84 protein-coding genes and 2 pseudogenes (1 of these 86 running past the window's edge) are annotated in these 115,343 nt (G+C 44.0%); 74 read left to right on the top strand and 12 right to left on the bottom strand.

Annotated elements, in window-relative coordinates; genetic code table 11:
- The first annotated feature begins 52 nt into the window (after positions 1–52).
- Positions 53–556, top strand: a complete 504-nt coding sequence (locus AC58UX_RS09300; RefSeq protein WP_497251696.1) for a hypothetical protein — start codon at positions 53–55, stop codon at positions 554–556.
- Positions 557–665: 109 nt separating this feature from the next.
- Positions 666–1,424 carry a polysaccharide deacetylase family protein gene (locus AC58UX_RS09295; protein ID WP_497251694.1) on the top strand — a complete coding sequence of 253 codons (759 nt, stop codon included), beginning with the start codon at positions 666–668 and terminating at the stop codon, positions 1,422–1,424.
- A 3-nt stretch (positions 1,425–1,427) separates the two neighbouring features.
- Here the strand turns inward: AC58UX_RS09295 and AC58UX_RS09290 are convergent, their stop codons facing one another.
- Complete coding sequence (locus AC58UX_RS09290; RefSeq protein WP_497251692.1) at positions 1,428–2,525, bottom strand: phosphodiester glycosidase family protein; 1,098 nt, start codon at positions 2,523–2,525, stop codon at positions 1,428–1,430.
- Between the two features lie 397 nt (positions 2,526–2,922).
- On the opposite strand from AC58UX_RS09290, the gene AC58UX_RS09285 reads away from it, so the two are divergent.
- The 4 genes from AC58UX_RS09285 (at position 2,923) to AC58UX_RS09270 (ending at position 6,149) form a co-directional block, all read left to right on the top strand.
- Positions 2,923–3,603 (top strand): response regulator transcription factor, encoded by a 681-nt coding sequence (locus AC58UX_RS09285; RefSeq protein WP_497251690.1) that lies wholly within the window; start codon positions 2,923–2,925, stop codon positions 3,601–3,603.
- A complete protein-coding gene (locus tag AC58UX_RS09280) occupies positions 3,600–4,673 on the top strand; it encodes a sensor histidine kinase (RefSeq protein WP_497251688.1) in 1,074 nt (357 codons plus the stop codon). Before AC58UX_RS09285 ends, AC58UX_RS09280 begins: the two co-directional genes overlap by 4 nt.
- Positions 4,674–4,703: 30 nt before the next feature.
- Entirely contained in the window at positions 4,704–5,042 is a 339-nt protein-coding gene (locus AC58UX_RS09275; protein ID WP_497251687.1) for a hypothetical protein, read from the top strand.
- 81 nt (positions 5,043–5,123) lie between these two features.
- Complete coding sequence (locus tag AC58UX_RS09270; RefSeq protein ID WP_497251685.1) at positions 5,124–6,149, top strand: hypothetical protein; 1,026 nt, start codon at positions 5,124–5,126, stop codon at positions 6,147–6,149.
- Positions 6,150–6,455: 306 nt separating this feature from the next.
- Here the strand turns inward: AC58UX_RS09270 and AC58UX_RS09265 are convergent, their stop codons facing one another.
- The 3 genes from AC58UX_RS09265 to AC58UX_RS09255 form a co-directional block, all read right to left on the bottom strand.
- Positions 6,456–8,009: a type 2 periplasmic-binding domain-containing protein gene (locus AC58UX_RS09265; RefSeq protein ID WP_497251683.1), complete on the bottom strand. Its 1,554-nt coding sequence runs from the start codon at positions 8,007–8,009 to the stop codon at positions 6,456–6,458.
- A 77-nt stretch (positions 8,010–8,086) separates the two neighbouring features.
- Positions 8,087–8,968: a carbohydrate ABC transporter permease gene (locus AC58UX_RS09260; protein WP_497251681.1), complete on the bottom strand. Its 882-nt coding sequence runs from the start codon at positions 8,966–8,968 to the stop codon at positions 8,087–8,089.
- Between the two features lie 12 nt (positions 8,969–8,980).
- On the bottom strand, positions 8,981–9,958 hold the full coding sequence (locus AC58UX_RS09255; RefSeq protein ID WP_497251679.1) for an ABC transporter permease: 978 nt from the start codon (positions 9,956–9,958) through the stop codon (positions 8,981–8,983).
- A 229-nt stretch (positions 9,959–10,187) separates the two neighbouring features.
- Here AC58UX_RS09255 and AC58UX_RS09250 point away from each other — a divergent pair, with 229 nt between their 5' ends.
- From AC58UX_RS09250 to AC58UX_RS09070, 37 genes and pseudogenes are all read left to right on the top strand, one after another.
- Positions 10,188–12,497, top strand: coding sequence for an AraC family transcriptional regulator (locus AC58UX_RS09250; protein WP_497251677.1), 2,310 nt, complete (start codon positions 10,188–10,190; stop codon positions 12,495–12,497).
- A gap of 21 nt (positions 12,498–12,518) precedes the next feature.
- Positions 12,519–13,355, top strand: coding sequence for a helix-turn-helix domain-containing protein (locus AC58UX_RS09245; protein ID WP_497251675.1), 837 nt, complete (start codon positions 12,519–12,521; stop codon positions 13,353–13,355).
- 108 nt (positions 13,356–13,463) lie between these two features.
- On the top strand, positions 13,464–14,588 hold the full coding sequence (locus tag AC58UX_RS09240; RefSeq protein ID WP_497251673.1) for an amidohydrolase family protein: 1,125 nt from the start codon (positions 13,464–13,466) through the stop codon (positions 14,586–14,588).
- 3 nt (positions 14,589–14,591) lie between these two features.
- Complete coding sequence (locus AC58UX_RS09235; RefSeq protein ID WP_497251671.1) at positions 14,592–14,969, top strand: Rieske (2Fe-2S) protein; 378 nt, start codon at positions 14,592–14,594, stop codon at positions 14,967–14,969.
- 218 nt (positions 14,970–15,187) lie between these two features.
- Positions 15,188–15,619: a hypothetical protein gene (locus AC58UX_RS09230; protein WP_497251669.1), complete on the top strand. Its 432-nt coding sequence runs from the start codon at positions 15,188–15,190 to the stop codon at positions 15,617–15,619.
- On the top strand, positions 15,514–15,885 hold the full coding sequence (locus AC58UX_RS09225) for a LamG domain-containing protein (protein WP_497252141.1): 372 nt from the start codon (positions 15,514–15,516) through the stop codon (positions 15,883–15,885). Before AC58UX_RS09230 ends, AC58UX_RS09225 begins: the two co-directional genes overlap by 106 nt.
- 19 nt (positions 15,886–15,904) lie before the next feature.
- Positions 15,905–16,678, top strand: a complete 774-nt coding sequence (locus AC58UX_RS09220) for an alpha/beta hydrolase (RefSeq protein WP_497251667.1) — start codon at positions 15,905–15,907, stop codon at positions 16,676–16,678.
- A 218-nt stretch (positions 16,679–16,896) separates the two neighbouring features.
- Positions 16,897–17,802, top strand: a complete 906-nt coding sequence (locus AC58UX_RS09215) for an ABC transporter permease (RefSeq protein ID WP_497251665.1) — start codon at positions 16,897–16,899, stop codon at positions 17,800–17,802.
- Positions 17,803–17,817: 15 nt separating this feature from the next.
- The gene (locus AC58UX_RS09210; RefSeq protein ID WP_497251663.1) at positions 17,818–18,693 is read left to right on the top strand and encodes a carbohydrate ABC transporter permease; all 876 of its coding nucleotides are present in this window, start codon (positions 17,818–17,820) and stop codon (positions 18,691–18,693) included.
- 59 nt (positions 18,694–18,752) lie between these two features.
- Positions 18,753–20,387, top strand: coding sequence for an extracellular solute-binding protein (locus AC58UX_RS09205; RefSeq protein ID WP_497251661.1), 1,635 nt, complete (start codon positions 18,753–18,755; stop codon positions 20,385–20,387).
- Positions 20,388–20,431: 44 nt separating this feature from the next.
- The gene (locus AC58UX_RS09200) at positions 20,432–22,756 is read left to right on the top strand and encodes a helix-turn-helix transcriptional regulator (protein ID WP_497251659.1); all 2,325 of its coding nucleotides are present in this window, start codon (positions 20,432–20,434) and stop codon (positions 22,754–22,756) included.
- A 79-nt stretch (positions 22,757–22,835) separates the two neighbouring features.
- Complete coding sequence (locus AC58UX_RS09195) at positions 22,836–23,618, top strand: alpha/beta hydrolase (RefSeq protein WP_497251657.1); 783 nt, start codon at positions 22,836–22,838, stop codon at positions 23,616–23,618.
- Between the two features lie 407 nt (positions 23,619–24,025).
- On the top strand, positions 24,026–24,859 hold the full coding sequence (locus tag AC58UX_RS09190; protein ID WP_497251655.1) for a sialate O-acetylesterase: 834 nt from the start codon (positions 24,026–24,028) through the stop codon (positions 24,857–24,859).
- 194 nt (positions 24,860–25,053) lie between these two features.
- On the top strand, positions 25,054–26,532 hold the full coding sequence (locus tag AC58UX_RS09185) for a glycoside hydrolase family 88 protein (protein WP_497251653.1): 1,479 nt from the start codon (positions 25,054–25,056) through the stop codon (positions 26,530–26,532).
- Positions 26,533–26,638: 106 nt separating this feature from the next.
- Positions 26,639–26,737, top strand: a pseudogene (locus AC58UX_RS09180) (hypothetical protein); the annotation flags it as partial.
- A pseudogene (locus tag AC58UX_RS09175) lies at positions 26,733–26,837 on the top strand (hypothetical protein); the annotation flags it as partial. The pseudogenes AC58UX_RS09180 and AC58UX_RS09175, both read left to right, overlap by 5 nt.
- A gap of 102 nt (positions 26,838–26,939) precedes the next feature.
- Complete coding sequence (locus AC58UX_RS09170) at positions 26,940–28,484, top strand: tetratricopeptide repeat protein (RefSeq protein WP_497251651.1); 1,545 nt, start codon at positions 26,940–26,942, stop codon at positions 28,482–28,484.
- A complete protein-coding gene (locus AC58UX_RS09165; protein WP_497251649.1) occupies positions 28,475–29,437 on the top strand; it encodes an aldose epimerase family protein in 963 nt (320 codons plus the stop codon). The genes AC58UX_RS09170 and AC58UX_RS09165 overlap by 10 nt, the downstream gene beginning before the upstream one ends.
- Positions 29,438–29,559: 122 nt before the next feature.
- Complete coding sequence (locus AC58UX_RS09160; protein WP_497251648.1) at positions 29,560–31,920, top strand: beta-galactosidase; 2,361 nt, start codon at positions 29,560–29,562, stop codon at positions 31,918–31,920.
- 71 nt (positions 31,921–31,991) lie between these two features.
- A complete protein-coding gene (locus tag AC58UX_RS09155) occupies positions 31,992–32,264 on the top strand; it encodes a hypothetical protein (protein ID WP_497251646.1) in 273 nt (90 codons plus the stop codon).
- A 301-nt stretch (positions 32,265–32,565) separates the two neighbouring features.
- Positions 32,566–33,489, top strand: coding sequence for an ABC transporter permease (locus AC58UX_RS09150; RefSeq protein WP_497252139.1), 924 nt, complete (start codon positions 32,566–32,568; stop codon positions 33,487–33,489).
- Positions 33,490–33,510: 21 nt separating this feature from the next.
- Positions 33,511–34,392 carry a carbohydrate ABC transporter permease gene (locus AC58UX_RS09145; protein ID WP_497251644.1) on the top strand — a complete coding sequence of 294 codons (882 nt, stop codon included), beginning with the start codon at positions 33,511–33,513 and terminating at the stop codon, positions 34,390–34,392.
- Positions 34,393–34,428: 36 nt separating this feature from the next.
- The gene (locus AC58UX_RS09140; protein ID WP_497251642.1) at positions 34,429–35,940 is read left to right on the top strand and encodes an extracellular solute-binding protein; all 1,512 of its coding nucleotides are present in this window, start codon (positions 34,429–34,431) and stop codon (positions 35,938–35,940) included.
- Positions 35,941–36,014: 74 nt separating this feature from the next.
- Positions 36,015–37,058 (top strand): glycoside hydrolase family 88/105 protein, encoded by a 1,044-nt coding sequence (locus AC58UX_RS09135; RefSeq protein WP_497251640.1) that lies wholly within the window; start codon positions 36,015–36,017, stop codon positions 37,056–37,058.
- A gap of 313 nt (positions 37,059–37,371) precedes the next feature.
- Positions 37,372–39,639: a helix-turn-helix domain-containing protein gene (locus tag AC58UX_RS09130; RefSeq protein WP_497251638.1), complete on the top strand. Its 2,268-nt coding sequence runs from the start codon at positions 37,372–37,374 to the stop codon at positions 39,637–39,639.
- 330 nt (positions 39,640–39,969) lie between these two features.
- Complete coding sequence (locus tag AC58UX_RS09125; RefSeq protein ID WP_497251636.1) at positions 39,970–41,568, top strand: response regulator; 1,599 nt, start codon at positions 39,970–39,972, stop codon at positions 41,566–41,568.
- Positions 41,565–43,340: a sensor histidine kinase gene (locus AC58UX_RS09120; protein ID WP_497251634.1), complete on the top strand. Its 1,776-nt coding sequence runs from the start codon at positions 41,565–41,567 to the stop codon at positions 43,338–43,340. Before AC58UX_RS09125 ends, AC58UX_RS09120 begins: the two co-directional genes overlap by 4 nt.
- 209 nt (positions 43,341–43,549) lie before the next feature.
- The gene (locus tag AC58UX_RS09115) at positions 43,550–44,443 is read left to right on the top strand and encodes an ABC transporter permease (protein ID WP_497252137.1); all 894 of its coding nucleotides are present in this window, start codon (positions 43,550–43,552) and stop codon (positions 44,441–44,443) included.
- 29 nt (positions 44,444–44,472) lie between these two features.
- Positions 44,473–45,357 (top strand): carbohydrate ABC transporter permease, encoded by an 885-nt coding sequence (locus tag AC58UX_RS09110; RefSeq protein ID WP_497251632.1) that lies wholly within the window; start codon positions 44,473–44,475, stop codon positions 45,355–45,357.
- A 71-nt stretch (positions 45,358–45,428) separates the two neighbouring features.
- Positions 45,429–47,036, top strand: coding sequence for an ABC transporter substrate-binding protein (locus tag AC58UX_RS09105; RefSeq protein WP_497251630.1), 1,608 nt, complete (start codon positions 45,429–45,431; stop codon positions 47,034–47,036).
- Positions 47,037–47,114: 78 nt separating this feature from the next.
- Entirely contained in the window at positions 47,115–48,053 is a 939-nt protein-coding gene (locus tag AC58UX_RS09100) for a glycoside hydrolase family 43 protein (protein WP_497251628.1), read from the top strand.
- Positions 48,054–48,389: 336 nt separating this feature from the next.
- A complete protein-coding gene (locus tag AC58UX_RS09095) occupies positions 48,390–50,006 on the top strand; it encodes a type 2 periplasmic-binding domain-containing protein (RefSeq protein WP_497251626.1) in 1,617 nt (538 codons plus the stop codon).
- A gap of 111 nt (positions 50,007–50,117) precedes the next feature.
- On the top strand, positions 50,118–51,029 hold the full coding sequence (locus AC58UX_RS09090) for an ABC transporter permease (RefSeq protein WP_497251624.1): 912 nt from the start codon (positions 50,118–50,120) through the stop codon (positions 51,027–51,029).
- 13 nt (positions 51,030–51,042) lie between these two features.
- On the top strand, positions 51,043–51,924 hold the full coding sequence (locus tag AC58UX_RS09085; RefSeq protein WP_497251622.1) for a carbohydrate ABC transporter permease: 882 nt from the start codon (positions 51,043–51,045) through the stop codon (positions 51,922–51,924).
- 12 nt (positions 51,925–51,936) lie between these two features.
- Entirely contained in the window at positions 51,937–54,243 is a 2,307-nt protein-coding gene (locus AC58UX_RS09080) for a helix-turn-helix domain-containing protein (protein ID WP_497251620.1), read from the top strand.
- 21 nt (positions 54,244–54,264) lie between these two features.
- Positions 54,265–55,980: a glycoside hydrolase family 2 protein gene (locus tag AC58UX_RS09075; RefSeq protein WP_497251618.1), complete on the top strand. Its 1,716-nt coding sequence runs from the start codon at positions 54,265–54,267 to the stop codon at positions 55,978–55,980.
- Positions 55,977–58,889, top strand: coding sequence for a glycoside hydrolase family 2 protein (locus AC58UX_RS09070; protein WP_497251616.1), 2,913 nt, complete (start codon positions 55,977–55,979; stop codon positions 58,887–58,889). The genes AC58UX_RS09075 and AC58UX_RS09070 overlap by 4 nt, the downstream gene beginning before the upstream one ends.
- A gap of 696 nt (positions 58,890–59,585) precedes the next feature.
- Here AC58UX_RS09070 and AC58UX_RS09065 read toward each other — a convergent pair.
- On the bottom strand, positions 59,586–60,434 hold the full coding sequence (locus AC58UX_RS09065) for an AraC family ligand binding domain-containing protein (protein ID WP_497251614.1): 849 nt from the start codon (positions 60,432–60,434) through the stop codon (positions 59,586–59,588).
- Between the two features lie 130 nt (positions 60,435–60,564).
- Here AC58UX_RS09065 and AC58UX_RS09060 point away from each other — a divergent pair, with 130 nt between their 5' ends.
- The 17 genes from AC58UX_RS09060 to AC58UX_RS08980 all read left to right on the top strand — a co-directional run bounded on the left by AC58UX_RS09060 (position 60,565) and on the right by AC58UX_RS08980 (position 86,502).
- Positions 60,565–61,413: a sugar phosphate isomerase/epimerase family protein gene (locus tag AC58UX_RS09060; RefSeq protein WP_497251612.1), complete on the top strand. Its 849-nt coding sequence runs from the start codon at positions 60,565–60,567 to the stop codon at positions 61,411–61,413.
- A gap of 758 nt (positions 61,414–62,171) precedes the next feature.
- A complete protein-coding gene (locus AC58UX_RS09055) occupies positions 62,172–64,385 on the top strand; it encodes a helix-turn-helix domain-containing protein (RefSeq protein ID WP_497251610.1) in 2,214 nt (737 codons plus the stop codon).
- A 326-nt stretch (positions 64,386–64,711) separates the two neighbouring features.
- Positions 64,712–65,668 carry an ABC transporter permease gene (locus tag AC58UX_RS09050; protein ID WP_497251608.1) on the top strand — a complete coding sequence of 319 codons (957 nt, stop codon included), beginning with the start codon at positions 64,712–64,714 and terminating at the stop codon, positions 65,666–65,668.
- Positions 65,669–65,679: 11 nt separating this feature from the next.
- A complete protein-coding gene (locus tag AC58UX_RS09045; RefSeq protein ID WP_497251606.1) occupies positions 65,680–66,567 on the top strand; it encodes a carbohydrate ABC transporter permease in 888 nt (295 codons plus the stop codon).
- A gap of 120 nt (positions 66,568–66,687) precedes the next feature.
- Positions 66,688–68,292 (top strand): extracellular solute-binding protein, encoded by a 1,605-nt coding sequence (locus AC58UX_RS09040; protein WP_497251604.1) that lies wholly within the window; start codon positions 66,688–66,690, stop codon positions 68,290–68,292.
- 75 nt (positions 68,293–68,367) lie between these two features.
- On the top strand, positions 68,368–70,431 hold the full coding sequence (locus AC58UX_RS09035; RefSeq protein WP_497251602.1) for a glycosyl hydrolase 115 family protein: 2,064 nt from the start codon (positions 68,368–68,370) through the stop codon (positions 70,429–70,431).
- A 33-nt stretch (positions 70,432–70,464) separates the two neighbouring features.
- On the top strand, positions 70,465–73,551 hold the full coding sequence (locus tag AC58UX_RS09030; RefSeq protein ID WP_497251600.1) for a hypothetical protein: 3,087 nt from the start codon (positions 70,465–70,467) through the stop codon (positions 73,549–73,551).
- Between the two features lie 161 nt (positions 73,552–73,712).
- Complete coding sequence (locus AC58UX_RS09025) at positions 73,713–75,974, top strand: helix-turn-helix domain-containing protein (RefSeq protein WP_497251598.1); 2,262 nt, start codon at positions 73,713–73,715, stop codon at positions 75,972–75,974.
- Between the two features lie 168 nt (positions 75,975–76,142).
- On the top strand, positions 76,143–77,753 hold the full coding sequence (locus AC58UX_RS09020) for an extracellular solute-binding protein (protein WP_497251596.1): 1,611 nt from the start codon (positions 76,143–76,145) through the stop codon (positions 77,751–77,753).
- A gap of 82 nt (positions 77,754–77,835) precedes the next feature.
- Positions 77,836–78,837: a family 43 glycosylhydrolase gene (locus AC58UX_RS09015; protein WP_497251594.1), complete on the top strand. Its 1,002-nt coding sequence runs from the start codon at positions 77,836–77,838 to the stop codon at positions 78,835–78,837.
- Positions 78,838–79,301: 464 nt separating this feature from the next.
- Positions 79,302–83,207 (top strand): carboxypeptidase regulatory-like domain-containing protein, encoded by a 3,906-nt coding sequence (locus AC58UX_RS09010; protein WP_497251592.1) that lies wholly within the window; start codon positions 79,302–79,304, stop codon positions 83,205–83,207.
- Between the two features lie 186 nt (positions 83,208–83,393).
- Positions 83,394–83,627: an S-layer homology domain-containing protein gene (locus AC58UX_RS09005; protein ID WP_497251590.1), complete on the top strand. Its 234-nt coding sequence runs from the start codon at positions 83,394–83,396 to the stop codon at positions 83,625–83,627.
- Positions 83,624–83,980, top strand: coding sequence for an S-layer homology domain-containing protein (locus tag AC58UX_RS09000; RefSeq protein ID WP_497251588.1), 357 nt, complete (start codon positions 83,624–83,626; stop codon positions 83,978–83,980). Before AC58UX_RS09005 ends, AC58UX_RS09000 begins: the two co-directional genes overlap by 4 nt.
- 323 nt (positions 83,981–84,303) lie before the next feature.
- Positions 84,304–85,227 (top strand): NAD(P)/FAD-dependent oxidoreductase, encoded by a 924-nt coding sequence (locus AC58UX_RS08995; RefSeq protein ID WP_497251586.1) that lies wholly within the window; start codon positions 84,304–84,306, stop codon positions 85,225–85,227.
- Between the two features lie 27 nt (positions 85,228–85,254).
- Positions 85,255–85,494 carry a glutaredoxin family protein gene (locus AC58UX_RS08990; RefSeq protein ID WP_497251584.1) on the top strand — a complete coding sequence of 80 codons (240 nt, stop codon included), beginning with the start codon at positions 85,255–85,257 and terminating at the stop codon, positions 85,492–85,494.
- A gap of 31 nt (positions 85,495–85,525) precedes the next feature.
- Positions 85,526–86,098 carry a peroxiredoxin gene (locus AC58UX_RS08985; RefSeq protein WP_497251582.1) on the top strand — a complete coding sequence of 191 codons (573 nt, stop codon included), beginning with the start codon at positions 85,526–85,528 and terminating at the stop codon, positions 86,096–86,098.
- Between the two features lie 131 nt (positions 86,099–86,229).
- The gene (locus AC58UX_RS08980; RefSeq protein ID WP_497251580.1) at positions 86,230–86,502 is read left to right on the top strand and encodes a hypothetical protein; all 273 of its coding nucleotides are present in this window, start codon (positions 86,230–86,232) and stop codon (positions 86,500–86,502) included.
- Positions 86,503–86,564: 62 nt separating this feature from the next.
- Here AC58UX_RS08980 and AC58UX_RS08975 read toward each other — a convergent pair whose 3' ends face one another.
- Complete coding sequence (locus tag AC58UX_RS08975; RefSeq protein WP_497251578.1) at positions 86,565–87,635, bottom strand: LacI family DNA-binding transcriptional regulator; 1,071 nt, start codon at positions 87,633–87,635, stop codon at positions 86,565–86,567.
- A 233-nt stretch (positions 87,636–87,868) separates the two neighbouring features.
- Here AC58UX_RS08975 and AC58UX_RS08970 point away from each other — a divergent pair, with 233 nt between their 5' ends.
- Complete coding sequence (locus tag AC58UX_RS08970; protein ID WP_497251576.1) at positions 87,869–90,985, top strand: beta-galactosidase; 3,117 nt, start codon at positions 87,869–87,871, stop codon at positions 90,983–90,985.
- A 142-nt stretch (positions 90,986–91,127) separates the two neighbouring features.
- Here AC58UX_RS08970 and AC58UX_RS08965 read toward each other — a convergent pair whose 3' ends face one another.
- Positions 91,128–91,364, bottom strand: coding sequence for an AbrB/MazE/SpoVT family DNA-binding domain-containing protein (locus tag AC58UX_RS08965; protein WP_171630232.1), 237 nt, complete (start codon positions 91,362–91,364; stop codon positions 91,128–91,130).
- A 271-nt stretch (positions 91,365–91,635) separates the two neighbouring features.
- On the opposite strand from AC58UX_RS08965, the gene AC58UX_RS08960 reads away from it, so the two are divergent.
- The 9 genes from AC58UX_RS08960 (at position 91,636) to AC58UX_RS08920 (ending at position 101,292) form a co-directional block, all read left to right on the top strand.
- Positions 91,636–92,490, top strand: coding sequence for a sugar phosphate isomerase/epimerase family protein (locus AC58UX_RS08960; protein ID WP_497251574.1), 855 nt, complete (start codon positions 91,636–91,638; stop codon positions 92,488–92,490).
- A gap of 3 nt (positions 92,491–92,493) precedes the next feature.
- Positions 92,494–93,510 carry a Gfo/Idh/MocA family protein gene (locus tag AC58UX_RS08955; RefSeq protein ID WP_497251572.1) on the top strand — a complete coding sequence of 339 codons (1,017 nt, stop codon included), beginning with the start codon at positions 92,494–92,496 and terminating at the stop codon, positions 93,508–93,510.
- An 18-nt stretch (positions 93,511–93,528) separates the two neighbouring features.
- Entirely contained in the window at positions 93,529–94,311 is a 783-nt protein-coding gene (locus tag AC58UX_RS08950) for a glucosamine-6-phosphate deaminase (protein ID WP_497251570.1), read from the top strand.
- Entirely contained in the window at positions 94,301–95,482 is a 1,182-nt protein-coding gene (locus AC58UX_RS08945; protein WP_497251568.1) for an N-acetylglucosamine-6-phosphate deacetylase, read from the top strand. Before AC58UX_RS08950 ends, AC58UX_RS08945 begins: the two co-directional genes overlap by 11 nt.
- A gap of 74 nt (positions 95,483–95,556) precedes the next feature.
- Entirely contained in the window at positions 95,557–96,483 is a 927-nt protein-coding gene (locus AC58UX_RS08940; RefSeq protein WP_497251566.1) for an AraC family transcriptional regulator, read from the top strand.
- Positions 96,484–96,497: 14 nt separating this feature from the next.
- The gene (locus AC58UX_RS08935) at positions 96,498–97,574 is read left to right on the top strand and encodes a Gfo/Idh/MocA family protein (protein WP_497251564.1); all 1,077 of its coding nucleotides are present in this window, start codon (positions 96,498–96,500) and stop codon (positions 97,572–97,574) included.
- 540 nt (positions 97,575–98,114) lie between these two features.
- Positions 98,115–99,086, top strand: coding sequence for a GNAT family N-acetyltransferase (locus AC58UX_RS08930; RefSeq protein WP_497251562.1), 972 nt, complete (start codon positions 98,115–98,117; stop codon positions 99,084–99,086).
- A gap of 301 nt (positions 99,087–99,387) precedes the next feature.
- Positions 99,388–100,587 (top strand): GNAT family N-acetyltransferase, encoded by a 1,200-nt coding sequence (locus AC58UX_RS08925; RefSeq protein WP_497251560.1) that lies wholly within the window; start codon positions 99,388–99,390, stop codon positions 100,585–100,587.
- A gap of 108 nt (positions 100,588–100,695) precedes the next feature.
- Positions 100,696–101,292: a hypothetical protein gene (locus AC58UX_RS08920; protein ID WP_497251558.1), complete on the top strand. Its 597-nt coding sequence runs from the start codon at positions 100,696–100,698 to the stop codon at positions 101,290–101,292.
- Between the two features lie 58 nt (positions 101,293–101,350).
- On the opposite strand, the gene AC58UX_RS08915 is transcribed toward AC58UX_RS08920, so the two are convergent.
- From AC58UX_RS08915 to AC58UX_RS08905, 3 genes are read right to left on the bottom strand one after another with little or no spacing between them, the layout of a single operon-like run.
- Positions 101,351–102,214, bottom strand: a complete 864-nt coding sequence (locus AC58UX_RS08915) for a transglutaminase family protein (RefSeq protein WP_497251556.1) — start codon at positions 102,212–102,214, stop codon at positions 101,351–101,353.
- A complete protein-coding gene (locus AC58UX_RS08910) occupies positions 102,211–103,170 on the bottom strand; it encodes an alpha-E domain-containing protein (RefSeq protein WP_497251554.1) in 960 nt (319 codons plus the stop codon). Before AC58UX_RS08910 ends, AC58UX_RS08915 begins: the two co-directional genes overlap by 4 nt.
- Positions 103,171–103,204: 34 nt before the next feature.
- Complete coding sequence (locus AC58UX_RS08905; RefSeq protein ID WP_497251552.1) at positions 103,205–104,659, bottom strand: circularly permuted type 2 ATP-grasp protein; 1,455 nt, start codon at positions 104,657–104,659, stop codon at positions 103,205–103,207.
- A gap of 350 nt (positions 104,660–105,009) precedes the next feature.
- On the opposite strand from AC58UX_RS08905, the gene AC58UX_RS08900 reads away from it, so the two are divergent.
- The gene (locus tag AC58UX_RS08900) at positions 105,010–107,217 is read left to right on the top strand and encodes a methyl-accepting chemotaxis protein (protein WP_497251550.1); all 2,208 of its coding nucleotides are present in this window, start codon (positions 105,010–105,012) and stop codon (positions 107,215–107,217) included.
- Between the two features lie 188 nt (positions 107,218–107,405).
- Positions 107,406–107,939, top strand: a complete 534-nt coding sequence (locus AC58UX_RS08895; protein ID WP_497251548.1) for a hemerythrin domain-containing protein — start codon at positions 107,406–107,408, stop codon at positions 107,937–107,939.
- Between the two features lie 272 nt (positions 107,940–108,211).
- Here AC58UX_RS08895 and trhO read toward each other — a convergent pair whose 3' ends face one another.
- Both trhO and AC58UX_RS08885 read right to left on the bottom strand, forming a co-directional pair.
- The gene (gene trhO, locus AC58UX_RS08890; RefSeq protein WP_497251546.1) at positions 108,212–109,117 is read right to left on the bottom strand and encodes an oxygen-dependent tRNA uridine(34) hydroxylase TrhO; all 906 of its coding nucleotides are present in this window, start codon (positions 109,115–109,117) and stop codon (positions 108,212–108,214) included.
- A gap of 84 nt (positions 109,118–109,201) precedes the next feature.
- Positions 109,202–113,014: a response regulator gene (locus AC58UX_RS08885; RefSeq protein WP_497251544.1), complete on the bottom strand. Its 3,813-nt coding sequence runs from the start codon at positions 113,012–113,014 to the stop codon at positions 109,202–109,204.
- A gap of 158 nt (positions 113,015–113,172) precedes the next feature.
- Between AC58UX_RS08885 and AC58UX_RS08880 the strand changes: the two genes are divergently transcribed.
- Positions 113,173–114,876, top strand: coding sequence for a HAMP domain-containing methyl-accepting chemotaxis protein (locus tag AC58UX_RS08880; RefSeq protein WP_497251542.1), 1,704 nt, complete (start codon positions 113,173–113,175; stop codon positions 114,874–114,876).
- 120 nt (positions 114,877–114,996) lie between these two features.
- Positions 114,997–115,343 carry the 5' portion of a stalk domain-containing protein gene (locus AC58UX_RS08875; RefSeq protein ID WP_497251540.1) on the top strand. The gene runs 769 nt beyond the window's last position, so 347 of the gene's 1,116 nt are visible here — the first part of the coding sequence; the start codon lies at positions 114,997–114,999; the stop codon falls past the right edge of the window.

Here is a 115,343-nt window from a genome sequence, read left to right as displayed (position 1 = left end):
ACTTGCTCCGTAATTTTAAATAAAACGATTTGACACTTTGAGGAGATTGACGATGCAAAAATTAGTTAAGCTGCTTACGCTGCTTGCTGCAATCGCTGTTTTCACAATAACACTTGCAGATGTAGGTTTTGCTGCTACTGTGGCTAAAGACAAAAGTATCGTTTTGCAGAAGCGTGGTATTGCAACTGGTATTACGGAGAACCCGTACAGCGTGGCCGGTATTGACGATCCGGAGAAATTTAAGGAATTCTTCAACACATTTAAAAAACTCGTTGCTACTGACGAAAAAGAAAAGCTGGCTGATTATGTAATGTACCCGATGCATTTTTTTACATCTGGTCAAACAGACGAACCGATCAAAGATCGAGAAGCGTTCATTGCTAATTATGATCGGATATTTACTCAGCACATCAAAGATGTCATTCAACATCAAAAGTTGGAAGATTTGTTTGTAAATTATAAGGGAATCATGATTGGCAATGGTGAAGTGTGGTTCGGTGTGGATGCAGGCGGACGTGTTGGGATTTTAACGGTTAACCAAACCGTTTCGAATTAGTACATACATTGAATCAGTAGAAGGATTTTTTTAAAACCAGTAAAAGGAAGATTGGACAACATCCTGATCAATCATACTAGGATCAAATCCTTTTAAAGGGGATGTGTCCATGTATAAGAAACATTTAAAATTCAAGGTGATTGTAGCTTTCCTTCTTTTAACAACATTTATGAGTTGGCAGTCTTTAACCAATCATGTTAAACATGTTTCTCAGCCTGTAATGTCTATTTCCAAAGGGCCCAAACATGCCTATTTAACCTTTGATGATGGGCCGTCTGAGAATACAGAACGAATCTTACATATTTTACGCAAATATGGCATCCATGCAACATTTTTTGTGATCGGAGATTCATCTACCGAAGGAAGACGGTTATATCGACTTATTCATGCAGAAGGTCATGTCATTGGTAACCATACCTATACACATAATTATCAATCACTTTATGCATCTGTTCATGCTTTCTCCGAAGATACAGAGCGACTCGAAAGACTGTTGGAGCAGACGATCGGTGTAAGGTCGACCTTGCTCCGTTATCCGGGTGGATCCAATAATCAAGTTAGCCGACATTTCGGGGGCAGAGGAATCATGCCTCGTATTATTCATGAAATGAGCAGAGAGGGCTACAATTATATGGACTGGAACGTGAGCTCTACGGATGCAGCTAGGACTGTTCAGCCAAAGAATGAAATCATCGATGCCGTACTCAGTGCTTGTAAAAATAAGAAAGAAGCCATCATCTTAATGCATGATGTAAAAGTAAAAAGGACAACGGTTGAGGCTCTACCTATCATTATTGAAGGTTTACTTAAGCAAGGTTTTCAATTTAATGTGCTAGGTAAGGATTCATTTCATTATCATTTTGAGTAAAGCTTACTCATTCTTATGTTGATGTTCCGCAAGGTAACCTGGATGATCATAAGCACCACCCGGATCGATGTGTGTCACACCTTCCCAAATGTTCGGCACTTCAACCTGATCCGGATGTTCGAAAATAAGTAGCCCTGATGGCAGTCTTCTTTCGCCATAGCGGCTCGAAGGGTGGGTGATAAGATCACCACCAACTACCATTTCAGTGGAAGCGCCACCGTCTAGGAAACCGGCATTGATGCAGCCTTCATTCAGCAACAGATTTTGAACATCTTTTAGAGAGGCACCGATACTCTTCGTTTGACGACCGTCAATAACGACAATGACAATAACGCCATCTGCGCGTTGACCGATAGCTGTCCGCGGATTAAGTCCATCTCCCACGATGGGCAGTGCCTTTCCGTTTGCAATGATACGCGGATAGAAGGAAACGGCATCGGTCACATGCAGATCGATCAGTTCATCAATGGAGTATTTGCCGATGATCAATTTTCCAGTATTGTCAAAGGCGACAACTTGTTGAGGTACTGTTCCATCAACACTTGTATACAATATCTTGCCACCTGACATAATAACACCAATAGGAGCAAATCCGTTGCCGAGGCCCTGCGGGTCGTCGAAGCCCCCACCGTTGACACCAGCTAATGCTCCCGTACGGGTCACCATGGAACTGATCGTTTCACCTTGCCCCACAACACTAGGTACGACTACGCGTATAGCTCTCGGGTCGTAAACGTACATTTTTTTGCCAACCCAGCCATGCCCAGAAATATCTTCCACATCAATGACTTTGCCATCATGCTTCTTAATGGTGATGGCATTCAGATCTTGCTCCTCAATAGAGTTATTTTCATTCATTTGTATGACATCCTGAATCATTTCGTCTCGTTTCTTCACACCAACAAAAATCCAAGCCCAGTCACGATGCTGTGTGGCAATTACGGTATCCGCAAGAAACAGGCGGATATTCTTTCCAGGTGGTGTTAAGAAAAGAAAGCTGACTACCAGAAGTATGAATAAAGTAAAAATCAATAATGAACGTTTTAGCCAGCTTCCGCTTCTCCTATGCTCATGTTTGTAACTAATTCCGGCTAGTTTCATGTTTATGGATTCCTACTTTCTATAAGCAACTTAATAGATAGCATAAATGTACTGCAAGTATATAACGCTACCCTATCGGTAAGATGAAAATAAGATTAAAATTTGACGGATACGTTGGTGTAAATAGAGGCAATCTTGTCAAATAATTCATCATAAGCTCTCAAGTAAAGGGCTGCTGTTTATAAATCAAAAGAAACCTCCGCATCCACAAGGACGCGGAGGTTTTTGTGTATATCCATAATGTGACTTAGCAACCTTGGCGCACTTTAACTCGTCTATGAATTGTTCACCTTGAAGTTAACTAAGGTAGTACATAAAAAGTACACACCTGTCTAATAAAATTAAGTAGAGTATTTACGTAGGCGCTCTCTTGAGAACGAAAGCGGGGTTGTTGAATATGAATAAAAATGTCCTTTTAGTTGAGGATGATATACGAATGAGAGAGATCGTAGTAGATTATTTTTTGAAAGAAGATTTTCGAGTTATTGTAGCTGAAAGTGGTAGAGAAGCGATGGAGCTTTTTGAAATAGAAGCAATAAATTTGGTCTTATTAGACATTATGGTACCAGAGCTAGATGGTTGGTCGGTTTGTAAAAAGTTAAGAAAAATTTCGGACGTACCTATCATTATGGTAACTGCGCGAGCAGAGGAAGAGGACAAATTATTGGGATATGACCTTGGTGCAGATGACTATGTAACCAAGCCCTTTTGCCCAAGGGTATTGGTAGCCAAGGCCAAAACTCTTCTAAAAAGGGCGGAGGGCTCAATTGGGCAAACTGATGGTTTTATTGCATACAAAGGGATAGAAATTAATAGACTTTCCCGTACTGCCAAAATGGACAATCAAAAAATCGATCTTTCACCAAAGGAATACGAGCTGCTTGTCTATTTATTGGAGAACAAAGGGATTGTGTTAACGAGAGAAAGTATTATGAGCAGGGTTTGGGGCTACGACTTTATTGGTGATTTAAGGGCTGTTGATACCCATATTAAAAAACTTAGGCACAAACTTAAAGACAAATCAGTCTACATCTCCACTGTAGTAGGATCTGGCTATAAGTTCGAGGTAAATCGGTGATAAAACAAAGCGTTACTTTTAAACTATTTATCATTACGCTGTTATCTTTTTCTTTGTTCTTAGGCATCTTCATGGTAGGCCAGACACTATTTTATAAAAGCTTCTATACAAGAGATTACTATCTTTATGCATTTCTAGTTGCTTTATTATTTATTGCAGTGATGGCTTTACTTTTCTCCAAAATCATCACGAAGCCTTTCATTAAGATGAATCAAGTTGCTACCAAAATGGCAAATTTGGATTTTTCGGAAGAGGTTCCCGTGAAATCAATGGATGAATTTGGAAATATGGCGGTTAGTCTAAATCGTTTATCTAGAAATCTTGGTACAAGTCTCAATGAATTAAAGATTGCCAATGAACAGCTCCAACGTGAAATTGAAAAAGAAAAAGTGCTTGAAGTCATGCGCAAAGAGTTCATTGCCAGTGTCTCTCATGAACTCAAAACACCTCTGGGAATCATCAAGGGATATGCGGAAGGGGTTAAGGATCATGTAGCGGAGCATAAACGAGAGCATTACATTGATGTAATCCTGGATGAGATTGATAATATGAACGAATTGGTTCTGGATTTATTGGACTTAGCCGAGCTTGAATCTAAATCATACAAATTGGATCTGGAATTCTTTCCTATCATGGATCTTATTCACAATGTAAAAGATAGGCTTACTAACCCAATTAATGAGAAAAAGATCAAATTGAAGCTTGAAAATGAAGGAGAAAACCTTATGGTCTTTGGGGATTTAAGAAGACTGGAGCAGGTTGTAACCAACATTTTGAGTAATGCGATCAGACATACCTTTTTCGAAGGATTTATTCAAATACATGTACAACAAATGCAAGATTTAGTTTGTATCTATATAGAAAATACCGGAAAGCAAATTGGCGATGACGATCTTAAATTTATCTGGGAGCGATTCTACAGGGCTGAAAAATCTCGAGATCGAAAAACAGGGGGCACCGGACTCGGTTTATCCATCGTAAAGAACATACTTGAGATGCACGGAAGTAAGTTTGGTGTTGAAAATACAAAGCATGGTGTCCGGTTCTATTTCACTCTTTACATTCATTAGCGGGCAGAACATTGAAACGGAGAGCAGTTAATGGAAATTTGCTTCTATAACAATAAGGAGCTTGCAGCAAATGAAAAAGGCATTGTTTCTATAGATAGGGTGTATTACTTAGATTTGCATGAGTTTATAGGGGCGACATGGGAACAACTTCGGCAAATATATTTGGCATTGCCGGAATATATCACCAGTGAGCAGCCATGTCCTAGTTGGTATGGTGAAGAAGGGATATCGTCTAACTACTTATATGCTTTAATGGAGCCCTCAGGATTACAAATTGTTGGAGAATTAACATACGATCAATGGGAGAAATGGGAGAGCGTATTTCATACTCAACTATCCAGGTTATCACTTCCAGCATTAGAATATTGAAGTTGAAAATTTTGGAACAAGATAAATTATCTTCTGTTTGCTATAGTTAACAAAAGTGAAATTAATTTAAGGAGTAAAGTCATGGGAAAGGCGGTATTTATGAAATACAGAGTAAGGATGTTACTTGTAACGGTTAGTATCCTGCTTATAACTATTATAGTCACTGGTTGCGAAGAGCGAGATTTGATAAAAGGTATAGGGGCTTCTTTCCATTCAAAGATAAATGAGAAAGCGAGCATTTCGGAAAATACGACTCCACCCAATGTCGTTTCACCTGACAAATTCCTAGATCAAGATAAGAAAATGCTAAATACTTCAGAACATGAAGCTCCCAAGGAAATCATAGACATACATAAAATTATATTAGATGAATTACTGCAACACTTCCCAAAGTACGTGAAAGCTAACGAAACCGAGTACAGAACGATTTTAGATATGGATAAAATGAATGAGTATGGAACTTATTATTGGGATTACAAAAATCCAATTCCAAAGTATGTTATTTTGGTGGATCAAGAAAATTCCGAGGTAATGAAAGAAATTAGAAGAGATTTGGAAGAAGCCATGGGCGACTATGTTGAGTTTAAAAAATCTAAATACAGCCAACAAATGCTACGAAATGTGCAAGAGGAAATTGCGACAATGTTCCTGGCAAAGATTGATGGTGTCGGAGTTGACGTATGGAAAGAAAAAGTGGTCGTAAATGCATATTTAGATGAAACTGTTAAATCCGAATTAATCCATAAATATGGTGAAGATCTTGTGGAAGTACAGATGCAAACTACGAGCATTGGACTTGCTGGATATGTAATTGATAAAAAAGAAGATAAGATTCTTGTGGTTAACCCTCACAAACAGCAAAATGAAATACTATACCCAGCTACTTGGTTCTCCAATGCTCCATCTCATATTGCTATAGGAAATAAAGTCGAGGTTACGGTGGTTAACGGTGCACGAGATTTGATGATGCGATACCCTGACGTTGATGAAGCTTTGGAAGTGAAGGTCATTCAAACAAAGTTAAATGGTTCAGAATTGGCTAAATTTGAGAAAATCCGAGAGGACGTTTTCTCAAAAGTAAATGGTTCAATTGTTCCGGGCAATTAGCCTGGGTGGGGAGAAGGAATCCTTATTTATGTGATTGATATCAACATGAGTAGAAATATCACCTTTCTCGATGGCAGTAAAATATTTGTTTCTATCTGGTATCGTTTCTAAATGATTATTGTTCAGACAATTAGGACGACTAAGAAAATCAAAATAAGCGCAAAAACTATTGTCATCGCCAGATTATAATAGTCGAACTAAAAACGCGCACCGATTGAGTATCGATGCGCGCTGGCAGCATAGCTTATTTCATCTTTCTACTTGACAAGAGGATAACCAGATAACTGGCTAGACATCCAATGTTACCTACTTATTTTTATAAGCCTCATTGATTTCTTTTACAATTTTTTGTACGTTCGGGTCAGCTTTCGTTTTAGCGACAAACTCATCCCAAGCGGCAAGGGTCTCTTTGCCCATGATGATTTTAACTTTCATGTCTTGAATTTTTTTGATCAGATCAGGACCATTCGTTAAGAACGTTTGAGAAATGAGGCCGTTGCCAACGTTCGGCGTGCTGAAAGCAGCGCGGTCGTCAATAATCTTTTTGCTGCGCTCGTAAAAATCTTGCGGAATGCCGTTGTAGTAGGCACGTTGATACTTATCAAATTTTTGGAAGATTTGTGCCATGTTGTTCGATGTATCTGGGACGTTATCCGTTTTGGCTTGAGCAGTTGCAACTTTCATGCCGTCTTTCACTGTGTAGTGTGTGTCAGGCAGACCGTATAGGGAAAGATTTGAGATTTCCTCTCCATACCCTTGATCGAGCAGAGCCAGAATCCGCTTCATTTTCGCTTCCGGTACGGTCTTCGGAATGACGTACATGCCAAAGTTGCCTGTGTCCTGGCCGGCATATTTTTTCCCTTCTGGTGTTTTCAAATAAGTTAATGGGAAAGAGTCGGCTTTCGGGTCAATTTTCCGCATCGCATCGGTGTATAGCCATTGAGGGTTCAGTGCAGACCCTAATACGCCGGCTTTCCCACCCATATACTGCTCACGAGCTTGCGTCATTTTAATTACGGCAAAATCCGATGTCAGCACCTTGTCGTCATACGCCTTTTTCAACCATTCCAGTGCTTTGCGCTCGCTAGGTTCAAGGGCAATAAAGCCAAGCTGGTCGCCTACCATTTTAAAAGTACCGAAGGCACCGTTGAATGTATCTTCAACCCACGTGTAAAGGCCCATACCGTCAGCTTCGACTTGTCCGGTGAGTCCAACGGTGTCCGCTTTTCCGTTGCCGTCCGGATCTTTCTCAGTAAAAGCCTTCAGAACCTGATACATCTCATCCATCGTTTCAGGAACTTTCATGCCTAGCTTATCAAGCCAATCCTTACGAAGATGAACACCCCATGACCCTTCCACTGGGCGCGGCCGAGGGACACCGTAGTTCTTTCCTTTGATTTTTGCGTTATCCCATACAACGTTCGGCAGCGCACTCAAGGTCTTGTAGTCTTTGATATAGGGAGTAACATCCCAGAAGGCGCCGGATGTAGCAAGTTGGACAACCTGTGAATCAAAAATATTGGTAACTAGCGTCATATCGGCAAGATCGCCAGAGGCAAGCATAACTTTCGTTTTTTCATTAAAAGAATTTAAAGGGCTCCAAGTAATGTTGAGCTTGGTATTTGTTTTCTTCTCAATTTCCTGCAATATCGGGTTACTCGGGTCAACAGCCTGAGCGCCTTGCTGTATCGTATAGATGGAAACGTTCATAGGCTCGTTGGAAACAGCAGCTGAGCTAGTACTGCTAGGTCCTTCTGTCTTGGAATCCGTTCCGCAGGCGGTTAGCACTGTCGTCAGACTTAGCAAGGTGACGAGCGTCATTGCTGTGTTTTTATAAAATGTGTGATTGGTTGTTGGCATAGAAGATCCTCCCTTTGTGTATCATAGCTTATTTTTTGTAAAAAAACATGAGTCAGCTTTTTCGGTTCGAGTTGCAGTCATCCTTTGACGGAGCCAACCATCACCCCCTTAGCGAAATGCTTTTGCAAGAATGGATAGACGACGAGAATCGGCACTGTTGCAATGACGACAGCTGCCATTTTCAGTGTATCTGTTGGGATTTGGATCTCTCCAGCCATTTGGGTGGCGATTTCCCCGGATGCGGAGCTGGAGGAATCTATGAGCAGCATCTGCAGCACAATTTGCAGCGGACGCAGATCGGGTTTGGTGATATACAAAACGGCGGAGAAGAAGGTATTCCAATACGCGACTGCATAGAAAAGTCCGAATGCGGCAAGTGATGGCAGCGATAGAGGTAAAATGATGCGTAACCAGACGCCGAGATCGGTTGCGCCGTCGATTTTAGCCGCTTCCTCAAGCTCATCTGGGATACTGTCGAAGAAGCCCTTCATGAGAATGACGTACCATCCGCTGGTGAGTACCGGTAAAATGAGCGCCCAGACTGTATTAATTAAATGAAGCTCGCGGACAACGAGATACGGCGGGATGATCCCAGGATTAAACAGGGTCGTCATTAAAATCAGAATTAGCAGGACACGGCGGCCCAGCAATCGCTTTCGGGAAAGCGTGTAAGCGCCTGCAGAGGTGATGATGAGGCTTAACGCTGTTCCGACTATCGCCAGGAATGTACTCATGCCGGCTGCTTTCGTAAATACATTGTTGGAAAGTAGGTAGCGGTACGAATCGAGCGTCCATTTATCAGGAAATAGGACCATCGTTTTTTGCAAATATTCAATTGGCGACGTAAAGGATACAGCGGTAATGTAGTAAAAAGGGAAGAGCATGATCAGTGCAATGAGGATCAAAGCACCAAGGATACTGCCTTCAAACCATTTATCCGATAACGATTTTTGATACATGGACATAACCTCCTAATAGATGCCTTCCTCACCAAATTTCTTGGCAAGGCGATTCGTAATGACGACAAGTACGACACCGACAATGGATTTGAAGAGGCCTACGGCTGTACTGTAACTGAATTGAGCTTGCTGAATACCGCTTCGATAGACATACGTATCAAAGACATCCGCTACTTCGGAGACGGCACCGTTCATCATGAGATATACTTGCTCAAAGCCCACATCCATCATATGTCCGACTCGAAGAATAAGCAGAATGATAATGACGTTACGAATTGCAGGTAATGTCACATGCCAAATCTGGCGGATACGTCCGGCTCCATCTATTCTTGCGGCATCGAAAAGCTGCGTATCGACGGACGCGATAGCTGCGAGAAAGATAACCGTTCCCCACCCAACTTCCTTCCAGATGGATTGGATCGTTAAGAGCCCCCAAAACATTTCTGGACTCGTTAGAAAGTCGATTTTGTTCATACCGAACGTTTCAAGCAGTTTATTAATAAAACCGCTCGAAGTAGAGAGCATAAGATACGTAATACCTACGATGATGACCCACGACAAAAAGTGTGGTAAATAAATAATAGACTGAATAATCCGCTTGACCCACTCCAGTCGCACTTCATTAAGCATGATGGAAAGCAGAATAGGCAGCGGAAAGAAAAAGACTAAATTGAGCAGATTAATCGCTAGCGTGTTGCGGAGGAGTAAGAAGAAGCTATCCTCACTGAAGAAACGCTGGAAATGCTGAAAGCCGACCCATGGACTTTCCGTGAAACCAACAAAGGGAGTGTAATTCTTAAAAGCAATCAGAACTCCCCACATGGGTACGTATTTAAAAATAAGGAAGAAGAGTAGCATCGGCGATGCGATAAGATAGAGCATCCGATCTCGCTTGAGTGCATGCCATATCTGAGTCCATTTGGATTTCGATGGTTTGGCAGATCGGATCTGTGCACGCAAGGGGGCGACCGATGTGGTCGAAGTTTTCATGAGTTTCACCTGTCCTCTGAAGTTGAATTATCCTGCTTATGGATTCAACTGTAGGATAGCGGACAATTTCCGGCAATTAGACAGACATTCTTAGCAATTTCCTAGCATTGGACATTCATTCTAACGCTGTTTTTTACAGATAATGGTTTGTATGGGGGGTGCTTTTCTTATATGATGAAGGAACATTTAGTGAGAACAGTTCTGATCTGGCACGAGGGAGGAAACGTTTATGTGGCGGCAGACCTATAGGAAAAAAGGACTTTTGATTGCTATTCTCAGTGCTTGTATGCCCGCAGCCATCATTGGCGTTATGCTTTATATATTAGGCACACAGCAGATTGAAAAAGAGGCACAAAAGACTTATCGCAACCAAGTCGCCTATGCAACAGAACGGATCAATCAGAATCTCGTTCATTTAGAAACGATTATGGCTCAGTGGTCCTTCAATTTAAATCTAGGGAGTGCGTACTCCGAACTGGATATTTATAAAGATTATAAAAGCACACGATCCATTTATCAGGCTTTGACCTGGATTAAAGCTTCTGATCCTCTCATTGAGGAAGTCCACTTGTATTTGGACAAGCAGCAAGTCGTCATTAAAGAGAGCTCAGGCATCAATCCTATCAAGAACGAGCAGGAGCTGCATATATATCGCGGACTCGCTTCCTACCAACGGGATGTTTACTGGACCAAAAGTGATGTGTTACCCCTAGTCAATCCAGATAAATCGGCGCCATACGCACTGATTGTGCGCTTACCTGGAGGGCTTGTCGAAACGGAAGCTGCGTTGATCATTGAAGTTAGTGCGAAGCAGTTAAATAAACTTATTGCTGAACTGGATGTGGAAGGAGCAGGATCAACGATTCTGATGCAACAGGATGGCGATGTCATTTCATTGGGGGGGCATTCTATATCAAAACCGACCAATCTGGATAAAGAGTTGATAAAGTCGATCACTCACCATCAGAACTTAGATAAAACGTCTTCCATTGAATCGTGGAACAAAGATGCGTATTCGGTATCCTATGGAGGAATGAATCGAGTAGGCAATACGTGGACGTTTGCGGTAGCCACACCGCTATCCCAAATGACAAAGCCGGTACAGACACTGTCCAGGTTTATTATTTGGACGGGTTGTTTCGGGATTATACTAGCCCTTATCTTGTCCTGGTACTCATTCCGGCATATGTACAACCCCGTACGTAGACTTATGCAGCAGCTATTGCCAGGTCGTGTATCCACATCTTCGGATGAGTTTGTTACGATTGCAGACGAATGGAAAAATCTATCAAGGGAAAGTCAGATCCTTCAAGAACGTGTGGATCGTCAGCTGCCTTCCCTACGAGAGAGCTTTCTTTTGCAACTCATGCAAGGGCATTTGTCCTTTCTAAGTAAATCGGAGCTTGCAGGAAGGATGGAGCAGTTTGGGTGGGATGTACAAGAGAGGGAGTTTGCGGTTATCGCGGTAAAACTCCATGGACTTTACAGGTCAGAGGGCAAGTTTTCACCTGGAGATGAGCAGTTGGTCACATTCGCTGCTGTCAACATTACTCAGGAACTGGCGGAAGCGATGCATCTAGACGCAAATACGATTAACCTCCAAGATTTAACCTTGGGTCTCCTTGTTTGCAGAATGGAAAAGACCTTACAGTCAGAGGAAATGCGTGCCAATTTGTTTCATTTCGCCGAAGCACTTGCTTTAACACTAAACAATTTATTACATGTTGAAGTGACCGTGTGTGTTGGAGCAAGTACGCAAGAGCTGCATAAGCTGCCGCTTTATTTTGAAAATGCGCGCAATGCGTTGAATTATCGGACGCTTGGCGATGAACAGCAAGTGATGGATGTGAACGATATCTTGCCTGGTGGTCATGATGCGGTTGCATACCCGTTTGATGTAGAAGCAGCTATTCTTAAAGCTTTGCGGTCCGGCCAGGACCTTGAATTGGAAGAACTATTAAACGCCTTTCTTGCTCAATTGAAAGCGCGTACGACGAAGGAGCTAGACGTTCGCCAAGGATTGCTGCAACTCTTCGGTAATATGCAGAACACCATCATGCTTTCGGGATTTAGCTCGTTGGCATTTAACGATGGCATTGACATTTGGCGCCAAATGTCCGAGTTGAAAGAACCAGAAGCCATACTGCTGTGGATGAAAAAGCATATTGTGAAGCCTTACGTTAATCGACTGCACAGTACGCAGGATATGCAATTAAAGCAGTTGGTGGAAAATGTACTGGCTACGATTCATACGAATTATGCCAAGGATATTTCGTTGGAAGGCTGCGCTGATTTACATGGCACTTATGCCAAGAAGCTAAGTATCGGCTTTAAGCAGATAACAGGGCTAACCTTTATTGATTATGTGACGCAATATCGTTTGAATAAAGCGAAGCAGCTATTGCTGGAGACCGATGAGAAAATTAACGACATTGCGGGAAGTGTCGGTTATCAAGCGCCTTATTTTAACCGGCTATTTAAGAAGTATGAAGGGATAACGCCCGGGCAATATCGTGAACAAGCGGAACAAGATTCGTAAGTACGATGTGGGGGACTGCTTATGGATTACGACTTCTTTAACAGTTTAAGTCCAAAAATGTTGGATGTGGTGATCAGGGACTCTTCATTCTGGCAGAGCTCAAACTATAGGCTTGTGCGTGAAAGAACGCGGATGCATATACTTGGGTTGGTGACAGAGGGAGAAGGCAACTTTCGTCTGGAAGGTCACGTACAGCAAGAACTGCGTCAAGGAACGGTTTTTCAGGTATGGCCTGAAAATCATCTGGAAATCGTCACGAATCCTGATAAGCCGCTATGTTTTTATTCTGTTCACTATCAATATGGTCTCTTGCAATGGGATGGCATCAAAGCAGTTTGGCAAGTCGCAGAGGGGCCACTTCCGATGGGTGTCGTATTACCGGGGATAGGAAATCAAAGCATGGAGGATTGCTTCAAGCAGCTTTACCAGACTTGGCATCAAAAAGAAGCAGGATTCGAATGGGATACGCGTGTTGGATTCCTTAGCTTCATCAAGGAAGTCACGGCAGCGACATCTAGAAGACGCTCAGCGGAAGAGTCGGGAGCTGCGGCTTTGATCAGGGAAGCGATTGACTTCATGAAAATGCGTTATGGGGACGATCTTACAAGGGAATCGATGGCCAAGCAAGCCTCCTTATCTCCCTCCTATTTTTCTAGTTTATTTAAAAAGCACACGGGATACTCCCCCATTCAGTATCTGACTCGTATTCGGCTTGATAAAGCGAAGCAGCTTCTAAAAGAGAGCCGGATGCCGATTAAACAGGTGGCTGAGGAGGTTGGATTCCTTGATTCCTTTTATTTCACACGACTGTTTACCCGTGAAACGGGGCTGACACCAAGCCAATATCGTCATGCTTAGAGATCAACTAAAAATCCAGATTTACGATAGGATTCTGCATGTACCGCAGGTCCTTTTTCTTTTATTCTAATGTCATGAAGAATGAATCATGCAAAGGGGATGCAGCAGATGACAACGGTAACGCCAACGAATTCGAAACCGCGCATTATTGACGCTGACGTACACAACGCAATTGCAAAATCGCAGGATCTATTACCCTATTTACCAAAGGTATGGCATGATCAGTGGCTTGCGGTTGGACCTGGTTATGCAGGTGGTTGGTATTCACCGATTGGGGTCATGCGTAAGGATGCGAAGCAGCCTAACGGCGGGACGCCAGGAAGTGATCCGCATTTTATGCTGAAGCATCATTTCGAAAAATGGGGTATCGACTATGGGATACTTACAGGTTCGGGTGTTCTGGGGGTATCACTGAACCCGGATCCCGATTACGGAAATGCTGTGATGAGTGCTTACAATGACTGGCTGGTAGATCATTGGCTATCGGTGAGCCCGGTGTACAAAGGCTCGATTCTGATTAACCATGCGGATCCGCTCGCATCTGCGAAAGAAATTGATCGCATGGCGAAGAACAAGGATATGGTTCAAATCATTATGTGCAGTGGGTCCAGAATGCTGTACGGTCAAAGATTTTTCCATCCGATCTATGAAGCTGCTGAACGAAATGGCCTGCCCGTTGCCGTTCATCCTGGCACAGAAGGACGTGGTATTGCAGGTGCGCCGACACCATCGGGCTATCCGACGAAGTATATTGAGTGGCATAATATTTTGCCGACAAACTATATGGCGCATGTGAACAGCCTTGTTTGTGAAGGCGTTTTCGAGAAGTTCCCAGGGCTAAAATTTGTCGCCATTGAAGGGGGCATCGCTTGGGCACCTCACCTCATGTGGCGTATGGATAAAAATTATAAAGCGCTTCGCGACCAGGTACCTTGGCTTAAAAGACTGCCATCGGAGTATATTCGTCAGCACGTATATTTTACAACACAGCCAATCGAGGAACCGGATAAGCCTGATCAAATGAACCAAATTTTTGACATGGTGGGAGCTGATAACAACATCATGTTCTCATCGGATTATCCGCATTGGGATTTTGATAATCCGAAGGTTGTTTTGCAGCCTATTCGTAAAGAGTTGCGGCAGAAGATTTTATGCGAGAATGCAATGAACTTATATCGCTTGTTCGAGCGGCCCCAGTCAGCATTGCCAACTAGCATCGTAGGGGAGGCATAGACTATGGAGACGGCAAAGCAGAAAGAGAAAACCTTGTATCCTGTGTGCACCGTTGATGAAGTACCCGAAGGGGCCCGTAAAATTGTGGAAGTCAGAGGGATGGAGCTCGGGATTTTTCATATTGGGGAACGCTGGTATGCTTGGCGTAACGTGTGCCCGCACGCTGCGGCTCCAGTCTGCGAGGGAGTTGTTTGTGGAACGCGTATGCCATCTTTGGTGTACGAGTATGAGTATGGCAAGGATCGTGAAGTCTTACGCTGTCCATGGCATGGCTGGGAGTTTGATTTGTTGACTGGCAAGCATTTAGCAGAAGAAAATGGTGTAAAGCTGCGTGGATATGAGCTCGAAGTTATTGAAGATGCTGTGTTTGTAAGAATTTAAAAGTCGGTATAGTACGTTAAATGTTAACGTCCTAATATTACTATGCCAGGAAACGCTGTGAGAATGGATGTGCAATTGTCGGAAATTGCACATCTCCTTTATAGTAGGGGCAAGAGCGAGGGAAGGAGGAGGCTCAGCCAACAACTACTTTAACGAAAAGGAGAGAATTCATGTGAGCAGATTACTAAAAAAATGTAAGCGCTTTACTTGTAATTTCCATGCTTGCCGCACTTTTCCTGACTTTGCCGGCCAGACAGGTGCACGCTGCAGATGCGTATGACGATCTTCGAGCTAAGCGGAAGGACATGTTGACTGGAGGTACGTCGTACAGTACTTCGGACACCGATATTGCGGCCCAAATTACACTCATCACCTCGAAAGCTCAGTCTTATTGGGATACGATGACGACACCTCCAGTTACTTACGTATGGAGCGATCTGGCGAGCACTTCGGACTCTGCGCAAGTGACAAGCAACTATAATCGTCTATATGCGATGGCTCTAGCCTATTCAACGTATGGTTCAAGCTTATACAATGATGCTGCATTGCAGGTCTGGACTGGCTATATACGAACTGCTATAACGAAAGCAAGACGGTATACGATAACTGGTGGGATTGGGAAGGGGATTCCTCCGGTACCAGCGCGGTAACGGTTGCGTTTGACTCGACCGGGTATTTATACACCTACTATGGTGCGACCAAAACGAATCTGCAGACGTACATGGCGAATACGTGGTACACGTTCAAAATTGTTGCCCGGCCTGCAGGCGATACATTTGATTTATATATCAACGGTACTCAGGTCGTATCTAACCAGAGCTTCAGGAATGCTGTGGCAGGTGTGAGCGAAGTCTATTTGAATTCGCCGATTGCGTTGACGGGCACATTTTACTATGACGAGATCAAGGTTTATTAAGAAGAAGGAGTGCCCTAACATGGAGAGGCTACTTAACATTAGCTATTCCGATCATTTTACTGAATATAGAAAAATGGATTGGTTTATCCCGCTAAAACCGAGGAAACAAATTGCTCTTTTGTTCATTCACGGCGGGGGCTGGCATAAAGGCAATAAAGAGCAATGGCACGACGTTTGTGCCCATTTTGCAGGAGAAGGTTATATCTGTGCTACAGCAAACTACAGACTTGTACCGCAATTCAGGTTTCCGGCTCAGATTGAGGATGTGAGACTGGCCATGCAGCATATGAAGCGTGCAAGTGAGAGGTTTGGCTTTGATGCAGAAAGAATCGTCGTAGTGGGTTCTTCGGCTGGAGGACACCTTGCGAGCCTACTGGGAACGATTCAGGATGATGATTCGCTGGGTGTGGTGGATGAACTGCATGACCGACATACCTTGCCTTATGCTGTGATAGGATATTGCCCGGTAGTTACCATGTTTGACAGAAGAGAAACCATTGAGAATTTACTAGGCTTTCCGCTTGGGGCCAACGATGAGCTATACCAACTGGCTTCGCCTGTGCACCGATTGGTTGGAAACGAGCCCCCTTTTCTGCTTTTGCATGGTGATGAGGATAGTATTGTGCCGTTAGATCAAGTAACAAACTTCCATGAGCAAGTAATAAAGTATTGTGGTCGTTCCATTCTTGTTGTGTTGCCTGGTATTGACCATGGATTTGGTTATGGTGTGGACACGGAAGCTCAGAAAAAATCGATTGAGGCAATTGAACGTTTTTTGAGCACTCCTAGATGAAAGAAGACCGTTTACAGCCGGAGTTAGGCTATATACGGTCTTTCTCTTTTTTTACTAACTTCAATTTTTTGCGCTGAAAGGTTTCCAAACCGTAATGCAAAAATGCAAAGCCATGAAAATATCGAAGATTTACATCCTTTTCGGCAACTCGCTATGATAGGGCTATCCGATCGGGGAGTGACCAACGAATGATAAAAAGAAATAAGGAGATAGTGGGGATGAAGCTGGTCTTCCGTACGATCATCCGGGATCGCGTGCTATATATCATGATGATTCCCGGGCTGCTGTTTTATTTGATATTCAAGTATGTGCCAATGTATGGATTGTTAATGGCTTTCCAAAACTACTCTATCTCTAAAGGGGTATGGGGAAGCAAGTGGGTGGGGTTTGAGCATTTTCAGGCGTTCTTCGATTCCCCGGATGCAGCGGTACTCATTCGGAATACACTCGTTTTGAATGCGCTGGAGCTGCTGGTCGTCTTTCCGGCACCTATCCTGCTGGCGGTTCTGTTCCATGAGCTGCGCTTCGCCCTATTTAAGAGGCTGGCACAGACGATAAGCTATTTGCCGCATTTTATTTCTACTGTCGTCATCTGCGGAATTATCGTCAACTTCTTGTCGCCATCGACTGGCATCGTTAATCATCTGCTTCAGGCGCTCGGAATCAAGCCGATTATGTTTCTCGGGGAATCGCAATGGTTCCGTCCGATCTATATCGCTTCCGAGTTGTGGCAGAAGGCCGGCTGGGACACCATTATTTATTTGGCGGCTATCGCTGGGGTAAATCCTACTCTGTACGAAGCGGCCAAGATAGACGGAGCCAACCGCTGGCAGCAAGTTCGTCATGTGACGCTTGTCGGAATGATTCCGGTCATGATTATTTTGTTCATTATTAAAATCGGTCACATTCTCGAACTGGGCGTTCAGAAAATTATTCTGCTCTACAATCCTCTCGTCTACGATAAAGCAGATGTCATCAGCACTTTTGTGTACCGAAGAGGGCTGCTAGACGCCGATTACAGTTTCGCTTCGGCAGTCAGCCTGTTCCAATCAGTCATTGGGCTCATTCTGGTGGTTGCTTTTAACCGGCTGGCCCGGAAATATTCGGAGACAAGCTTATGGTAGCGGAGGGATGAACCAATGAGAATGAAGTCGAGCTTTGGCTCTAAACTTTTTGATGTATGTAATGTGCTGTTAATGATCGGATTAATGATGCTGATGATATACCCGTTTCTCTACGTGTTCTCGGCTTCCATCAGCAATCCAAGTCTAGTGGTCAAAGGGGAAGTTATCATGTTCCCTAAGCAAATCACGCTGGAAGCGTATCGGCTCGTCGCTAAGGATCCCTATATCTGGATCAGCTACTACAACACGATTAAATATACGGTTCTGCAGACGGTGCTTACACTAATCTTCACGGCCATGCTAGCCTATCCGCTAGCTAAAAAGAGGCTGCTCGGCCGACGCACGATCATGCTGCTGATCGCCTTCACGATGCTGTTCAACGGAGGACTCATCCCAACGTTTCTTGTCGTAAAGCAGCTCGGTCTGATCAATACGACGTGGGCTTTGATTATTCCATCCTTAATCAGTACCTGGTACTTATTTCTGATGCGAACGTTCTTCGAGGGAATTCCAGATGAGCTGGAGGATGCGGCTACCATTGATGGCTGCAGTGCGTTGGGTGTATTGTTCCGGGTAGTGCTTCCTTTATCAGCGCCAATTATGGCGACTGTAGCGTTATTCACGGCAGTCGGCCAGTGGAACTCGTTCTTCGAAGCACTTATCTATTTGTCTGATAAACAAATGTATCCCTTGCAGATTCATCTACGCAATATCGTCATTTCTAGTTCCGCAGCTTCGCAGGTGTCAGGCAATCAGGACGCCGATGTGTACATTCTGGAGACAGTGAAGTACTCCACGATCATCTTTGCGACGCTGCCAATTTTACTTGTGTATCCTTTTATCCAGAAATATTTCGTACAAGGAAGCATGATTGGCGGCATTAAAGGGTAGAAACTACTGAAGCGGGGCTTGATTTAGCATATAATCGATTATGGGAGGTCTATGTAAAAATGGGCAAAGCATTTAAATGGCTGGCCGGCTTAACTGCCGTTGCCGCAACGGTAACACTGATCGCAGGTTGTTCAGATAAAAAAGAAGCGACACCTAAGAATGAAACTGCAGCGCCTCCAAGTGCACAGAGCAATCCCCGGACAGGGGGACTGAATTTGCCGCTAAGCAGCACGCCGGTGACGTACAAATTCCTGATCCGCGAGGTGGCGGATATTCCCGTCAAGAATGACTGGCTCGTTCTGAAGGAGTTAGCTAAGAAAACGAACGTTAATATCCAGTTCGAACCTGTTCCATCGACTGGCTATGATGAGAAGAAGAAACTGCTTATCGCGACCAATAACGTGCCCGACTTTTCCTTGGTGAACGAGACGGATGCGCTTAAAGCAGGTCCTGATAAAGTGTTTCTAAATCTAAAGCCGTATATCGACAAAGGGTTGATGCCCAATGTGAAGAAGCTGATGTCCGAAATTCCGGACATTACGGCTGTGACGACGGCAGGGGACGGCGGCATTTATTCGCTGCCAGGATTGAGTGAGCCGAATTGGCTGAGCTACTCCTGGATGGTGCGCGACGATATTATGAAGGAGCTTGGCCTGCAAGCGCCGAAGGATACGGACGACCTGTATCGCATGCTGAAGGCGATGAAGGAGAAATATCCGAAATCATTCCCACTTATTACACAGAATGCTACGGCCGCCGGCTCTAACGTTCCAAGCTTGTTTAATGTGTTTACGACCATGTTTACAGAAACGACGTCTGCGCTGGGATATAATCCTTTTAATAAGAAATATGAATTTGCACCAAGCCATCCTCAGTACAAAAGCATGCTGACGTACTTGAACAAGCTGTATACGGAAGGGCTGCTCGACCAGGAATTTGCCATCATGAAAACGCAGAACTGGGAGCAACGGGTGCAGTCAGGCACTTCCTTCATGACCTATTACAACAAAGGCCGCATAGATATCTTTACCGACGCAGCTGTGAAGGCTGATCCGAACGCGAAGTACAATATGATTGGCATGACGCCTGTGGCGGCACCTGGAATGAGACCATTCCAACTTATCAAAGCGAAAGTGAATGCTCCCGTATCTGTCGCGCTATCCGCTAATATTAAAAATCCGGAAATTGCAGTACAGTTCTTCGATTATCTCTACAGTGATGAAGGATCGGATATTTACATGCTGGGTGCAGAGGGCGTTACTTACGAGAAGGTTAATGGTAAAGCAAAGTACATGCCAGCGTTAGGCACGATTCCAACGGCCATCCAATCCAAATTGAAAACGGAATTTGGCGTTCGCTATAACAACTTCCCGATGATGAACTATGTGAACAAAGGCAGAGATGCTGAGCCTCCGATGACGAAGAAGCTGCAGGAGCTCGAAGTAATGAACGCCAAGTCGGCGATTGACCCTGCTCCTTCTGTTGTTGCGACAGAAGCCGAACTAAGCCTTGAGAAGTCGAAGCTTCCGAGCCTCGAGAAGTATATTGAGCAGAAGCTGACTGAGTTCGTTATGGGGAAAACGCCAATTACGGACGCCGCTTTGACCGATTTTATCGCTCAGTGTAAAAAGCTCGGAAGCGATGATCTGATCAAGATGTATAACGAGCAGCTGCAAAGAGCATTGAAGAAATAGGCACTTTATTCAAACTGTGTCTAGGAATGAAAGGAACCCGGAACATGTGGAAAAAGAGAAAAGGCCGGATATTCTGGAAATATTTCTCGAGCTACATCATTTTGATCTTATTGCCTGCCATTTCCGCGTGTTTCCTGATCTATACGTACATGGTAAGCATGATGGACAGTGAGGTCGAGAAGTCGGACCTCCTTATGCTGCAAAGCTTCTCGCAGAGCACGGACAAAATGCTGTTCAATCTGCGAGAAGATATGGTTCAGATGGCAGGCTCCTACTTCGTCAGCAAGTTCAGCGAATACGGAGCAAGTCCGCTATCAGTTGACCAGGTGGAGCGGGTGGATACGATCAAAGAAATCTACCGGGAGCTGGCTACAATCGAGAACGCCTATCAGCTCAGCCATGCCTTTCTATATTTCCCGGAACAACAGCTTGTCATTGATAAGAACGGCGTGTCTCCTAAGGACACGTTTTTCACTTATCGTCATGTGTACAAGGGGTTGTCCGCAGCGGAGCTGGCAAAGTTGTTCACCGGCAAACACCGGATGACGTTCACCCCTAAGCTGAATATTCAGCGGTATGATATTTTGAATAGAGAGGTGGCGGCCTCTAATTCGGCGGTCAGCCTGCTGATGAGCTATCCGATGGCCTCCGACACACCGGAGGTGTATCTGGTTGCGGATCTTCAAGGACAGTCACTGCAGTCCGACATTACAATGGAGGCTGATTTCGGCAAAGAAACGGCTATTCTTGACGTGGCCAATCATTCCGTTATCGCGATGACGCCTGGCTATTCGGAGCAAAGTGTCCTGCAGGTAGAGAGTCTGGTCACTGCCAACGGACGCGGCTCTGGCATTGTAGAACTGGACGGAATAAAGGTTCATGTCTCTTATGTTAGTTCGCGGTTGAACAATTGGTACTACGTCACGCTAACGGAGTTGGCCGAGCTGCGAAAGTCCGCGAATCTGATGCGGACCGCCTCGATCTGGTTTTTGCTTGGCTTCACGGTGATCGGGCTGGTGGTCTCAGGGTTCTTAAGCCGCCGGATGGCGTCGCCTATTTACCGCATTAAATCAAAGTTCGAGCTCATGCCCGAATACAAGCAGGACGCACTGGATGGAGCTCAAGACGAGCTGCATATGATCTCGAAATGGTCTAATCATCTACTGAATCGTAGTAGTGAAATGGAGGTCACGCTGCGGGCTGTGGAACCGATTATTCATGAGCATTTTGTCGGCAAGATTGTAACCGGGGAGTGGCGTAATCCATACCTCGTTCAGCAGTACGCAAAAGAGATTGGCTTTAATCTTTATGAAAACGCACCTAAATGCGTGCTGATCATCGAGCTACTCTATGATGTAAACACGCATCGGACGACGAGCGTCAGCGAGAAGACGCTGCATAGCACGGAGCTGCGCAGCAAAATTGAAGCCGCTTTACCGGGGCGAATCTGGTTCACGCAGCCGACGGAATCCCAACTTGTTTGCGTTATTCGGCTGATGCCGGAAGGGGGAAGCGGCTCAGAGGAAGCGCTGCTCATCCAGGAGATCTTGCAGCCGTTCGCTGTCTATTTCCGCAGCGTCATCTCGGTTGGGGCTATTGCGCTTCAGCCTCAGCAGTTGTACGAATCGTACTGCCAAGCGGCAGACCTGTTAGAGAACAAGCCAGTATCTCAGCTGGAGCATATCTTGACGGGCGAAGGCTTGAAGCACGAACGCAGCTCTTTTGACGGCTGTCTGACCCAGCAAGAGCTAAGCCGGATTACGAATCTGGTCAAGACCATGGATCGCCCTGGTCTTATCCGTTATTGCTGTGAGCTTCTGGACGACAGCGTCCAGAAGCTGTATACGCTGAAGGAGACGAAGGAGCTCGCTCGGGATATGCTGAACGCTTTTATCCGGGAAGGAAGCATGGCGACTGGCGTCGAGGTCAATTTGGAGACGTATCCTGCTCTCCTTGAGCAGTTGTCCATGTGTGTGGAACTGGAAGAGTTCAAGCTTGTCTTCTCGGAAGCTTGCGGGACAATGTTAGCTGAAGCGGAGAGCAAGGAAGAACGTTCGATGTTACTGGAACAGGTAACATCGTATATTCAGGAGCACTACGCGGAGAATCTCGGGCTCGAGCAGTTCGCGCGTCAACTCGGCATGTCCATGGGCCATTTTAGCCGCATCTTCAAGGATTATACGTCGGAGAAGTTCGTCGATTTTGTCGCCAGGGTTAGGCTGAATAAAGCGAAAGAGCTCCTGAAGGAAACCGAGTTGAACATGGAGGAGGTTGCAGGGCGAGTCGGGTTTATTTCCGCAACTTCGTTTATTACGACGTTCAAGAAGTACGAAGGTATTACGCCGGGGAAATTCCGAATGCTTGATTAGCTGGTAAGCGTAGATGGCGAAGAGGCGTGCAGGAAGGCAGTTATCATAAATGAAATAAGTTGATATGAGGTGAAAGGCTATGCCAGTACAATATAATATTAGTTATTGCACAGAGATGCCGGAGACTCGTGTGTTGGATTTATTCTTGCCCGAGGAGAATAAGAATGGCGCCGCAATATTGTTCATTCATGGCGGCGGATGGGCCAAAGGAGACAAGCAGCAATTCCACGATGTTGCTGCTTGGTTCGCGGAGCACGGTTTCGTATGTGCGTCGATGAAGTATCGGCTAAGCACAGAGAAGCCGTATCCCGCCGCCTTGGAGGACGCGAGGTTGGCGATGCAGTATATGCGCGTCCGCGCAGACGAATTAGGATTCAATCCGGCGAAAATCGGGTCAGCCGGATCATCTGCTGGCGGCTACTTGGCCGCCATGCTGGCACTGATCCACCCGGACGACGGGCTCGGAAGAACGGCTGAGCTGGTTATGACGGATACGCGTCCGAACGCGGTAGCCCTATACTGTCCTGTGACGACGCTGCATGTCGAGAAAGAGTTCGTTTTGAAGTTTATGGATGTCCCCGAATCGGAAGCTCCTGAGCGGTATCGCGAAGGTTCGCCGATTGATCGGATATCGGGAGGGGAGCCGTCATTCATCATCCTGAATGGTGATGAAGATAATACGACGCCTCTGGAGGAAGTGCGCGCTTTTGCCGAGAAGCTGATTGAGGCGGGCTCACGTGCTGAGGTAGTCGCTCTGCCTGGCGTGAAGCACGGCTTCAGCTATGGGATTACGTCGGATGCACAGCAGCAGTCCATAAAGTCGATTCTAGCTTTCCTTCAAAATGAATTTACTTTAGGCTGAAGGATGGGGGCCGTTGGTTGCTAAACCTGAGTGGAGCGGTTAGTTGTAATCGTCTCCCAGTAACCACCGGCCACGCCCTACAGTAGCCATCTTTACCTATACCTAATCCAATACCCCTCACCTTCCAGCGTTTACTTACCTCCTTTTGAGCCAATCGGCCCTTTGTGAAACCAACCAACTCTTTGCAGTCATTGGCGTGAATCGCCGGATTATTTTATTTTTGAAAGGTTTTGCAAATTTGCGTGAAATCCGTTGCTGTAACGATTGCAAGAAAACAATGCCGCGAAAAAGTCGAAGATTTACATAAGATTCTTGCTATCGCTAAGATGAGGCTAATCGGGTAAGCACTGCCGCTTCAGCCAGCTTGGGGATGGATAACGAGCCTGCTAGTGAAACGAGGGTTAAAGATGCCACAAGTACTGGAGGTTTACAACGCTGCGAGCCCGCCATCTGGTCCGAACGGTAGCATGATCGTGCATACAGGATTGTACGGAGGAGTGGCTCAAACCATCACAGTGGCCAAAACGGACTTTCACCTGTACCTGTTCATAGGGCAGTCGAATATGTCCGGCCGGGCACCGGTGGAATCACAGGATTTGCCGGCTGTCAGCCGAGCGTATTTATTTAACGGCCTGAATCAGTGGGAGGAGGCGAAGCCTGGCCTTGTAACCAATCGTACTTCCATAACAGCGACACAAGGGTTTAACCGGTATTCGTCTGTTGAAGAGAGCACGAAAGTGAACGGCTTGAACGCCGCCAGTGAATTTGCCAAGGCGATTACGCTGAGCAACTCGCAAATGAGGGTTGGCATTATTTCCAACACCAGAGGCGGGACGAGTATTGCAGAATGGCAAAAAGGAGCCGGAACGGGACTGTACGAGGAAGCGCTGAGAAGGACAAAAGAAGCGATGAAGACGGGAACGTTGAAAGGAATTATCTGGCATCAGGGGGAATCGGATCAGTCAAAAGCAAATACCACCTATATGAGCAGCCTGAAGCAGATGGTCGGTGATTTGAGAGCAGATTTGGGCAGTCCTTCCGTTCCTTTCGTTGCAGGCCAACTGCTGCCGACCAAAAGTGCTGACTTTAACCAGATGATTACGACGATTCCGCAGTCCATTGCTAATTCGTATTGGGTTTCCAATGCGGGCACGGTTTCAATCGGTGACGGATCGCACTTTAATGCATCTAGCCAAAGGCTGCTCGGCCAGCGGAATGCGGATGAAATTTTGAATCCTTAGCAAAAGGTTATGGGTCTACGCTATTTTGGGTTGGTAGATCGAACAATAATCCAGATTTCTGAAACGATCCTGCATGTATATGGCAACCAAACGCCTTTATAGTTATAGAAGATATTCATGTGATGATGTAAAAAAATGATGGTGAAGTCCTCTTTTTTCATAGAAAGGGGGCTTTTCAAATAGGAGAGTGCATGATGAATTTGTATAAAGCGATACATATTGAAGGCAATCAGGATATAGAGGTTCCTATCGGCAAGCGTATTCCATTCGGGTGGAAGGCTGTTGCAATAGGAGCAACCCCAGAATCGTATGTAACTATGTGTCCTTTCAAATTGGAGGGAATTCAGGCCACTTTGTTAAGGATTACAGTGGCGTTAGATGTGCGCGAAGAAGTTCGTGTCGAGGTTATATCCACAGTAACAAAAGTAAAGCTTGGCGAGTTGGATATACGCTATGCGTCTGTTTTTCAGCCGTATCAGCTGTTGCTTAGCATTGCGCAGGTAGAGCTTCTCACACAGGAGGGGGCATTCATGCGCCTAAGTCAAGGAAGTTCCCCACTTTGGATATTTATAGATGGACCTCCTGATGCTCCGCTTCTTCAGCCACATCTACGGATCTCATCCGAATATGAAGTTGGTGTAGATCCCTGGAAAGCCATGTCTGACTCACTAGCATCCCTATCCTCCTTGCAACCTTTTGGCTGGTTGGAAGGTTGTGTACTAGACGGACTGCTGGATCTGGAGAAAACAAGAGGTGGAGGTCGCTTCCGAAAAGCAGCGGAGAATCACCTGCACATGTTCTTCGATGAACAAGGGGTTCTTCACTACGAGAATCCACGCAGTGAGCCCGTTGACGGGCGTATTTATGGTATTGAAGGCACATTGCCATTTGCCGCCTTGGCTCAGCTCTACCCACAGCATCCAGCGATTGAACAAGCAATTCATTTCTGGTTATCAAAAGCCTGCGAAAATGGCACAATTCTAGATGGCTCCACACTGTCTGCGGAGGGCAGCTATACGATTGCCTATCCGATGGCGATCATGGCCAACCTCTATCACCGGGAGGATTTAGCCATATTGGCCATCCAACAATTGCTGGTTCGCAAGCAGCAACTTACAGTTGGAGAGGAACTCTATTTGCGCCAACATGAGGATGGTAGCCGAAGCTTTCGGAATTGGTCGAGGGCATACGCGTGGTATATGCTCGGTCTGGCTCGGACAATAAGGGAGTTCTCTCATTTTCTCTCATTGCCGGAGACACAATTGAAGTCTGTGAGAGAACTCGAACTGGAACTTGTAAGAGTAGCGAAATTGGCCATGCATTATCAATCGAATGAAGGATTATGGTATGTATTTGTAGATGAACCGCATACGGGGATTGACACATCAGGGTCAGCTGCCATCGCGACAGCTTTGGCAATCGGCGCGCAGCTTGGAATACTTGACGAGAAGGCTATGAAAGCAAGTACTCTGGTAAGGAGTGCACTCTCTTCTTATTTTACACCGGAAGGCATTTTGCATGGCTCAGCTCAGAATAATAAAGGTGGGGAGGAACTTCAACGATCCGGTTATCGTGTGATGTCCCAAATGGCCACTGGTTTGGCAGCGCAGCTAGAAGCGGCAATAGACCGAACCTCTATGAAGAATAGCGTTACCTCTAGTACAACGACATGAATGTACCTACAAAGAATGCAATTTGAAGAGTTGCATCAATTTGTTGCAACTTTATGAAACTCAGTTGAAGCCGTCTGTACAAATTTTACAAACTCCCTCATGGCGACCAATCGGCGCTAGTGGTGCTCGAATCGTAGTATCATTATTACATGAGTTAATGAAACGCGGGGGTCGTTACGGACTAGCATTTCCGGACGGCAATTAAGTCACTTACTTGGCGTAATCCAAATCCTTATGATAGCGAAGCGCTCTATCAATTAGGCGTAGCGCTTAAAGAGCAGGGACGTAAAGAAGAAGCATTCGCTGCACTATACAAATCAACATGGTCCGCGAATTGGCAAGATGCCGGCTACTTCACACTTGCACAAATTGCATGTGAAAAGGGGAGTTATTCCGAGGCGTTAGAGTTGGTTGAACGTTCTCAGGTTCGCAATTCCCGTAATTACAAAGCACGCCACTTGAAAGCTGCACTTCTTCGGAAACTAGGGCAGTTGCAGGAAGCACTAGTCTTCTCACAGGAGACACTTGCTGTGGATATTGCTGATTTTGGGTCAGCTAACGAACGATACCTTACACTATCGAGCCAAGGTGAGCAAGTACTTGCTGCTGAAGCAAAGACTGAGCTTATGAGACTCATGCGTGGAGATGCTCACAATTATTTGAACTTGGCCTCCGATTATGCGAATTGCGGATTGTTCGAGGAAGCAATTGAATTGCTTGGACGTATTGTGCAAGATGTAACAGAAATGTATCCTATGGTTCATTATACGCTTAGTTTCTTACATGAAAATGCAGGGAATTCGAACATGGCTGAACGCCACAGAAAATTAGGAAACGTGGCAGCATCAGATTACTGCTTTCCCAATAATTTATTTGATTTGCAAGTTCTGACTAGCGTTATTTCCGCCGACGCTACGGATGATAAAGCACATTATTACCTTGGCAATTGGTATTATGATAAAAAAAGGCACGAAGATGCAATCAAACATTGGGAAGCCTCACGTTCTATTCGCGATGATTTCGCGACGGTACATAGGAATCTGTCTCTCGCGTATTTCAACAAACGAGGGGATTCAGCAGCGGCACTTATCTCCATGGAGAAAGCTTTTGCTTGCAGGCAAGACGATGCACGTGTTTTCTATGAACTGGATCAATTGTATAAAAAGCTTAGTTACACCGCAGCTACTCGATACGCTAAGCTAGAGGAACATCAAGATTTAGTGAACAAACGCGACGATCTATACGTAGAGTATGTTACTCTCTTGAATGCGCAAGGTTTTCACGACAAAGCTGTTCAAGCTATTCAAGCACGCAACTTCCATCCTTGGGAAGGTGGCGAGGGTAAAGTAACGGGTCAGCATGTATTTGCTAATGTCGAGCTGGCGAAGGCTGCATTAGCTGAAAGTCACTTTGAAACGGCAGTATCTTTTTTGCATGAAGCACTTATTTATCCAGATAATCTAGGAGAAGGTAAGCTGTCTGGTGCGCAAGAAAATAATGTGTACTATTATCTTGGACTCGCTCATGATGGTTTAAAGCAATCGAAGCAAGCACAGGAATGTTTCGGAATCGCTTCACAGGGGCTAGAGGAGCCAGCTAGTGCCATGTATTATAACGACCAACCGCCTGATATGATCTTCTATCAAGGCATGGCATGGCTAGCTTTGGGCAACGAGAAGGAAGCGAAGCGTCGTTTTAATAAGTTGATTGATTACGCTGAGAAACACCTGTTCGACGAAGTGAAGTTCGACTATTTCGCAGTTTCCTTGCCAGACTTCCTTGTGTTCGAGGACAATTTGAATGTACGCAATGAAGTTCACTGTCTCTATATGATGGGACTGGGTCACCTCGGTCTGGGTAACATGGAAATAGCAAGGGAACAGTTTGAAAACACACTAGTTTTGGAAGCGAATCATTCAGGCGCGCGTATTCATTTGCGCATGTGTATGTAATGAATGAGGCCGCGGTTAGCATTACAAAGGGATATTATAAAGGCTTCTTATCCATTACAATCGAAAATGATCAAATTCGTATAGAGCTGGTACCGGACCTTGGTGCAAAATTAGTTTCTATTATATACAAGCCTTCCTGTAAGGAATGGTTAATTGATTCAGGTAAAAGATCTTTAAGACAACCAGAATATGGATCTACTTTTGGAGAGTGGGATATGAGCGGTTGGGACGAATGTTTTCCGACGATTAATGCTTGCTCTTGGGAGTTGGATAAGGTTGTGAACCTGCCCGACCATGGCGAAATTTGGGCACTTCCCTGGACTTATAGGATTGAAGAGAATGAGGTTATTTGTACGGTAGAAAGTCCATTGCTATCCTGTCAGTTCACAAGAAGCATCTCCTTTCAATCAGCGAATAGTGTAAGAATGAATTACCGTGTTGATAATAAGAATCACCATCCGATGCCCTTTTTGTGGGTACCTCACCCTCAATTTGCTGTCATGGAACCGACACGTATTCTTCTCCCAGAACAGATGGAGGAAATGCTTTGTGTATACGAAGGTCATAGGCTAAAGAATGGGGAAACGTATACCAGGGATGATGTGTCTTCAATTCTTCCTACGGTTACAGAAGATGGGAAAAAGTTTTATTATGAAGGGCAAGTACCTGTAAGTTGGTCTGGCTTATACGGTCAGGAAAGTGAAAACTTCCTGATCGTATCTGTCCCAAAAGACAAGGTTCCTTTTGTAGGGATTTGGATAGATGAAGGAATGTTCAATGACCGAGTTACATGTGCTCTGGAACCTAGTATTGGTTATTATGATTCACTTGATATGGCCATAAAGAATGGGACTGCACAAATGATATCAGCAAATGCATCTTTTGAATGGTACTTAGACCTATCCATAGGTGCTGGAGATTGGAGTTCTGTTGCTAACAAGTTACAAGATTGAAGTCAAGTTGTGTATGTGTCATTTGTAACGTAACTTTTCAAAGGATTTCGTAACTTTAGCAACGATACATGGTTTCTTTTTCAAACTATAATAAATGGAAAGTGATTTAGGAGGATGTCTGCATGACACACTATCGGATTGACGCACGCGATGATAAGAAGAACATCTTCTCAGGACATATTCGCCAAGGGGGCTCCAATCCTTCTGGTGAACGCCTCAGTTTCACTAATTATTATATGGAGCGTAACGGCAAACCTTTTTTCGGAATATGCGGTGAAATCCATTTTTCTAGATATGATGAGGCTTTATGGGAAGATGAGATCGTTAAAATGAAGATGGGCGGCGTAAATGTAATCGCTACCTATCTGTTTTGGAATATGCATGAAGAAGAGCAAGGTGTTTTTGAATGGGAAGGGAACAAAAATGTACGCAAGTTTGTGGAATTGTGTGGGAAACATAATCTATACGTCATTATTCGAATAGGTCCTTTCTGTCATGGTGAGGTTCGTAACGGCGGGATGCCGGATTGGTTATTCGGTCGTCCCTTCGAAGTTCGATCCAACGATGAAGGGTATTTGGCCTATGTCAGAGTACTTTACGGGGAAATAAGCCGTCAAGTTAATGGCTTGCTATACAAGCAAGGTGGGCCGATCATCGGCACACAAATCGAGAATGAGCACAATCACTCAGCAGCACAATGGGCACTGACAACAGGGATCAGCAATTTGTGGTTAAATCAGGGCAGTGGCGGGAATGATCACATGCTGAAGCTTAAGCAGATGGCCGTTGAAGCAGGTATTGAAACACCAATCTATACATGCACAGCATGGGGAGGGGCAACGACACCTACGGAAGAGATGATGCCGCTATGGGGTGGATATGCCTACTGGCCATGGATTTATTATGAACATGACCGTTTTGGGGAAGTGAAAGAGCATCCGGCTACGCCTGAATACATATTCAGGGATAAACACAACAATGCGCTTCCGAAGACTTATAACTTTGAACCATTCTACAAACCAGAGGATTATCCATATATGTGCTGCGAAATGGGTGGCGGCATGACACCGTTTTATAAGTACCGCTTTGATTTTGAATACAAAAGCGTTCCTGCTATGACGAGCATGAAAGTCGCTGAAGGCTGCAACATGATCGGTTATTATATGTACCATGGCGGTTCTAATCCGAAAGGTAAGCGAGATCTATTCTTAAATGATCTAGCTACGCCTAAGATTTCTTATGATTTTAATGCTATGATTGGCGAATTTGGTCAGGTGAGGGAGTCTTATCGGAGAACCAAACTTCAGCATTATTTCTATACACAGTTTGAAGAGTGGCTCTGTCATACAAAGACCATTCTGCCTCCAGGCAGTGAAGACATTGATCCATGTGATGTGGATACACTTCGTTATGCGGTTCGGGCTAGCGAAGGGTCCGGGTTGTTGTTTATCAACAATTTTCAGGATCATGTCGAGACCAAGGATATAAAAGATTTCAGCGTTGAAATCGAGCTACGGGAAGGAGAGACGGTACGTTTCCCTGCAGAAGGTGAGCTGCAAATTGGCCGTAATAGTCAATGTATGCTGCCGTTTCAATTTAACCTTGGGGGTATACACCTGCAATATGCTACTGCTCAACTCATTACGAAGCTGGATGTGCAAGGTGAAAGTTATTATTTCTTTGTTGTGCCAGATGGGATGCGTGGAGAATTCGCATTGAGATCAAGCACTTTGCAAGGTGAAGTGACAATCGACCATGGTTCAGTTCGCCATCAAGGTGATCTGACGATTGTAACGCCAGAAGTAGCAGACACAGCCGTTTTCCAAATGGTGTCCGATTCCGGGGACGTTGTTCATGTCATAACCTTATCAGATGAGCGTAGTCTCGATTTCTGGAAGGCTGATATACAGGGACGGGAGCGAGTCATTCTAACTCGTGCCAATCTGCTTGTAATGAATGATCAGTTGAAGTTTGAGTCCACGAATGAGCAAGAAATTTCATTTTCTGTTTTCCCGGATTTGGAGCGGTTTGGCATGCAAGGTAAAGCTGAACTTAGGAGTAAAAAGCAGAATGGCTTGTTTACAACGTATAACTTGAGCGTCGAGAGCAAAGAGATTTCATTTACATGTTCGCACATTAACACGGATAAAGCAGAGCTTCAATTCGCTAAAGATGCTTTTGATAATGTTAAACAAGTCTTGTTGCGTGTGGATTATTCAGGTGATATCGGATATGCCTTCATTGACGGTGATCTCATCAATGACAACTTCGGAAACGGAGCTACATGGGAGATTGGCTTGAATCAGTTCCAAGAGCGCTTGTTGGAGAAGGGAATGTATATCTACATTTCTCCAATCAGAAAGGGATCCTTCGTAGATAGTAATACAACGATGGCAGGCTGGAGTGAGCAAGCAACAGAACTAATTGCTGATCTTCGATCCATAAGTGCTGTTCCAGTGTATGAGGTTATTGCAGACATCTAATTCAGGTATCCAAAAATAAAAGCAGACCGCACGATGCGGCCTGCTTTCTGTTATTTGTTTTCTTATTGGACGTGGAAGCGGCACTAAGCATTTACTCACAAAGTGCCGGCGTGTTTGGAGATACAGGCTGGGAAGAGCGTCGATTGTTCAGTGAAGATTGTAATATCGTCGGAACGATATCTGGCAATTTGCTGACATCCGAAGCGACGCGCGCATGTTTCGCGATTGTGCCCGCAGTTTTAATAATAAAGGATTGGTCAACAAATATCGTAAGCCTAAGCTGGCTTATCGGGAAGTGCGCCGTATTTATCGCAAGGCATTGCTCCAGAATAGGGGGATTGTAAGTAAGATTTAATAAAATGTAAAGCGGCTGGCCTTAGAACAAGGCAGTCGCTTTTTTTTCTTTATCAGCGTTCGTCCCCAACTACATATAAACAACCAGTGACAGCAAGTGCAACTAATGACTACTTACTGTAATTAACTTCAATAATGGCATTGAGTAACTAATCTGAACAACCAAGGACTATCGACGGTAATCTAGGCCAACCGTATGATGGAAATACAGTTTCAAGTTTATTACTGAATGTAATTGGGGAATGAAAGGAAGTAAGAAGTATGCAAAAAAGTATGAATACGCGAATCGCTATGTCTACTGCAAAAAGGTCGTCGACAATGATGGGGAGACTGGTACGGAACCGATGGCTCTATTTCATGGTTTTCCCTGGTCTTTTGTACTTTCTTATTTTTAAGTACTGGCCAATGTACGGGATCTTTATTTCATTTAAAGATTATCAGCCGTTTTTGGGATTTTGGGACAGTCCATTTGTAGGACTTAAACACTTCGAACGACTTTTTAGCGATTCGAACTTTCTCGTTCTCTTTCGAAATACCCTGATTCTGGCTACGTATAATATTCTGTTCTTCTTTCCGCTGCCGATCGTGATTGCACTCATGCTAAACGAGCTAAGACAGGAATTTATGAAGAAGATTGTTCAAACGTTGGTATACATCCCTCACTTTATGTCCTGGGTTGTAGTTGTTGGGATTGCCTACATCTTCTTAACGACAGAAGGTGGGATAGTGAATGAGATGCTGGTGCGTTACGGCGGAGAAAAGATCAATTTCCTTGTGAGTACCGAATGGTTCAGGACAGTTATTACTGCAGAGGTCATTTGGAAAGAAACGGGTTGGGGTACGATTATTTTCCTTGCCGCACTAGCAGGCGTGGATACACAACTGTATGAAGCCGCACGGATGGACGGAGCAAACCGACTTCGCCAACTGTGGCATATTACCCTGCCAGCCATTCGCAGTACGATTGTCATTATGCTGATCCTTCGACTGGGACATTTTCTCGATACGGGTTTTGAGCAAATTTTCTTGATGCTTAACGCGATGAACCGTGAGGTAGGAGAAGTATTCGACACCTATGTCTACTCTGTCGGGATTAGCCAAGGACAGTACAGCTTTAGTACAGCAATCGGTTTGTTTAAATCGATTGTCGGCTTAATTCTTGTCATGGGATCTAATTATTTGGCCAAAAAATTCGGAGAAGATGGTATCTACTAGATAAAGGAGTGCTGGACTGCTATGCCGCTTAAGCAAAGCTGGGGAAGCCGAATATTCGATAGCTTGAATATGTTGCTGTTAATTATATTTGCTTTGATTACCGTAATCCCATTCATATATGTTGTTGCTGGCTCGTTCGCTACACAGAAGGAGTTGCTGACGCGTGGATTCATCTTATTCCCGACAGAATTTTCTCTGGATGCGTACAAATATATTTTCTCGACTCAAACTCTGGTAAGAAGCTTGCTGGTTACCATCTTCATTACGGTCGTTGGTACGTTGATCAACATTTTCTTTACATGTTTAATGGCGTATCCATTAGCACGTAAAGATATGGATTTCCGCAAACCTATCTTGATGCTGGTTGTGTTCACGATGCTATTCAGCGGAGGGATGATTCCGACATTCCTGGTTGTTAAGCAGTTAGGGATGATCGATACCTATTGGTCCTTACTGATTCCAAGCGCCATCAGCGCCTTTAACTTAATTATTATGCGGAACTTTTTTCAGCAGTTGCCAGACGGCTTGGAGGAATCGGCCAAGATTGATGGTTGTAACGATCTGGGCATCTTTTTTAAAATTGTGATACCGCTATCCATGCCTGCGATCGCAACCTTCTCGTTATTTTACGCTGTAGGACACTGGAATACGTTCTTCAACGCAGTGCTGTATATTAATGACAATACAAAATGGCCAATTCAAGTGCTCTTGAGGCAGATTGTGATCTTGGCTTCCGGTGGTATAGGGGACTCCACATCGATGGATGCTGACTATGTCACTCCGCCAGAGCAATCGGTGAAGATGGCGGTAATTGTGGTATCAACACTACCAATCCTGCTCGTGTATCCATTCTTGCAAAAGCATTTTGCTAAAGGAGCATTGATGGGCTCGGTAAAGGGTTAAGATATAATAACATAGAGACATAGGGAGGATATAAAAATGAACAAAAGAAATCAGAAGACAATGGTGAAAGCAGGAGCTTTGCTCACAACAGTTGCACTTGTTCTTACAGCCTGTGGTGGGAAGGATGAAACTACACCACAAGGTAATGGTGATGCCGGGGGGAATCAAGGACCGTTGCAGTTAACGATGATGCTGCCGACCTACGGCGCCGAGCAAATGCCCACAGATAGCACTGTACTCAAAGCGCTCGAAGAAAAGACAAATTCAAAACTTACGGTGTCTTGGGTACCATCCTCAACCTACTCAGATAAATTAAGCGCGACAGTTGCATCTGGCGAGCTACCGAAAACGTTTGTTGCGCTGGAACCGAAGGCTTCTAATATTGTTAACGCTGCCCGCAGCGGTATGTTCTGGGAGGTTGGACCGTATCTGAAAAACTATCCGAATCTGAGCAAGATGTCGGACATCGTACTGAAGAACGTATCCATCGACGGAAAAATTTATGGCGTATATCGTGAGCGAGATCTGGCTCGATTCGGTTTGATGATCCGTCAGGATTGGTTAACAAACTTGGGTTTACAGGCGCCGAAGAACGTTGATGAGCTCTATAAGGTTCTCAAATCCTTCGCTACTGGGGATCCGGATAAAAATGGTAAACAGGATACGCTTGGACTTGCTGTTGGGATGCAAGGGAATAATATAGCTGGATTTAAAGATATTCTGGTCTATATGGGTGGTCCCAACGAGTGGGAGCTGAAGGACGGCAAGCTTGTTCCAGCTCATATGACGGCAGCATACTTGGATACAATGAAGTTCTACAAGAAATTGTATGATGAAAAAATCATTAATCAGGATTTCGCGCTTGTACAGGACGGCCGTGCAGTTATTAATAAAGGTCAAACTGGGCTTTGGATCGATAATATGCTTGACGGTAAAAATATTGAGGATAGCATTAAGAAAGTGGATCCGAATGCAAAAATAAATTTAATTAACCGAATCTCAGGTCCTAAGGGTGAAAGAACCCGTGCTGGTGCAGGCTATTTAGGAATGTACGTGATTCCGAAGACGAGTGTGAAAACGGAAGCTGAACTCAAACAAATTCTTACCTATTTCGATAAAGTATCCGAAAAAGATAATCAAAACCTGATGAAATATGGGATTGAAGGAAAGCAATACACGATTGAGAACGGCAGCTATAAGTCAAATCAGGATCCAAAAATTAAAGCGGAAATTACGGACGGCAATCAGTTTATGATTATGCAAGATCAAGTTGTCAACTATGGAACCGAGCTGGAGAAGCTCAGCACGAAGCTGTTCCAAGACAATGCCACGATAGCGATAGCTAATCCAGCTGCATCATTTATCTCCAATACGGAGATTGAGAAGGGCAAAGAGCTCTCAAAAATCATTGCGGATGCCACAGTAAAATTCATCATGGGTGCGATTAATGAGGATGACTGGAAGATGACAGTTGATAAATGGTTGCAAAGCGGTGGAAGCAAGGTAATCGAGGAATTTAATACAGAATACGCTAAAGTAGCTAAGTAAAGTGGCTTGTTGAGGAAGGGGCATAGGTCCCTTTCCTCCTCACACATCTTCAATGGGAGAGGGATTTAGAAGCGATGCCGAAGTTACTATTCGACGAAGAAAAGATTCGGTCAGTTATCGATCGGGTCGTAGAACGCACGTTCAAGATGGATTTTAGCTGGGATTGGCCAGGTGGGGTTGCATTTTATGGTGTTTGTGAAGCTTATGCGGCAACTGGCAGGAAAGAGTATTTAACCAAATTGCAGGCTTGGGTCGACGAAAATATGGAAGACGGGTTGCCGAAGTTATCCGTTAACGCAGTATCAATTGGCCATTCGCTGCTAACAATATATCAAGTCACACAGAACGACAGATATTTGGATGCTGCTAAGGACATGGCGGAGTTTTTAACACACGAGGCAGTGCGTTTTGACGACGGTATTTTTCAGCATACCGTTAATTCAGAAACCTACAATTTCCCAGAACAGGCTTGGGTGGATACGATGTTCATGGCCGGATATTTCTTACTTCGTATCGGCACCTTGCTTAACCGCCAGGACTATATCGAGGATGGGCTCAAGCAGTACCACGGACATGAGAATTTCTTGCAGGATCCTACGTCGAGTTTGTACTTTCATGGCTGGGACCACATTGTGAAAAATAATCTTTCTGCTATCCATTGGGCGCGCGGTAACTCCTGGGCAGCCCTGACGATGGCGCGGGCGCTTGATCTTGTTCCAGTTACACATCCGTCATTCATGATCATCGACGGTTCGCTTCGTGATCAGTTGAGTACGCTTGTGCGTCTTCAAGACGAATCCGGCTTGTGGCATACGATTGTTGATGATCCAGTCTCCCCGCTTGAGACTTCGGGATCGGCAGGGATAGCGACAGCCTTGTTAACCAGGGGTCGCTTATATAATAAGTACACACAGAAGTCGATTGACGGTATCTTAGAACGCATTAACGCGGATGGCACGGTAACTGGGGTTTCTGCTGGCACCGCGGTCATGAATGATGCGGAGGGGTATAGGAACGTACCAGACAAACGCATTCAGGGCTGGGGACAAGGGCTTACGCTAGCGTTTCTTGCCGCTGTACTGGGCACGCAGAACAATTTATTCGGCAATGGCTGCTAAACTCAACATTTTAATTGGAAATGGGCACAAATGCTCCGCACAGGACAGACAGGTGAAAGTATCACCTGTTTATCCTATGCGGGGCTATTTCTGTAGAAACCAAATATCAACCCATGACAACGAGTGCAACTAAAGACTATTTAGGGTAATGCCAGGTTAATGGCACGTAGTAAACACTTTGAACAAGCAGGGACTATCGACAACAATCAAGACCTCTCGATATGATGGGCTTACCGTATGAGTGTGAATGGCTAAGTTAATCATATTCATGTAAACTTGAAGTACTATTAAGGAAGTTCAACTTGGAGGCATTATGCGATTTCGATCCCCGTCTTATTTTTTGAAATTGATGTTATTGTCTATATTGATTGGCACCATACCAGTCATTCTACTGGGCACGTTTGCCTATTACAATTCCTCTCGAACCGTACAGGAGAAAGTAAACGAGAGCAATAAGCAACTTTTAGAGCAAATGCAAATGCGTGTCGAGCAGACGCTGAGAACCGTCGATAACTCGGCAACGCAATTGCTGCAGTCCCCTGTTGTCACTGGCGCCTTCGAAAAAGAGTTAACCAATTATGATTTCCAAATGGTGCACGAGCTATATAAAGGAATTTCACTGATTCAAACTTATGAACTTGGCATCAAGGATGTTTTTCTTTTTAGCACAAGCAAGAAATGGATGGTCACAAGCAAAGGTGTTAATGAATATATCTCGCCAGATTTCAGACCGCAGTTAGAGGCATTCTCTCACATAGCGGGAGGTTCTTTTTGGGCAAGTAGAACGAATGATTTGCTGGATGACAATCAGAATATCTACTTTGTGAAGAAATATCCTATAAACGCTGTCGACCCTATTGGCATTATCTGCGTCGTGATGTCGTCCGATATTATTAAGGAGCTAAATGCGATTAAAAAGGGCAAGCTTGGCAGCACGTTTATACTAGATAAGAATCTCCATATTATTGATCACCGTGACCAAAATCAGCTGGGAACTAGCATGGTGGGTCAATCTTACTTAAAGCCTCTCTTCGATGCAAAGAATTCTTTCGGGCAATATGCTACCGAGCTGGAAGGAGAGGGAGTGACGGTTACTTTTCGAAAATCCTCGTATAATGGCTGGAGCTATATCTCTGTTGCCTCTAACGAGGAAGTGAACGAACAGAATAAAATCATCGGATGGATTACGTTACTCGTATGCATGGTCATCCTGCTGGTTACGTTAGTACTTGCTTGGTTCGGATCAAAGCGGATGTACAGTCCGATTCAATCCATATATACGGCTCTTACAAGTATTTCGACTTCGGTTAATGATGAAAAACCAGTCGGCGAGCTTCAGGTTATTGGGGAACGAGTCAACTATTTAATCAAAAATCAGTCACTAATAATGAATGAGCTCAAGGGACAACAGGTACAGCTTAAGGAATTTTTCATGCAAAAATTGTTTAGCGGAACGATCCATCCAGGAGATTTTGTGGAAAAATTGAGCTTATATGGTTTGGAAAAGCTTTGGCCCTCCATGTACGTTGTAGCGGTTCAAATCGACACACTCAAGGATACCAGGTATGAAGAGGCGAATCGAGATTTACTCATGTTTGCCATCAATAATATTGTTGGCGAACTTGTGCTGACAGAGCAAAGGTTGCTGCCGATTGTCAAAGCGGATTGCCAAGTTACTTTGATTGGATCATCAAAAGAGGGAACGGACTTTAAGGAGCAGATTTTCAACTTATCTGACGAGATCCAAAAGGCTATTTTTCAATATTTAGAAATAAAGGTAAGCATCGGAATCAGTAGTCCTTTCAGCTCGTTGGGGGATACTCAGCAAGCACTGCATGAAGCTATGACCTCGTTGAAGATCAGAGTAGGACTGGGGCAAGAGTCTATTTTGTTTATTGAAGATGTGCAGCCACAGAAGAGTAATCTTTATATGTTCCCTCAAGAAGGGGAGCAGGTCTTGTTCGATGCGGTCCGTGCAGGGGATCTGGAACAGTCAGAGCAAGCATTGAAGCATTTTATCGGGGAGCTGTTCAAACCACATACGCAGCATCGTGACTATCAGCTTTCATTAATGCGACTTCTGGTGGATCTGCTTAAATTCGGGCAGGAGTTGTCCATCCCTTTGGACCAGATTGCTGAAGATGAAGCTTCCTTGATACAGTCTTTGTTCAAACTTCGGAACATGGAAGAGATGGAGCACTGGTTTTGGTCGATGTTTGTGCATCCTTATATACAGGAGCTGAGTAATCGTCGGGATTCGCAATTCAAGCATATCTCTGAGGCAGTGATTGATATGATTAGTCGGGAATTTGATTCGGATCTGACACTCGAGAATTGTTCCTCCCGCATCAACTATCATCCCCACTATGTAAGCCGTGTTTTCCGACAGGAGACAGGTATTAATTTCGGCGAATTTTTGACGCAATATCGAATTGACATGGCGAAGAAATGGCTTAAGGAGACCCCAATGAAGATTGCTGAAATTTCTGAGCGGTTGCAGTACAACAACTCGGCTAACTTTATTCGTTCCTTTCGTAAAATGGTTGGCATGACACCGGGGCAATACCGTGAAGATGGATAAGTGTTATTTTTTGAAGCTGCAGAGTTTTAGGCATAGTAAGCCAATTAAAGCTTAAGTTTTCAAAGCTTTTCGTAACTTTAGCAGCGATACATGGCTTCTTATTCAATCTATACTATATGGAAATAGATCTAGGAGGATGTCTGCATGGTACAATATCGGATTGATGCGCGTGATGATAAGCAGACATTTAAACAAATTTAGGATATTAGTTACCATAAGATACGGGTTATAATAATGGATAACTAACAGGATAGTGAACATTGTAGCAGACCGCCTATGGCGGCCTGCTTTCTGTTATTTTTTCACTTTTTGCATAGAGGAGGATTCGGAATGAGGTTAATGATTGTAGATGATGAGGAAAGAACGAGAGAACTGCTTCGTAAACATATTGCTTGGGAAGAGATAGGAATTACGGAGGTTCAAACGGCTCGTAATGGCCAAGATGCACTTCAGATTTGTGCGGGATGGCGGCCAGATATCGTACTTTGCGATGTTCGTATGCCGAAAATGGATGGTATTGAATTCGCAAAGCGCCTTCGGTGGACAGATGCGCTGTGCAAAATCGTATTCTTAAGCGGTTACTCCGATAAAGATTATCTCCTTTCCGCCATTCAATTAAAGGCAGCAGACTATATAGAAAAGCCTATTAACTTGAAAATTGTTCGAACTGCTGTGGAAGCCGCAGTATCTCAGCGATTAGAGGAAGATGATCGAGTTAAAAGAGAAAAGCAGCTAGAAGCAGGTTATGAGCGGAGCTTGCCATTCCTCAAACAAGATATCGTACGAAGATTGATATCCGAGGGAACATCACAAGAAATGATTAATTTATTGCGTTATCAGCATTCATTACCGTATCAAATTGACGGTGTTTTTACTGTAATGGCTGTTTCTTTGTACTGGGTACCTGCAACTCTGCCGGAAGATCCTGGTCTCATTCAAGAGAAACTGCTTCATCAACTAAATGAACATCCACTTATGATGACATTAGGTGGACTTTGCGGATTCGATGCTATCAATTGGCTCATCCTCATTTTGCCCGAATCTTATGGAAGCGCATACCAAAATAGCCGCGATGTGTTGGAACAACTATATAGTGAGTTAAGAGCGATGATTGACCCGCAAATAAAACTGCAGGTAGGTGTAGGCGAACCTGTGAAGGGTCTTGATTGGATACATCGTTCCTATAAAACGGCATTTGAGGCGGGGAATATGCATTTTTATAAGGAGGGCAATCCGCTCCTCTTCGGTGATGCCTTAGGTCAGAATGAGCCCTTCGAAACAGATCGGGAGCAGCTCCGACAATATCGGGAGTTGCTACGAAAAGGAGAACTGAGTGAGGCGAGTTCCATTATTGAGAACTGGACAAGAGTCGCATATATTAAGAAGGATTTGGACATCGTCAGGGTGAAAGATGCTTATTTTCAATTGCTGCTTGTTACGTTAGAAATTGCTACTATCCAGGGGCTCATGGAGCAGACCGAGGAAGTGGAGAATCGTTATATATGGAAAGAGTTAGATAGAATTCCTACATTGAGCCTTCTTAAATCGTATGTTCTCTCATTTTTAGAGCCATTCAAGAAGGAAACCAATGGCATAAACGGAGGAACGGGTAAGTTAAAGGAAGCGATTCGTTATATTCATGCCCACTTTCATGAAAAGGGCTTTACAATTCAGTCAATTGCGGATCATGTACATCTAAGTGAGACATATTTATGTTCCTATTTCAAGAAGCAAAAAGGCCAAACAATTAAGGAATATATTACGCAAGTAAAGGCTGATAAGGCAATGGAATTGCTTCGAGAGCAAGACATTAAATTGTATGATTTAGCGACTCGCCTTGGTTTTACAGATGCAAATTACTTCACAACCTTTTTCAAAAAATATGTCGGGTGTACACCTTCTGAGTATCGGGAGAAACATAGTAAATGAGAAAAATAAAATTTGGTAAATATTCAAATTTAAGCATTAGATATAAATTGTTTGCCGCTTTTATATGTTTATTCACATTGCCATTCTTGTTGCTTCTATTCATCCATCTGAATATGACGACGAAGGAATCGGAAGAGCAAACACTCTTCGCAGCTCATAAGGTACTGGATGAAACGAAGTCGTATTTGGAATACAAAGCTGAATCAATAACAGAAGTGCTAAATTTTATTGCATTTAACGATCAAGTGCAATCTTTAGTGATTGCAGAACCTAAACAATATGAAGATGTAAATTTATGGGGATCAGACGCTAACAAACTATCCAAAATCTTACTTCAATCGCGTTATAACGAGGATATTAGTGCTATTCAGATATACATGAAAGAAGGTTTGGCTGAAGCTACTGAGAACACGGACTATTTATCACTTAATAGACTTCAAAATTTGGATTGGTATGAAGCGTACAATAACTCCCAAGTTGCATTCGCATGGCTACCTTCTTCAGAGCTAGGCATTAAATCAGGTGAAGATATGGTTTCGATACTCAGGAAGATTCCTAATTCTCATAATATTCAACAGTTCAACGGCATCGTAAGAGCAGAAATTTCACAGAAAGCGCTACACGCTGTCCTAGATCACGCTTCATTGACACCGAAAGCCTCCGCACTACTGTTCAATGACAGAGGGGACTTGTTGAGCGCATCTAGTAATTTTAAAAACAATGATGACGTATTAGGTCATCTCATGCAATCCGGTGTAGTCTCGAATAGGAAGGAATATTGGAATGAGAATTTTGTGACAGGCGGTAATCGCATGCTGCTCGGTATTCAAGAGATTCCAGCCACAGACCTCCAACTCGCTTTACTAGTACCGTACTCGGATATTTTGAATTCTAGCACGAAAGCCCGGAATCGACTCATTTCCATTTTTTTATTGATCATTCCACTTATGTTACCGCTATCATTTTTTGTTGCTGGTTCAGCTACCAAACGTATTAGAAATATGATTGTCCATATCCGAAAGGTGAGAAACGGTGACTTCGGGGTGGCTCCGCTGCCTGTCAGTGAGGACGAAATTGGTGAGCTAGCTCACAATTTCAATAAAATGGTACAAAATGTATCTGAACTAATGGATGAAACTTATAAGCTAGGACGCGAGGTTAAGAACAAGGAATTAAAGGCTCTTCAAGCGCAAATTAATCCGCATTTTTTATACAATACGTTGGATTTAATCAATATTATGGCTATTGAATCAGATGCCAAAGATATTTCGACTGTCGTGGATGAATTGGCAGTTTTTTATAAACTCAGCTTATCGAATGGGAAAGAAATGGTTACGTTAAAGAATGAAGTGATGCATGTCGAGGCGTATGTCCATATTCAGAATATGCGTTTTGGCAATAAGATCACTTTTGTCATTGATGTGCCAGCTGATCTATTTGAAGTAGAGGTTCCTAAAATTATCTTACAACCTCTCGTTGAAAACGCCATTCTTCATGGCATCTTAGAAAAAGATTCAGAGGAGGGCACGATCACGATAAGAGCGGAAAGGTCAGATAAAGAGATTGTAATTATTGTAGAAGATAATGGTGTTGGTTTATCGGATGAGCAGATCAGGAAAGTTATGTCAGGTCAAATAAGCAAACGAACTGGTGGATTCGGTGTACGGAATATTATTGAACGAATTCAATTAACTTATGGAAATAAATACGGTCTGCAATACGAGAGTGAGTTAGGTCGCGGCACCAGGGCTATCTTAAGATTGCCTGAATAAAGGAAGCTTAAGGTATGTTAAATAACAGTTTTTCAAAGGTAATCGTAACTTTGCCACGTATATGCCCAATCTCACTCTCTTTATAATAAAGATATAAAGAAAGAGACAACGAGGTGAGGGAATTGCGTGCAAGGGCATCTACAGTACAGCAGATTAACACACTGGAACAAAGCGGTAAGAAATCAAGAATAGCTTTGTTTCTACAAGAAATGAAGAGGCATAGGGTGCTTTATCTCATGTTCATCCCTGTGGCCATCTATTTCGTTATTTTCGCTTACTTTCCAATGGCAGGGATTGTAATGGCATTTAAAGATTTCAATTACCGTCAAGGTATTTTCTTTAGTCCATGGAATGGGTTTGACAATTTTCATTATTTTTTCGTCTCTGGTAAAGCTTGGTTAGTTACAAAAAATACGATTTTGTATAACCTAGTTTTTTTAGGGACCTACACGGTATTTTCAATAGCAGCTGCAATCTTTCTATCCGAAATTTATAACAAATGGTTCAAGAGGTTAGCGCAGACGCTTATGTTCCTTCCATACTTCATTTCATGGGTAACAGTATCTGCATTTGTGTACAATTTTCTTAATTACGAATACGGAATTGTGAATGTTCTCTTGAGAAAGATTGGACTTGAGGCGTTAGACATTTACGCAAATCCTTCCTACTGGTTTGTATTATTGCCATTCTTATACGTATGGAAATGGATTGGTTATGGATGTGTCCTGTATCTGGCAGCTATAGTCGGGATCGATCAAGAAATCTACGAAGCTGCTACAATCGATGGAGCTTCGCGCTTCCAACGAATTACTCGCATAACTCTGCCGTTGTTGAAACCGACGATGATTATCTTACTTTTACTGGGACTTGGTCGTATTATGCGTGGAGAGTTTGATATGTTCTATCAGTTGATTGGGAATAATGGAACACTTATGGACGCAACAGATATTATCGATACTTTGGTATTCCGCTCACTAGTTGGAACACAAGATTTTGGAATGGCTTCTTCTGTCGGATTCTACCAATCTGTCTTGACACTTGTTATTATTCTTCTAGCTAACTGGGCTGTAAGACGGTATGACAAAGATCAAGCACTCTTTTAGTAGATGAGAAATGGAGGAGAGAATCAGCTATGCAACAGAATAAATTAAATGCAGCACCGATGTTTCAAGCGATGTCCTATCTGGCTATTTCAATCATTGCTCTAGTGTGTGTTATTCCATTCATTGTTTTATTATCAGGTTCAATGTCATCAGAGAGTACTATTTTGAAATCAGGATATTCTCTGTTACCTAAAGACTTTTCCCTTGATGCTTATGCATTCATTTTTAGGTACCCGCAAGATGTTGTGTCGGCCTACCGTGTATCTCTAATTGTGACAGTGGTTGGTACGGTAGTCTCACTTTTCTTGTCTTCAATGGCTGCCTACGTGTTGTTTCGAAAAGAGCTCAAGTATCGCAATGCCCTTGCCTTCTTTCTCTTCTTTACGACTTTGTTTCACGGTGGTCTTGCGCCTTATTACATCATGATTACGAAGTACATGCATTTAAAAAACACAATGTTAGTATTGATTTTGGTACCGCTCTTTAACGTATTGTACATTCTAATTCTGCGAAGTTTTATTCGTAGCTCTATTCCAGAGGCTTTAATAGAGTCGGCGAAGATTGATGGAGCTGGAGACTTTCGAATATTTATTCAGTTGGTGCTTCCACTTTGTAAGCCAGCACTTGCCTCCATTGGGATGTTTACAGCACTGGGGTATTGGAATGACTGGTGGACGGCACTCATGTTCATTGATAAAGAGAATTTAGTTCCGTTGCAGTACTTACTATATAAAATGCTGGCTTCCATTAACTTGTCATCTTCGATGTCTCAGCACGTATCTAACCTTGATCAGCCTAAGGAGACATTTAAGTTGGCATTAACAGTTATTGCAACAGGTCCTATTGTCATTCTGTTCCCTTTTGTTCAAAAGTACTTTGTAAGTGGCGTTACAATTGGAGCTGTTAAAGGCTAATACCCGCTATGCAATCCTCAAAGGATTCACATAGAAACCACAAGGTAGATGAGAATAGGGAGGTTGTCTTTTTGAAAAAAATTAAAAAAAGTATGGTTGTCACACTTGCTACCGTCCTCTCGGTAGGTACACTTTTAGCAGGTTGTTCAAGCAATAGAAACGAAGCGAGTCCAAGTCCAGTCTCTTCAAGCGGTGCTAGTCCAGCGGCGGCATCGGCTTCACCGAAAATTGATAATTCAAAAGAAGTTAAATTGGTTACATATCTATTAGGTGAGGCACCTAAAGGCATGCCTGAAGTATTAAGCACTCTTAATGAAAAGCTCAAGAAAGACATTAATGCAACAATTGATCTTAGATACATTGGCTGGAGCGATGTGAAATCTAAATACCCACTGGTACTTGCATCCGGTGAGGATGTAGATATGATATTTGCAGCAGATTGGAACTTTTACGTGCAAGAATCTACAAAATCTGCCTTTTTGCCAATCACAGAAGATATGGTGAAAACTTACATGCCAAAACACGCTGCAAAGTTAGATCCATCAGCGTTGAAAGCAACTCAGGTAAATGGTAAATCCTATATGATTCCGACTTCAACACCAGACCGTAAAGTAAGCGTAGCTCTTATACGCAAGGATATCCGTGAAAAAGCGGGTTTACCTGAGATTAAACGGTTTTCAGAACTAGGACCATATTTGGAAGCGGTTAAAACAAATTATCCGGAGATGGTTCCTATAAATATGGATAATCGGTTTGACCTAGCCACCCCTTTTAAATACTTAATGCTTGATAAAGTAGGCTTTACTCAGGCACCACTAGATTCTGGTGATCCAATGGCACAGGGTATTGCGTATGATTATACGGATAAATCAGGGAAAGTATATTCTATGGTTGAAAATGGACCGCTACTTACTGCTCAGAAGTATGCGGCAAACATTATGAAAGATTGGTACGACAAAGGCTATATTAATAAAAATCCATATGCCAATAAAATTCGTTCAAAGGATAACTTTTGTGAAGGTAAATCAGGTATTGCACTAGGTAATACAATTGATATGGCTTCTATAATGACTGCATGTAAAACTAAAGGAATTGATACTGAGGTTATTGCAGCTGTAGATCAACAAGGTCACTCACCACAGAACTCTTGGTTGAATAACGGAATGGCAATTGCAGCAGGTTCGAAAAATTCAACACGTGCACTTCAAGCGCTTGATCTCATTATGGAAGATCCTGCTTATGTTTACCTTACGTACTTTGGTATTGAAGGAAAGAATTATAAAATCACCGATGGTAAACTGGGATTACCAGATGGCGTAACTTCTGCAACGAATACGTATCCTGCCGATGCAGCTGGCTTCTGGTTCGTTAATAAAGATTTGTTCAAACCAATGGCAGACTGGACAGATTCCTATGTTAAGCATTATAGCCAAGTTAAAGATTACTTAATTCCAGTTACTTACGGTGCCTTTTCCTTTAATCCAGAAAAGGTAAAAACAGAATTAGCGAATCTAGCTAACGTTTCAACGCAATATGCGAATCCTATTTATATTGGGACTGTGAAAAGTGTTGATGAAGCATTCAATACACTTACTGATAAATTAAATGCGGCCGGTATTGACAAAGTAAAAGCAGAAGTGGAAAAACAAACATCAGAGTTTTTAAGTAAATCCAAGTAAGATCAGAATACACCCGATCCTCCTACTAGGATAGGGTGTATTCTGATTTTATAGGAAACCACTAGGAGGAAGACAAACATGTCATTTAATTGTGTGAAAGATCAAACTTATGAAGGATATTTGTTTGTTTATTTTACTGGTGAGTCGGAAGAAGGAGAACAAGTCTATTTCTCGCTAAGTCAAGACGGCTTGAATTGGAAGGACTTAAATAATGGCAGACCAGTATTGAAATCAAATATTGGGGAAATGGGTGTTCGTGACCCATTTATTCTCCGTTCTCCTTTAGATGGAAAGTTCTATATCATTGCAACAGATTTGCGCATTGCGAGCCACAAAGGTTGGGAAGTAGCTCGAAGCAGAGGGAGTCGCTCGATCATCATTTGGGAATCAACAGATCTTGTTCATTGGTCCAAGGAGAGAAGCGTAGACATTGATCTCCCTGATGCGGGGTGTGTATGGGCTCCTGAGTCTATTTATGATGATGCATCAGAGGAACATCTTATATTTTGGGCATCCTTGATGCAAACCGAGGGGCAGGAGTCTAAATTTATGATTTACAGCTCCAGAACCAAGGATTTCAAGTGCTTTTCAAAGCCGGAGTTGTATATCGAGAGGGAAAATCATGTCATAGATACTTCAATCATCAAGGAGGGTGATGTTTACTATCGCTTTTCTAAAGATGAAAAGAAAAAGTGCATTATTCTTGAGCGTAGTGGATCTTTAACAGGCCAAGGGTTCCATGATCTAGAAGCACCTGTTTTAGATAGCGTGCTCGGGGTTGAAGGGCCGGCAGTATTCAAGTTCAATGATCGTAACGAATGGTGTCTGTTGATCGATCAATTTGCATCCAACAAAGGTTATTTGCCGTTGGTCACAGATGATTTATCAAGTGGACATTTTCGCATTATGAATTCAAATGAATATTTTTTAGGAGATACCATGAAAAGGCACGGATCGATACTGAATCTGACTAAAACCGAATTTGTAGCCTTAATGGAAAGCTATCTTCATGTTTAGTCAGACTATATAGCATTCGGTGAGTAAGCTGAAGCAGAAGGATATGTACAGACTGTCTCAACAGCAATTACAGGCCCGCCTCCTATAAGGAATGTGTCCTTTATTTGCCTTGTGATCGTAAAATAAACATTTTGCATAAGTTAAATATCCTTTATTAAATAGGCTTTTCTTAGTTAGAGTCCTTGTAAATGGTGAAAACCCTTCAGTATTTAAATATCAATATCGAATCAAAAATGGGAGATATGCGAAAGACCCTAATTTCTATTAAATTGAATAAGTGATTACAAATTCCAATATCAAAACATGTGAAAAGGGGAGACTCAAATGAAATACTCGATGCGTAGTATGGTATCACTGGTAGTCAGTTCTACTCTTGCCCTCACCGTTGTTTCCGCGTGTTCAAGCGGTACAACTAAGGACAATGCGAATCAATCAACTAGTCCTTCATCCACATCCACAGCTTCCAATAAGCCCGCGCCCAAAATTTCATTTTGGACAGGACTAAACGTGAATGCTGCAGTGACAGTCAAAAGTTATAACGAGATTCTGGGTATGCAAGAATGGCAGAAGCGAACGAATGTCATCTTTGATTTCCAGCATCCTGCCGTGGGGACTGAAAATGAGCAGTTAAATTTACTTTTAGCCTCGAACAAGTTGCCAGATGTTCTAATGGTTGGTGCGGATCAACTGCCTGGAGGCGTTGTGAAAGCGTACAATGATGGAGTTATCATCAAGCTAAATGATCTTATTGAAAAGCATGCGCCTAATTTGAAAAAAATAATGGCGGAGAATCCAGAAGTAGCTAAGCAAATAAAAGCAGATAACGGTGATATTTATGCCCTCCCGCATCTTCGCACAGGTAAGTATAAGACGTTCGGAGGTATGATGATCCGGCAGGATTGGTTGGATGAACTTGGTCTTCAGGCACCAGAAACGATTGATGAGTGGGAAACGGTACTGCGTGCATTCAAAGAGAAAAAGGGAGCTGCAGTTCCACTTCTTATTGGTGCTCAACCCAAAATGTACGTCTTTGGACCGACGACACCGAATTTTATCGAAGCATTTGGCACCAGCTATGACTATCATTTAAATAACGGTACAGTTAAATATGGCCCGATGGAAAATGAATACAAGAACTTTTTGGCTACCTTCCAGAAATGGTACAAAGAAGGTTTGATCGATCAAGAATTCGCCACGAATGATTCAAAAACGTTTGATGCCAAAGTCACTAGCGGCAAAGCGGGAGCCTTCTTTGGTTATGTAGGTAGCAGTATGTCAAAATACTTGCCAGCACTGCAACAAACGGATCCGAAAGCAAAAATTTCAGCTGTGCAGTTTCCTGTTCTTAAGAAAGGCGATCAGCCTATCGATACCGGCCGTTCATGGGAGTGGGATAAGAATGGATTAGTCATCACGAAGTCAAACAAAAACCCGGAAGAGACAGTAAAGGCAGTTGATTATTTGTTCGGTAAAGAGGGGAACCTGCTTAAAAACTTCGGTGTCGAAGGACAAACTTATACACTTAAAGACGGTCAACCAGTTTATACCGACTTGATTATGAATAACCCGGACAAATTAACGATTGCCCAATCTATGTCCAAATATTTCATGTCGAATGCTCCCTTTGTTGGTGACGATGACGATCGATATCTGGATCAATACTACGTATTACCAGCCCAAAAGGATGCCATTAAGCTGTTTGCCAAATATACGGATAATTCCTTGAAATTCTTGCTGCCTCCGACCAGTTTCACTACAGATGAAGCAAAAGAAATGTCCAAAATTACGGCCGATACCAAAACGTACCGCGATGAAATGTTTGTCAAGTTCATCATGGGGGCTGAGCCAATTGCAAATTATGATAAATATGTGGCTCAATTGAAAAAATTCAATATCGAACGCGGTATTCAAATCCAACAGGATGCCTATAACCGTTATAAATCAAGAAAATAAGGGATAGCATACTCGCCAAAGCCCAAAACCTCCGATGTCTTGGGCTTTGGCGAGATTTTCTCTAAAACTGGGAAACTTGAGTTACTAAACTAGTAAGGAGGTAAATTACAAATGGCATTCTCCGCAGTATGGAAAAATTTCACTAAAAATAAGGAAATTTATTGGATGGCTCTTCCAGTTGTTCTTTATTATTTGATATTTAAGTATGCACCTATGTACGGAGCTATTATCGCCTTTAAAGATTATTCTGTCACCGCAGGTATTCGGGGTAGTGATTGGGTAGGTCTCGCTAATTTCAGAGAGTTTTTTGAAAGCTATTATTTTTGGAGAATTATAAAAAATACGCTCCTGCTCAGTATTTATCAACTATTATTTACTTTTCCGGCGCCTATCCTGCTCGCCTTGTTGTTAAATGAGATTAGACATAAGCTATTCAAACAAGTTGTCCAGACGATCACATATTTACCGCATTTTATTTCCTTGATCGTCATTTGTGGGATGATCGTGGATTTTACGAGCAAAGATGGATTCATCAATGCGATCATAGCTTTTTTCGGTGGTGAGCGCTCCACGTTGCTCAACGATCCTGGTAACTTTCGAACCATTTATACTGTTTCACAAATTTGGCAAGAAGTCGGCTTTTCCTCCATCATTTATTTAGCAGCACTGAGCGGGATCAATCCGGAATTGTATGATGCAGGAAAGGTGGACGGCGCAGGACGTTTCAAACAAATATGGTACATCACACTTCCAGGTATCTTGCCGATGATCATGATATTACTCATTTTGCGAGTCGGAGGTTTGCTAGAAATTGGTTTTGAGAAAGTCATTTTATTATATAATCCAAACATCTACGATACCTCTGACGTTATTTCCACATTTGTTTACCGGAAGGGAATCAGCGAGTCTACACAATTTAGCTATACGACTGCCGTTGGATTATTTCAAGCTGTCATCAATTTCATTTTACTATTTAGTGCGAATCGAATTTCTAAAGCGCTTAGCGAAAATAAATTATTTTAAGGAGATACTTAGGATGAATAAATCGCCGTTAAGCGAGAAGATTTTCGATGTTTTCAATTCAATACTTATGATCTTGTTAGTGATTGTGACACTTTATCCAATTATTCATGTCATTAACGCATCATTGAGTGAATCTAATCAACTGATCAGGAACAGTGGCCTGCTGCTGCATCCATTAGGATTCAATTGGGAAGCATATAAACTGGTATTTGCGAATCCGAATATTCTATCGGGCTATCAAAATACGATTTTTGTAGTAGTCGGCGGAACCGTACTTAACTTAGTTATGACGATTCTTGGAGCCTACTCGTTATCACGCAAAAACTTTATCTTGCGAGATCCAATTATGATAGGTATTGTTTTTACGATGTTTTTCAGTGGAGGACTTATTCCAAGCTATTTACTTATTAATAACACGCTACATTTAGGCGATAGCTTGTTTGCATTAATTATTCCTGTAGCCATAAATACTTTTAATTTGATCATTATGCGTACTTCCTTCCAGCAAATTCCGGAAAGCTTGATTGAATCTGCCAAAATTGATGGTGCTATCGAGTTCCGAATCTTGTGGCAAATCGTAGTTCCTTTGTCTATGCCTGTAATTGCCGTTATGATTCTGTACTACAGCGTACAGCACTGGAATTCATGGTTTAGTGCAGTGATTTATATCCGGAATAGGGAGTTATATCCGCTACAGCTGGTATTAAGGGAAATCTTGATTCAGAATAGCACTGATTCCATGGCTGCTTCCGCTGCTATGTCGGATAAAGAGGCAATTGGAGAAAGCATTAAATATGCTACTATTATTATAGCAACGCTGCCAATCTTACTCGTCTATCCATTCTTGCAGAAATATTTTGTGAAAGGTGTCATGATTGGAGCGCTAAAAGAATAGAGGACTTAAAGCATGAAAATGAGAAGCATTCTGGTGTCATGGACGATTTCCTACTTAATTATTTTATTGATTCCAATCCTGATAAGTATTGTGATTTTTTTTCAATCTCGTCATATTTTAGAGTCAGAAGTAAATCGGTCTAACATGGCACTACTGAATCAAGTCGAACAGGTCATAGATGGGCAAATTAATGATATTCGCCGCATTGGTATGCAGATGTCAATCGACAGTAAACTGACAAGCTTCTTGTATAATGCCACTGACGCAAATAGTATTTGGCTTTTATCAGCACTCGAATTTATTCGCAACTTTGGCATGATTCGTGTCTCCAACGGATTTATTCATGACTTATATATATATATCCCTCAAGCCAATAAAGGTTTGACATCCGGGAGCTTAATGGATGGCGAACTTCTTTATAATAGCTATCATAAAAATACCGGACTCAGTAAACAGGAGTGGACACAATTTTTAGAGCAGCCCCACAGTGGGGAATTTCTTAAGACAAAAGTCCTTGAGGACAATCGACAAATCCAAGAATCTCTTGTATTTGTCCAGTCCATTCCTGCTCTACCGTCACAAGATCGCATCGCCACACTTTTCATTATCTTGGATAATGCACGTATTCAACAATCAATAGCAAGTGTCAAACTGGAAAATGAGAGTATCGTGTTTGTATTAAACCGAGAGAATCAAGTTCTATTTTCAACACGTCCAGATATGAATCCCTACACAATTGATTCTTCACTATGGCAAAATCCGACTGGAGCAACAACCGGAGTTTGGAACGGGGAACCCGTCATGATCTCTCATACTTCCTCCGATGCGACAGATTGGAAGTATATAACGATTACACCAACCAGGGTTTATGCCAAGAAAATGACCAATATCCGTGATTTTACGATTATTGGCCTTCTGTTTGGGATAGGATTTGGTGGAATTGTTGTATATTGGTTTACTCGAAGAAATTATCGACCAGTCGGGAAAATCATGAATATTGTTTCACAAAGAGCGAGATTGAGTATGGATAAGGATTACTCGAAAAATGAGTTTAATATTTTGGAGTCAGTATTGACTAAGACGCTGGAAGATCAGGATCGTACCGAGTCCAAGCTGAAAGAGCAAGAATTGACTATCCGCGACAACCAATTGAGCCGTCTTCTGAAAGGGAGAACGGATTCGGGAGTCGATTTTAAGGCACAGCTCGAGTCATATGGGATTCATTTTCAGATGGAAGGATTTTCTGTTCTTCTGTTTGATATTGAGGATTATAAAAAGCTATTTCGAGCCGATGCACTCGAAGATGTGGAGAAAGAACATCGTTTTGTGAACTTGATCTTAACCAACATTGTGGGGGAACTTTTGAATCGTCAACATGTCAGTTATTTTGCTGAAGTAGACGGATTAATGGCTTGTTTGGTTAATACCAATGAGTTTACGGATCAGGGGATGAATCGATTAATCACTTTGGTCCAGGAAGCTCAGCAGTTTATTCACTCCAAATTTCATTTTTATTTCTCTGTCGGGATAAGCGATATTCATACCGCACAATCAGAGATCCCTTTATGTTATCAAGAAGCGCTGAAAGCCCTGGAATACAAGCTCATAATGGGAAACAGTACTATCATTTCTTATGATCAAGTTAAGAAACCAAAAGAGGAACTCTACTATCCACTTGATCTAGAGCGGCAATTGTTAAATTTTATTGCATACGGTGACTACAAGAAATCATCGGAAGTTATGAATGAAATCTTTATGACGAATTTTTCTGGCGGTACATTGTCCATTGAACTAGCAAAATGTCTAATGTATGAGTTGATCGGAACTGTGCTGAAGGCAACGGAAGTAATCAAGCTTGATGAAGGAAATACCAAGTTGCAAAGATCAGATCTTATCAAGCGTCTTTTTCAGTGTGGTTCCCTGGAGGAAATTGAGTTTGAAATGAGATTTATCCTTGAGTTGGTATGTCAAATTGTTGTGCAAGGAAAGAAATCTCAAAATTTTGAGCTTAAAGATCAAATTCGATCGTTCATTCATCTGTATTATCATGACGTAAACTTGGGACTAACTCGTATAGCTGAGCACTTTGCCCTTCACCCGAGTTATGTATCGAAGTTTTTTAAAGAACAGACAGGCACTAATGTTATTGACTATATTAATCAGTATCGCGTTGGACTGGCTAAAAAGCTTCTTTTGCAGGAAGATGCCTCGGTACAAGCGGTTTCGGAACAGATAGGCTATTTGAACAGTAATTCCTTCATTCGGGTATTTAAGAAATACGAAGGGATTACGCCCGGACAATATAGACAAAATGGATAAATGGAAATGGAGGCAGTGCAAATGATTCGAACGTTTTCACAGCATACGATGAGAGTGAATTCTTTGTTGGACGGACACTGGGATTTTGTTACAGATCCAGAAAATCAGGGGGAAAAGGAAGAATGGTTCCAACGATTTCCCGAAAAAAGTCGTAGGATCCATGTACCAGGTTGTTGGAACAATGAAATCGGTCTGTATGATTACGAAGGTGCAGCATGGTATCGTACTTCGTTTGCAATTCAAACGCAAGGGCATATAAGGCTCATATTCCATGCGGTTAGCGGTCAGGCTGATATATATGTAGACGGTTTACATGTTGGTGGACATTATGGCAGTTTTACTCCGTTTGAGGTGATACTGCCGGCACTAGAAGCGGGGGAACACATAATCGTCGTTCGTACTGACAATACACATAACGAACAGACAATTCCTCTTCAACGTGTTGATTGGTTCCACTATGGTGGAATATTACGATCTGTTGAACTTCAGCAATTGCCTAACATTTATATTCAGAATTTACGGATAGGTTATAACTTGAAAGGTACTGATGCAGATGTCAATATTTCTGTTGGTATTCGTGCTTTAACGAAGAACTGCAGCGATAGCCTGCCTATCACGATCACGTTAAATGGAGAAATCGTTCATACACATGAAGCTATTATACAAGAGGAAACTGAGATACATGTTAATATCCAGCAGGCTTGGAAAGATCTAAGTTTGTGGGAGCCTGATCAACCGTCGCTTTATACGGTACGTGTGATAGCTGGCGATGACGATTATGCTGATCGAATTGGATTCCGTACTGTATGCGTCAGGGATAAGCAAATATTGTTAAACGAAAAGCCGCTCTACTTGCAGGGTGTTAACCGGCATGAGGAGCACCCAGAATGGGGCTTTGCGTTTCCTCCAAAACTGATGGGGAAAGATCTGGATATCATCGAGGAACTCGGCTGCAACAGCATAAGGGGATCACATTATCCACAAAGCGCATACTGGCTAGATCTATTGGACGAACGCGGAATAATATTTTGGAGTGAAATTCCACTTTGGCAGTATAAAGTCAACCATATGATTGATCCCGTTGTCCGTAATCGAGCACTTAGAATGCTGGAGGAAATGATTGATTACAACTATCATCACCCCAGTGTGTTATTTTGGTCGGTTCATAATGAATGTGATACGAATACTGATGAAGGACTCGATTTTACTAGGTTGCTGGTCAATCGCGTCCGCGAAATGGATGAGAGTCGGCTGGTCACATACGCTACTCATCATGCGCTCAATGATTTGACACTACCCTTGTTTGATGTAATCGGCATTAACAAGTATTACGGTTGGTACGATGGCGAAGTTGAGGAATTTGCTCCCTTTTTGGAAAAATATCATACTTATGCAGCATCAATTGGTGCTGGAGATAAGCCAATTATTTTGGCTGAATTTGGTGGTGCAGGTATTTTCGGGGACGTAAACTGGGAAGATCGCCGATTATTCAGTGAAGATTATCAGGCAGATATCCTACAAAAGGCGCTGATGATTTTTCGTAAGGATAAAAGCGTTGTTGGCACATATATTTGGCAATTCGCAGATATCCGTAGCGACACTCGCAGGTTTCGGGATCGGGCACGAGGCTTCAACAATAAAGGCCTGGTTAACGAATACCGAAAGCCTAAGTTGGCATTTAGGGAAGTGCGCTCAATTTATCGGCAAAGAGATATAGAAGGGAGTAGTAATAAATGAAAACAATATCCAAGAGTTTTGAACTGCGATATTTCAGTCGTGACGCGAAGGCAAACGGAGAAACAGATTTTAAAGGAGAAACATCTGTACTTGATACCGAGCAGCGTATATCGTTTCTAAATGAATACGCCCATCAAATGGAGAAAAACCTTAAGGATCTTGATTTATATAACCCAATTGTTACTACAAGTGAAGTGGATGCTGTTTTAGGTAAAATTAAACCTCAACCTGTGCCTGAGCATAGAAAAAGAATCGTTTTGGATGAATGGACCTGGGTTGGATATCAGTCAGGAGTAGAGAAAAAACAAATTAATCAATTTCAAGAGTGGAAAGAAATTGAAAATATTAGCAAAATCGAAAATTGTCTTTGCTTTAGAGATGATACTTCTTTTCAGATAGATTTGCCATTACAGGATTGGAGATGTTTTTTTGAGTGGAAACTTCAGGCCGATTGTATTGAAGGTTCTGTTTACTCGCTTGGTGAAGCCGCAATCATTGGTTTTGATTCTGAAAAAAATCCCTACTATATAACGGAAGACAATAAAATTACATTACCTACGATCGATGGTGACATTACTTGTAAAATTGAACTTGATTTTGTTAATAGAAAATATAATTTCTATTTAAATGATAACTTGGTGGCTGATTTTGTTGGATTTTCTGATATAACAAGAACTAATATAACAAAATGGGTGGTTTATGGTAACAAAGGATTGAAAATAGATTATGTAAGGGGTGTAAACTATAAACGTCTTACAGAGAACGAATTTGAACCATTTAGTATTGAAACATATATGGATGAGGACTTTACAACACCAATTCAAATGGAGGGGTGGAATCAAGTCGATTATGACAATGCCAGATGGTTAACTGGAACATTGCCAATTGTTCATGGCGGAGAACGATATGTAGGTCAAGATATTTTCATGCGAAAAAAAGTACACATTGACAAAGTACCACCTTATGCCGAGTTATACATTGAGAGCTTGACACCTGGCGGCGAACTCTATATTAATGGCAAACTTGCAGAATTAATTAAAGATGAATATATGCATAAACTAGATATTACGTCATTCCTTAGAGCAGGCGATAATCTCATTGCTGTAAAAGTTTACAGCGATAAAATTAAAGATTCGGAAAAGATGACGCATTCACATACAGATTTGTATACAGGTTGGTTTGCAGGTCGTATGCATATAGATCTTCTTCCAAGTATTTATATTGAAGATGTATTTACATGGACAGATTCTATTAATGAATACTCTGCAGTTCAAAAAGTTAGAGTTTCTGTAAAAACTCAAAAAGGGCTAAGCTCATCAAAAGTTACTGATCATAACGTATGTGTGAAGCTTTTACCCTGGTTTCCTGAGGATGGACCTGTTAGCGCAGAAGGGAATTGGCGTACAATTACCAATGCTAATTTGACAGAGACATCGGAAGGGATATTGGAGATTGCTTCTCCGAATTTATGGACAAGTGAACATCCAAATTTATATAAAGTTGTCGTTGAATTATATGATTGTGAACATAATAAATGTGACGATTATGTAGTTACAACAGGAATACGGACTGTATCCCAAGATGGTGGAATTTTTAAGATTAACGGAAAGCCTGAACTTTTGCGAGCTCCTCTATTGTTTGGAGCAAGGCCCCCTCTGGATACAATTGCTGCATGGGAAAAATGTCCACCAGCGGAATATTATATTGAAGAAATGCTCATGGTACGTAAAATGAACGGAAATGGCTTTAGGATGAGCGTACATGATGAGAGAATGGGAGGAATAAATGATCCTCGTGTTTGTGAGTATGCTGATCAATTAGGAATGATGTTAGTTTGGCAAACATCTGCATGGCTAAGACTTACTTCAGCGACTAACTTAGACCTTGATGGTATGGCATCCTGCATCAAACAAGTACGGAATCATTGTTCAATTGTTATCTGGCAACCCACCAATCATCCATCATGGAAAAATTGGAATACTGTAATGAAGATGTATCAAAAGATTTATGATACCATCACTCCATTGGATACTAGTAGATTGATATCTCCTTCAGCAGATAGCCGTCGTTTAAATCCATATAATGATAGTGGCACTATTGACTATGAAGGAAATCCAGTTGATTATTGCGATCCAATCTGGACTGCACCATTAATCTGCAGAGGTAATATGGATTATATTTTAGGGTACGGAAATGAATGGCCAGCTCTTCGTCAATGGCCGAATGTCGAGAAACCAAATTTACCTGCTTATATGGATACAACATCGTATATTCAAAGTTTTATTGACAGTAAATATAGAGCCTATTTTAATTTTGAACACGATGAAACAGCAGGTCAACCGAATTGGGATCTTCATAAGGGTAAGCCCACCTATCAGGTTAAAAGTTATGAATGGCGATATGAAGAAGGTTCTATTGGTCGCACCCTAGATTTTAATGAATGGAAGACAAGTCAAGCATGGCAAGCATTTGAAGCTTATGAAGTAATCCGTAAAAGTCGTTGGCTGGATTATGATGGTTTTTCTTGGTGTTGTTTGCGCGGTGGTCCAAACACAGGAACATATCAAAAACCCTTAATCGATTACTATGGGCAGCCTAAATTGGCATACTATGCGCATCGCATGGTGTTCCAAAATGTATTAGCTGGCAGTGGCAATGTAGATATTGTTTATGGACCGGATGATGAGATACCTGTTCTCGTGCTCAATTTAGGGGATAAAAAAATTGTAGACATCGTTGTTGACATAAAGTCGATAACAGATGAAATTATTGAAACTAAAATTTATCGAGATGTGATTCTGCCCGAAGGACGTACAGTTACTCGTTTAGAATCATATAAGCCATCGATCAAATTAAACGGGCTATATAGTATTCACTATGGCGTTAATGAATATACGGTTGAAGTATAGTTAGGCGTTAAATCGAAATGGAGCTAAGCGGCTTGTTTGCGCTAGGCTCCTTTTGTAATTTGTCGGCTTTTCCATATTGAGTAACGCTCTTATTGGATGAAATGAAAATTCATTATTTGTAATCATTCTCACTTTTTTGCCAGGTGGGATATAAGAGAGCATACCGGATTCGACCTCGAAAGAGCCTGTTTCAGTAATGAAATTACCTTTTCCCTTGTGTATCCATTATAGGCTGTGAATAGACGTATTTACTCGAGGTTCGTTTCATCCCTGGTGAGTTGGTTTATCATTACTTCAGGAAGGACAAGCAAATATCAGGCACCTATATTTGGCAGTACGCTGACATTCGCAGTGATGTACCAAGATTTCGCGACCGGGCACGAGGATTTAATAATACGCTCTTTTTTTACAATGCCGAAATTTATTCATCTAGAGCAATCTGACGAGAAGTAAATATTGCAATGAATAACAGGCTGCCGACAGATCGGCAGCCTGTTTAACTCTATCGATCAACTTTGTGGAATAAAGAGCTTTTACGTTTGCTAATTTGTCAGAAATGCTATATTGGTGAAAGATATTGAGGGAGCTTGATTAAGCTGTCTGATATTGTAAACGATATAAGAGAGTTGTACCTTTAATAATCTGGAATCATTCCTGTATGTTTTTTAGTGCTAAATTACTAAAGAACTAACGTTCTTAGTTAGTTCTTTCTTTTGGAGATTTACCTGTCAATTTACGATACGATTTATAAAAGTTGGAGTAACAGTTAAAGCCCGACATATAACAGGCTTTTGTTATTGATATTCCTTGCTTGATCAATTCGTCAGCCTTACGTACTCTTTTGTAAGTTATGTACTGATTTATACTAAATCCGGTTGCTTCACGGAATACGCGACAAAGGTGATACTTGGTCAAAAAAAATTGACTAGACAATTCGTCCAAACTAAGAGATTGATCTAGATTGGAGTTAATAAAATTAAGGACTTGTTCAATTTTAGTCGCTTTTTTATTTAATTCTTTTAATTCAATATTTTTGTCCGCTAAGTTATTAATTGTGGAGAGTATCTGTACAATAACACATTTGGCTACGAATTCATTTTCAGCGCTTTCATGTTCAAGAAGTGCTAGGAGTTTTTCGAATAGATGGGGCAGTTCGCTGTTTTTTATTTTATCGGCATGAAGTTGGTTGTTTTGTCCAAGATTGCGATATTTTAACGTGCGAAAAAAATCAATGCCGGTTACCAGGAAAGGTGGCAGGAAGCTCTCACTGAAAGTTAGAACGATACGTTCATAGGGGAAATCTTCGGATATTTGAAGTAGGTGAAGCTCGTTAGGATTCATCATAAGTATGGAATAGGGCTCTAAATCATATATGTTGCCTTCAATTGTGTAGTTACCCGATCCACTTAGGAACAGATAGAGTTCGTACCCCTTTTCATAATGTAGCCGAAAATTATTTTGATTGGGTTTCTCATCTCTAATGTGGTGCAATCGAAATGATTGGTCTCTCGAAACATAACGTAATTGCTGCCAAGAATACTTCATTTCTATTATTAATCAACTCCTTGCTCTCAAGAATACAGCAAGATATTACAACTAACAAGCAAGAAAGTTGAATTTTATTGAAAAAATAGAAGTTACACTTTAAGTATAAAATAAAAAGGTGGTATGCGATTTGTCTAAATTTACTCTAACAGGCTTTGCTGATGAAATTGATGCGGATTTTAATACACAGTTAAATGGATTAACCGAGCTTGGCATTGGTCATATCGAGATTCGTGGTGTGAATGGGATAAATATTTCCAAGCTTACTAAAGCAGAAATTTTAGGGGTTAAAAGCCAACTAGAGACCTTTGGCATCCAAGTTTCATCTATTGGTTCACCTATTGGGAAAATTAAAATTACTGACGATTTCAAGTCTCATCTCGAGTTGTTCAAACAAATTCTTGAAACAGCGCATACATTAAGTAGCCCGTTTATTCGTATATTTAGCTTTCACATGCCGCAAAATGAGGATCCCTCGAAATACCGAGAAGAAGTGCTTCATCGATTGGGAACGATTCTCGACGTGGCTAAGGGAAGTGGCATCACGATATTACATGAAAATGAGAAAGACATCTATGGTGATAAGGTCGAACGCTGCCTTGACTTGATGAAGAGTTTGGAAGCAGATCACTTTGCTTGCGCTTTTGATCCTGCCAACTTTATTCAATGTGGTACTGAAGTATTCCCCAAAGCTTTCCAATTGTTGAAACCATATATCAAATATGTACATATTAAAGATGCTATTGAAGACGGACGAGTTGTCCCAGCGGGTGTTGGTATCGGACGTATAGAAGATGTATTAAGCAGCCTAAAAGCTGAAGGTTTTGAAGGGTTTCTATCACTTGAACCGCATCTAGGGAATTTCAAAGGTCTTGCAGAGCTCGAGCATCCTGAATGGGTAGAGAAGTTGGAGAAAGGCGGTCTGCATACATTTAGTATCGCACATTCAGCATTACAATCAATATTAAGTCGAATATAAAGTGATAAGAACATTACCCATTAAGAGCCGCGTAAATCGCGGCTTTTGTATTTTATGAGATCGAACTAACGAAGATTGCTGGGTTGAAATATTGCACAACACCAACGGATAATTCGCCAAAAAATATGCAATTGCGCTACTTCAGGACTGATAATAACCATTAATTATTAAAATGAACTATACAATTAATTCATATTAAGATTTCGAAAGCCTTGTCCCTGAGTTAATTCGCAGGTCTTTGTTTCTGTATGTAGAAAGCCTTTGCCTTCGAGGATAATGTGTAAATTATAACAGCGATCCATATTATCTTTCTGAGTACGGTACTCCCGGTGAATGTTGTGCTCCGGAAAATGACCGAAGGTCCTAGGAATATGAAGGGTCTGCAGTCTAATTCATTGCGTCTAGAGAATTATTTGAAAAACTAATTCCCTGAGGATTACCTTTAAATTAAGCATTTCGGAAATTTGTTTCAAGACTGAAATAAGTTTGTTGCAAGGAATGGACTCTGCTCGTATAGTAGTGTTAGCTTCTAACACTTAAAGAAGATCGAAGATATCATAGGTATATGGAAGCGTTTTATTTACGGTGATCTGCTTTTTAGGGCTTGAACTTGAAGAAGCTCCTTCACTAAGATAAACTTGAAAGGGCTTAAATAAAAGCAATTTCCAAAGAAAATAATAAGAAGCTAACGAAAGTTCCCTGGATGGTTATTATCTGGGGGACTTGCTCTATTTAAAAAGGAACAGGTGAATTTAAGTATGAAAAATAACACTTATATCAAACGCATGATGTTTTCATATCTTCCTATTTTGTTCCTCACAATTAGTGTGCTAATTTTTATATTTATTACGATTTTAAATGAGTTAAATGTTCGTAATGCCATTCAAGCTAACAAAGTAACGACCGAGTATGTTGCCAATATGATTGATAATTCTTTAAAAACAATTGATACTGATGCCAGAAAAGTCATTCAGAATGATATGAAGCTGCAATCTTTTCTGGAAAGTCCTCCCGATCCCATATTGAACTATGCGGCTTCGAATATTTTGAGTGATATGATGGTTCAACACAATTTCATTGATTCGGTCTATTTATATCGAGCAAAAGATAAGCAAGTTCTGGATCAAAACAAAATTCGTCCGTTGGATGAATTTCCCGATCAGATCTATATGAAGGATTTGATCGAGCAGCCTTATGAATCTAATTGGGCCTCTCCAAGGTTGAAAATTGGGGGTATTGAGGCGGATCCGTCCAAAAAAGTTATTTCTTTAGGGAGGAAAATTCCTTTAAATACGGGTAGCCTCGGGTATATGGTCATCAATGTAAAAGTCGATGCAGTTTCCAAATTTATCGATGAGATGATTGATCACAAATTCACTAATGCACAAATTTATGATGCGGGGCAATCCCCTCTTTTACCAGAAGTTGCTTTTGCTTCAGGTGATAAAGGTGTTCATGCTGAGGTTTCTTCTGATTATACGGGATGGACTTATCAAACAGAGATAAAAGGTGGGAAGCTTTATAGTATCTTATTAAATGGTGGCGTTTTTTGGATATTTGCTATTCTTTGTGCCATCATACTTGCCATTGTATTAACCTTTTATGTAACTCGTCGAAACTATAAGCCAATTGAAGCAATTTTACAACGTATTGATATGTTTTCAACGACAATGAAGCCAACTGATTTGAAAAATAACAAAAATGAGTTCGCCTTTATTGATCAAGCGATTGAGCGTTTGATTACGAATAATATGGCTTTTCAAGAAAAACAGCTTGAAGATTTAACGATTCGAAGGCAGCAATTTTTGCAAAGCTTATTAAACGGAGAGTACGAAGCAGAAAAGGATGTGTGGGTGCAGGAGCGCGAGCATTTCGAGATTAAAGAGAGTACCCGGTTTATTGCAGCGATTCTTGAAATGGATCATTACGTTCAATTTTGTTTGAAATACAATCAGAAAGATCAGTCTTTATTTAAGTTCGTCATCAATAGTGTTGTAATAGAATTCGCTGAACAGAATAAACATCGCGTGATGATCGAGTGGATTTCCAAAAATAGGCTTATCTTACTCCACATGTCCGATGAAGAACAGGATCATGAACATCATTTACTCAAGTTAACGGAGCAAATTCGTTCTTGGATCGCGGATCAACTGGATTTTACAATTACGTTTGGTATTGGATCAGCTGTAGATGCAGGTATGATCAGTCGATCATTTCAAGAAGCTACACATGCTGTCAACCGTAAGGTTACGCTTGGTATTAATCAAATTATCGACACCGTTGAGTTTCAAGAGGGTTCATCGGGTGAATGGTTTACCTATTTACAATGGATTCAAGCCATGGTGCGTCAGGTCCGGCTTGCTGAACCGGGATGGTTGGATCACTTGGTGAATCTATTCCAAGCAATAAGAAGTGAACAGTTACCAAAGGAAGAGATTGATCGAATCCTGCATTATTTGGTTTTTCAATTAGAGCGAGAATTAGAAGGTATCGCGCCAGAGATAGATAAATATTGGAATATGAGTCTAAAGTCAGATTTGCTTCAAGCACTAGAACACTCAGATATACTGGAGCAGATTGAGACAAGTTATCGCCAATCGATTACTCATATCGTTGAGCAACTACAGGAGCTTTCACAGAATCGAAGACATCATGTGCTAATGAAAGAAATAAGGAGTTTTGTGGCAGAGAACTTTACGGATCCCAACCTCTCATTAACCTTGCTAAGCGACCAATTTCAAGTCAATTCCAAATATTTGAGCCAACTGTTTAAAGAAGAGGTCGGTGAGAATTTCAGTGATTTTCTGATTTCACTACGGATGGAATACGCTCAGAAGCTGTTGATTGAAACGGAAGAAAGCGTTCAGGATATTTCGGAGAAAGCGGGTTATGCTAGTGCCATTTCATTCAGACGTGTGTTTAAAAAATGGGCCGGAATGTCACCAGGTCAGTATAGGGAATCACAAGAGTGATCACTTATCCGTAAAGCAAACCGAATTCTAGTGATGACAAATTGTTCTGGCTAGTAGCCCCTTCTTAGATGTTAAAACACTGAAGCTTTGGCAAAGTATGGATCACGTTTTTGTTGGGAGCGACTGTTTATTATAACAGGCGTTCCTTTTTTATTGCAAAAAAGCCTGATGTATCAAGGGTTTCTGAAATTTGTTTTAAGTCGGAAATGTGATTCTTGTGCCGCTGAATATATGCCCGTATAGTGTGGTTAGTCAGCTGAACCGGAAGGCGCAGTGATAGGTAGCAGAAGATAAAGCTGCTTAAGTAATTGAAAGAAGGGATGCACATGGAACAAACTTCAACACAAAATAAGTCGCAATCATTGCAGATGACCGTGAGTCGTCGAAAGGCTAAGTGGTTTCGGAAGGATTTTCAGCTATATCTATTGCTTGTCCTTCCAATCCTATATTTCATCGTTTTTAAATACGTGCCAATGTATGGCGCGGCGATAGCTTTTCAAGATTATAGCATCTTCCAAGGTGTAACAGGCAGTGAGTGGATCGGGTTCGACCACTTCCGAGAACTGTTCGGAATGAGTCAGTTTTATCAGGTTGTTAGAAATACGTTAGTGCTGAACTTCTTAGATCTCATCTTTTCGTTTCCTGCACCAATTATTCTAGCACTGTTACTTCATGAGCTTAGCGTTCTCTGGTATAAAAAATTGGCACAGACGATATTATACTTGCCACATTTTATCTCGTGGATCATTATCGGTGGGCTAGCCTATCAGGTGTTTTCAACAAAAAGCGGTCTCGTCAACAATATGCTCAGTTCAATGGGTATAAGTGCTATTCCATTTTTGACGGATAAAATGAATTGGGTATTGGTATACCTTGGAACTGGCATTTGGCAGAGTGCTGGCTGGGGAACAATCATCTATTTAGCAGCGTTAACTGGTATTAATAAGGAGCTATATGAAGCGGCAGAAGTAGACGGCGCAGGACGAATGAAGAAAATTTGGCATATCACACTACCAGGGATTCGCTCCACCATTGTTGTGATGCTAATTATGCAGCTTGGTCATATTATGACAATCGGCTTCGAGCGTCCGTTCGTGATGAGCAATCCGCTGGTTATGGATTATGCGGAAGTCATCTCAACCTTTGTATATAAGGCAGGTCTTCAATCGGCGCAATTCTCACTGGCAACAGCAATGGGCTTGTTCCAAGCATTGGTCGGACTCATCTTTGTTATTTTGGCCAATACAATTGCGAAGCGCTTTGGGGAGGAAGGATTATGGTAGGGGGAAAAGGTATGTCAACCAATGTACAACGGAAAACACAACGCTTTCGGATTACAGATGCCGTCATCATGCTGATTGTCGGAATCGTCATACTAATATGTCTTACGCCCTTCCTACACATTATATCCATCTCATTAAGCACGAAGCATGCGGTTATTTCCAACCAAGTTACAATTTTTCCGCGAGGACTTGACTTTCACGCCTATGAAATTGTCTTCACAGACGCGAGAATGCTACGTTCGATGGGTCTTACGATTCTACTGACAGCTACTTTTACAGTAGTTAGTATGGTCATGAGCATTTGTGCAGCGTATCCCTTAACGAAGGAACGTCTGAAGGGAAGACCGGTGTTTATGCTGCTTATCGTTTTTACGATGTTCTTCAGCGGTGGTTTGATTCCCGAATATTTACTTGTGAAGCAGTTGGGAATGCTAGATAGTCTTACGGCGTTAATTGTGCCAGGTATGATCAGTGCTTTTAATTTAATTATTTTGCGAACGTTTTTCTCCTCGGTACCTGCTAGCTTGGAGGAATCGGCGTACTTGGATGGTAGTTCTCATATCGGTACCTTAATTCGAATTGTGCTGCCACTATCGATGCCCGCAATCGCGACGCTGAGCCTGTTTTATGCGGTTTCGAGATGGAACGGGTTCATGGATGCGCTCTTCTACATCACACATTCAGACTTATACCCGATACAACTGAAGCTGTACCAAGTTGTCATGAACAGTATGGTAACCGATTTGACCGCGATAGAAGGTGCGTCGCAAGTGGAAGTCGTTCCGGAGGGGCTCAAGGCAGCAAGTATCATGTTCGCTACGACCCCAATCTTAATTGTTTATCCTTGGCTTCAACGGTATTTTGTCTCGGGAATTATGATTGGGGCAGTTAAGGGTTAAGGGAAGGAAGTTTACCCTACTTATCTCACCCCCTAGAAGCGATTCATTGGTGGACTCCTCTGATTCTTAGAGGTTAAACATAGAAGTAAATCACAAACAAATGAGAAGGGGAATTTAAATATGAACACTAAGCAACGTAAATGGTTTGGGGCTTCGACTACGGTGATTTTATTGGCAGGTTTGCTGTCTGCTTGTTCCAGCGCAACTAAAGAAACTACGCCAAGCACAACAGCTGGCGCAACTGCAAAAACTACTGTAAGCAAAGAGCCGGTTACACTTAAGGTTGAAATGTTCGATCGTGGCAATGCTCCTGCAGGTGCCGGTCCCGTTGATAATAACTTCTGGACACAATGGATTCAGAAAAACTTCGGTGACCCGAACAACATTAAGCTACAGTTCGTACCAGTTCCACGGACGCAAGAGGTGGATAAGCTGAACGTACTTATGGCAACTGGAGATGCACCTGATGTTGTATTTACGTATGACTTAACGACGATTAACAATTATGTAAAAAGCGGTGGCCTGACTGACCTAGGTTCATTAATCGATGCAAACGGCCCCAACTTGAAAAAATTTATTGGTACAGATGTTCTTTCCTACGGTGTTTTTAACGGAAAGCAATATGCAATTCCCGCCAAGAGAACGCTGCAATATACGCAATCGACCTATATTCGAAAAGATTGGTTGGATAAGTTAGGAATGCCGGCACCTAAGACTACGGATGAATTTTACAAAACGATGAAAGCATTTAAGGAGAAAGATCCTGGCAAAACGGGCGGTAAAGTTATCCCATTCGACTTCAACGTTACTGATGGTATGATTTCAGTTGGATCATTCTTTAAGAAAATGTCAGAAGAAGATAATTATGCTTTCTCATCTTCGAGCCTTATACCTGAAGTGCTGAAGCCAGGCTTTAAAGACGGACTACAGTTCTTGAATAAGATGAATGCTGAGGGTTTGATTAATCGGGATTTCGCACTTGATAAAGATTTGAAGACTTTCCAACAAGATATTTCAAATGGTCTAGTCGGAGCTTTTGCTGGCTTAGCAGCTCATCCAACCATGATGGGTACTGGTAATGTGTTCGATTCGTTAAAAAAGAACGTTCCGGGTGCAGAATATATTGCGATCGATCCGTTTACGAATGAGGAAGGCAAGACACCGAAACAAATTTATGACCCTACAGGTATTTTCATGATGGTTCCGAAGACAAGCAAACATGCAGCAGAAGCAATCAAGTATTTGGACTGGATGTCTAAACCAGATGTTCTGTTTACACTCACGAACGGCATCGAAGGTCAGAACTATACGTTAGAGAATGGTCTACCGAAGGCGATTACGACGGACGAAGCGAAGAAAACGTTCTATAATAATGCGGATATTGCAATCGTAATTAATGGCAAGGATTTCGGTTCGCAAGAGAAAAATTTCGAAGCAGTCGCTCTTTCGTTCCCGAATTATAAAGATGTAGCTTTGCAAAGTATGAAAAATGCGCTTAAAGATGGATATACAGCTCCACGCTTCGATCGCCCGATTGAATCCGAGATTAAATACGGTAAAACACTGAAAGATAAGGCGCAAGAGACTATTGTTAAGGGGATCTTAGCGAAGCCGGAAGATTTCAACAAGACATTTGATGCATCGATTGAAGAGTATTTGAAAATAGGTGGACAGTCTGTAGTAGATGAACGCAGATCCGCTTATAAGGATATGAAGAAGAAGTAACCTGTTCGAGCAACCCCCATACTGGTTATGGGGGTTGTCTGATATTTGGACTGTTTGCATGAGAGGGGAATTACTTTGACATTTATCATTGATCGGAATACAACTTATCGCATTCCTAAAGACCTTACTTCACCTGTCCGCCATGCTTGGGAGATGGTAAAGCGGGATCATGAACAGGTACTCGGTACAGTTCCAAACCATGTTACTGGGGAGGAGGAGAGAGCTGAGGTCGTGATTCGCTACTCCGTATCCGAGGATCGCTGTCCGGCATGGCCTGAGGCGTACTGCTTCCGCTTCGTTCAATACGGCGAAAAAAGGGAGTTTCACATTGCTGCGAATGACGATCTTGGTCTCGTGTATGGCATGCTCGAATACACAAGAAAATATCTAGGCGTTGATCCTTTTTGGTTCTGGGCGGATCGTCCTCCTGAGCGGCATAGTCGGATAGAACTGCCTGATGATGATTGTGATTCTTCAGAGCCGTTTGTCCGGTTCAGAGGGTGGTTTGTCAACGATGAAGTTTGTTTGATTGGATGGAAGGAGGCGTATCCTCCGACTCGCGAGGTATGGTTGCCAGTTTTCGAATCTCTTCTGCGCTGCGGCGGAAATATGGTCATCCCTGGTACAGATTTGCCAAAGCATGGTGTTCATGCAGATCTGGCGGCGGAGATGGGGTTATGGGTGACGCATCATCATGCCGAGCCTCTTGGAGCGGAGATGTTCCTACGCGCTTATCCTGGGAAGAAAGCAAGCTATCAAGATAACCGAGAGCTATTCGAGAACTTATGGGAGGAAGCGATCGAGCATCAGAAGGACCGCAATGTTGTTTGGGTTCTATCGTTTCGCGGACAAGGCGACCAGCCTTTCTGGGCGCAGGATCCTGCTTTCGACACACCTGAAAAGCGTGGTGAAATGATTGGTCGTGTCGTTCGCAAGCAATACGATATGGTGCGGAGCAAGGTGTCCAATCCTCAGTGCAGTGTGGCGTTGTACGGGGAGATTGCAGAATTATATAAAGCGGGTCATGTGAGTATTCCAGACGAAATTATTAAGATTTGGGCGGACAACGGATATGGCAAAATGGTTTCGCGTCGAAACAATAACGAGAATCATCGCATTCGGGCATTACCCGATATGCAAGACAAAGGCAAGCATGGCATCTACTACCACGTGACGTTTCATGATCTACAAGCATCCAATCATTTGGCGATGTTCCCGTCTCCGGCAAGCTTTATCTGTGATGAGTTGGAAGGGGCCTTCCATTCTGGAGCAAAAGATTATCTCCTCGTTAACAGTGGTAATATTCGACCTCATGTATATACGCTGGATTTGGCAAGCGAACTGTGGATGCGAGGAGAAGTAGATGCTGAGAAACATCTTCATTCATTTGTCAGCCGTATGTACAAATCAGATAGGGCTGGCATAGTCGATTTGTACCGCGACTATGCGCTTAGAACGATTCCATATGGTCCGAATAAGGATGACCGGGCGGGAGATGAGTTTTATCACCATCCAGCACGTATAATCGTTGGACACTGGCTTCAAGGAAAATCCAATGAGCCGCTTGACCGCTTGAATTGGGCGACAGGTGAGGTGGAATTTAAGGAACAGGTTGAATGGTTTCGCCAAAAGTGTGCAGAGGCCACTCAAGGTTGGCTCGAGCTGCGTGAGCGGATCGAAAGAATTCTTCCGGGGCTTTCTGATCCTGACCGTCTCCGCCTAAAGGATCATTTGCTGCTGCATGTAGAGCTGCATTTGTCCGGATGCGAAGGTTTTGAGAAACTAGGCCAGTCCTACGCATCATACTGCGCAGGAAACTATCCATCAGCTTTCGTTTATGCTTCACAGGCGATGTGGAAGTATCAAGATGGACTTGTCGCACTACAGGCTGCCGAACACGGTAAATGGGCTCATTTCTTTCGAGCGGACTGGCTGACGAATATCACAAGTACGGTGAATAACATGGATACGCTTCGTCGATGGCTTCGAATGCATGGCGACAGTCCTGATTTTTTCCTTTGGTACAAGGAATATCTCATGCCAGAAACAGAAAAATATATCTATTTAGAAAATACGCATCGTAATCCCCTGTCAGATGACGAACTGGCAAAGAAATTGGCAGATAAGTTCAATATGTGATTCATCAGAAACCCAAAAATTAGGAGGATATATATGGGACATCAAAGATTTGAAGTTGACGCATTGTTTCAGGATCCTCCCGCGAAATACCGCGGTGCACCTTTTTGGTCATGGAACTGCGAACTAGATGAAGAAATGCTGAACAAGCAGGTTAAATATTTTAAAGAAATGGGTATGGGTGGTTTCCATATTCATGCCAGAATCGGACTTGATACGCCGTATCTTGGCGAACAATTCATGGACGCTGTTAAAACCAGTATTGAAAAAGCGAAGCAGGAAAACCTGCTTGTCTATTTATATGATGAAGATCGATGGCCATCTGGATTTGCTGGCGGTTTGGTTACGAAAGATGAACAGTTTCGGGCCAGACACTTAGTATTTAAGCCGAGGTACGGCGATACCAGAATTTATAATTTTGAGCGCTCTTCAAACGAGAAGACGTTGTTATTCAGCTATGATATCACCTTGGAAAACGGATACTTAACTTCCTGGCGGATTCTTGAGCAGGGTGAGGAAGGCGCGAATGTATGGGATTTGTATCTGGAACTTCGGCCAAAGTTACCATGGTTTAACCATGAGTCCTATGTGGATGTGATGAATCCAGAAGCGATTAAGCGTTTTATTGAAACGACCCATGAATTGTACTACAAGGAAATCGGTGAAGAATTTGGCAGTGTGGTTCCATCTATATTTACGGATGAAGCGCAGTTAACAGCGAATACGTTTTTGGGATTTTCCGAAGGGAAAGAAGGCGTTACTATTCCATACACGGAAAGAGTTTCCGAAGTGTATAAGGAGCTGTATGGAGATGACTTTTTCAATATCGTCCCGCAACTAGTATGGGAGCTACCTGATGGGAAATCGTCGCTAGCCAAATACCGATACCGTGATATTGTAGCGGAAATGTTTGTGTCTGCTTTTGCTGATACTATAGGAGCTTGGTGTAAAGAGCACGGGATCACCATGACCGGGCACATGAAGAGTGAGGATACACTGCTCGCCCAGACAGCTGAACTCGGTGAGGCGATGCGTTTTTACCGGAGCTTCGGGCTGCCAGGAATTGATGTATTATGCGATGATCGGGTATACTCTACGGCTAAGCAGGCGCAGAGTGCCGCACATCAGTATGGCTGGGAAGGCATCATGTCTGAACTTTACGGCGCTACGAATTGGGATCTTGACTTCAGAAGACATAAGCTGGGGGGAGATTGGCAGGCAGCGCTAGGCGTTACTCTTAGAGTTCATCATTTGGCTTGGATGAGCATGGCGGGGGCCGCTAAAAGAGACTGGCCTGCATCTATTTTTTACCAGTCACCTTGGTATAAGGAATATGCACAGGTCGAAGATCATTTTGCAAGAGTTAACGTGGCAATGAGTAGTGGAAAGCCGCGTGTTCGCATAGGTGTTATTCATCCTTTAGAAACCTTCTGGCTATATACAGGGTCCAATGAGCATACGAAGAGCATTCGGGATGAGCTCGAAAAAAACTTTCAAGATGTCATCGAATGGCTGCTATTTAATCAACTGGACTTTGATTTTATAAGTGAATCGCTTCTTAAAGAACAATTTGCAGAGAGTTCAGACCGGAAATTCCATGTCGGCGAAATGGCCTATGATGTGGTCCTAGTTCCCGGCTGTGAAACGATACGCAGTACAACGCTTTTGGCATTGAGACCATTCAGAGAGGCTGGGGGCGATGTCATATTTGCGGGGGATGCTCCGATATATGTGGATGCTTGTGTTTCGGAACAAGGCAGCCAATTCGTAAACGACTGCACCCGAGTAAGTTTTTCGAAGAACGGAATCGTTCGTGCACTTGAAAAATATAGAGATATTGAAGTAAGAAAGGCAGACGGTTCCACGGCAGATTTCATTCTATACCAAATGCGTGAAATCGAGGACAGCCGCTATGTATTTTTAGCCAACGGAAGAAAAATCGTCAATGAGGATTTGACAACATCGGAGCTGCTTAGGGTAAGTGTTCCTGGGACTTGGCAGGTGAGGATCTATGACACGCAAAATGGTTCAACGAAAGAAATAAGGGCTGAGTTTGCCCATGGTTGTACGGTATTCAAATGGCGAATGCATGAAACAGACAGTCTTCTCTTAGAACTAAAGAGAACTGATGAAGCTAACTTCAAGACATGCACGGCAGAAATTGTGGATGAAGCAAATCTCACTGACTGGGAAAAGATGCAGACAATCGTGAGTGCTGTGAATTATTCGCTTTCCGAACCCAATGTGCTTGTGCTCGATATGGCGGAATACCGTCTGGATAATGGGGAATGGCAAACTGTTGAAGAGCTTCTTCGCCTGGATAATAAGATCCGTCAGCAGCTTGGCATGCCAAAACGTTATGAGAGAGTGGCACAGCCGTTTGCGAATCCAAAAGAAAAAACGGAACATGTACTAGAACTGCGCTTCATGGTTGAACTTGAAACGGGGCTGGAAGAGCTGTATCTAGCGTTAGAGCAGCCGGAAATGATGGAGATTGTTGTGAACGGTATCAAGGTTGAGCAGAAAGATTGCGGTTATTATGTGGATGAGAGTATCCGTAAAATTGCATTATCGGCTGTGTCTGCCGGAGAGTTAAATATTCATGTGAAAATAGCCTATGCATCACACATTGATGTTGAAAATATGTATCTTCTCGGTGATTTCGGTGTTCAGGTAGTTGGAAATAAAGCAGCAATCACAAAACGCCCTGAAAAACTTGGGTTTAGTGATATTTGCGACCAGGGTCTGCCGTTCTATGGCGGGAACGTTCAATATAAATTCGACTTCGAAGTGGAGGAAGCTGCCGAATACGAGGTAGGCATTACCAAATTCCGAGCACCGCTAATCGGTGTCACCGTGAACGGAAAGAGAACTGGAACGGTTGCCTATTCGCCTTATCGCGCATCGCTTGGCTATTTAGAAAAAGGGAAACACAGTATCGTTCTGGAGGCTTTCGGAAGTAGAATCAATACGTTTGGACAGCTTCATCTATCAGATGAGAAGATGAGATGGTTCGGTGATGGTTCATGGCGCACAGAGAATGAGAGTTTTTCTTATCAGTATCAACTTAATAAAGTGGGCATTTTAAGGGAACCGGAAATTTTTAAAAGGAAAAAGGAATAGATCGTTAATAATTTTTGTTTAGAAATGATGAGAACTTCTCCTCTATAGATAAGGAGGGGAAGTTCATTTTTTGACTATAACCCTTGGAAATAACATTCATTTAGAGAAACGGAAATCTGTAATATTACAGAAATATGATTCGGGAAATAAGGGTGGAGTAGATGAAGACGATGAATATGAAGATGAAGATCGGTAAAAATCATTACATCAACAGAATGCTGCTTTCGTACCTTCCCATTCTTTTTGTCACAGCTAGTATGCTGATTTTTATATTTATTGCCATCATCAACCAAAATAATGTTCGTAATGCCATTCAGGCCAACCAGGTGACAGCTGCATTTATTGCAAACACAGTGGACAACTCACTGAAAAGCATATCTGTCGACGCACAGAAAATCGTGGAAACGAACACTGAATTGCAGCAATTTCTGGATAGCCCTTTGGATGGGGGAAGAGCATTCGACATTTCCAATATCCTTAGCAATCTCAAGGTTCGATATGGGCTCATTGATTCAATCTATGTAAACCAAGTTAAAGATGATATGGTGCTGGATCAAAGCGCGTTGCGGCCCATGGATCAATTTGCAGATCGCAATTACTTTCATAATTCAAAGGAACTATTGCTGAACGGCGTTTGGTCTTCTCCGAGGATTAAGGAGAGTGAAGGGGTCAACTCCCACTCTAGGGATATGGTTATCTCTCTTAGCTTAAAAATCCCACGGGATTCTGGAAGTCTCGGTTATCTCATTGTTAATATTAAGGTATCTACGGTACAATCCTATATTCGACAAATGGTTGATCAAAAATTAACGGTCGTGGAACTGTTCGATTCCCACGGAAAGTCCTTCCTCGATGAGAGCATCCCGACCTCATCTCAAAATAGCCTTATGACTAATGTAGTTTCAGATTATACCGGTTGGACCTATCGGATAAGCATCAAAGGCGGCAAGTTGTCTGATTTCCTGTTTCAGGGAAGCAATGTTTGGATCCTGCTGGCTCTGGGGGCTATCGTTTTTTCGGTCGGGGCAACCTTTTACGTGACCCGCAGAAACTATAAACCGATCGAAGCAATTTTACAACGGATCAACCGCTTTTCTTCTGCTATCAAGTCTCCCGATCAAAAAGAAAATAAGAGTGAATTTGCCTTTATCGATAACGCAATTGAACGTTTAATTACGAATAATATGGCTTTTCAAGAGAAACAGCAGGAGCACATGGTCATCAGAAGACAGCAATTTCTGCAAATGCTATTAAGGGATGAATATGAAGGAGATCCTGTTATATGGGAGCATGAACGGCATCACTTTGGGCTGGAAACTGGTAATTTTATCGTAGCGGTGCTGGAGCTTGACCAATATGTAAAATTTGGAATGAACTTTAGTCCTAATGACCAATCGTTGTTCAAATTTATTATCAGCAGTGTGGCTATGGAAGTCGCGGAACAGAATGGCCAGCGGATATTGGTGGAGTGGATTGCCAAAAATCAGCTCGTTCTCCTGATTATTTCAGATGAAAATGAGTCATTGGAGCACCGCATACTTCAGATTTCGGAGCAAATACGTTCGTGGGTCGAGGAGCATCTAGTTTTCACGGTTACCATTGGGGTTGGTACGGTAGCCGATGAGGAATCAGCAATTAGCCGCTCGTTTAGAGCAGCGGAGGAAGCGGTTAGCCACAAGGTGACGCGTGGAACGAATCAAATTATTGCTAGGGTTGAGATAACAAGTAATTACGAGGGTGAATTATTCGACTACCTAGAAAAAATACGATTGATAGTTCGCATGCTTCGTATGGGTGAATCCCAATGGGGGAATGAGTTAAATAGCATGTTCAGCATGATGAGCGTGCATCACCTTGGTAAAGATGATGTAGATCGTTTACTGCACTATTTCATCTTCCATCTCGAATATGAACTGGTGGGAGGCCAGCTTGATATAACAAATTGGCTGCAGCAAGCTAAGCCGGGCCTACTTCTTACGATTGATCAATCAGATACGCTGCAGCAACTTGAAGTTTTTTTTCATACGGCTTTGGAGCAGTTGGCTGGTCATCTCGAGGAGCTTGCCCAGAGTCGCAAGTATAATATGCTAATGAGACAAATCCGCGAATATGTAGCGGAGCATTTTATGAATCCCAACCTTTCTCTCACGCTGCTTAGTGATCGGTTTCAAATTAATTCTAAATATTTGAGCCAGTTATTTAAAGAAAATTTTGGACAGAATTTTACTGATTTTCTTCTTGAATTAAGAGTTGAATATGCCAAGAAACTACTTTGCGAGTCCGAGGCAACCGTACAGGAGATATCGGAAAAGGTTGGATATTTGACTCCGACTTCGTTTATTAAGGTTTTTAAGAAGATCGTTGGCGTATCACCAGGACAGTACAGGGAGTCTCAAACGAAAAAAAATTCTGAGGTCGAATGATGACTAGAGATTAACACTCTTTTTTGCCATCAATGCCAGTCATATCAAGGGTTTTGGAATTTGAACAGTCGACGGAAATCTAACTATTGTTTCTAACGGAGTAATTCACTTATATTTTGGGTGTGATCCGAACTTGTATGTAAACAAGAATAGAAAGGGAGTTAGAACATGTTAGTAAATCAAAGAAAATGGTTTGGAATTTCGGCTTCTGCTGTGATGCTAGCGGGTATGCTGTCAGCATGCTCAAGTCCTGCTAAGGAGACAAGTACAACCGCTGGAGCTACTGCAGCTGCAACAACCACTGTGAGTAAAGAGCCTGTTACCCTGAAAGTGGAGATGTTCGATCGTGGTAATGCGCCTGCAGGTGCCGGTCCCGTTGATAATAACTTTTGGACGCAATGGATTCAAAAGAACTTTGGAGATCCGAATAACATTAAGCTCCAATTCGTTCCGGTACCACGAACTCAAGAGGTGGATAAGCTCAACGTGCTTATGACGACAGGTGATGCACCTGATATTGTATTTACATATGACACATCAGTGATTAATGGATATGTAAAAAATGGCGGTCTAACGGAATTGAGTTCATTGATCGATGCAAACGGGCCAAATTTGAAAAAGTTTCTTGGTACAGAGATTCTTTCCTACGGTATTTTTAGCGGCAAACAATATGCAATTCCCGCTAAGAGACCGTTGCAGTTCACAAAATCCACCTATATTAGGAAGGATTGGTTGGATAAGTTAGGCTTGCCAGTTCCAAAAACGACAGATGAATTTTACAATACAATGAAAGCGTTTAAGGAGAAAGATCCTGGTAAAGTTGGTAGTAAATTAATACCGTACAACTTCAATGCAGATGACGGAATGATTCCAATCATGTCATTCGTAAAGAAAATGTCGGAAGAAGATAAATATGCGTTTTCCTCGACGCAGGGTACTAATATCCCCGTAGTGCAGATGCCAGGTTTCAAAGATGGCGTACAGTTCATAAATAAGATGAATGCTGAAGGCTTGATTAATCGGGATTTCCCTCTTGATAAAGATGGAAATGCCAACCGCCAAGACATTTCAAACGGTCTTGTGGGTGCTTTCACTGGCTTAGCTGCTCATCCAAGCATGATGGGGCCTGGTAATGTCTTTGATGCGTTAAAAAAGAACGTACCAGGTGCAGCCTATATCGCGATAGATCCATTTACAAATGAGGAAGGGAAGACACCGAAACAACTATACGATCCGATCGGCATGTACATGATGGTTCCTAAGACAAGCAAGCATGCGGTGGAAGCGATAAAGTATCTGGATTGGATGTCGAAACCAGATGTTCTGTTTACGCTCACGAACGGTATTGAAGGTCAGCATTATACGTTAGAAAATGGTTTACCAAAAGCGATTACAACGGACGAAGCGAAGAAAACGTTCTATAATAACGCAGATATTGCAATCATGATTAATGGAAAAGATTTCGGCTCTCAAGAGAAAAATCTCGAAGCAACCACACTTGCGTTTCCGGACTATAAAGAGGTAGCTTTGCAAAGTATTAAAAATGCTCTTAAAGATGGAGAGACCGTTCCACGCCTTGATCGCCCGATTGACTCCGAGAGTAAAAATGGAAAATTACTGAAAGATAAAGCGGTGGAGGCGATCGTTAAGGGGGTCTTAGCTAAGCCGGATGAATTCAATAAGACATATGATGGAATCATCGCAGAGTATCTGAAAATTGGCGGGCAAGCCGTAGCAGATGAACGCAGAGCTGCTTATAAGGAAATGAAGAAGAAATAAGTAACCGGTACGAGCACCTCCATACTAGTTATGGGGGTGCTCGTTATATCGTAGATAGACTGAATGAGCGGAGGGACTCACGATGAACAACATCCAATATAAAGAATTTACAAATGGAGAGATGGACGAATATTTCTCATGGCTCGATACAGATGGAAACATTATTAATGCAAGTGACGGAGGAATTATCTATGTTGACGGTAGGTATTATTGGTATGGAATGAAGCTCCGTCAACTGCCTTCTGGCTCTGATGGAAAAGGTGGTCAATCTACTACAGTTGGAGTCGTTATGTATAGTTCCATTGATCTATATAATTGGACATATGAAGGAGTTGTTCTTAAATGTTCAACGAATCCGCAGCACGAATTATATGGTCCAATGCGTTTTGAAAGGCCGAAAATCATTTATAACGATAAAAGTAAGCAATTCGTCTTGTGGGTTCACTATATAGAATATCCTGGTGATCATGGATTTGCGATCGGAACTGCTGAGGCAGGTGTCGCTACCTGCAGTGCCATAAATGGTGAGTACGAATGGCATGGATATACACGTCCTGTTGATACTGCTGGAGCAGTGAGAGATTGCACACTATATAAGGACCATGATGGAACGGGATATTTTATATATGATCGAGCTGTAGATGATGAAGATCGCTGTTTGTATATTGTTAAGCTAAGCGAGGATTATTTAAGTTTTACTAATGAGTACCGAAGACTTGATGTTGCATATAGGAGGGAAGCAGCAGCACTCCTGTATCAAAATGGATATTATTTTATGATTACATCAGGGCTTACCAGTTGGAGAACAAATCCTGCAAAATATTTTAGGGCTAAAAGTCTGTGGGGACCATGGACGGATATGGGTGATCCTTGTGTGAATGATACAGGAACGACTTTTGAATCTCAAACTACTCAAATCTTTCCTGTTGAAGGAAAGCCAGGTTTCTTCATTCACATGGCGGAGCGACATAACACTCAAAATTTTGAACGCTGCTCCTACATTTGGTTGCCTGTTGAATTCCCAACAGCGGATACGATTTGTCTTAACTACCGTAAAACATGGAAGTTGGAGAATTTTATTTAATCTTTATTAACACCCTAATCATACTTGGAAAAGGTACAGCATCCTCAATTATTTGAGTGGGCTGTACCTTTTTGATGTAGATATTTTTTCGGTGTTCTCCTATTCTGATAGCAGTTAGGAAAGCCTTTAATTTAGAGCCAGGCGTTTTTTTTGACGACAATGTCTGCTATGCCACGGTTTTGGAATTTGAACAGTCAACGGAAATCAAACTATTGTTTCGATCGGAGTAATTCACTTATATTGTGGGTGACTGATCCGATCTTAATTTTGTATTTGTAACCGTATTCATCAATTCGGTTGACTCCTCTATTTTTAGAGGTGCAACATACAGGTAAACAATAAAAGCAGAAAGGGGGATCGAAAGAGGAAAGCAAAGGAGATGGTTTGGAGTTTCAGGGATAACATCATTTATTTAAAGAACTGGCTGAATATTACTTTTTTTAACACGAAAGGGGTAATTTATGTTGAGGAAAAAAACCATGTTTTTCAAAATGGTGTCTACACTTATCGGTGCTGCTATACTTATGCAAGGGATCTGTATCCCCTCTGTCTCGGCAGCGGAAGTGCAGAATGTAGCCACCTTTGCGGATGTTGTGGAGAAAGCCGGTAATGATGACATAAAGGCATATGGCACGGCATTAGAAGCGAAAACCATTTCGGCGACACTTCAAAGCGGAACAGTCCTCGCAGGATCAGGGACTACATACTATGTTGACTCTGTAGGGGGAAACGACTCAAATAATGGAACAAGTGAAGGCACGGCTTGGAAAAGCATTGATAAGGTAAACTCAAAAACCTATCAGCCTGGCGACAGGATTTTGTTTAAAGCGGGTGGTACATGGACGGCCCCGACAGCGCCGAAGGTAAAGGACTCTTTTCCCCTCGAGATAGATACGGATAACGATGGTCGTCCCGAAGTGTTTCTGGCTCCCCATGGCTCTGGCACATCGGCACAGCCAATTATTATTAGCGCGTACGGCACCGGCAATCTGCCGAAAGTTATAGGTAATGCGAATGTTAACGATGTAGTGACGTTAAAAGACCAAGAATATTGGGATATTTCAAATCTTGATATCAGCAATCAAGACCCTAGTTTTGACCCGAACAATACATCGAGCACAACAAATGCGGCGTTGATGGGAAACTTGCGTGGAGTCCATGTATATGGTCAGAGTCATAGTGATGACGGTATAACGCCAGGTGGTGTACTAGACGGAATTAGGCTGCACCATTTGTATATCCATGATATAAGCGGACATGTTTATTGGGGAGGCGGCCCGACGGACAGAGGATATCCCGGCGTTGTCGGAAACATGGGAGGGGCAAGTAAGCGGACAGGCGGTATCGTTGTTGAAGTATGGGAGGCGACGACAGAAAGTGATTTGACTCAAGCGCAGAAGGAGTCTAACACCCAAGACCGCCCAATCACCTTCAATAATATTGTTATGGAATACAATGTGATAACCAACACTTCTTTTGGTGGAATCACAGTCAAGCAATGGGGGGGGCAGGGCCACCCCGAGATAAGCTTAGGTGATTTCTATGTTGCTGAGGAACCGGCGACATATGAAAATTGGTACACTCGCACTGGTGCGGACGCGAGCAATAATTATTATTCAGCGGGCTGGCATCCGCATAAAAACATATACATTCAGAATAACTATGTCAGCAACAAGAGTACAGGATATGGCTGTAACGCGATAAGAGTTGCAAGCGTTGACGGCGGGATTGTCGCGCATAACGTCGTTTCAAGTGCGGGTACCAGCGGTATAGAATTGGATTATGCGAATGATATCGTCGTTCAATTTAACGAAGTATTCGGCACCACAAGGAAAATGGGCGGGGCCGACAATAACGGCATCGATGCAGACCAGTATACGAGCAACATCTTAGTGCAATACAACTATTTGTATGGTAACGGCGACGGCTTTTTACTTTGCGGTTGGAATACCTTTAGTACGGCGGTCTGGAGATATAACGTAATCCGAAACTCCGGCTCCGGCGACCATTATATAGCTCTCTACTCCACAGCAGGCTACAACTTTGTACACAACAATTTGTTGTACAGTACAAATAATGCGACGAGCTTTGTAGGAAGACCAGGCGGTTTTAATGTAGATTACGCAGCCAATCCGCTCTATTACTATAACAACATTTTCTACAACGCTTCCACGGGTACAGCAAGCCCCGCTCTTTATCAAGGTACCTATAGTTATTACAGCAATAATAGTTATTATGGAACAGGAGTAACGGCACCTTCATCAGATCAAAATGCGGTTACAATTGACCCGAAATTTCAGGGGAATTTCACTACAGACTTAAATGCTTTTAAGTTAACTCAAGATTCACCGCTGATTAACAAAGGCAAGGCCGTGACATATCCTGCTAACTATGGAGGCGTTTTTGTCAATCAATATGTAAATAAAAATATTGATTTTTATGGCAGTACTCTTGGCACTAAATCGGATATAGGAATTTCTGAATATCAATTTAGTGGCGGCATGGGAATAATAAGAGGCTATGTCAAAGACCAAAATGGCAATCCTGCGGCAGGCGCAACCGTTACAATCAGCGGAACCTCTAAGTCAGTGACGACACAAAATAATGGTTATTATAGTCTCGGAGAAGTAGCGGCAGGAAGCAGTTATACACTAGATGTCACAAAAGCTGGGTATGCTGTCAGCGAACAGGTAGCACCAGTATTTGTGGCGGGTGACACGGTAGATCTTAATTTGGTATTGGGTACACCACAGTCTAACGCTGGACATATTAGTGGTACCGTTACGATAAGCGGTGGAATTGCTGTTGCTGGCGCGAAGATTGTAATGTCCCTTGGTGACACCAATTATGAAACGACAACCGATAGCGCAGGTAAATATTCACTTGAAGTGCCTGCTGCAAGCGGATATACTCTACAACTTACAAAGAACGGCTTCAGGGATCAAACCAAAAATAATGTAGGGGTTCAAATTGGCAGTGAAACACAGTTTAATTTTGTGTTGCAGTCAAATGATTTCTCAAATACGGCTTATTTCATAAATGACGATTTTAATTATAGTACAGGTACATTTAGCGGAAATGATGTATGGTCTACATACGGAAATTCATTTGGAACGATTGCAATTGTAGACGACCCTGCAAACGCGGGAAATAAATATCTTCGTATCAATAAGACTTCTGGTTCAAGCTCTGCCAACGGAATCGGTCTATTCAACAAAAATGAAGCCAATTTGAGCGGCATTGTAACTGTTGAAGCAAGAGTGATGCGTACGTCTGATTCAGCAAGTAGTAATCAGATTCAAATGTTTCCATTTAATAAAAGTGATTGGAACAGCACCACCCCACATTCCTCAACGAATCGACTTGGTACTTTTGCATTTTACAGAGATGGTACCGGTCGTCAGATTATCTCGCATTCAGCTAACAACGGAGCGCCAGATGCGGGAGATTATGCTTTAAATCAATGGCAAGTAGTCAGAAACGTCGTAAACCTTAATACAATGACATTCGATTTTTATGTGAATGATATGACTACGCCGGTATTAACAAACTATCCATTGAGAACGAACACTCGAAACGCAGTTGATCGATTTCTGTTTTACTCGAACTCAGTTAATAACGGGGATTTATTAATCGACTATTTCCGCATAAACACGGGTACACCTTATGATTATGTAACTGAAGTTGCTGTAACTCCAACGACTGCGACAGTGCAGCAGGGCGGTACCACATCGTTCAGCGCTTCTGTTACCGGCACAAACAACCCAGCCCAGACAGTAAATTGGAGCGTGAGTGGAAACCACAGCAGCGGTACGACAATTAACAACTCCGGTGGACTCACAGTAGCATCGGATGAAACTGCGACTACTTTGAAGGTTATAGCTACTTCCACAGTAGACTCTTCCAAATCTGGTACAGCAAGCGTTTCGGTCACGAAGTTGTATAGCTTGACAGGAATGACGGTTAATGATGTTGCCAACGCCGCAGATTGGTCGATTCGAAGTAATATACAGATTGGGGATATTCTTTATGGAGACCGTTCCTATACCATTGTTTCCTTGCCTTCGACATATGTGAGTGCCGATTGGATTCGAACAGCCAATGATTCTAAAAGTTATACGGGATCGTCTCTCGTTACGTTTACTGTAACCAGGGATTGCACTGTTTACGTAGCGATTGACGACAGGATTACCAGTAAGCCTTCTTGGCTCTCAACTTGGACAGATACTACGGATAATTTGACCCAGAACGAAAATGGTGTAACTCGAACTTTTAGTATTTATAAGAAGACTTTCGCTGCCAACTCCCAGGTTAGTTTGGGTAATACTGGTGCAACCACGTATGATAACTATTCCGTTATTGTTAAGTAAGCTATGAATTTCTACAAAAAGGCATAAAAACTGGTTGAAAAGCTGTTATGCCAACAGGAAACGTTTGTTCAATAGTACAGCAGCTGACCAGGACTTTATTTTTTCGTCCATGGCTGCTGTTTTGTATTTTGATCAGTCTAATACATATGTTTCGGAGTCTGATGGTTTTATTATTCGAAAAACAGCGTGGATTCAATACATCTAGTCTGCTTCTCGAGACCGAGAGAAGCACATTTCAGCAAATATACGGCGAAGCATGTTCCTGTCTCCTTTCAGGATATGAAAGGGTACGATTGGGCGAGCGAGGCTGTGCTTGGACTGGCTGCACGTGAAGTCATTCAGGGCAGAAGCGAAGGGCATTTTGTTCCTGAAGGGCAAGTAACTCGAGCGCAATTCGTTCAAATGCTAGCTTCGGTGTGAATGATCGAATCAGCCGGGAAGATATGGCAGTGCTCATCTATCGAGTCTCGAAGCTGCTGAAGATAATGACTAGTGCGGTTGATGGCACAAACGGTAAGACTTCTGGATTCTTGGACAAGGAAAAGACATCGGATTATGCCAAAGATGCAGTCTCTGCTTTGCAGCAAGTAGGTTTAATGAACGGAATGTCTGAGGGCTTTTTTGAGCCTAAGGGTAGCTCTACGAGGCTCAAGCGGCTTCAGTTATATATAGACTGTATCAGACGATATAGTCTATATATGAAAAATGATATGCTAACCATAAAATATGAAGACGACAAAGCGGCCGGCACGATCGGCCGCTTTGTTATGTGACGAGCACATCATCCTCGATTAGAACCATGGGTATGATTGAAACTAACATAGTTTCTATGTTTTAATGTTTTAAAATCTAATTTATAGGGTCGTTGTTGTACTAGCTAGCACTCCTCATCATCCCTGCGGATTATTTAGTTAGGGGATTAATCTTGTTACTGCACGTATTAGAGGGATTTTCATGTCTTGTCGTTGGACTACTACTATTATTATTATTTAGAATAATTATAAATAAGGTTGACTTTCTCTCTCTTTTATTTATAATAATTATTATCTGATACCCATTATCAAAGTTAACTGCCGTTTGGAAGGAGCATATCGCGATGTATGATGTCATTATTGTTGGAGCTGGTCCCGCGGGAGCTTCTGCCGCGATTTATACAGCAAGAGGGAATTTGAAAACGCTAGTTATCGATAAGGCACCGAATACGGGAGCTTTAGCCATTACACATAAAATCGCCAACTATCCCGGTGTCATTGGTGAATTGTCGGGGAAGGATTTGCTGGACACGATGCGTGACCAAGCCAAAGGCTTTGGAGCCGAGTTCATCCAGACAACAATTACAGATGTGGATCTGGAAGGTGAAACGAAGTATGTGTTCACCGCAGATGGGATGTATGAAGGTAAATCTATCATCATCGCAACAGGTTCAAAGGGACGCAACCGTATGCTGCCAGGTGAAGAAAATCTGATGGGGCGCGGAGTAAGTACATGTGCGACTTGTGATGGTGCATTTTTTGAAGGGAAAACGGTCGCTGTGATCGGTGATTCTGAAGAGGCACTGGAGGAAGCACAAGCGTTAAGCAAGTTTACGAAATCCATTCACTTCGTGGTGCCGCGCCCTGAACTGCAAGGTGTTCATCACGTTCCAGAGTTGAAAGGCACGAACATTCTTTACAAAACGAAGCCGCTTGAAGTGCTGGGAGAACAGCGAGTCCAAGGTCTCAAAATTCGGACAAGCTCTGGCGCCGAGGAAGTGCTGGACGTGGATGGCGTGTTTGTATTCCTATCTGGCAGTAAGCCAGGTACGGATTTCTTGCAAGATCAAGTCCCTCTCGATGAGGATGGCTTTATGATTTTGGACACCTCGATGCAGTCGCCAGTTTCCGGTGTTTTCGGAGCGGGCGAGGTAAGACGTACTCCTGTCAAGCAAGCTGTTGTAGCCGCTGCCGATGGTGCGATTGCCGCCATGGCGGTAGATAAATTTATTAATAAACGGGCTCAATTGATCCCCCAATACAAATAATCCAAACCCTTTAGGAGATGACCAACTATGTCAAATGTAATCGTATATTCCAGTACAAACTGCCCTTATTGTGTCCAATTGAAAAAATATTTAACAGATCAGCAAGTCAATTTTGAAGAAAGAAACATCGATTTGAATGATCAATACGGACAAGAGCTGCACGATATGGGCTTAATGTCATTGCCTGTTACTGTCATTGGTGAGCACAAAATTCTAGGTCTCAACGTCACTAAACTCAAAAAAGCACTAGCCGAAGTCGCTAGCTAATCTAATCATATACCCAAAGGAGATAAACATCATGACTACACAACAACTTAACGTTCAATCCCAGCCTACTTTTGCTAAAATAGGGCTGCCAGCACCTAGCTTCTCCCTGCTATCCACGAAAAATATGGAGACGCTCGAGGAAAAAATCTCGCTAGAAGACTTCCGCGGCAGATGGCTTGTGTTTTTCTTCTGGCCATTCGATTTCACATTCGTTTGTCCGACAGAAATCACAGCGTTCAGCGACCATTATGAGCAGTTCCTTGATCTCGACTGTGATATCGTAGGCGCTTCTGTAGATAGTGTCTACACACATCGTGCATGGACACAAACACCGCGCGATAAAAGCGGAATTGGCCCAGTGAAATTCCCATTGGTCAGTGATTTCTCCAAGGAAACGGCACGTGCCTATGGCGTGCTAGATGATGAAACGGGTGCTGCGCACCGTGGTTTGTTCATTATTGATCCTGATGGCGTGCTGCGCTATCAAGTGGTAACGGATATGAACGTCGGACGCTCGGTAGACGAGACGTTGCGCGTGCTTCAAGCGCTGCAAGCTGGCGGACTGTGCCCAGCGAACTGGAAACCAGGCGATCGAACACTATAAGCGAGAGAATTCTAGTCCCAATCGACATGTTGTCGGTTGGGGCTTTTGCCTATCATCCTTTGATTCGTATTCGAACCTACATTTGAAGTATAATAAGGTGAATATAGGTAGATAGTGAGGTCGGGTGCAGCATGGCGTCCATTGCGGACAAGGTATTTATGGGTTCTTTGATATTAATGATGGTAGCCGTAGTCGTCAGCGGGGTTGGCTTTCAATTCGTGAATTGGAAAACACAAGTAAATGATGAGCTAGAGGAAGAGACGAAGTCGAGCAGTAATCGGAAAAAGGCAGTGATGGATCGCCAAGATAAAAGTCTGAAACGCATCGGGCGGTCTTACTTATTTTGGATTGCGCTTGCGGGCATGCTAATTTCCATTGGGCTTAGTTATTTATCAAATAGTTAGTTAAAAAAAGCGTATAGCTGCTCATCTTCATGATGAGTGCTGTACGCTTTTTTGGTTAGCGGTTAGCCGGAGTCCCGCGCGATGAAACGAGAAGAGAGCACAACCTTTTCCACCTGTCTGCCCGGGTGCTGGAGTCGGTAAAGCAGCGTTTCAACTGCTCGAATGCCGAGTGCTTCTTTTCCGAGCTCAATGGTGCTGAGCGCTGGGGTTGCGTAGGCGGCCGCCTCGATATTGTCCAGCCCAATTACCTTCATTTGGCCAGGTACGTCAAAGCCGTGACGGCTTAAGATCGGCAGCAGGGCTAGCGCTAGGTGATCATTGGCGCAAACAAAGCCATCAGGCATCGTCTCCTGCGATAAAGCAGCCACTTTGCGCTCCAATTGATGAAGCATATGAGGCGACGAGTAGGCGATTTGCCACTTTTTCAAATGGTAGTGCTCAGCCGGTCCAGCGGCCATATCCTCGAGCGCCATGCGGCAGCCCCACCAGCGCTCTTTGAAGCTGACGGCGAATTGATCATCGCCAATGAAAATCACACGCTTCGCGCCCGCGGAGAGCAAGCGTTGACAGGCCATTTTGCCTGCGTCCAAGTTATTATTCAATACACTATCCACTTCGATGAGCGGTTCATTATGGTCAATGAGGACGAGCGGAATACCGCTTTGCTTCAAGGAGATGACCGACTGCGCAGGAAAAGTTCCTGCTAACAGCTGCCCAATGCAGCGAGAAGGATCAAGATAGGAAGGCATCTGCAGTCCAGACTGGTGGTTGGGTGCGATCGGAACGATGAGATGTTCATAGCCTAGATCTTTGCTGGCGGTGGCAATGCCGGAGAGCACCTTTCCCCAAAAAGGATTGTCCTGCAAATAGGTAGACTGAATCCAGACCAAAATATAGGGCGTCATTTCGTCTGTCCGATGTGGACTTTCTTTGGGTTCATGGCTTGATGCTGGAACGCTCTTCGGTGTGCGCTGCCCCTGCTGGAGTGTATAGCCCATCGCTTTGGCAGTCTCCTGAATACGAAGTCTGTTCTCTTCACTAACGCCCGATTTACCAGATAGAGCTTGCGAGACTGTGTACTTGGACAGGCCAAGTCGGTCGGCAATTTGCTGCATGGACACTTTTTTACTCATGAGAAACATCCTTTTATGTTAAAAATACTTGGTGAGTTCACAGATAACCTAACAAATCTATTGTTATTGATTAGGTGGATATTGTCAATGCCCGCTATTTTAATGAAGGTAAAGAAAAAAAGATTGACCTATTCCAAGGAAATGATTAAATTATGTTCATAAAATAACATTGTTAGCCTAACAAAAATAACAAAAAAACATTTTTAAAAACACCCACTTGGAGGATGAGAAGCATGCTATCAACGATCATATTTTACGATCCAACGTTTCCATACGAAGGCATTCGACCAGACGACAAAGCGATCTCACAGCTTGGAGAAATAGGCACAGTTGTTGGAGCAGAGGGACTGGAAACGGCGCTGCAGCAGGGGGCAGATAACTTCATCCATCTCCACGGACGTTATTTTCCGAAGTCAGCTTGGAACGGGATATTAGCACATGCGCGCAAAGGCAAAGGATTCGTACATCTAGGCAGCGCACCATTCAGAGTACCAGCCTATCTAGGGGCAGAGGGATGGGAGCTGGAGATCGAGCAGACAGCTTACCATCAGCAGCTTCAAATTCATGAAATCCTTTCCGTGGATGACGCACCTATTGTTCGCTATGCCGCGAATGCTGAGTTACCGTTGTTAGCTGGAAAAGAGGATCAGTTTGCTATTCAGCCAACAGTTGGATTCGCTTTGCACGTTACGCGGACCGACGATCACCCCGGTCAAATCGGTTCCAGCGGTCCGATGGATGCTCATTTCACACCGCTTCTGAAAGGTATATCGAAGGAAGGGCGCGAGGTTGCGGCACCGATCGTGCTTCTTGAGAATACGAAGGGAGCGTATGCGGGTGGCCGTTGGATTTTTGCCAATGTGGTCACAGATGAAGGTTTCTGGAGCAACGGAGGAGCCGCGCTAGTTGGAGAGTTGGCTGCGTATACGAAGCGAGGCGTGACGGAAATTTGGTTCAAGCCGAACTATGCCTGTTATGATCCGGGCGATCGTGCAGCTTTGACGGTTCAATTGCAGACCTTGGCGAATCGTACGGGGGCGGTGTCGGAGAATGAGTCTTGGACATTCCACGTTCAGGTGCTCAAAGATGGGAATGGAACGCCTGTCTGGACGACGGAATTCGCAATGAACGCGTCACGCGAGCTCTCTTTTAAAAAGGTAAATATGCCTATCGATATCGAAGCGGGTTACTATACGGCGGTATGTAAAGCGGTTGCTAATACGGGGGAAACGCGCACGTTTAACCAAGGCTTCTGGGGGTATGATGCCGAGCTGCTTCGTGAAGGAACACCGATGTCTTGTGATCGCGACTACTTCTGGAAAGACGGCCGTCCGCTTCCGATCGTTGGGATGACGTATATGACGAGCGATGTGGCGAGGAAGTTTTTGTTCTTGCCGAACGTTTCCGCGTGGGATCGCGATATTGCGCAAATGGTCAAAGCGGGCATTAACCTGCTGCGTACTGGCGTGTGGTCGGCGTGGCGTCAAATCATGTTCGTAGACGGGCATCCATATGAGGAAGTGCTGCGCAGCATTGATGCCTTTATTTTGACTTGTAAAAGACATGGGATCGAAGTCACGTTCAATTTCTTCTCGTTTACCCCAGAGCTGTGGGAGGGCGTGAATCCGTATCTGGATCCGCGCAGTGTGGAGGCGCAGAAGCGGTTTATTTCTTCGGTGGTGTCCAGGCATAAAGAAACGACGAATGTGCATTGGGATCTGATCAATGAGCCATCGATGTTTAATCCGAGTAAGCCTTTCCGTGGGCCGCAGTCGGCGCATGATGCTTTTGAGCGTGAGGCGTATATTGCTTGGCTGGAGGAGCGTCATGGGGATATTCGCAAGCTGCAAGAGCGTTGGAATATGTCTCCGGCAGAGTTGCCGAGCTTTGCTAGCGTCCGTTTGCTGGATCCTTCTGAAGTCAATATGGGCACTACGGAAACGTTGGAGAAAAAGGGATCACCATGGCTGGATTACACCCTTTTCACCATGGACATGCACAATCGGTGGGCGAAGGAACTGATCGCGACGATTCGCAGCATTAACCCGGCCCAATTGGCCACAGTGGGTCAGGATGAGGGCTTAGGGGCGCAGCGGCCATCGCCATTCTTTTACGCTGAAGCTGTAGATTATACGACGGTGCACACGTGGTGGTTGATGGATCAGCTGGTGTGGGACGGGATTTTCTCCAAGGCGCCGACGAAACCAAGCTTGATTCAAGAAACGGGCATTATGTACGTCGAGACGGCAGATGGGCGTGCGAAGCGTTCGGAGTATGAGCTGCGTAATATTTTGGAGCGTAAATATGCTTATGCGTTCTCGACAGGCGGAGCGGGTGCTGTTCAGTGGATTTGGAATATTAACTTCTATATGAACAATATCAATGAGTCGCACATCGGAGCTCTACGTGCAGACGGGACTGAGAAGCCAGAAGCGGATGTTTCGTATGATTTCGGGGCATTTATGGGCGAGATTCGAGATCTTTTCGTGGGCCGCAAGCTGGAGGATATCGTTGCTGTGTTCCCGTATTCGAATGATTTTTCCACGCGAAAAGTAGCCGGAGACGCAACAGCGAAGCTGACTCGCACGTTGGCTTACGGGATGAATGTACCGTTCCGCGGCTTGAGCGAGTATCACTTGGAAGCTTTGGCGTCGGATCAGCCGAAGCTGATTATCGTGCCGAGCGCACATAACTTCAGTGATGCTGCATTGGAGAAGCTGACGACGCATGTAAGTGAGAATGGCGGAACGCTGCTGTTTACGGGGCCGCTTGGATTGAATGAGTACTGGGCGCCGGTCGCTAGGTTGACTGATATCGTAGGTGAAACCGTGCTCAGCAACATTGTACGCGAAGAGGCGATGGTGTTGGACGGTGAGATGGTTCCTGTGTCCTTTGGTGGAGCACGAATCGCTCAGCTGAACAAGGAAGTCACGCTTTCCGATGATGGGGGCTGGAACTCGCAGCATGGTGTTGTTCGCAGCTACGAGCTGGGCAAAGGGCAGCTGATCTGGTGTCCACTCCCAGTGGAGTTAGGCGAGCGCAGCGATGTGTTGGAGAAGCTGTACACGTATGCGATGAAGTCAGCTGGCGTTGAACGTGAGCTGACGTGGGTGAAAGGCGGACAGCTGCCAGGCATTTACGGTCGTAAGCTGAGCTTCGATGCCGGCGCGTTGTTTATCTTCGTCTCGGAGTTCGGCGTCGACTCACCGGTCGAAGTGACCGATCCGGCAACGGGCCGGAGCTACGCTTTCGAGCTGGAAGCGGAGCGAACAGTGATGTTCGCCGTGAACACTGCGGGCGAGTTGCTGGCTGTGTATCGACCTGACCAGGTGCAGGTGAAGCTGAAGTAGTTTGATGGAACCCCTGAGTGAGAGGACGTTGGCTCTCATTCGGGTTTTTTTTATGCTAACGCAAAAAAAGCCCATCAGGGTCATATCCACATCCCCTGTGAGCTTTTCGCCGTCTAGCCAATGTTCTTGCGCGCGCTTACAATTAAGTAATCTCATCAATACAATTACTGCAAACGAGTTTCCCTTTAAAATAGGTCATGTCCTCAAAGTTCCCACAGAACACACAAGCAGGCATATACTTTTTAAGCGTAATTCGTTCAGGATCCACATAAACCTCGATAGCGTCGCCAATTTCAATATGGAGTGTCCGTCTCAGCTCAATTGGTAAAACGATCCGCCCCAGCTCGTCTACTTTTCTTACGATTCCCGTTGATTTCATACGTTTGGCCCCCTTCCTTCATACATGAATTGCCTTCATCACCGAGTCATTGAGATCACGTTGTGTATACTATATTCGACAATATTACTCAAACTCCTTTTATTGACTGAGTCTGATTTAGGAGTAGAGAACTATTTCTTTCGATCCCCTAAAAGCGAAAAAAATGTAAACTAAGTTCAATAGAAACGTCAACTTTCCCTACTTTGAACTTGATATAGTAAGAAATATAGAAGACAGCATCATATACCAAGCTGAAGGCGGAGGAATTTCATTGATTTGGAATCGATTAGGCGTATTAACGGATGAGGTGTCTCCTAATTTTGAAGTAGCGGTGAATTGGGCTGCCGAACGAGGTTTAAAGCATGTTGAAGTCCGAGTTGTGAACGGTATCAACGTATCAGAGCTGGATGATGCTCAGGCAAATGACGTCCGCAAAGTGGTGGAAGATTACGGATTGTATGTATCAGCCATTGCTTCTCCTTTGTTTAAATGTGCGCTAGACCCGAAGCGGAGGGTTCAATCGGGGGACACCTTCGGACAGAAGGAACAGAGCGTGGAAGAACATTTTACTAAACTGCACCGCGTCATTGCTATTGCGAAGTTGCTCGGGACGTCACGTATTCGGATTTTTTCGTTTTGGAGAGAGGTTGACCCAGAGCAGCACAAGGACGAGATTGTTCATCATCTAAAAAGAGCAGGAGAAATCGCAGCGAAGGAAGGCGTGACCTTGCTCCTTGAGAATGAGCCATCCTGTAATGGTGGCTTTGCGGAGGAAGTGGCAGCGCTTGTTGAGGCAGTCGATTCCCCGGCAGTTAGAGGACTCTGGGATCCGGGCAATGAAGCGTATGGCGCTAAAGAAGCGTTCCCGAAAGGCTACGAGCTCATGAAAAACGCGTTGGCTCATGTTCATCTCAAAGATGCTTACATCCGCGAAGATGGCACAGCCAAATGTGTGCCTCTCGGCTCTGGCAACGTGGCAGTGGCAGCGCAGATTAAGGCGCTTGAAGCTGATGGATATGAGGGTTTGTATACGATTGAAACGCATTTTGTTCCAGAGGGCGGCAGCCAGCTAACGGGTACGCGTATGACGCTGGATGCGCTTCGCGCGTTGTTAGAGGAGGTGTAGTCGTTGGCGAATTGGAGGTTCGGCATCATAGGCTGCGGATCGGTGGCTGATTTTCATATTGAAGCTATTCGTCAAATCGAGGAAGCAAGCTTAGTTGCGGTATCCAGCCGTACGGAGGCGAAAGCGCAAGCGGTTGCCGAACGAGAAGGCTGTTCGTGGACAGCGGACTATCGCGAGCTTCTTGCCAGGCCCGATGTGGATATCGTCTGTGTCACGACTTCAAGCGGCAGCCACGCAACGATCGGGATGGATGTTGTGAATGCGGGCAAGCATTTGATCATGGAGAAGCCAATTGCCATGAATGTGAAGGACGCAGAGCAGCTAGTCCAAGCGGCTAAAGCCAAAAATATCACACTCTCTGTCATTTCACAACGGCGTTTCGAAGCTCAAAATCAAGCGATTAAGCGGGTTTTGGACGAAGGGGCGCTTGGGAAGCTCCTTTTGGCGGAGGTATCACTTCCCTTTTATCGCTCCCAGTCGTATTACAACAGCGCCGAATGGCGGGGGACGATAGCGGAGGATGGCGGGGCTTTGATGAATCAAGGCATCCATTGCTTGGATCTGCTGCTGTGGTTCGCGGGCGACGTTCACACGGTCTTTGGCAAAATCGCCACCCAAACCCACGAGATGGAAGCCGAGGATTTGGGGCTAGCCATTCTGCAATTTAAGAACGGCGCCTTCGGCACGATCATGGCCTCGACCAGCATCTGTCCGGGATTTGCGGCAACGATCAATTTATATGGCGAAAAGGGCACGATCAAGCTGGAAGGCTCGACAATCGTCCATTGGACGGTCCCGGGTCGCAGTGAGCCGACTTGGACGGAAGCGGGTGCCTATGGCGGCATTACCGATCCGCGCAGCATCGCGTCGGATTTTCATCAAAGCCAGCTGTTGGATGTCATCGCTTCGATTGAAGCGGGTGATGAACCGCTGGTTACGGGAGAGTCGGGGCTGCGAGCGGTGCAGCTCGTGGAACAGATTTATAAGAGCGCGGCCGAAGGGCGGCAGCTGACTATATAAACATGGAGGTTCGATCCAATGAGTGAGCCACAAGTACATGCGCAGCCAATCTGGCAAGCACAAATCGATGCGTTGAAGGTTAACGTTTATCCCAACCGTAAAGCGCTGGGTTATGCAGCAGGATCAGATGCGGCGAACAAAATCAAGGAGCTGCTTGCCGAGAAGGCGGGCATCCGTATTATTTTCGCGGCAGCGCCTTCGCAGAATGAAATGCTTGAAACGCTGGTGGGCGATACAGACATTGACTGGACGCGGATTACGGTTTTTCACATGGATGAATATATCGGACTTTCTGAGGATGCTCCGCAGAGATTTGGACGGTTCCTGAGCGACCGATTGTTCGATAAAGTCGGGCCAGGGACTGTGCATCTCATCAATAGTTTGAATCCGGCCAAAGATGAATGCAGACGGTATAGCACACTTCTTGAGGAAGCACCGATTGATATCGTGTGTCTCGGCATTGGCGAGAACGGTCACATCGCATTCAATGACCCGCCTGTCGCAGATTTTGCAGATACCGAGCTGATCAAGCGTGTGGAGTTGGATGACGTGTGCCGCCAGCAGCAGGTGAATGATGGGTGTTTTGCCAGCTTTGCGGATGTGCCGACCCATGCTTTAACACTGACGATTCCAGCGTTGATGTCGGGAGCTCATCTGTACTGTTCGGTACCTGGCGTAACGAAGCATCAGGCTGTACAGCGTACCTTGAATGAGGCCATCTCAACCGAGTGCCCTTCGACGATTTTGCGCAGGCATCCGGATTGTAAGCTTTATGTGGACCAGGATTCCTATGGGCGATAAAAAGAGTGTCATTCATGCGCGCCATTATGCTTCTGGAAAGCCTGTTGCGATAACTGTCAGCGGCGGTCAGATTGCTGAAATAAATGAGCTTGCAGTGGCTGATGCAGATGCAGATGAGTTGCCGATTGCTGCACCAGGCTTGGTTGATCTGCAGATCAATGGCTATGCTGGATGCGACTTCAACCAGCTTCCATTGCAAGCGGAGATGGTCAGTCAGATTGTCCGTATGCTTTGGCGTGAGGGGGTTACATCTAGTTACCCCACGGTTATTACCAACAGCCCGGAGGCAATTGAGCAGGCTCTCGGCAGTATTGCGCTCGCCTGTGAGACGGATAGGGCGACGGAAAAAGGGATTGCGGGCATCCATCTGGAAGGCCCGTTCATTTCACGGGAAGACGGTGCGCGGGGCGCCCACCGTCTTGATGCTGTAAGGCCGCCGGATTGGGACCTCTTCTGCCGCTGGCAGGAAGCGGCTGGCGGCCGCATCAAGATCTTGACCATGTCGCCGGAATGGCCGGACAGTGTCTCGTTCATCGAGCGCTGCACGCGGAGTGGCGTGATCGTCTCCATCGGCCACACCGCGGCGGATTCCGTGCAGATTCGTGAAGCTGTCGCGGCCGGAGCACGGATGTCGACGCATCTGGGGAACGGGGCGCATCTGATGTTGCCACGTCATCCGAATTACCTCTGGGAGCAGCTGGCGCAAGAGGAGTTGTGGAGTTGTGTCATTGCGGACGGCTTCCATCTACCGGACCAAGTGCTGAAAGTGGTGCTGAAAGTGAAGGGAGAGCGGGCGATGCTCGTCAGCGATGCTGTATCCATCAGCGGCCTCCCGCCGGGTGTCTACAAGACGCACATCGGAGGGGACGTTGTCCTTACCTCAGAAGGCAAGCTTCATCTAGCCGCTGATCCCCGGCTTCTTGCAGGCTCGGCCCAGATGCTGCTGTGGGGTGTCGCGCACTTGAACAGACGGGGCATAGCCGATTTACCCGAAGCGTGGGAGATGGCTTCTACTCGTCCGGCGCGCTTAATGGGATTGCCTGTTGCGCAGGGCTTGACGCCCGGGGCACCAGCCGATTTCGTTCTCCTCGACAGAGAGGGGACGGACATTCATTTAAGGCAGACGTATAAAGCTGGCGAGTTGGTTTTTGAAGCGAGCTCTGGGATCTAGCAAGCTAAGGTTGTTCTATTCCGCCAATTGGCATATGCTTGAAGTAAATATGGCTTCGGACAGGTGGTAATTGTATGAACATGGAGAAGGGGATGTCCTATTTTCAAAGTAAATTAACGCTGAAAAAGGAGTTTCCTTTTAAAATATTCCGCTACTCCAGTCACACACTGAAGCAGCCCTTGCATATCCACGATTACACGCAGATCGCTTATGTGCGTAAAGGCATGTGCAACCATCAGCTGCGCGGCAAATCACTGAATGTCAGCAGAGGTGATATGTTCATTATTTTACCAGGTGTGGAGCACAGCTTGAGTGCCCTTGAAGAGCAGGAGTTCGAGGTCGTGCTGATTGATTTCCTGCCGTACTTGGTACGGGAGCAGTTGAAGCCATTTTCAGATACATTGCAGCCTCTTCTATACAATTCTACGGAGGACATATCGGAGCAGGGATTAAGCGCTTTGCCGCAGCCGTGGCTGCATATCGCCAAACCGAAGCAGCTGCTAGTTGAACAGCTCCTCCAAGATATTCAGGATGAATTCGAGCATCGCGAAGCGGGGTATGAATTTGCCATTTGTACGAGTCTAGTCAAGCTGCTGATCATCATGGACCGTGAATATCGGAGAGCGAGGCGATCGCGAAGTGTGCAGTCTACGTCGACAAGCCAGCATCCAATTGAAGAAGTAAAACGATACATCCAAGACAATTACAGTCAAGATATCCCGCTGGAGCAAGGGGCTTTTATTGCGAATATGGCGCCTGCCTATTTCAGTACGGTTTTCAAAAAAGAAACTGGCCAGAACTTCGTTGATTACTTGAACGAGGTACGAATTGAAAGGGCGATGGAGCTCATTCAGCGCAATATGCATACGATTACACAAATTGGCTTTCAGGTCGGCTTTCACCATCTCAGTCATTTCATCCGAACCTTTAAAAAACGAACAGGCATTACGCCTACTGAATATAAGAAAACGTTTGGGAAAAGTCTTAAAATCCATGGATGAAAGAGGTAGTTGTGATGACCAAGAAAATTGTAAAAGTTGGTATAATTGGACAGGGCCGCAGCGGGCGAGATATCCACGGTAACTTGCTCGTGCAGCTTCCTGAGCATTATCGCATTACGGCGGTTGCGGACTCTATATTAGAACGTCAGGAGTTAGCGATAAAAGAGTACGGTTGCCGGGCGTACGCGTCATGGGAGGAGATGGTAGCGAGTGAGGAGCTGGATCTCATCGTCAATGCTTCTCCAAGCCATCAGCATTTTCCGATTTCATTGGAGCTGCTCAATCGCGGACTGCATGTCTTGTGTGAGAAGCCGCTGGCTAAGTCCCCGGAGGAAGTGGATCAGCTGATCGAGGCGTCCGAGCGGACTGGTGCCATATTGGCGGTATTCCAGCAGTCCCGTTACCATCCAGCTTTTGTGCAGCTTCGCAAAGTGATTGAATCCGGCGTGCTGGGACGGATCGTTCAGATCGATTTCAGCTTGAATGGATTTGCTCGCCGCTGGGATTGGCAAACACTGCAAAGCAATAATGGGGGAAGCTTGATGAACACCGGGCCTCATCCGCTCGATCAGGCGCTGCAGCTGTTTGGTGCAGATGTGCAGCCGCAAGTCATGTGTATCATGGACAGAACGAATACGTTTGGCGATGCCGAGGATTACGTGAAGCTTCTTTTGCGTGGACCTGGAAGACCTACGATTGATTTGGAAATTTCATCCAGTTGCGCATTTCCGCATGAGCAGTTTAACATCCAAGGGACAAACGGTGGCTTGCACGGAACAGGCGATAAACTGGAGTGGAAATATTTTAAGCCGGAGGAAGCGCCAGAGCAAAAGCTGATCAAAGAGCCGCTTTTCAACGCAGACGGAAAGCCTGCCTACTGCAGAGAAACACTGCCGTGGCAAACGGAAAGTTGGGAGGTTTCCATTCCAGACGGCAAATCGGCTTTCGAGCATATGACGGAGAAGCTGTATCTGATGCTGTATGATACCTTAACAGAAGGCAAACCGCTGGAGATTACACCTCAGCAGGTACGCAGGCAGCTGTGGGTCATAGAGGAGTGCCAACGCCAGAATCCACACATTTATGCGTAATAGGTAAGGAGTAATCAAGCCCCGATCTCGCTTTGGTAGCGGGGGCGGGGCTTTTAGTGTAGTGGGGTTGGAGGGGAGATAGTCGATAAAACCGACTAATTCTGGTGAAATCGAGGTCTAGAGCATGAAGAAAGTCGATAAAACCGACTAACTCTGGTGAAATCGAGCTCTGTAGCGTGGAGATAGTCGACAAAACCGACTAACTCGGGATAGATCGAGGTCTAGAGCATGGAGATAGTCGATAAAACCGACTAACTCTGGTGAAATCGAGGTCTGTGGCACGGAGATAGTCGATAAAATCGACTAACTCGGGATAGATCGAGGTCTGTGGCACGGAGATAGTCGATAAAATCGACTAACTCGGGATAGATCGAGGTCTAGAGCATGGAGATAGTCGATAAAACCGACTATCTCCAGCGATTCCCCACCTCCGTAGAACAATTCTTATCATCTACCAACATTCAAAAGATTTACTTATATGCGTAATCGCCATGATATCCTATATTTTTCTTAAAGGATCGAACTCAAAGGAGGCGCACGATGAGCATTATTTACGAACAATTGGAAGCATCGCATTTAAGTGAAATTTTAGCGATATGGAATAAGGAATTATCAGATGCATTTCCGATGAGGCTCAGATTGCTCCAGCAGAATACGGTAGAAGACCGTATTTGGCTACAGGAAGGGTCCTGGGTGGCGTTAGAGCAAGTGACAGGGCGTGTTGTAGGATTCGTCGTAGCGAAAATGGCGAGTGAAGCAACTGAGAGCTTCGGGATTCGCAGCGACTTAGGTTGGATTCATGCGCTCATGGTCGATCGCTCGAACAGGGGAATCGGAATCGGAACTACGCTGCTTCGCAAAGCGGAGGATGCCCTTCGACAGGCAGGCGCTAAACGGATCATGCTTGGCAACGACCTGCATGGGCGCATGTTTCCGGGGATTCCCGACCATCTTGAGGAAACGAAACAGTGGTTTGAGAAGAGAGCCTACACCTATAAGGAGCTTTCCTACGATCTACTGAACACCTATGAAGCTGATCAGGAAATAACTTTGCCTACAGTCCATGAGGCGACATTCCGAATCGCTAGTCTCCGTGATCGTGAAGCTTTAACGGATTTTATGAGTCGCTGCTTTCCTGGCACGTGGGATTATCAGCATCGCGACTATTGGAAACGTGGTGGGACGGGTAGGGAATTCGTCTTGCTGGAGAGAGAGGGAGCGATCATCGGGTTCTGCCGGATGAATGACGCGCAGTCGCCGTTGTTAGCCCAGAACATCTACTGGTCGCCACTTTTCGAGGGAGAAATGGGAGGTATTGGACCGCTGGGAATCGACGAGAGCTTCCGTGGACATAAGTACGGTATCTCTATCGTACAAGCAGCTATACACTACCTGTTGCAGCGTGGGGTTCGGAACGTGGTCATCGATACGACGCCTTTTGTCAACTTCTACGGCAAGCTGGGTTATAACAGTTGGAAAAGCTACGCTAAGTATGACAAGGTACTGGATTAAAATAAATAATAGCGTAACACGAAAAAATCGAGTTACACGCGACGTCCAGGGCCAAAGAAGCCCCGTAACTCGAAAAAATCGAGTTACACGTGGCCACCATGACAAAAAAGAGGGAGCAGAAACGCCATCTAGACGAATCTGCTCCTTCTTTTTTACTTACTATTGAGCCTTCGAAATTCACTAGGCGTATATAGCACGTACATTCCTGCCCGCCTTCATTTTTTAAGAAAATGAATATTTATCGGGATGATGTTGGGTTGTCCATGTTAAAATAGAAGAAATTAGGATACTAGGAGGCACTATGGATCAGATCAGATTGTTAAAAGAGGATGAGTTTAAGGATAGCCTTGCCTTATCGGAGTTTGCTTTTCAATTTACGATAACGCCAGAGGAGCGGGAACAACGTCTCGCTGTCATGAAGTCCGAGCCGGTATGGGGATTTTTTGTTGAAAATCAATTAGCAGCCAAATTAATGATACTAAAGCTGAATACTTGGATTAACGGCAAGGCATTTGAGATGGGCGGCATTGCAAGTGTTGCGACCTGGCCAGAATATCGTCGCCAGGGAATGGTCGGCCAATTGCTGTCACATTCGCTAAAAACGATGAAAGAAGCCGGGCAGACCTTATCTTTTTTAGCGCCGTTTTCTTTTCCTTTTTATCGCAAATACGGCTGGGAATCATATAGCGAATTTGTTCGTTATGAAATTGCTTCCAACCAGCTGCCGAAGCCAGAGGTTGCAGAAGGGAGCACACTCCGTCGGGTCGAAGCGGATCCCGCAATCCTGAATCCGATCTACGAGGCGTATGCGAAACAATTTAACGGTATGTTGGTTCGAAACGAGGCGTGGTGGCCAAAAAGAGTTTTTAGTAGAAAACAAGGGATTGTCACCTTGTACCTGAATCCTGCTGGCGAGCCGGAAGGTTATATCATTTATCAGGTGAAGGAGAGAGTGCTCACCGTTCATGAAATGATTACACTAACCGAGGATGCCTATCGGGCGATGTGGCGTTTAATCTCCAATCATGACTCCATGATTGAGAAAGTCGCATGCCAGGCGCCGGCTGGCGACTCGTTGCCTTTCATGCTGGCGGATCCGCGAATAAAGCAGGAGATTGTTCCTTATTTTATGGCACGGATTGTCGATGCGGAGGCCTTCTTACGGTTGTATCCATTCCAGGCAGCTACGGATGCGCAAGCGGAAAGCAAAGCTTTGTATGTTCAGCTGCGCGATGGACATGCTGAATGGAATAACGGAACCTTCCGAGTCCAACCTGGGAATGGCGAGGGGAACGACGTCTCAAAGCAGGAAGATGTTCAAAACATCGAGGGCAATGACGTCATTTCGTGCGATATCCAAACGTTAGCGGCACTGCTGATGGGCTACAAGCAAGCCTCATTCCTGCATCGCATCGGCCGCTTGCAAGGTGATGCTGCCGAGATCGCGAGATTGGAACGTTTGATTCCGGAGCGAACAACGTATTTGACGGATTTCTTTTAAATCTTTGGCTTAAGTTTTTCTGGAAAAATGTCATGCAGCTTCGCATTTCCTTATTTGCTACCGAATACACTCTATTCGAATACATAGTTTAGTTGGAGGTGGCGCGTAGTGCATGATAATCAATTGGTCAAGACATTCGCGATTATTGGTGTATTCTCCTCGGTTCTAACTATTTTGCTCTATCTTGCAGGAGGCTTCATTGAAAAGTCCCATGTTTTGGATGTTACTGCAACAGCGGTCAGTGCAACATCTATTTTTGGCCTTCTCGCTATTTATTCGAACCAATTCAAGAAATTGGGCGTCTTCGGCATGATTAGCTTTATAATCGCCATTCTAGGTATCATCTGGGCAACTGGCTTTAGTTTTGCACACAATTTCGCGGGTCCGGTTTTGGAACGATTCCAACCTGGAATTATTGAGCGAGCTAATACACCGCAACCACTTCGGGATGGGGCATACTCGGCAGTGATATTGAATGGTCTTGGGTATGCCATGTATGGATTCTCTATGATTCTCGGAAAGGTGTCGCGATGGATGGCAGTTTTGTTCATCATTAGCGGCATCACGCTACCGCTTGGCTATTTGGCAGGAATACTGCCACTTACGCTTTTATTTTCTTTCCTCGTGCCAATCGCGATGCTCACGCTTTGCGTGAAACTGCTGAAATCAATAAAAGCAGCCAATACGACGTCATCCTCCTCATGAATAAGTTGGCTTAAAAGGCACGGATCTCTGATCCGTGCCTTTCTCATTCACCGAACCGCTATTCCACTAGCTTCACATCCACAATCACTTCCAAATCCTGCGTCCCCGAACCGCGATAGACGCCTTTGACAGGCACGATGTCGTTGTAGTCTCGTCCATGTCCAAGCTTGATATAGCGCCAATTGACTTCACAATTGTTCGTTGGATCATACCCAAACCAGCCAGCGCCAGGGATGAGACATTCCACCCAGGCGTGGGAGGCTTGCGTGAAATCCGCACTGCCTCCTTGCAAATCGCCGACGAAGTGATAGCCGCTCACGTATCTGGCGGGAATCCCTTTCTCTCGGCAGATGGTAATCATGAAATGGGAGTAGTCCTGACAAACACCACGCCGCAGCTTTAACATTTCGCCTACCGTGGTCTGCACGGAGGTTGCGGAAACATCATAAGTGAAATCGCGATTGATGGTGGTATAGATGGTTTTGAGCAGACCGAATAGGGGAATTCCATCATCGGCAATAGCGTCAGAATAAGCTTTTAACTCCGGTGTTAGCCCTGTGTAGCTGGTGGGCAATAAATATTCAGCATATTCATTCTGAAAGTCATCCCCGTATCTAGCCGCTTTCTCCTCATAGGGAGAGCTGACCGACACAGGTTTATTATCATTATCATGTGTAACGACCGTGGAGACCGATTTAATCGTGAGCTCACGATGGAGATTGTTGACGGTAAAAGCGTGCACACGATTATGGAAATAATCCGAATACGTGAAGAAGGCCGATACGGGCTCAGTTGTGATCGTATGAAGGTAACAAGACTGCCGATTGTCCGTCAACGGAGTGAGTCGAATTTCATTGACACTGTCCTGCGCGGAATCGGTGTAGGAATAGCGAGTAATGTGTGTGATCTCCAGCTTCTTCATGCGATAACCTCCTCCCGCGAGGGAAAAAAGACTTTTGACATTTTAGCCCCCATCCCGTTGCAGGAGTCGAGAAGTGTTTGTAATGTCGTTTCCAATTTGCCGGATTTCAAATCCTCATCATCCATGCAGGCCAAATTCGATTTCACTTTGCCAGCTAATTTGGCTAGCTTATGCACGGCATTCGTGAGTGCAGGATCGTCCAGTTGTATCCCTTTAAACGAGCGCTCCAACGACTGAATGGAGAAAGCGACGGATCGTGGGAAGGTCTCATTCAATAACAAAAATTGGATGATACTATTCAAATTGACCGTATCTGCATATTCTTTTCGATACGATTCGTATCCACTTACCGATTTCAAAACCGCAAGCATGAGCGGATACGAAGAAAAGTCCTCTTTAGCATATTCAGAACAGAGCGATCGAATGAGGCGCAACGTATTTTCAGCGCGTTCCAGATAGCGCCCGGCTTCAACGAAATGCCATTCATTCTGACGAGGCATGACGGACGTAGCGGCGCCTTGAAACATAGACAGCGTATCGCGGATAAAGCGATAGAACAGATGAGGCGAATCACTCGTGATATCGCGGACTTCTTTTTCTTTTAGCCACAAATAGAGTCCATTCAAAATATCCCACAGCTCGGAAGGCATCTTCTCCCGAATATTGCGTAGATTGGCACGTGCATGGTTGGTGCAGGCGAGTAGGGAGTTGGCATTATTTTTATCTAGTGTAATGTATTGAAGGACATGCTGTTCGGTGAAGCTACCGTATTGTTCCAGAAAAACCGCGCGATCGCCAATCGTATCGATCAGTCTGCTCCAGGCTTGCGTAGCGCTGCCCTCTCTGTCCTCACGAATATGATAGTACACATCGATCAGCCTAGCGTGATTCTCTGTTCTTTCCGAATATCGGCCGATCCAAAATAAAGCTTCCGCTGTTCGTCCCATCATCACCATATCAATCAACCTCCTATCGAATTGTAGGCCCAAGTTAACGAATGACCCACGTATCCTTACATCCTCCGCCTTGTGAAGAGTTTACGACGAGGGAGCCTTCCTTCAAAGCTACACGCGTAAGTCCGCCGGGAATGACTTGAATGTCTTCGCCTGCAATAACAAAAGCGCGCAAATCGATGTGCCTAGCTGCCATTTGGCCATCTATCATGACTGGAGCTCTGGATAGTTGAATGGTTGGTTGTGCGATATAACGATCGGGGTTGGCTAGTATTTTGAGCCGGAAATCCGCGATTTCACGCTCTGTAGCCGAGGGCCCAATCAGCATGCCATAGCCGCCTGAAAGCGAGGTTTCTTTGACGACCATTTCATGCAAATGCTTCAGAACATGCTCTCGCTCCTCAGGCCGCGAAAGAATATACGTGGGAACGTTATTCAGAATAGGCTCTTCATTTAAGTAATAACGAATCATATCAGGCACGTAGGCATAGATAGCTTTATCATCGGCTACACCTGTACCGGGTGCATTGACAATATTGATATTGCCCGCGCGATACGCGTTCATGATCCCTGCCACACCTAGCATCGAGTTCGGGTCAAAAGCGAGCGGATCTAAGAAATCATCATCAATACGGCGATAGAGCACGTCGATTTGGCGAAGTCCCTTGATGCCGCGAATATACACTTTATGATCAATGACGACGAGGTCGTGTCCCTCGACAAGCTCCAGCCCCATTTGCTGAGCGAGGAACGTGTGCTCGAAATAAGCAGAATTGTAACACCCTGGTGTTAACAGTCCGATAACGGGATCCGATTTACCGGAAGGACTCAGCTTACGAAGCGCGGTTAGAAACACGTTTAAGCTATGCTCAATATCTTGAATGGAATGGCTGAATACAAGCTCAGGGAATAAGTGCGTCATAATCGATCTGCTTTTATATAAGTAAGAGAAGCCAGAAGGGGAACGGAGATTATCCTCAAGAACGAAATATTCACCCTGCTCATTCCGAATTAAATCAATCCCAGAGGCCGTTATATAAACATCATTTGGAATGGAAAGCCGCATCATCTCAGGCCGGAAGTAACAATTGGAGAGAACCATCTTCCTGGGAATGATCCCATCCTTCAGAATGGATTGCTCATGATAAATATCTTTGAGAAAAAGATTAAGTGCTTTTACACGCTGCTTGAGCCCTCGTTCGAGCTGAATCCACTCCTCCTGCGGGATAATCCTCGGTATCGGATCGAAGGGAAGTGTGCGCTCCAGCGCCTCCGTCTGATCGGGACTGTAAAGGGTAAACGTGATCCCTTCTTCCATCATCCGTTTCATCGTAGCGGTTTGGCGTTTGTTTAAGCTGCCTGTTTTCATCGACATGAATTGAAGAAACGTACTTTGATAATGAGGGCGAACCGAGTACGCGTTCATAAACATCTCATCAAAAAAAGGACGAGGATCATAAGGGGTAGTGACCAGATTCTCAGGTTTAGACATAGCAGCTCCCTGGTTTCATCACTTGTGCATTCGGAAGCTACATGGAAGCTATGGGCCCGATGCAGAAACCAGGCCTCCTTTCTGATCTAAGTTCTTTATTTGTTAGGGAGAGTAACATATAACTTAAGAAAATATGTTGTTTTTCTTATATTGTAAATTTTTCAGAAAATTATGTCAATATAACTAACAGTAAAAAATACCGACATTATTCATTAATTTTTTGTTAATGTTCGGATTTTCGGATAATACATGTGATTTCACTTGCTAATATTGCCAAATCACTATAAAATGTCGAATATATAAATGTTAGATAAAGTTACATGAGGGGTATAAAAAGAGGGGGACGCGATATGTTCGATTGGCTAGGTTACAGAAAAGGTCTGCCTTTGTGGTGGTCTTATCGACTGAATCGTCACATCAAAGAAGATGTTGAGCATATTTTCGAAGGTATCGCACACACGCGAACGGAAATTTTACGAGGCTGGGCGCTGGCTTATTGGTCCAATTTGGACCGCTTGTTGGAACAGTTAGTCTTGACGGAGTCGCTGACAGAGGCTTTGCCGAAGGACGCAAACGTGATCGGAAAGCTGCTAGCAGCAACCATGAGGAGTGGGGCTGACTTCTCTGAAGTATTTATTTTGAATGAGAAAGCTGCTGTCGTATACTCCACACACCTCGCTCATGTTGGGAGGTCCTATGCGGTAGGTGGTGAGCTTGGGAAAGGGGTGGAGGAATCGAGAAAAGGTGTGAAATGTTTATTCGGGCCTTTTTCCGATCCCCTTACGCTCCAGATTGGTCCAAGCACCTCGCCATTTCATGATGCGATGACGATCGCTTTTATTTTGCCTATAATGGTTGGCGGACAGTGGAAGGGCGCGATCTGTGGACGAGTTCCGAACGATGTGCTGGGCGATTTAATTCAGCGCGAATCAGGACACGTATATCCGGATTCTGGCGATAATTATTTATTCATGGCCAAGCCTGTGTTGAACAAACAAATTATTCCGGGCACAGCCTTATCACGAAGTCGTTTCGAGGATTTGACCTTTACACACGGGGACAATTTAAAAGATGGCGTTCGAACGGATTATGGTATCGTAGGGGTCAAAGCGCATACTGAGCTTGAGCTCGTTTTCACGGATCCGGCTACCAATCAATTGCATCCAGGTGTGGCCGGAACGATTGCTAAGGGAAATAATCTATTCGTGGAATTCCCAGGTTATTCCGATTATCGGCATATTTCGGTTATTGGAAAAGGTGTGACCTTTCAACTGCCTCATTGCCCAGATGTGTGGGGGATGATGTGTGAGGGAGATTTGGAAGAGGTGTATCGCATTCGTTCTATTGATTGGAAGCTGTTTAGACTGCAAATGCGGTTCATTGCGCTCTACATTCTCCTCTCCGCGGGTGGTTTCTGGCTGCTTAACGGACATGTATCCAATGGTGTGGGCGCTGCGATCATGGCGGGGGCCAGTCTTCTCTTGGGTGGAATAGGTGCAAACCTCATCAGACGTAAAGGAAGTAAACCGATCGCAAGACAGCTTGCGCAAATCAATAAATTTATTCGGATTAATGCCGAGGGAAAAGGGGATTTGACACAGCGTCTGAAGGTTGACGAATTTGCTGGGGATGAGACGCGAGATTTGGCCAAATGGATCAATAATATGATCGATTCTTTGGAAGGCATCATGCTGCAAGTGAAGCAAGCGGCTGCTGAGGTGCAGGTTAGTCAAGAACGGATGAATGACTCCACAGGTTCGACCGAGCAATCGACGGGACGGATGAGTACGAAAATCCATGATATGATTCGCTCGCTGCGCGGTCAGCTGAAGGATATTGATGTCGCCAAGGATGTTACGCAAAATATGAGCGGAACCTTACGCGAATTGGAACAGAAGGCGTCGGGTCAAATCGCTGTCGCTCAGGACGAGGTTGAACGTATCGGTCAGAAGATGACAGATATCTCCGCGAAGGTGAAGCAAACGAATCAGACCATTCAAACATTTTTACAGACGACGCAGGAAATTCCTAAGCTCTTGAAGGTGATCGAAGAAATTTCAGCTCAGACGAATCTCCTGTCCTTGAACGCTTCCATTGAGGCTGCGCGTGTAGGTGAGCATGGTAAAGGCTTCGCGGTCGTAGCGGGTGAGATCCGGAAGTTGGCTGATTTGACGAAAAAATCAACGACGGAAATCAATGCGACGATCGAGCATATTGAAAGGCATGCCAATGAAGCGTTCGTCTCCATGGAGGAAGGCACGAAGGTCGTGCTGGAAGGGACGCAGATTGTTGCGGCGGCTTCCGAGATTCTCAGCAGTGCGAATGCACACGATACGATGAAAACGCAGGTCGTGGAGGAAGTGGTCGCGTTAATGGAGAAAATCGCAGCCGTGAGCAAGGAGAACCGTCAAATATCAGCAGAGGTTGAGCACACGGTGAAGGAGCTTCTGCAGGACATGCATCATGTCCGTCAAACGACAGGTGATGTAGGGGCGATTACACGTTCCATGCTGCTGCTTGTGAATCAGTTCCATTTGACCGAGAGTCGTATTCGTTAAAAAGGTTAAGATTTAGACATTCTTTCTTTCGCATGTTAACAGCCCTATGCCGCATACAATGATAATGCGGTATGGGGTTTTTCTGTTTTTACATACAAGATGGATACTGACACAGTAAGTTTCTAATGAACCTTAAGCTGATGCTTACGAAGTAAGTTTTCTTACGAAAACTCGGAGGAGGATGTCGAATGAGTGACCGTTTGAGCATTCAAACGAATCGGGCAACTAACGTGAATCCTAGTGAATTTAGAGTGCTAGCCCAGCGTTTGAAGGAGGAGCATGTGCAAATGCGTGAGCAGCTCTCCGACATTCGAACGCTAGCTGCCGCTTTGTACACCCTTGAAGATTGCTCAATTGGAATGTGTCGGCTGATCGAACTTCAGGACGGTATATTATCCCTTGTGGAGGAGCTGGAGCAGCATTCGGAATGGGAAGAGCAAGTTCTGTTCCCGAGTTTGCAAACCTATTTACATCCGACCATGGCTATCTCGGTATCGCGGTCCATGCATGTGTTAGAGCAGGATCATGATTTGGCCAAAAGAGTCGTACAGTCATACGTAAACGGTGTCAACGCCATGAGTGTGCCAATTGACATGGATTTCGTCCATGTTATGGCCTCAGAGTTGTTAACCGCTTGCCTTATTTTGCTCAAACATTTCACGTTGGAGGAAGAACTGGTCTATCCGTTAATTGATCGGATTATAGAGCAGATTGCGGAGTAGCATCAAATGAGTAAAAAGGACCTTCCCAAGTCAACCGACTTGGAAAGGTCCTTTTGCATAACTAGTGCTCTTCCTCGGCACTAACTGGAAAATCTACATCTATTTCCGGCGAAGTCGCCGGATAAAGGCGAATAACTGGAAAAACTCCAGCTAATATCAGCCATTTGCCCGCTAATCGCAGAAATGGTCAAATATAACTGGAGTTTTTCCATGTAAATGCCCTCAACGGCCGAATCCAGCGAATTTAGATGGAGGTTTTCCATCTAATCCCCCTAAGCTTCCAGCGAGCTCAACGTTTTCTCTTCGCATTCCTTGGAACAGAAGCTGTCATGCTCCTCTTCGCAAGCCTCGCAGCAAATATGCTTCAAGTGGCAAAGATCGTTGGCACAGTTGATATAGCGATCCTCTGCGGTTCCGCAGTGGTAGCATTTGCCTACAACGATATCCTCGTCTGTTCTGTTGATCGGCACCGAGATACGCTCGTCGAACACGTAGCACTTCCCATCAAAAAGGCGACCCTTCACTTCTTCGTCCTTCCCGTAAGTCACAATCCCGCCATCCAGCTGGTACACTTCTTTGAAGCCTTCGTTGATGAGGAAGCCGGAGAGCTTCTCACAACGGATGCCGCCAGTACAGTAGGTGAGGATAGGCTTGTCCTTAAACTCCTGCAGATTGTTGCGAATCCACTCTGGGAATTCCTTGGTCGTTTCGACTTCAGGACGAATCGCGCCGCGGAAATGTCCGATATCATACTCGTAATGATTACGGCCATCAAGCACGATGACATCTTCATTTTGAAGCTTCTCGTAAAATTCCTTAGGCTTCAGGTGCGTACCTGTCAGCTCATTCGGATTCACATCTTCCTCAAGACGGAAGGTGACGAGCTCCTTTTTCGGACGGACAAAAAGCTTCTTGAAAGCATGCCCTTCACTCTCATCAATCTTGTAAACCATATCTTTAAACAATGGCATGAGATTCATCATCGCCATGTAGGCTTCTGTTTGCTCAACAGTCCCGGAAAGCGTACCGTTAATACCTTCAGGAGCAATTAAGATGCGTCCTTTCACTCCGAGCTTTTTGCAATAAGCCAGATGCTCGCGCGCCAATGCTTCATGATCAGCAACTGCGACGAATTTATAATACAACAAGATGCGGTATGGAGCGCCATGTTCAGTCATAACAATTAACCACCTATACGTATAAAATGACACACTCCAACAAGATGGAGTATACGCATATAGTGACATAAATTTATGTTTTTTTCAATCAAGCAGCAATTTTTGGATAGTTTCAAACACTGCGTTCAGCTCATCTTCTATTAATTGAAGCAAATGGTTAACGTCTGAGCGCTCAGTTTCTCGGGATTGTAGTCCGCTCTCCAACCTATGCTTCTTCACATAATCCTCCAATTCGCTTGCCGCGGCAAACACTCGATTCGCAGAAAGGTTGCTGGAGGAACCCCGCAGGCTATGCAGTAATCTCAGCGCTTGCTCATCATCCTGAGCCTCAATAGCAGCTTGCAATTGCCTCATGAGAGGCGGTGTTTGCTCTTGGAATTTACGCAGCATCTCGCGGTAAATCTCTGTTTTGCCGCCAATGCGCTTGAGTGCTTCCGCTGTATCAAGCTTAAGCACTTCCCGATCTTCCCGTTCATCCTTACGCAGCTGAAGCGTTGTTTCAATGGCTCCCAGCAATCGTTCGGGAATGATGGGCTTGGAAATCATTTCGCTCATCCCCGCCTCCATGCAAGCCAATCGATTATCTAGCGTAGAGTCTGCTGTGATGGCAATAATGGGGATGTGGGCCCATTTGGGCTCAAGACGAATACGCTTCGTCGTTTCAATCCCGTCCAGTTCAGGCAAATGGATGTCCATCAGAATTAAATCAAATGTATGATTTTCCAGATCATTCAGCGCCTCGAAGCCGTTGCCAGCCAATTGAATACGACAGTTCAGCATGCTTTCCAAAAGCGAACGCGCAACCGTTTGATTAATTTCATTATCTTCAACAATTAGAATGCGAAGAGGAGCTTCACCCATCGCCGAAAAGGGGGATAAGGTTGCCGGATTTGCATGAGTTGGCCAACTCGTTTCAGATGGAGGAGCATGAACGCCCTCTTTTTCAGCAAGAAGAGAATCCAACGTTCGGTATAACAAACTTCTGGAGATGGGCTTGACCAAAATGGCATCAGGAGCTGCATCTGGGGGAAGCTGTTCGAGCGCATCTCTGCCAGATAAAGATGTATAAATAACAGTTCGAATTCCCTGTTGTTGACTAGCTGCCAGCATCGTCCGCCACACGTCTTCCCCATACATATCATCTGCCTCCATATCCAGCAGAAGGATATCAAAAGGAATATGCGCAATGATCTGGAGCGCCTCTTTCCAAGAATGAACGCCAGCTGCGTCCGTACACATGGACTGAAGGCTTTGGACAAGCACCTTATTGAGCTCAGGATGATCTTCCACAACGAGTACAGCGAGCGGCAAGGGGATGGTCGATTTGCTGATCGGCTGAAATAACGTAAATGTGAGAACGACTTGAAACTCACTCCCTGTACCATGTTTACTCGAGACCAAGATGGATCCGCCCATATTCTCAATAATGTTCTTGGAAATAACGAGCCCGAGGCCGGTCCCTCCATATTTGCGACTTGTAACTTCGTCCCCTTGGATAAAGGGTTGGAACAAATTGGCCAACTGCTTTTCGTCCATGCCAATCCCAGTATCCGAGACACTGAAACGAAGGGTTACCTCATTCTCTCGCAGCTGATCAACTTGAACACGCAGCGTAACGGTACCTTGCTCTGTGAATTTAATCGCGTTGCTGGATAAATTGAGGAGCACCTGATAGAGGCGCAAGGAATCGCCAATCAGTCCAATAGGAACTTGGTCAGGGATATCGCAAATGAAATCCACAGGTTTATGCCCCAGAAGCACGCTAAGTGTTTCACAGACGCGATCAATGGTTTCATCGAGCTGAAACGGATGATGTTCAATGACCAGCTTATCTACTTCCAGCTTAGAAAAGTCGAGAATGTCGTTAATGATATGTGAAAGCGAGAGCGCGGAACGTGAGATTTTACGTATATAATCATTCTGCAATTCGGTCATCGCTGTTTTTTCAAGCAAATGCGAAAGTCCCACGATTCCATTGAGCGGCGTTCGAATTTCGTGGCTCATCCGCGCTAGGAATACGCCTTTGGCTAAGTTGGCCTCATCCGCTTCCTGTTTGGCCAGAATCAGCTCTTCCTTGGCGTGAACTTGCTCGGTGATATCTCTCGTAATCGCCGAGAAATACATCTCTCCATCATCAAGAGGGACGTGAGGGACGATGATAAATGAAACAATAATGCGATGCTGCTTCTTCGTCTGAACCTCCGCTTCGAATTCCCAGAAGCCGTCCCGGATGGCGATTTGAAGTCCTGCATCGAATTTGAGCTCATTCTGTATTTCAACAAACTCATGGAAATGCGTGCCAGTATAGTCCGTACCATTGAGTCCCATGGAATGAATGCCAGCTGGATTAATATAGAAAATATAACCATCCTGATCAAAGGTGAGAATCGCATCACGCGCGCTCTCTACGATGGTGAGCAATCGATCCTTCGTCTCATTGCTCTCCTTAATATCACTGATGTCGCGCGCAATTAGGACGTACCCTTTCAGATCACCATTCGGATGCGTGATACAGCTCACACTTGCTTGTACATAGATGCGAGTCCCGTCTTGGTGATACCAGATCCACTCGGAATCCTCTTTCAAGTGACGCAAGGAGCGTATGACAAGCGTTGTGCAGTCAGCAGATATCCTCTCTCCCAGTTCGGCGGAATACTGTGCTGCTCTTTCGTTGAGCTGATTCTGATCCAACCAGATCAATGGGGAGGCTATTTTTTGGACATCCGCTAGCTGATAGCCGAGCATCTGGGTTGCTCTGCTATTGAGATGGTTAATTAGAAAATTCGGATCCATGACGATCATGGCATATTGATTGTGCCGAATAAAAGCTTCAAACGGCTCGAAGAGATCGCGAATATTTTCCATCATGCCGTTGACAGAAAGGGCAAGGGCACCTAACTCGTCTTTGCTAGTAAACACAATGGGCTTCGTGTGGAAATCACCGGCTGCAACCGCCTCGGTCACTTGAAGGATTTGTTTAATTCTTTTGATAATCAGATTGTTCGTCGTGAGGTAAATAAGAAATAAAAGGATTAGCGCTGTCATCACAATGATGCCTACGGTCGACCAAAGCAGTGGACTCGTGGGGGCTTCAATCGCAGCGATTGGCATGGAATAGGCAAGGAACCAGTTTAATTGAGGGATACGTGCGTAAAACCATCTGCTCTTGTGACCGCTGAGAAACGATTCGTCAATAAAGCCACTTCCCTCTCGTAATGCTCTTTGAAAGGAAGGGGCGAGATCAGGAAATTCAGTGAAAATGTTCATCTTTAGAATAGTAGGCGTGTCGGTAGCGTAGAGGGTCAGGCCTTCTAGATTCACGATTAGCAGCTCACCTTTGTCCAAAGGAGCAACTAAATGTTCTTCAAATAAAGGCTCCGCTTTCAGTGACACATCGATGAGACTAACGACTTTATGTTGATCATCAAAGATGGGAGCCGTAATTGAGATCACGTAGATGCCATTCATTTTGCTAAAATGGGGGTCGGAAATGTAAGTATTTCCTTGCAATGCTTGTTTGAACTTGGGCTGATCGGAAATGGAGATCGTCAAGCCTGAAGTAAATTGAAGGATACCCGACAAATCGCCAATAGCCATAGCATGATAGCGATTATCAACGGATTGTAACTCATGACTTAGAAAATTTAATCGTTCGGCTTGCGTGCCCTGCTTCATAATACTTACCCGACTAATGAGCTCCACTTCAGCCAAACGAATGGATAAAAAATCATACAAATTTCGAGCGGAGTTCGATACAGAGGTCATGGATTGCTCATTAATTTGCTGTAACAGCTTATTTCTAGAGAGTGTATAGTTGGTAATCCCTACAACAATAAGGGAGGTCGAGGTTATGAGAACGAACCAGGCAATCAGTTTAAAGCGCAAAGATGATAACATGAATAGCCTCCTGAAGCGTTGTAATTGTTAAAGAATTTCATAGTTTTAACATGTTTAGAACAGAACAAATTTAATGAATTCCATTTATGATATCTCCAAGAGAGGAAGGACGTATACAAAAGTCTTCGAATTCAACATTTTTTAGGGGGAATTGAGTTATGCAACTGACCGTTCGTACGAAATTAATTTTGGTATTTTCGATCATTTTACTCATGGTAGGGGGACTAAGCTGGACAGATATGACTCGAATGGGGGCTCTCAAGGATAGTAATGAGAAGCTTGTGGAGAATTGGATGTTTGGTATTCAGGTGATTGAGGATATACATTATAATTCCGAGCATTTACTAACCGTTTACAGAGGTAAGAGGTTAGAGCCTGATGTGAAGAAGCATGAACCTTTAGACAAAGAAATATCAGCAACAATAGATCGAATCAACAATTTGTTAGGAAAATATAAGGATACGCTAGCAAGTGAAGAAGATACTGCACACTTTCAAGAGCTTACACAGTATTGGGATGCATTTATTGCGAGCTTTGCAGCGAATAAACAACAGTCGGGTGATCCAACAAGTAAGGCAGCACAAGATAGTTTAGCGGCTATGACGGATGCTTTCACTATAGTACAAAAGAAGATGGCAGACATGGTGATGTTCAATCAACAGGGTGGACTACAAGCCGAGCAGGACAGTCAGAAGGTGTACCGTGAGAGTGTGAAAACATCGGTAATTGTATTGTCCGTGATGTTCCTGTTCATGATTGCAGCTTGTTATTTCCTGGTACGCGTGATTTCAGTTCCTGTTCGTACAGCTTCCATAGCGTTGGACCGTATTTCGAAGGGTGATCTCACAGTTGAGCCTATTATCGTTAAAAATAAAGATGAAATTGGCCAGCTTGTTGGCTCTGTCAATCAAATGCTGACGCAATTGCGCCATTCCGTGGAGCAAATGCAGCAAGCCTCAACGAGTGTCGCAGCTTCCTCCCAACAGCTATTTGCCAGTTCTGAACAGAACACATCCGCTTCGCAGCATGTCGCGGTTTCTGTGCAGGATTTCGCCAATGGGGCGGATGCTCAAGCGCAAAGCTCTGTGGAGTGCGGTAGAGCGATGGAAGAAATGGCTGCCGGGATCTCCCGTATTGCAGAAACGACCGCAGATGTTTCCGAGCTATCAATGACAGCTACGAACATTGCGGAGCGAGGCACATTTGCCATGGAACGTGTCGTCAATAGAATGCAAGCCGTAAGCACGTCTGTGGATGCCGCCAATCAGGTGATTCAAGAGCTTGAGCAGCATTCCCAGAGCATCGGTCAAATTACAACGTTAATTGGGAACATCGCCTCACAAACGAATTTGCTAGCTTTGAATGCAGCCATTGAAGCTGCGCGTGCAGGCGAAAGCGGCAAGGGCTTTGCTGTTGTAGCTGGAGAGGTTCGTAAGCTGTCATCGCAAACAGATGAATCTGTTCGGGAGATCTCAGAGCTTATTGCTTCCATTCAAAAAGATTCGGCACGTGCTGTTGGGGTTATGAACAATGGTCGGACGGAAGTTCAGGAAGGGCTCCATGAGGTAACCATTGCCGAGAAAGCGTTCGGTCAAATCGTACAAGCCTCGCAAGAGGTAGCGAGCAAAATTCAAGAAACTGCGGCAGCAGCACAGCAAATGGCAGCTAGCTCGGAGGAAGTCGCAGCAACGGTTGCCCAAGTAGGCTTTGTTGCCCAGCAAACTTCGGGGACAGCGCAGTCCGTGGCAGCAGTTACGGAAGAGCAGCTGGCATCTGCCGAAGAAATTACATCGTCAGCCAAAAACCTTGCCGTCATTGCCTCAGATTTGAATCAAGTGGTGGGGACTTTCCGCCTGTCATAATTTTTTCTGAAAATTACAGTGTGATCGTCAGACTTTTTAGTTATCTGTTTCGTCTAGTTATCGTGAAGGTTAGAAAAGAGAGATAAACAAACACGATAATTCAGAAGGAGCGAATCAGAAATGAAAAAAAATCCATGGAACATGTTGAAAATCGGTGTTGTTGGTTGTGCGATGCTTGTAGGAGTGAGTGCTTCTGTCCTGCCAGTTGCTGGTGTTGCTTCAGCAGATACGGTTGTGGCCATATCGGCAACTACATCATCAGTCCCAGTCGTCATTAAAGAAGTGGTACTCACTTCGAAGAGTGCTGATCTAACGACCAATATCAAAGTGCCTCAGCTGACAGGTATGCTGGATACGAAATATCAAGATGAGTTGAATGACATTATTTTATCTCATGCTAACAAAGACTTGGTGACTTGGGAGAAGGAAGCTGCGGAGGCTGCGGCAGCAGCCAAAGAGAAGGGATA

The sequence above is a fragment of the Paenibacillus sp. J22P90 genome (assembly GCF_059692195.1).
This window is presented reverse-complemented; position numbering and strand designations above follow the sequence as displayed.

Bases quoted from the DNA above. Each gene is read 5' to 3' on its own strand.
- AC58UX_RS09300 (WP_497251696.1), top strand. From the start codon at position 53: ATGCAAAAATTAGTTAAGCTGCTTACGCTGCTTGCTGCAATCGCTGTT.
- AC58UX_RS09295 (WP_497251694.1), top strand. From the start codon at position 666: ATGTATAAGAAACATTTAAAATTCAAGGTGATTGTAGCTTTCCTTCTT.
- AC58UX_RS09290 (WP_497251692.1), bottom strand. From the start codon at position 2,525: ATGAAACTAGCCGGAATTAGTTACAAACATGAGCATAGGAGAAGCGGA.
- AC58UX_RS09285 (WP_497251690.1), top strand. From the start codon at position 2,923: ATGAATAAAAATGTCCTTTTAGTTGAGGATGATATACGAATGAGAGAG.
- AC58UX_RS09275 (WP_497251687.1), top strand. From the start codon at position 4,704: ATGGAAATTTGCTTCTATAACAATAAGGAGCTTGCAGCAAATGAAAAA.
- AC58UX_RS09270 (WP_497251685.1), top strand. From the start codon at position 5,124: ATGGGAAAGGCGGTATTTATGAAATACAGAGTAAGGATGTTACTTGTA.
- AC58UX_RS09265 (WP_497251683.1), bottom strand. From the start codon at position 8,009: ATGCCAACAACCAATCACACATTTTATAAAAACACAGCAATGACGCTC.
- AC58UX_RS09260 (WP_497251681.1), bottom strand. From the start codon at position 8,968: ATGTATCAAAAATCGTTATCGGATAAATGGTTTGAAGGCAGTATCCTT.
- AC58UX_RS09255 (WP_497251679.1), bottom strand. From the start codon at position 9,958: ATGAAAACTTCGACCACATCGGTCGCCCCCTTGCGTGCACAGATCCGA.
- AC58UX_RS09250 (WP_497251677.1), top strand. From the start codon at position 10,188: ATGTGGCGGCAGACCTATAGGAAAAAAGGACTTTTGATTGCTATTCTC.
- AC58UX_RS09245 (WP_497251675.1), top strand. From the start codon at position 12,519: ATGGATTACGACTTCTTTAACAGTTTAAGTCCAAAAATGTTGGATGTG.
- AC58UX_RS09240 (WP_497251673.1), top strand. From the start codon at position 13,464: ATGACAACGGTAACGCCAACGAATTCGAAACCGCGCATTATTGACGCT.
- AC58UX_RS09235 (WP_497251671.1), top strand. From the start codon at position 14,592: ATGGAGACGGCAAAGCAGAAAGAGAAAACCTTGTATCCTGTGTGCACC.
- AC58UX_RS09230 (WP_497251669.1), top strand. From the start codon at position 15,188: ATGCTTGCCGCACTTTTCCTGACTTTGCCGGCCAGACAGGTGCACGCT.
- AC58UX_RS09220 (WP_497251667.1), top strand. From the start codon at position 15,905: ATGGAGAGGCTACTTAACATTAGCTATTCCGATCATTTTACTGAATAT.
- AC58UX_RS09215 (WP_497251665.1), top strand. From the start codon at position 16,897: ATGAAGCTGGTCTTCCGTACGATCATCCGGGATCGCGTGCTATATATC.
- AC58UX_RS09210 (WP_497251663.1), top strand. From the start codon at position 17,818: ATGAGAATGAAGTCGAGCTTTGGCTCTAAACTTTTTGATGTATGTAAT.
- AC58UX_RS09205 (WP_497251661.1), top strand. From the start codon at position 18,753: ATGGGCAAAGCATTTAAATGGCTGGCCGGCTTAACTGCCGTTGCCGCA.
- AC58UX_RS09200 (WP_497251659.1), top strand. From the start codon at position 20,432: ATGTGGAAAAAGAGAAAAGGCCGGATATTCTGGAAATATTTCTCGAGC.
- AC58UX_RS09195 (WP_497251657.1), top strand. From the start codon at position 22,836: ATGCCAGTACAATATAATATTAGTTATTGCACAGAGATGCCGGAGACT.
- AC58UX_RS09190 (WP_497251655.1), top strand. From the start codon at position 24,026: ATGCCACAAGTACTGGAGGTTTACAACGCTGCGAGCCCGCCATCTGGT.
- AC58UX_RS09185 (WP_497251653.1), top strand. From the start codon at position 25,054: ATGAATTTGTATAAAGCGATACATATTGAAGGCAATCAGGATATAGAG.
- AC58UX_RS09160 (WP_497251648.1), top strand. From the start codon at position 29,560: ATGACACACTATCGGATTGACGCACGCGATGATAAGAAGAACATCTTC.
- AC58UX_RS09150 (WP_497252139.1), top strand. From the start codon at position 32,566: ATGTCTACTGCAAAAAGGTCGTCGACAATGATGGGGAGACTGGTACGG.
- AC58UX_RS09145 (WP_497251644.1), top strand. From the start codon at position 33,511: ATGCCGCTTAAGCAAAGCTGGGGAAGCCGAATATTCGATAGCTTGAAT.
- AC58UX_RS09140 (WP_497251642.1), top strand. From the start codon at position 34,429: ATGAACAAAAGAAATCAGAAGACAATGGTGAAAGCAGGAGCTTTGCTC.
- AC58UX_RS09135 (WP_497251640.1), top strand. From the start codon at position 36,015: ATGCCGAAGTTACTATTCGACGAAGAAAAGATTCGGTCAGTTATCGAT.
- AC58UX_RS09130 (WP_497251638.1), top strand. From the start codon at position 37,372: ATGCGATTTCGATCCCCGTCTTATTTTTTGAAATTGATGTTATTGTCT.
- AC58UX_RS09125 (WP_497251636.1), top strand. From the start codon at position 39,970: ATGAGGTTAATGATTGTAGATGATGAGGAAAGAACGAGAGAACTGCTT.
- AC58UX_RS09120 (WP_497251634.1), top strand. From the start codon at position 41,565: ATGAGAAAAATAAAATTTGGTAAATATTCAAATTTAAGCATTAGATAT.
- AC58UX_RS09115 (WP_497252137.1), top strand. From the start codon at position 43,550: ATGAAGAGGCATAGGGTGCTTTATCTCATGTTCATCCCTGTGGCCATC.
- AC58UX_RS09110 (WP_497251632.1), top strand. From the start codon at position 44,473: ATGCAACAGAATAAATTAAATGCAGCACCGATGTTTCAAGCGATGTCC.
- AC58UX_RS09100 (WP_497251628.1), top strand. From the start codon at position 47,115: ATGTCATTTAATTGTGTGAAAGATCAAACTTATGAAGGATATTTGTTT.
- AC58UX_RS09095 (WP_497251626.1), top strand. From the start codon at position 48,390: ATGCGTAGTATGGTATCACTGGTAGTCAGTTCTACTCTTGCCCTCACC.
- AC58UX_RS09090 (WP_497251624.1), top strand. From the start codon at position 50,118: ATGGCATTCTCCGCAGTATGGAAAAATTTCACTAAAAATAAGGAAATT.
- AC58UX_RS09085 (WP_497251622.1), top strand. From the start codon at position 51,043: ATGAATAAATCGCCGTTAAGCGAGAAGATTTTCGATGTTTTCAATTCA.
- AC58UX_RS09080 (WP_497251620.1), top strand. From the start codon at position 51,937: ATGAAAATGAGAAGCATTCTGGTGTCATGGACGATTTCCTACTTAATT.
- AC58UX_RS09075 (WP_497251618.1), top strand. From the start codon at position 54,265: ATGATTCGAACGTTTTCACAGCATACGATGAGAGTGAATTCTTTGTTG.
- AC58UX_RS09070 (WP_497251616.1), top strand. From the start codon at position 55,977: ATGAAAACAATATCCAAGAGTTTTGAACTGCGATATTTCAGTCGTGAC.
- AC58UX_RS09065 (WP_497251614.1), bottom strand. From the start codon at position 60,434: ATGAAGTATTCTTGGCAGCAATTACGTTATGTTTCGAGAGACCAATCA.
- AC58UX_RS09055 (WP_497251610.1), top strand. From the start codon at position 62,172: ATGAAAAATAACACTTATATCAAACGCATGATGTTTTCATATCTTCCT.
- AC58UX_RS09050 (WP_497251608.1), top strand. From the start codon at position 64,712: ATGGAACAAACTTCAACACAAAATAAGTCGCAATCATTGCAGATGACC.
- AC58UX_RS09045 (WP_497251606.1), top strand. From the start codon at position 65,680: ATGTCAACCAATGTACAACGGAAAACACAACGCTTTCGGATTACAGAT.
- AC58UX_RS09040 (WP_497251604.1), top strand. From the start codon at position 66,688: ATGAACACTAAGCAACGTAAATGGTTTGGGGCTTCGACTACGGTGATT.
- AC58UX_RS09030 (WP_497251600.1), top strand. From the start codon at position 70,465: ATGGGACATCAAAGATTTGAAGTTGACGCATTGTTTCAGGATCCTCCC.
- AC58UX_RS09025 (WP_497251598.1), top strand. From the start codon at position 73,713: ATGAAGACGATGAATATGAAGATGAAGATCGGTAAAAATCATTACATC.
- AC58UX_RS09020 (WP_497251596.1), top strand. From the start codon at position 76,143: ATGTTAGTAAATCAAAGAAAATGGTTTGGAATTTCGGCTTCTGCTGTG.
- AC58UX_RS09015 (WP_497251594.1), top strand. From the start codon at position 77,836: ATGAACAACATCCAATATAAAGAATTTACAAATGGAGAGATGGACGAA.
- AC58UX_RS08995 (WP_497251586.1), top strand. From the start codon at position 84,304: ATGTATGATGTCATTATTGTTGGAGCTGGTCCCGCGGGAGCTTCTGCC.
- AC58UX_RS08990 (WP_497251584.1), top strand. From the start codon at position 85,255: ATGTCAAATGTAATCGTATATTCCAGTACAAACTGCCCTTATTGTGTC.
- AC58UX_RS08985 (WP_497251582.1), top strand. From the start codon at position 85,526: ATGACTACACAACAACTTAACGTTCAATCCCAGCCTACTTTTGCTAAA.
- AC58UX_RS08980 (WP_497251580.1), top strand. From the start codon at position 86,230: ATGGCGTCCATTGCGGACAAGGTATTTATGGGTTCTTTGATATTAATG.
- AC58UX_RS08975 (WP_497251578.1), bottom strand. From the start codon at position 87,635: ATGAGTAAAAAAGTGTCCATGCAGCAAATTGCCGACCGACTTGGCCTG.
- AC58UX_RS08970 (WP_497251576.1), top strand. From the start codon at position 87,869: ATGCTATCAACGATCATATTTTACGATCCAACGTTTCCATACGAAGGC.
- AC58UX_RS08965 (WP_171630232.1), bottom strand. From the start codon at position 91,364: ATGAAATCAACGGGAATCGTAAGAAAAGTAGACGAGCTGGGGCGGATC.
- AC58UX_RS08950 (WP_497251570.1), top strand. From the start codon at position 93,529: ATGAGTGAGCCACAAGTACATGCGCAGCCAATCTGGCAAGCACAAATC.
- AC58UX_RS08945 (WP_497251568.1), top strand. From the start codon at position 94,301: ATGGGCGATAAAAAGAGTGTCATTCATGCGCGCCATTATGCTTCTGGA.
- AC58UX_RS08940 (WP_497251566.1), top strand. From the start codon at position 95,557: ATGAACATGGAGAAGGGGATGTCCTATTTTCAAAGTAAATTAACGCTG.
- AC58UX_RS08935 (WP_497251564.1), top strand. From the start codon at position 96,498: ATGACCAAGAAAATTGTAAAAGTTGGTATAATTGGACAGGGCCGCAGC.
- AC58UX_RS08930 (WP_497251562.1), top strand. From the start codon at position 98,115: ATGAGCATTATTTACGAACAATTGGAAGCATCGCATTTAAGTGAAATT.
- AC58UX_RS08925 (WP_497251560.1), top strand. From the start codon at position 99,388: ATGGATCAGATCAGATTGTTAAAAGAGGATGAGTTTAAGGATAGCCTT.
- AC58UX_RS08915 (WP_497251556.1), bottom strand. From the start codon at position 102,214: ATGAAGAAGCTGGAGATCACACACATTACTCGCTATTCCTACACCGAT.
- AC58UX_RS08910 (WP_497251554.1), bottom strand. From the start codon at position 103,170: ATGGTGATGATGGGACGAACAGCGGAAGCTTTATTTTGGATCGGCCGA.
- AC58UX_RS08905 (WP_497251552.1), bottom strand. From the start codon at position 104,659: ATGTCTAAACCTGAGAATCTGGTCACTACCCCTTATGATCCTCGTCCT.
- AC58UX_RS08900 (WP_497251550.1), top strand. From the start codon at position 105,010: ATGTTCGATTGGCTAGGTTACAGAAAAGGTCTGCCTTTGTGGTGGTCT.
- AC58UX_RS08895 (WP_497251548.1), top strand. From the start codon at position 107,406: ATGAGTGACCGTTTGAGCATTCAAACGAATCGGGCAACTAACGTGAAT.
- trhO (WP_497251546.1), bottom strand. From the start codon at position 109,117: ATGACTGAACATGGCGCTCCATACCGCATCTTGTTGTATTATAAATTC.
- AC58UX_RS08885 (WP_497251544.1), bottom strand. From the start codon at position 113,014: ATGTTATCATCTTTGCGCTTTAAACTGATTGCCTGGTTCGTTCTCATA.
- AC58UX_RS08880 (WP_497251542.1), top strand. From the start codon at position 113,173: ATGCAACTGACCGTTCGTACGAAATTAATTTTGGTATTTTCGATCATT.